Origin of the sequence: Phenylobacterium sp., from assembly GCF_036677185.1 — a bacterium.
GTDB lineage: Bacteria > Pseudomonadota > Alphaproteobacteria > Caulobacterales > Caulobacteraceae > Phenylobacterium.
Genome location: NZ_JAKFEN010000042.1, coordinates 56685 through 167142, shown reverse-complemented (window position 1 = coordinate 167142; position 110458 = coordinate 56685). Strand labels below are relative to the sequence as shown.

Genomic DNA, 110458 nt, shown 5'->3' with positions numbered 1-110458 from the left:
TAAGCCCGCGGGCCATGGCGAGCGCGTCCAGCGGCGATAGGGCGGCCCCCGGCCGGGCGCGGGCCGGATTGATCTCGCTCGGCCCCAGGTGGCGATAGCTGAGCGGCTCGCCGAAATAGCCGACGCCGGGCTCGTTCAGGGTGTCGAAGCCAAGCACATTGGGCAGGTGGGCGATGCGCCGGGCCACCTGGTCCAGGCAGCCCAGATAGCGGTTCTGCAGGAAGGCCTGGACGTTCTCGCCCTCGATCATGAAGTCCGGGGTGAACAGCCGTCCGCCCCAGAACAGGCTCCACATGATCCCGTTGGCCGGCAGGCGGTAGTTGGAGCCCCAGCTCATCTGCGGATAGGCGGCCTGGCGTCCCGAAGGATCGGCGTAGTCGAACTTGCGCTGCATCACATGAGCGGCGTCGGCGGCGTGGAACCTGGTGAGGTCCAGCCCCACCGCCTCGAAGCACCAGCCCGGCGCCCCATCGCCGCCGGTCATCCGGCTCCAGACGTCCTGGTGGAAGTCGATGAAGACATATTGGCCGTGCTCGCCGGCCCTTCGGCAGACCTCGGCGAGGAAGTCCAAATAGTCGGTGTCGTACAGGCCCGGCCCGCTGTGCTCGACCGCCTCCCAGGTGGTCAGCAGTCGCACGACGTTGAATCCCCAGTGCTTCAACCGGCCCAGGTGCTCGTCGGCCTCGGCGAGGGGAAAGGGGCGGCCGACGAAGGAGACGTCGCGGTGATCGGCGAAGTCCGAGGGGAAATTGGTCCCGCCGTTCGGATAAGGGACCTTGCAGTCGCCGCCGAGATTGACCCCGCGCAGGGTGACCTGCCGGCCATGGGCGTCCACGAAGAGGTCGCCCTGGCGGCGGACGGGGGGCAGGGGCATGGGATTACCTTGAGGCGTTGGACGGGTTCAGCCGGCGGTGTCCGGCACGATGCCCAGGAGCTTGGCGTGTTGCGCGCGCCTGCCGGTCATCTCGGGCCAGGGCGCGGGCGTCGGCAGACGACCGTCCGGCAGCGGCCAGGCGAGCGGAGTCGCCGCGCCGTCGATCACGCCGCCGTCGCCTATGCCGTCGCGGTCGACGGAGGGATGGGCGCGATCGCCGCCCCTGCGGGCGCCATCGGCGAAATAGATCGCCGTATAGACCCTGCGCGTGCGGTCCGAGCGGTTGGGCTTGGCCATGTGGACGGTGTGGCCGTGGTGGAAGATCACGTCGCCGGGCGCGCAGGGCACGAACCGCGCCGGGGTGTCGGCGTAGCGGGCCTCCAGCGCTTTGCCGGCGCCGGGGGCGGTGAAGATGTCGATGAAGGCGGCCTCGTCGTTCTGGCTGCCCGGCACATAGCCCATGCAGCCAACGTCCAGATCGACGGCCTGCAGGGGGATCCAGGCCGTCAGCGTGTTGTCGCGCCCGGCGATCGGCCAGTAGGGGTGGTCGGTATGGGCCTCGGTCTCGCGACCGCCGGCCTCCTTGTAGAGCGCCTGGTCGTGCCACAGGCGCAGCCGCGGGGCGCCGATCAGGGCGGCGGCCAGGCCGCAGACCCTGGGATGGAAGGTCAGCGGGCGCACCTCAGGGAAGTCCTCCCAGATGTACTGGCACTGGATGAACGACTGCTCATAGGGCGTCTTCTCGTCCAGGGTCCGGGTGTCGCGGGCCTTGCGGCGCGCTACCGCCTCGTCGACCGCCGCGCCGTATTCGGCGATCTTGGCGGCGCTCAGCAAGCCGGGCGCGTGGACGAAGCCGTCGCGCCGGTAGGCTTCGACCAACCGGGTGTCGATCTCGAGGTTCATCCGCGCCTCCCTAAGGCTCGCGGCTCTAGCGGCCGCCTTCGAGGATCTTGAACTGCCGGTCGGCATCGTCCTGCTCGACCACCCTACCGTCGTCCGGATAGGCCAGGGCGCCATCCGGCGCATACTGCAGGATATAGGCCTTGCGCACCGTATCGGCCTTCAGGTTCGGACCGGTGCGGTGGGGCGCCAGCGAGGAGAAGACGATCACGTCGCCGGCCTTGGCCGGCACGGCCACGGCGTCCGGCACGTCCTCCAGGCACTTCTTCCCGATCGGGGTCAGCCAGTGGGTCAGGGTGCCCAGCTTGTGCAGGCCCGGCGCCATCCAGGGGCAGCCGTTCTCCTCGTCGACGTCGACCAGGGGCGTCCAGCAGGTGACGTACTGCTGGGGCCGCACGAAGGTGTAGCCATTGTCCTGGTGCCAGGGGAATTCCTGCGGCTTGCCGCTCTTCTTGTAGACCGACTGGTCCCAGTAGAGGCGCGCGTCGTCGCCGATCAGGTCGTGGCAGATGTCCTTGAAGACCTGATGCTGGGCGAAGGCCTTCAGCACCGGCGATTCCTTGACGATGTGGGTGGTGAAGGTGATCGCGTCGAGCGACGACAGCCGGATGCTGCCGCCCTGGGCGCGCACCCGGCGCTCGTGCTCGGCCTCCAGCGGATCGATCGCCGCGGCCACGGCGGTGAGCTCGTCGGTCGTGAAGGCTTTCTCAAGCTTGAAATAGCCCAGGGTATTGAACTGCTCCGCCTGCTCGCGCGTCAGCCGGCGCAGGCCCTCGGTGCGCGCGTCCCGCCATCGGAAACCGTCATTGAGCGGGTGCGGTCGCGGCGCTGTATGCGGCGCGCTGGCGGGCAGGGTCATGCGCAGTCTCCGAAAGTCAATAAAGCGACCCTAAAATAGATCGAATATGGAGGTCAATGCAATATTTTGTCGATTTTATCTCCTGCGCATACCGCCCCGGCCCGTGGCGTTTTCAGGCCGCGCGGCGGCGCACGGGCATCCAGCGGTTGACGCGGGAAAGCTGCGCCGCGGCGGCCGGCGTCTCCGCCTGGGTCCCGGCGCGGCCGTAGTGGTAGACCATCGCCGCGCGGCGCTCGTCGGCGACGTTGTCGGTCGACATGTGCATCAGGTAGCTGTGGAAGAAGAGCACGTCGCCCGGCTCCATCAGAGACGGGACCTTGGGCGAGGTGTCTTCGCCGACGATCTCAAGATAGCCGCGGTTGGCGGCGGGGCGCCGGTCAGGGACATGCTCGCGGATCTCCCCCGTGTGCGAGCCCGGCAGCACCCAGAGGCAGCCGTTCTCCAGGGTCGCGCGCGACAGCGCCACCCACACCCCGATCTGCGGTTGGCGGTCGAACCGGAAATAGTAGCTGTCCTGATGCCACGGCTGGCCGATGACGCCGGGGTTCTTGAAGATGAACTGGCTCTGGAAACAGTCCAGGTCGGGGCCCAGCAGTGTCTCGACCACGTCGACGATGGCCTTGCGCTCGGCGATGGCGCGCGCGGCGCCCTCCACATGGCAGTTGAACACCTTGGAGACCCGGTCTTCCGGGTTCACCGCGCCGGGCGAGGGCTCGGTCTCGGGATAGATCAGGTAGCTGGGCCCGGACATATAGGCGATCTCGCCGGCGTGGCGCTCGGGCGGATCGGCCCGGATGCGGTCGATCACCTCGTCCTCGCAGGCCCTCGCCTCATCGGGCGACACCAGCCCCCTTTGCACGAAGAACCCGTCGTCCCGCCATGCGGCCTGCTGGGCGTCACGATCCATGGCGAAGTCCTCCTTGAGTGTCGAAAAACATATCAAGAAAATAAGTCAAACCACAATATAGATCGAAAATCAGGCGCCGCGGTGCTCTGGGTCAGGGCGCGGAATCATCGGCCGAGGCCTCTTGCAGCGCGCTCCGGTGGCGCTGCATGGCGTCGCTGAACGACGCGGCGAGGATGCCGGTGGGCATGGCGATAACGCCGATGCTGAAGATGGCGGTGACGGCGGCGAGCACCTTGCCGAGCACGGTGACCGGATAGACGTCGCCGTATCCGATCGTCGTCATGGTCGCGACCGACCACCATAGGGCGCGCGGGATGCTGCCGAACTTGTCAGGCTGGATGGCGCCTTCGGCCAGGTAGAGCGCGGTCGCCGCGACGATCATCAGGAAGAACCCCGCCGCGAGACTGAGCAGCAGCTCGTCGCGCCGCGTCGTGACCGCCTCGACCATGTGGTCGAGGGCCCGCGACATGCGCCCGAGCTTGGCCAGGCGCAGGATCCGTCCGACCCGGATCAAGCGCAGCAGCATGGCGCTCGAACCGCCGAACACCGCGAGCGAGGCCAGGATCGCGATGAGGTCCGCGATCGCCGCTGGTGAGAAGACGAACCGCACCCGTTCGCGCCAGGGGCGGACCTCGAGGTTCCGTTCCGGCGCCGTCCAGAGGCGCAGCGCGTATTCGAGGCTGAAGAGCAGCCCCAGCGTGACCTCCGCCAGGACGAAGATCCCTCCGTAGGCGGCGGCGAGGGTGGGCTCGGTCTCGACGATCGCCAGGCCTGTGGCGAGGAGGATAAGGACCATCAGCACGCGATTGAGCCGCGACAGCCCCTTCGCCCTGCGCGCTCTTGGGTCCAGTTGCGCGTGGAGCCGCCGCCGAAGCGACGGTGTTTGCCCTGCAGTCATGTGGCGTCTGGCCCCGGTTGATCGCCGCGAGCTTATCCCTGACGCGCGGGCCTTCCATCCTCGAACCGAAGGGGTCGGTCCTGTCGATCCATGGCGAGGATCAAATCGCCGCGGTCATGCGCCAGGGCCTTCTGCCTCGCCACGAATCGGGCCTCGCTAGGATCAGGGTTATCGCGGGGGGCTGCGTATGAGCCGGAACGACCAGCTTGAGTTCGTGCGCCTCGCCGGCGCGGAGATCGACGACCAGGCGATCGCTGAGATAGCCGGCCTTTTGGGATCGAGGGCCGAAGCTACACCGGTTCGGTTGATCCGCCTCGCCGCGTCCGGTCCGCTGATCGTCGCGCGCCGGCCCTGCGGCGCGCGGCCCGAGATCGTAGGGGTTGCTGGACTTGCGCGCGGCGATCGCCATGCGCGGGACCAGGAGATCATCGCCGTCGACAGCGCCCATGCCGGCAAGGACCTGGAAGCGGCCCTGCGAACTCGCCTGCGCGCGCAAGCCTGGTGTCCGTCGCTCTTTCGCGGGCGTGACCGACCCCCGTTCGGGTTCGTCCAGGCCGGATCGCGCGCCTGCGGCTAGCAGGTCGGCTGCCCAGGCGGCGCGCTCGATCTCGCCTGCGTCCAAAATCCCGTCGGCGCGCGGCCTGCAAGTCCGCTCCACAACCGACACGGATGTGATGTTTGGAGCGCCTCATCCCCGATCCCCTGACCGGCCGCCGCGCCCTGCTAGCACGGATCATCGGCACCATCGGACAGGGATGAGGGACAGATGAGCGACGGCAACTTGATGCAGTCCAGCGGCAAGAACGGTCGCACGACGCAGGTGGACGCCCTGGTGATCGGCGCGGGTTTCGGCGGCATGTGCATGGTCCATCGCCTGCGCGGCATGGGCCTGTCCGTGCAGGGGATCGAGGCCGGCGGCGGCGTGGGCGGGGTCTGGTACTGGAACCGCTATCCCGGCGCCCGCTGCGACCTGATGAGCATCGACTACAGCTATTCGTTCTCCGAGGAGATCCAGCAGGAGTGGACCTGGTCCGAGCAGTTCGCGGCCCAGCCGGAGATCCTCGCCTACGCCAATTTCGCCGCCGACCGGCTCGACCTCCGAAAGCTGTTCCAGTTCAACACCCGGGTTGAGAGCGCCGAGTTCGACGACGTCCGTCGCCTGTGGGTCGCCAGGACCGATCGCGGTGAGATGATCGAGGCGACCTACTGCATCATGGCCACCGGTCCGCTCTCCATCCCCAAGGAGGTCGGCTTCGAGGGGGCGAACGACTTCAAGGGCGAGATTTACTACGCCGCCAGGTGGCCGCACGCGCCGGTGAGCTTCGCCGGCAAGCGGGTCGGCGTCGTGGGCACCGGCTCGACGGGCATCCAGATCGTCCCGGTCGTCGCCGAAGAGGCCGATGAGCTCTTCGTGTTCCAGCGCACGCCAAGCTTCACCATGCCCATGAGGAACAAGCCGCTGGACCCCGAGTACGTCGCCCAGGTGAAACGGCACTACCCTGCGCTTAGGGCCTCGGCGCGCAACACCGCGATCGGCGGGGTCCGGCCCATTTCCAGCCGCCCGCTGTTCAGCGTGACGCCCCAGGAGCGTCTGGAGCTGATGGAGGATTCCTGGGCGCGCGGCGGACTGGCGTTCCTGGGCACGTTTTCCGACCTGCTGACCAATTCGGAGGCCAACGAGATCGTCGCCGAGTTCGTCCGCGGCAAGATCGGTGAAGTGGTCAAGGATCCCGACACCGCCGAGCGCCTGAAGCCGCGCGGGTATCCGATCTTCGCCCGTCGTCCCTGCCTGGACACCAACTACTACGAGGCCTTCAATCAGCCGAACGTCCATCTGGTGGACCTGCTCGAGGATCCCATCGTGCGCCTCACCGAGCGGGGCGTGCGGACCCAGGCTCGGGAGATCGAGCTCGACGTGCTCATCATGGCCACCGGCTATGACGGCCTGACAGGCGCCATGCTGGCCGTCGACATCAAGGGCCGGGGCGGGAGCCGCTTGAGCGACAAGTGGCGCGATGGGGCCCGGTCCTATCTGGGCCTCGCCATGGAGGGCTTCCCGAACCTCTTCATGATCTGCGGCGCCAACGGCCCCGCGGCCCTGGCCAATATCGTCACCCTGGACGAGCAGAACACTGATTGGATTGCGGAGTGCATCGATCACATGCGTCGCAACCAGCTCGCCACGGTTGAAGCCGAGGCCGCGTCGGAAGACCAGTGGATGGCCGCGATCTCGGCCCTGGCCGAGAAGTCCCTGATGCCGAAGGCCAACACCTGGTACGTCGGCGCCAATGTCGCGGGCAAGCCGAGGGTGTTCAGCCTCTATTCCGGCGGCTTCAACAAGTATCGCGAGATCTGCGAGGCCGTGACCGCGGACGGCTATCGGGGGTTCTCGTTCGAGCGGTCGCAGAGCCCGGTCGAGGTCTGATCGTCGGATGGCGCCGCACATCGAGATCATCGGACGCGACCGCTGTCGGCTCGGCGAATCCCCGGTCTGGGATCCGGTGCTGAAGCGGATCTTCTGGGTGGACGCGCGCGCGCCGGCGATCTGGTCCCTCGATCCCGAGACGGGCGACCAGACCTCGCTGTCGGCGCCGGACATGGTCGGCAGCATCGTGCTCGGCGAACCCGGACAACTGGTGGCCGGACTGCGCCATGAAGTGTGCCGCGTGGACTTCGCCGCGGGGGTGTTCACGCCGCTGACCAGGCCGGACGCGATCCTTGCCGCCGAGCGATTGAACGACGGCAAGACGGACCGCGCGGGCCGCTTTGTGACGGGCTCGCAGCACCACGCGGACGGCGGGACGCCGGAGGGCAGGCTCTTTCGCTTCGACCGGGGCGGGATCTGCGAGGTGCTGGAGGCCGGCGTCGAGATCTCGAATTCGATCTGCTTCAGCCCTTCCGGCGACCGGCTCTATTTCGCCGACAGCCTCCGCCAGGCCATCTGGACCTATGCCTACGATATCGAGACGGGCCAGGTCGGGCCGCGCGAGACCCTGATCGACACCGCGCCTCTAGGCTCGGCGCCAGACGGCGCGACCGTCGACGCCGAGGGCCGTCTGTGGGTGGCGCTCGTCCAATCTGGGCAAATCGCCTGCATCACGCCGGATGGGAAGCTGGAGCGGCTGATCGACTGCCCGATCCCGTTCCCTTCATGCCCGGCCTTCGGTGGCGAGCGCCTCGACGTGCTCTACGTCACGGCGATTTCCGACTCTGGCGGGCGGCTCAAGACGGACCACCCGGATGGCGGCCGGCTCTTCGCCATCGAGGGTCTGGGCGTGCAAGGGATCGCCGAGACACGCTGCCGGCTCTGACGGCGCCGCGAGATTTCATATGCGATCTTGGCGCGCGCCGGCGGCGGCGCGGCGACAGTTCGGCCGGTCCGCCTAGAACCTGGACACAGTCATACGCTGTTCGACAGGACGCTCATGGATCTCGATCTCGACCCCGCCGACCGGGCCTTTCGCGACGAGGTTCGCGCCTTCTTCGCCGAGAATACGCCGGACGCCTTCAAGGCCCGGGTGCGCGCGGGAATGCGCCTGGAGCCGCACGAATTCGTCGCCTGGCAGAAGCTGCTACATGCGCGCGGCTGGGGCGCGCCGTCCTGGCCGAAGGAGCACGGCGGCACGGGCTGGACGCCGACCCAACTCTACATTTTCGAGACCGAGGCCTCATTGGCCGATGCGCCGGTCCAGTACCACCAGGGCCTCGAGCTGATCGGCCCGATCATCTTCACCTTCGGAAACGCCGAACAGAAGGCGCGCTACCTGCCGCGGATCCTCTCCAGCGACGACTGGTGGTGCCAGGGATATTCCGAGCCCAACGCAGGTTCGGACCTGGCCTCGCTGAGCACGCGGGCCGTGCGCGACGGCGATCACTATGTGGTCGACGGCCAAAAAATGTGGACGAGCTACGCCCAGGTCGCCAATCGCATGTTCTGTCTGGTCCGGACCGATCCGGAGGGGCGCAAGCAGGCGGGGATCTCGCTGCTGTTGCTCGACATGGACATGCCCGGGATCAGCATCCGGCCGATCATCACCATGGACGAGATCCACCACACCAACGAGGTGTTCCTGGATAAGGTGCGGGTTCCGGCGGCCAACCTGATCGGTGAGGAAGGCCAGGGCTGGGGCTACGGCAAGGTGCTGCTGGATCGCGAGCGCGGGGTGACGGCGGCCACCACCATGCGCCTCCGCCAGCAGCTGCGCGGCGCCCGGGCCGCCGCGGCCGAGGCCCGGATGCTCGACGATCCGGTGACCGCCGACCGTCTGGCCCAGCTGGAGATCGAGGTGATCGCCCTGGAGGGAATGGTCATGCGGACCATGGCCGAGGCGGCGTCGGGCAAGGATTCCGGCCCGCGCGCCTCGATGATCAAGGTCCGCTGGTCGGAGCTGCTGCAGGAGGTCACCGAGTTTTGGGTGGAGACCCTGGGCTACGACGCCGCGGCCTTCGGGCCGATCGGAAACGGGGCGCCCACCGAGCCCTGGCCGATGATGGGCATGCTCTATTCGCGCGTCACCAGCATCTACGGCGGCGCCAACGAAATCCAACGCAACATCATCGCCCGCCGGGCGCTGGGCCTCTAGGCAGGAGCCGCCGACCGATGAATTTCGAGCTCACCGACGAACAGCGCCTGCTGCAGGACAGCGTCCTGCGCTTCGCCCGCGACCACTATGACTTCTCCGCCTGGCGCGCCCGCACCGGCCGTGGCGAGGGCTTCGACCGCGGCCTGTGGAAGCAAATGGCCGACCTCGGCTGGCTATCCCTGACGGCGCCGGAGGAAGACGGCGGCCTGGGCGGCTCGCCGGTCGACACCATGGTGATCATGGAGGGCGTCGGCCGGGCCTTGATGCTGGAGCCCTTCGTCGCCGGCGCGGTGTTCGCGCCCACGCTGCTGCCGCACCTGGCCGGGCCCGAACGCACGGACCTGATCGCCGCGGCCATGGCGGGGGAGGCGGTGTTCACCCTGGCCGACGCCGAGCCGGACGGGCGTTTCGAGCTCGCCGCGGTCTCCACGCGCGCCGAGCGCACAGCGACTGGCTTCCGCCTGACGGGCGAGAAGAGCCACGCCCTGGATGGGGCGGAGGCCGACTGGTTCATCGTGCCGGCGCGGACGTCCGGCGAAGGCGCCGAGGAGGCGGGGATCACCCTGTTCCTCGTGGCCAGGGATGCGCCGGGTCTCATCGTCCGCAGTGTCCGCGCCATGGACCATCGGCGCAATGCGAGCCTGTCTCTGGACGGCGTCGAGGTATCCGCCGGAGCCCTGATCGGCGAGGTCGACCAAGGGTTCGGCCTGGCGCGCCACGCGGTGGACCTGGCGATCGTCGCCCGCCTGGCCGAGGCGGTGGGCGCGATGGACGCGGCCTATGAGCAGACCCTGCAACACCTCAAGACACGCAAACAGTTTGGCCAGGCCATCGGCTCGTTCCAGGCCCTGCAACACCGCGCCGTGGACATGGCCATCGCCTGCGAGGAAGCGCGCTCGATGACCTATCTGGCGACCATCGCCGTGAGTTCATCCGATCCCGCGCGCCGCCAGACGATCGCGGCGGCCAAGGCCCGGGTGGGACAGACCAGCCTCTATGTCGCCCGCCAGGCGGTGCAGCTGCACGGCGGCATGGGCTTCAGCGATGAGCTGGCCATCGGCCACTATCTCAAGCGCCTGGTGATGATCGATCTGGCCTTCGGCAACGCGGCCGAGCATCGTCGGCAGTTCGCCGCCGCCCGCGCGGCCTGAGCCGCGCAGGCGCGAACGGCCCTCTCAGGAGAACGAGGTGGCCAGCCCGCCGTCGACGGTCAGCACCTGGCCGGTCACGAAGCTTGAGTCCTCGCAGGCCAGGTAACGCACGGCGCGCGCGATGTCGTCGGGCGTGCCCAGCCGGCGCATCGGGGTCTGATCGATGCGGGACTGCATCTTTTCGGCCGAGACGACGGCGCGCACGCCCTCGGTGTCCACGGTGGAGGGCGCGATGGCGTTGACCCGCACGCCCACGGCGCCGAGCTCGGCGGCGGCCGAGCGGGTCAGGCCCGCCACCGCCGCTTTCACGCCGCAATAGAGCAGGGCGTTGGGGATCCCCAGCAGGGCGGAAACCGAAGCGATGTTGACGATCGATCCGCCGCCCGTGCGCTGCATGATCGGGGCGGCGGCCTGGATGCCCCAGACCACGGCCTTGAACCCGACCCCCAGCATGCGGTCCATGGTCTCCTCGGTGATGGCGGCGACGGGTTCGTAGCGGTTCCACATGGCGTTGTTCACCAGGACGTCCAGCCGTCCGAACCGCGCCGCCGTCGCCTCGAGAGCGTCGCCCAACGCCGCCCGGTCGGAGACGTCGGCGCCGATGGCGACCGCCTGGCCGCCGGCGGACCTGATCGCCTCGACGGTGGCCTCGGCCCAATGGGCCTTGAGGTCGACCACGGCCACGGCGCAGCCCTCGGCCGCCAGCAGTTCGGCGGTGGCGCGCCCCAGGCCGCGCGATGCGCCGGTCACCAGGGCCGACCGCCCGCTCAATCGTCCGCTCATGGTCTTCCCCTCAGAAAATGTCGTCACGGTTATGGGCCGCGTGGACGCCGAGGGCGGATCGTCATGAGCCGATCGGGACTTTATCGCCCATGTGAATTTCGGGATGTGGGCGTGAGGCGCTCGCCCATCGCGAAGAAAATGGCGCCGGCGCCCATGCGGACGCCGGCGCTTCGCGTATCGAGCCAACGCCGTGGGGCGCGGGCTCCCGCTCAGGCTTCCGGGGAGGAAGATGGGTGGAGCCTAGGGCTCCGCGGGCGTTGAGCCGTCACATCCGCTCAGGGCGGACGGAAAAATCCATGCGGGATATTCGCTGGCCGGCAGGGCGTCAGCCCAGGCCCTCGCCGCGCGCCGCGCACCGCAGGATGATCTCGCAGGGCGCGCCGGCGGTGTTGCGCCGCGCCTGGAGCTTCCGCAGCCCATCGACCACCTGGCCGAGGCCAGCGCGGTTGGCCTGGAGCAGGGGGCCGCCCTTCCAGGCCGGGAAGCCCAGCATGACCGTCCAGACCGCGTCCAGCAGCGGTGCGCTGAGGTTGTCCTCGACCTGCAGCAGTTCGGCCGCGCCATTGACCGCCGCCAGCAGGCACCGCTCGGCGATCACGTCGTCCGACACCGGCTGGCGGCAGATGCGCTGGAACGTGGCCGACGCCTGGATGATGCGGGCGACCTCGGGATCGAAGGTCAGATGGCTGGAGGCTTCGGCCCGGCGGTACCAGCCCGGCGCCGATCCGCCATGACGGTGTGCGTCGGACATCAGGTCCAGGGTCGGGGAGTAGCAGAGCCAAGGGTCGGCGGGGATCGCACCATCCGCGGCGACGCCGAACAGGGCGGCCATGCCCAGCCGGTCGGAGAGCGCGAACGGCCCCTCGCCGAAGCCGAACGCCATGAGGCAGCGGTCGACCTGGGACGGCGTCGCGCCCTCGTCGAGCAGGTGGACGGCCTCGCGCAGCAGGGGCCAGCGCAGCCGGCGGGCCAGGACCTGGCGCGCGGCCTCCGACCCCCAGCGCTCCAGGGTGGCCCGGCCCGCCGCGGCGTAGGCCAAGGCCTGGGCCTGGTCGGTCTTGGCGAGGGCGACCGCGGCCCTGGCCGTGTCGGCCATGGCCCGGCGGACCGGTAGGCGAGCGGCGGCGTCCAGGGCCTGCAAGGCGGCCGACGGCGCGGTCTGGTCCGGCGCTTCGCGCCGCACTCGCAGCCGGACGCCGAAGAGGTCGGCCTTGTCGCTGTCGGGGACGATCGTATCGGGGCGGCAGGCTCGCACATGGCCAACGCCCGAAACCCCCAGCTCGACCGCGGCGGCGACAATGTCGCGCTCGGCGATCACGTCGATCAGCCCGGCTTCCAGGGCCCGGTCGGCGTCCAGGGCCGCGTCGAAAATCAGCAGGTCGCTGGCGCGGGTCATGCCGATCAGTCGCGGCAGGCGTTCGATCGCGCCGTGGGTGGGCAGGCGCCCCGCCCGCAGGTCCGGCAGGCTGAAGCGCGCGCCGCGCGTCGCGACCCGCCCGGCGCAGGCGATGGCGAACTCGAGCCCGACACCCACGGCGTCGCCGGCGATGGCGGCGATCACCGGCAGACGCGAGCCGGCCACGGCCTCGACCACGGCGCGGAAGTCCGGCGCCGCGGCGCCGGGTCCTTCGACGAACACGTCCGCGCCCTGAACGACAATCGCGGTCAGATCACCGCGCGCGCCCAGGTCGAAGAGGGAGGTGATGAAGAGCTGCTGTTCCTGGGCGTCCCAGAGTCCAGGCGAGGGGAGCTCAAGGCGGATCACGGCGACGCTCGCGCGGATCTCGATGGTCGCGAACGGCAGGGCCTCGGCCTCCTGCGTCCGGCCGTGGAACGGCGCGCGGGCGTGGGCGAGGGCGTTCATCTGTCCACCAGGCGCGCGACTGGGCGGAACATGCGCGCGCGCGCCTGTGTCTTCGCCGTTCCCATCTCGTACCTCCCCATCCGGCTGTCTTGACTGCAGCACCGCGTGACCCGCGGCGTTCGGATTCTGGATCGTTCAGAGCCGCCGAAAGCTGCCCTGCCTCTTGATCATCCTCGATGTTCGCCCGTCCAACCTGTGCCGCCGGGACTGCAACGACAACCCCGCGCGAGCCGGGGTGCGCCATTATCAGCTATGTGAATTCCGAGCCCTCGACCGGCGGCCTGCCGCAACTGGCGCCCGGCCCCGATAGCCTTCCCGAATTCGATCGACGTCCGTTCCTCGGGGGAAGCATGTTGGGCCTAATGCAGGACACGCCGCTGTTGCTGTCCTCGGTGATTGACTACGCCGCGCGCTACCACGGCGGCGTCGAGGTGGTGTCGAAGACCGAGGCGGGCCGGATCGAACGCTCGACCTATGCGGCGGTCGCCAAGCGGGCGCGGCGGCTGGCGGCGGCCTTGCGCGGCCTGGGCGTGCAGCCCGGCGAGCGGGTGGCGAGCCTGGCGGTCAATTCCGCCCGCCACCTGGAACTCTACTACGGCGCGACCGGGGCGGGGGCGATCCTCAACACCGTCAATCCGAGGCTGTTCCCTGAACAGATCGCCTACATCCTGGAGCACGCCGAAAACCGCCTGGTGTTCCTCGACCCGGCCTTCGTCGCCCTGTTGGAGCCGTTCGCCGGCCAGATCCCGTCGATCCAGGGGTTCGTGCTGCTCTGCGAGCGCGAGGCCATGCCCAAGAGCAGCCTGGCCAACCTCATGTGCTTCGAGGACCTGATCGACGCTCAGGCCGACGACGCGCCCTGGACGCCTGTCGGCGAGCGCGACGGCGCGATCCTCTGCTACACCTCCGGCACCACCGGGTCGCCGAAGGGCGTCCTCTACAGCCATCGTTCGCTGGTGCTTCACGCCTTCTGCGCCACGGCGGCGGACGGCATGGGTCTGTCGAGCCGCGACAGCGTGCTGCTGGTGACGCCGCTGTTCCACGTCAACGCCTGGGGCGTGCCGTTCTCGGCGGCCATGTGCGGCGCCAAGCTGGTGCTGCCGGGCGCGGCCCTGGACGGCGAGAGCCTTTACAACCTGCTGCGCGACGAGGCGTGCACCTTCTCCCTGGGGGTGCCGACGGTCTGGCTCGGGTTCCTGGATTTCATCTCCGCCCATGGCGAACGCCTGAGCCTGTCGAGCCTGGCGCTGGAGCGCGTGCTGGTGGGCGGCTCGGCCGCGCCGCGGGCCTTGATCGAGAAGTTCGACTGGCTGCTGGGCGTCTATGTCATCCATGCTTGGGGCATGACCGAAACCAGTCCCCTGGCCACGATCGGCACGCCGCTTCCCGAACACGCCAAGCTGGAGCGCCAGGCGCGCTATGACATCCAAAGCCGCCAAGGGCGGGCGATATACGGGGTCGAGCTGCGGATCATCGACGAGGCCGGATTGGAGCTGCCCGCCGATGGCGTCGCGACGGGCGAACTGCAGGTGCGCGGGCCCTGGGTGCTGCGCCAGTACTTCAAGGCCGATGAGCCCGCCGTGGACGCCGACGGTTGGTTCACCACGGGCGACGTGGCGCGCCTCCTGCCCGACGGATTCCTGCAGATCACCGACCGGTCGAAGGACGTGATCAAGTCCGGCGGTGAGTGGATATCGTCCATCGACCTCGAGAACGCCGCCGTCGCCCATCCAGAGATCCGCGAGGCCGCCGTGATCGGCGTGCCGCATCCGAAATGGCAGGAGCGTCCGTTGCTGTTGGTCGTGCCGCGGCCCGGCGCCGCGCCGGCCAAGGAGGATATTCTCCGGTTCCTCGCCAATCGGGTGGCGAGGTGGTGGCTGCCGGACGATGTTATCGTGGTGCCGGAACTGCCGCACACCGCGACGGGCAAGCTGCTCAAGACCGCGCTGCGTGAGACCTATCGCGACCACCTGTCGCGCGCCGACATCGAGGCGAACTGAGATGGCGCAAGCAAGAGCGGTCATCGTCACGGGCGGCGCGGACGGCATTGGCTGGGCGATCGCGCGCCGGTTCGCCGCGGCCGGCGACCGGGTGCTGATCGCCGACCGCAACGGCGAAGCGGCCCAGGCCCGCGCCGCGAGCCTGGGTGAGGCGCATGTGGGGCTGGCGGTGGACGTCTCCGTGGAGGCCGACGTCAAGGCGATGGTCGCCGCCTGCCTGTCGGCCTTCGGCCGCGTCGATGTGCTGATCAACAACGCCGGCGTGATCGACGCCCAGGCCAAGCCAGTGACAGACCAGCCGCTTGACGAGTTCCGGGCGCTGATCGGCGTCAACGTGACCGGCGTCTTCATGGCGGCGCGGGAGGCGGGCCGGGTGATGCTGGCCCAGGGGCAGGGCGCGATCGTAAACCTGGCCTCGGGCGCCGGGGTGGCCGCCGTGCCGTTCCGCAACGGCTACGGCGCGAGCAAGGCCGCGGTGGCTTCGCTGACCCGGACCCTGGCCTGCGAGTGGGCCGGTCGTGGGGTTCGCGTCAACGCGGTCGCGCCCGGCTACACCCGCACCGACATGGTCGAACGGCTGATCGCCAACGGCAAGGTCGATCCGGCCCTGGTCGAGCGGCGCATCCCGCTCGGCCGGATGGCCGCGCCGGACGAGATCGCCGAGGCGGTGTTCTACCTGGCGTCCGACGAGGCGTCCTACGTCACCGGCGCCCTGCTTGTGGCCGACGGAGGGTTCCTGGCCTTCGGCGGTACGGGACCGGCTTCGACCCGTCCCGCACCTCATGTCCCGGCGCCGGGTCCGCGCACCGTGGCGGTGACCGGCGGCGCCAGCGGCATAGGCCGGGCCGTCGTCGACCGGTTCGTCCGCGATGGAGACCGGGTGCTGGTGATCGACCGGGACGCGGCGGCGCTGGAGGCCCTCGCCGCCGACCTCGGCCCCGCGCATCTGGTGCGCAGGTGCGACGTCCTGGACGAAACCGGGATCGACGCGGCCATGAATGACGCCATGGTTCGTTGGGGGCGGATCGACGTGCTGGTGAACAACGCCGGCGTCGCCGACGTCTTCAAGCCGACGGTCGACCAGAGCGCGGCCGAGTTCCAGACCGTGTTCGACATCAACCTGACCGGCGCCTTCATCGCGGCCCGCGCGGCCGGGCGACGCATGCTGGACCGCGGCGGCGCGGCGATCGTCAATCTCGGCTCGATAGCGGGCCTGGCCGCCCTGCCGCAGCGCAACGCCTACTGCGCGGCCAAGGCGGGCGTGGGCATGTTGACCAAGAGCCTCGCCTGCGAGTGGGCCGAACGCGGAATTCGGGTCAACGCCGTGGCGCCCGGCTACATCGAGACCCCGGGTCTCCTGGCCTTGAGAGACAGCGGGGCGCGCCGCTTCGCCGATGTGTTGAGGCGCACGCCGATGGGCCGCCTGGGCTTGCCGCGCGAGGTGGCCGACCTGGTCGCCTTCCTGGCCGGCGACGCGGCCAGCTATGTCACGGGATCGGTGGTCAGTATCGACGGCGGCTGGCATGCCTTCGGTGACGCCGGCGACGCCAGCGACGGCTAGGTCAGGGCCTCCTGGGCGTGGTCTTCGTCGGCCTCGGCTTCTGGGTCCGCAAGCTCCGATTCAGCCGCCGCCGAGGCCAGGTTGAGCTTGCGCTCGTACTCGGCGATGGCTTCACGCATGGTCGCGATGATTTCGCTGCGCTTGCGGGCGATCCGGCTGTTGAGGCCGCCCACGCCGAGCGTCAGCGGCATGCCGTGCGGGCTCTTGGGCAAGGGCATGGCCAGGCCCGCCGCGTCGGGGAAGGGGAAGGCCGCGAGCAGGCTGTAGCCCTCGCGCCGAATCCAGGCGAGCTGCTCGCTCAGTTCGTCGATGTTGATCTTCGCCGAGCGTCCCTGCTCGTAGGCGTTGATGTGCCGGATCAGCTTATCGACCGTCTTGGGCGCCATGCCGCTCAGCAGCACCAGGCCCGCGGCCGAGTGCGTCAGCACCCGCATGCTGCCTTCCGAAGGCGGGACCTTGTAGGGGTGCGAGGGCTGCAGCACCCGGATGTGCTGGATGAAGATGTCGTTCTGCGACGAGAGCACGACGGTCTCGTTGGTCTTCTCGAAGACCGTCTGCATCAGGCCCAGGACGTCGCCCGCGCCGTAGAGATAGTGGTTGATCCAGTCGCCGAGCGCCGCGACGCGGGGGGTGGGGAAGTAGGTGCGGGTCGGCCGGTCGTAGTTGAGGTAGCCCAGGACCACCATGCTCTTGAGCAGGGATGTGGTGCTGGATTGCGGATACGACAGCCGCTCGAAGATGAACTTCAGCCGCAGGGGCGTGCGCTGTTCATGGAAGAGCTCCAGGACCTCGAGGGTCCGGGCGGCTGACTTGATCGGGTCCCGACGCATTTCCAACCCCAGTGCGACGACGTCCTCATGGCGCGGCCTGCAGGCTCCGCATGTCCCAGGGAACTTGTCTGGAGGCTAGCGGTCCGCGGGGCGCGACGCGAGCCTGCTTCGAGCGCGCGAAATTCATATGGGATTTTTGAACGTCCCGCGGCGGTGATCGTGTTGGTCCCGGGGCGCGCGGATAGCTTTCCTCCCAAGCGCCGGACCTGGGCGCAGGCGCAGGAGAGGATGAGTTCATGGCATTGGTTCGTCTCGAGGTCGAAGATGGCGTCGCGGTCGTCACCCTCGACAATCCCCCCGTGAACTCCATGCCCATCGAGGCGGTCGAGGAAATGACCGCCATTTTCGACACCTTCAACGACCGCGACGACGTGCTGGTGGTGGTGCTGACCGGCGCGGGCAAGCAGTTCTGCGCGGGGGCCGACCTGAAGCCCGCGACCACCGGCGAGCCCGAGCAGGGCTATGAGTGGCGGCGCATGCGCAAGGTGCGCGAGATCAGCTACAGCATCATCGAGTGCAAGAAGCCGGTGATCGCCGCGGTGAACGGCGCGGCGCTCGGCGCCGGCCTTGGCCTGGTCGCCAGCTGCGACATCCTGGTGGCCTCCGAAAAGGCCGTGTTCGGCCTGCCCGAGATAGATGTCGGGCTGATGGGCGGGGGCCGCCACGCCATGCGGATCCTGCCGCACTCCCTGGTCCGCCGCATGGTGCTCACCGGCTACCGCGCGCCGGCCCGCGAACTCTTTGACCGCGGCGTGATCGAGGCCTGCCTGCCGCCTGAGGAACTGATGCCCTACGCGATGGGCATCGCCCGGCAGATCGCGGCCAAGAGCCCTCTGGCGGTGGCCTACGCCAAGGACAGCCTGGCGGCCATTGAGAACATGACCCTGCGCGACGGCTATCGCTACGAGCAGGGCAACACCAATCGCCTGAAGAAGAGCGACGACGCCAAGGAGGCCGTGCGCGCCTTCGTCGAGAAGCGTCCGCCGGTGTTCACCGGGCGCTGAGGCGCCATCCACCGACTTGGGGGACCTGCCCATGGGCTGGAACTACGGCGATATTCTCGACGCGGTCGCCCGCGTGGTCCCGGCGGATCGTCCGGCCCTGATCTGGGGCGACGACGTGGTGACCTGGGCGGCCTTCGATCGGCGGACCAACAACCTGGCACGGCGGATGATCGAGCACGGGCTGGCGCCGGACGACCGGGTGGCGGTCCTGTGCCGCAATCACCCGGCCTATATCGAGGCGACGGTGGCGGCGCTGAAGTCGCGCACGGTCAGCGTCAACGTCAACTACCGCTACACGGCCGACGAGATCGTCTACGTCCTGGAGGATTGCGGCGCCTCGGCGCTGTTCTACCAGGACAGCCTGGACGCCACGATCGCCGAGCTGAAGGCGCGGCTGCCGGGCGTGCGGCTGTGGATCCGGATCGAGTCGGACCGCCAGGTCCGCGCCGCGGCAGCCGGGGAACAGTCCTTCGAGGCCTGGGCCCAGGCCGGCGAGGGCGCGCCGCTCGACATCCAGCGCTCGCCCGACGACAGCTACCTCCTCTACACCGGCGGCACGACCGGACGGCCCAAGGGCGTCCTGTGGCGCACGGGCGACGCGCGGAAGGTCCAGCTGGAATCGCCACTGATCGCCAAGCGGCCTGCGGACCTGGCCGAACACTCGGCCATGGTGCGCGACAATCCGGCTCCCAGCCGCACCATCCCGGCCTGTCCGCTGATGCACGGCGCCGGCAGCAACGCGGTGATCGGCGAGCTGATGGCCGGCGGCGGCGCGGTGCTGCTGCCCTCCGACCGGTTCGACGCCGACGAGCTGTGGCGTGAGGTCGAGCGCACCGGCGTGACGCGGATCGCCATCGTCGGCGACGTCTTCGCCCGTCCCATGTTGCGCGCCCTGGAGGCCGCGCCGGGGCGCTACGACCTCTCGAGCCTGAAGGTCATCTCCTCGGCGGGGCTGATTTGGAGCGGCGAGGTCAAGGCGGGTCTGCTGGCGCACCTGCCGAAGGTGACCCTCGTCGACATCCTGGGCGCCTCGGAGGCGTCGGGCTTCGGCTACTCGGTGGCGACGGCGGACAATGTGCCGGCGACCGGCGTGTTCGCCGCCGGCGCCAAGACCGTGCTGATCGACCCGGATACGGGCGCCGTCCTTCCCAAGGGCGCGGCCGGCGAAGGCCTGCTGGCGCGCACGGAGCCCGTCGCGGCGGGCTATTATCGAGATCCGGCGAAGACCGCCGAGACCTATCGCATGATCGACGGGGTCCGCTACGCCGTGCCAGGCGACTTCGCCCGGCTCGGCGCGGACGGCCAACTCACCCTGATCGGCCGCGGGAACCTGTCCATCAACACCGGCGGGGAGAAGGTCTTCCCGGAAGAGGTGGAAGAGGCGCTCAAGCTCCAGCCGGGCGTCGAGGACGCGCTGGTGGTGGGCGAGCCGGATCCCACCTGGGGCAAGTCGATCGTCGCCATCGTCAAGTCCACGCCGGCCTTCGACGAGGCCGCGGTGCGCGCCGGCCTGCAGAAGACCCTGGCCGGCTACAAGCTGCCGCGGCGGTTCCTGCACGTCGACCTCGTGCCCCGGCATGAGAGCGGCAAGGCCGACTATCGAACCGCCCAGGCGCTGATCACCAAACAGGAGCCGGTAGAACACCTCTAGGTGCAGCGTGGTCCAGGACCCTGGATGCGCGCACCAATCGAATATCGCGAATGAAATATCGGGCCCTCCCTAGGGGAAGGCAGCGGGGTTCGCGAGGCGGTCGCCGATACTTTTATTCGCGAATGCGGCGTCCAACGGACGTTCGTTCAACAACAACATCGAGCTGCCCAAGGCGCTGCTCAAACTCGGGGGAAACAGGCATGCAAAGAACTAACAATCGGGCGCGTGTGCTTTCGGCTGGCGTGTCGCTGTTGGCCATCCTTGTCGCCATGCCGGCGCTCGCTCAGGAAGCTGCGCCGCAGGATGGCGACACCCTGATGAGCGAGCTCGTGGTGACCGCGCAGCGGCGCGAGGAGGCCCTGCAGGACGTGCCGATCGCGGTGTCCGCCTTCTCCCAGACCATGCTCGAGGCGCAGAAGATCGACGGCGGCGCCAACCTCCAGCGCGCCGTGCCGAACGTGACCTTCTCCAAGGGCTTCTACAGCGGCTACAACTTCCAGATCCGCGGCATCGGCACCAAGCAGACGGCGGTGACCGGAGACACCTCCACCGGCGTCCACCTGAACGGCGCGCCGCTCACCGAGAACCGCCTGTTCGAGGCCGAGTTCTTCGACGTCGAGCGCGTGGAGGTCCTGCGCGGCCCGCAGGGCACGCTCTACGGACGCAACGCCACGGGCGGCGTGGTCAACGTCATCACCGCCAAGCCGACGAACAGCTTCGAAGCCTCGATCCGTGGCGAGATCGGCAATTTCGACACCCGCAAGGTGCGCGCGATGCTCAACATCCCGCTCATCGACGACACCTTGGCCCTGCGGGTCGCCGGCTCCTATCTCAGCCGCTCGGGTTTCGCGACCAACCTGACCACCGGTCACGACATCGACGGCCGCGACCTCTACTCGGTCCGCGCCAGCCTGGCGTTCACCCCGGTCGAGACCTTCAAGGCCAATCTGGTCTGGCAGCACTTCGAGGAGGACGACGACCGCCTGCGCACCGGCAAGGGCCTGTGCACCCGCGACAACGGGCCTTCGTCGGTCGGCGGCGCGGCGGTGACCAACAACGTGGTGCGCGGTTTCCTCAGCCAGGGCTGCACCAACGGCTCGATCTATGCCGACGCCGCCAACGGCACGCCGAATTCGATGTCGACGCTGTTCGGGCTGCTGGCCTATCGGGGCGGTCTGGCGAGCGGGGACCTGAGCGCCAACAAGCGCCAGGTCGCCGACCTGAGCAAGGTCGAGTCGGCCATCGACCCGAGCTACTACGCCAAGGAGGACGTGCTGGAGCTCAGCGCCGCCTGGGACATCACGCCCTACCTGCAGTTCAACCTGCTGACCTCGTACTACAAAGGTGAGTACAGCTCCGAACAGGACATGTACCGGTTCGGCTTCCCGACGGTGTTCAACGCCACGGCGACGGCGCCGGGCGGGGTGGTGAACGATCCGCAGCTCGGGGCGGCGAACACGCTGCAGGTCTACGACTCCAACCAGCATCCGTCCGAGCAGTGGACCCAGGAGGTGCGACTGTCGTCTTCGTTCGAGGGGCCGCTGAACTTCAGCATCGGCGCCAACTACGTCGACTACGAGACGGTCCAGTCCTTCTACATCCTGTCGAACGCCCTCACGAACTTCGCCAGGGTGGCGAACGGAGGCGCGACCTGCGCGCTGGGCGCCACCAACTGCATCTACATCAACCCGAACGCGGAGCCCGACCCCAGCGGGCACGGCAACTATCTCAGCTATCAGCCCTACACCCTTGATTCCAAAGCGGCCTTCGGCGAGGTCTACTGGGAAGCGACCGACACGCTGAAGGTCACCGGCGGCCTGCGCTACACCAAGGACACCAAGACCCTCTACAGCTATCCGGTGAGGCTCCTGACGCCCGGTTCGGGCCTGACCCCCGGAGCGCCGGCCTCCTACACGGCTTCGTTCAGCGAGATGACCGGCCGGGTCGGGGTGGACTGGAAGCCGGACCTGTCGTTCACCGACAGCACGCTGCTCTACGCCTTCTACTCGCGGGGCTATAAGGGCGGCGGCCCCAACAATATCGGCGCCGGCGGCATCGGGGCGCCGCGGCCGATCTACGACCCGGAGTTCGTCAACGCCTTCGAAGTCGGCATGAAGAACACGCTGCTGGACGGGACCCTGATCCTCAACCTCACGGGCTTCTACTACGACTACAAGGGCTACCAGATCTCGAAGTTCGTGAACCGGATCTCGGTCACGGAGAACATCGACGCCAGGGTCGCCGGGTTCGAGGTCGAGGGCATCTGGGAGCCGGTGAACAACCTGCGGTTCAACGTCAATGCGGGCTTCCTGAACACCGAGGTCCAGAACGGCTCCTCCATCGATCCGGTCAACCGCACCCAGGGCAATCCTAGCCTGACCCTGGTCAAGGCCTCGAGCATGGCCGGGTGCGTCGCACCGACCGCGGCCCTGGGCAACCTGCTGGCGATCATCCAACAGCAGCCCGGCGCGGCCACGGTGGCGGGAGTCTCCGGCAATCCGCTGGCGCTGCTGGGCGTCTGCTCGGGGACCTTCGCCTCGCTCGGCGTGGTTCCGACCGAGGGCGTCGCGGCCAACCTGTCGGGCAAGGAACTGCCCAATGCGCCGCCCTGGACGGTGTCGCTGGGCGCCCAGTACACTTGGAACCTGCCCTCCGGCTGGGACGCCACGCTGCGCGCCGACTACTACCGGCAGGGGGAGTCCTTCTCCCGGGTCTACAACGCCACGGTGGACCGCCTCAAAGGCTGGAAGAACGGCAACATCTCGATCCAGGCGAAGAACGAAGACCTGGGCCTGGAGGTCGAGGCCTATGTGAAGAACGTCTTCAACGACCGGCCGATCACCGACACCTTCTTCGTCGATGAAGCCATGGGTCTGCTGCAGAACGCCTTCATCCTCGATCCCCGGACCTACGGCGTGTCGGTCACCAAGCGTTTCTGACCGGAAGGGGCCAGACCGGCCCCATGGCCCGGCGGCGGTCCTCGGACCGTCGCCGTCTCGCCAAGCATGGCGCCGTCCACGGCCGCCGCTCAGAGCCCTCCGAGGATAGAGTCCATGCACCAACGCGTCGCAGCCGCCGGCCGTATCGCTGGGGACGTCGGGCCAGGCTACCGGCGCTATGTCCTAGCCGTGCTGATGATCGCCTATGCGTTCAACATGCTCGATCGGCAGATCGTCACGATCCTGGCCGAGCCGATCAAGCAGGATCTTCAGCTCGCCGACTGGCAGCTTGGCGCGGTGACGGGGCTTGCGTTCGCGCTGTTCTACACCGTGCTGGGGATCCCCGTGGCGAGGCTGGCCGACCGCGCCAACCGGGTGAGCATCATCGCCGGCTCCCTGGCCATCTGGAGCGGCTTCACCGTGGCCTGCGGCTTCGCGCGCGGCTTTCCCGAGCTGCTCCTGATGCGGATCGGCGTGGCAACGGGGGAGGCGGGTTGCACGCCCCCGGCCCATTCCCTGATCACCGAGTACGCCCCGAAGGAAAAACGGGCCTCGGCGCTGGCCTTCTATTCCCTGGGCATTCCGCTTGGATCGCTGCTGGGCCTGACCATGGGCGGATTGCTGGCCGACAGTCTCGGCTGGCGGACGGCCTTCATGCTGGCTGGCGCCCCGGGCCTCCTGCTGGCGGTGCTCGTCGCCCTGACCTTGAAGGAGCCGCGTCGCGCCCTCGCCGTGGTCAGCGACCCGACACCTCCCTTGAGTTTCCGCCAGGCAATGGCGGAGCTTCGCGGCAAGCGCTCGTTCTGGCTGGTGGCGGCGGCAGGCGGTTTCTCCTCGTTCGTCTTCTACGGACACTCGGCCTTCTACGGCTCCTTCTTCCTGCGCACCCACGGCGAGGCGCTCGGCCGGCTCGGCGAGCAGAGCGGGCTTGGTCCGATCGGCGTCCTGGGTGTCGCCTTGGGTCTTCTGGTCGGCGCGGGATTGGGCGCGGGGACCTATCTCGGCGGCGTGCTGGCCGACCGCGCGGCGAGGACGGACATCGCCGGCTATGTCCGCATCCCCGCCCTGGCGACCCTCGTCGGCGCGCCGCTCTTCGCCGTGGTCATGGCGCCCAGCTCGATCGAACTGGCGCTGGCGCTGGTCCTGCCGGCCGTGCTGGCCAACGGCCTGACCTTCGGGCCCGCCTTCGCCGCCGTGCAGTCCATCGTGCGTCCCGACCTGCGCGCGACGGCCGCCGCGGTGCTGCTGTTCCTCGTCAACATCATCGGCCTGGGTCTTGGGCCGCTGACGATCGGCGTCCTCAGCGACATCCTCGCGCGGCATGTCGGCCCCGAGGCCGGCCTCCGCTGGTCCATGGCGCTGCTGGCTTCGGTGATGCTGATCGCCGCGGGCCTGTTTGGCCTGGCCGCACGCAGCATCCGCCAGGACGAGGTCGGCTAGCCCGCCCAAACGCCGCAGATCAATGGAGGCCCGATGCCGGCCGCGGAGACTCTCTTCCGACCCTACGATGTCGCAGGCCTGCGCTTGCCCAACCGCGTCGTGATGGCGCCGATGACCCGGTCGCGTTCACCGGGTGGCGTGCCGGGCCCGGACGTGGCCGCCTACTATGCGCGCCGCGCGAGGGCCGGTGTCGGACTGATCATCACGGAAGGCACGGTGGTGGAGCGCCCGGGGTCTGGCGACGATCCCAATGTGCCCAGGTTCTGGGGCGAGGCGGCCATGGCCGGCTGGGCCGAGGTCGTGCGCGCCGTGCACGCCGAGGGCGGGCGGATCATGCCGCAGTTGTGGCATGTGGGCGCCACCCAGGGCCGTCGCTCGCAATGGGCGGCCGACGCCCAGGTGGAGAGCCCGTCGGGCCTGATGGCGCCGGACGCGGCGTTCGGCCGGGCCATGACCGAGGCCGATATCGCCGACACCATAGATGCCTTTGCGTCGGCGGCGGGGCGAGCCGCCGGCCTGGGCTTCGACGGCGTCGAGATCCACGCCGCCCATGGCTATCTGATCGACCAGTTCTTCTGGGCCGGAACGAACCGGCGCACGGATCGGTATGGGGGCGCAAGCCTCGCGGACCGCACGCGCTTCGCCGTCGAGATTGTGCAAGCGATCCGCCGCGAAGTGGGGGATGGGCTGCCGATCTCCCTGCGAATCTCGCAATGGAAGCAGCAGGACTACGCCGCCCGGCTGGCCGAGGGGCCGTCCGAACTGGCCGCCATGCTGGAGCCGCTGTGCGAGGCGGGCGTGGATATCGTCCACTGCTCGCAAAGGCGCTTCTGGGAGCCGGCGTTCGAGGGCTCGGACCTGAACCTGGCAGGGTGGGCCCGCCACCTGACCGGCCGGACCGCCATGACGGTGGGATCGGTCGGCCTGTCCGGCGACTTCATCACTGGCTTTGGAGGCGAGGCGTCGGCGCCGACCTCCATCGATCAGCTCCTGGAGCGGCTGGGGCGCGACGAATTCGACCTCGTGGCGGTCGGGCGCGCCTTGCTCAGCGATCCGCATTGGCTGGAGAGCATCGCCCAAGGGCGCGGCGATCGGCTGCAGGCCTTCGATATCAGCAAGCTTGACCAACTCCATTGACTCCCCGCCGATGATCGGCGGCGAAGGGGATCCCATGACCGACACCGACAAGCTCCAGGAACTCTGGGATCGCGAGATGATCCGGGACTGCATCTATCGTTACTGCCGCGGGATCGACCGCAAGGACGAGGCGGCGCTGCGCTCCGCCTATTGGCCGGACGCCACCGACAATCACGGCGCCTACCAGGGCAGCGCCGAGGGCTTCATCGCCTGGGCGATGAAGACCCTGCCGACCGTCGAGCGGGGCATCCACCAGATCCACAACATCCTGATCGAGTTCAAACCCGGGGGTGCGGCGGTCGAGTCCTATTTCACGGCCCTGCAGCGCCAGACGGAGAATGGCGCCTTGGTCCAATGGGACATGGCGGGTCGCTATATCGACTGGTTCGAGAAGCGCGGCGATGCGTGGCGCGTGGCCCGCCGGCTGGTGGTGTTCGACTGGGTGGAGCAGATGCCCCTGCCGCCTGGAACCGAGGCCGAGCGCTTCGGCAGACGCCAACCGATCGGCGGCTCATGGCCGGACGACCCGGTCTATGGGCTGATCGGTTAGCCCGCGTCACCACCCCGCCCGCTCAACGCCCGAGATGGGATCAGCGGGGGCTGCCGTCTTCCCAATAGTAGCGACGGTTGCTCGGATCGTAGAAATAGTACCGCCCGGCCCGCTCGTCATAGTACTGGCGGCGGTTGACGCTGTCGTGGCGCGGGGTCGTCGCCGCGCCGATCGCAGCGCCCGCCGCGCCTCCGACCAGGGCCCCTGTCACCGAGCTATCGACCGCGGCGCCGATCGCGGCCCCGGCAAGCCCGCCGGTCGCCGCGCGCTCCGTCATCGTCGTGCCGCATCCCGCGGCGATCAGTCCGCTGGCGCTCACCAGCAGGATCGTGGAAATGCCTTTCATGGCGCACCTCGCTCGAACCGCCCCGCGCCCATATCTTCTCAACAGCTGTGGCCCCGCTAAGTTCCTGAAGGATCGACGCCGCGCCGCGAGGTCATTTCCCGCGCCATGACGCACCGATGGCTTCGAGGGTCTTGCCCTTGGTTTCCGGGATGAAGCGGATGACGAACAGGGCGGCCAGCAGGCTGGCGGCGGCGTAAAGCCAGTAGGCGAAGCCGTGATTGAAGGCGGCGATCAAGACGGAGTCGCCATCGATCACCTTGAACGACCAGGAGACCACCAGGTTGGCGAGCCACTGGACCGCCACGGCGATGGCCATAGCCTTGCCCTTGATCGGGTTGGGGAACATCTCTGAGAGCAGCACCCAGACCACCGGCCCCCAGCTCATGGCGAAGCCGGCCACATAGACCAGCATGGCCACCAGGGCGCCGACGCCCAGCGCGTGCAGATGGAACAAGGTCCCCAACGCCGCCATGGCGGTCGCCATGACCAGGGCGCCGGCGATCAGCAGCGGCTTGCGGCCGAACCGGTCGACCGTGAAGATCGCGACCAGGGTGAAGACCACATTGACCGAGCCCACCAGCACCGTTTGCAGGAGCGCGCTGTCGGAGGAGGCGCCCATGTTCCGGAAGATCTCGGGGGCGTAGTAGAGGACCGCGTTGATACCGACGAGCTGCTGGAAGGCCGAGAGCGTCAGGCCGATCGCCACCACGCCCATACCGAACGAGAACAGCTTGCCGCTATGCTCGCTCAGGCTGTCGCGGATTTCAGCGAGCACCAGTTCGGCCTCCTCGGGGCCGGCGACCCGGTTCAGGACGGCCCGCGCCTCGGCGTGGCGGCCTTTCATCACCAGCCAGCGGGGGCTGTCCGGCGCCCGGATCAGGAGCAGCAGGAAGGCCAGCGCCGGGATCGCCGCCGAGGCCAGCATGTAACGCCAGCCGGTCGTGAGCACCCAGGTGTCGTCGCCGAGCGCGGCGATCCCCCAGTTCACGAAATAGACGCCGACGATGCCCAGCACGATGGCCATCTGGTTGTAGGACACCAGGCGCCCGCGCTGGCTGGGGGGCGCGATCTCGGCGATGTAGAGCGGTGAGAGCATGGAGGCCAGGCCGATGCCGACGCCGCCCAGGATTCGATAGCCGACGAAGGGCCCGAGCGCGCCGGCGCCTGTCGCGCCCCAGATCGCCTCGGGAAAGGCCGAGCCCAGCGACGAGACGATGAACAGGGTGGCGGCCAGCATCATGCCGCCGCGCCGGCCCATGGCGTTGGCCGCCCAGCCGGCCAGGGCGCCGCCGATCACGCAGCCCAGCAACGCCGAGGAGACGGTCCAGCCGGCGAGGCTGTCAGCCGCCGTCTCCGGCAGGCCGCGCGGATCGATGAAATTGGCGTCGATGGCGGCCACGGCGCCGGAGATCACCGCGGTGTCGTAGCCGAACAAGAAACCGCCCAGCGTGGCGGCGAGCGCCAGCGCCGTGGCGGTGGCGGGCGGGGCGGGCAGGGCCACCTTGGCGGGCGCCGCTTCGTTCACTTGGAGGGACAAATGGCGTCTCCTTCGTTGTAGGTCAGCGCGATGTCGGCGACCGCGGCTTCGAGCTTGCCGGCCGTTGAGAGGTCGAAGGGGGTCGTGACCGCCGCCACGTCGGTTCCGGCGTCCCGGAAGCAGGACAGCCGGATCTTGTAGGTTCGCCAGGTGCCCACGCCGCCGCGGCGCAGCAGGTCGGTGACGTCGATAGCGCCGCCGTCGACGGCAAGGCGAACCGGCGCGGTGGGCGCGCCATCCAGGCGGAACCGAAAGCCCACGGCCATCTCGCCATTGGTGTGACGCGAGAGGTCGACCGCCGGACCGGTGATCGCCACCGAGGCGTCGCCGGCGCCGGTGAAGCTCACGGCGCGCCCGCTCTCCTGGGCGCCGGCGTCGACGACCCTGATCCGCACGCCGGCGCGGGGACTGGCGCCTTGGCCGGTGTTCGTCCGCGTCTCGCCGCCCGCGTCGCGCAGCATCAGCGACCAGGGCGCGATCACCGCACCGGCCACCAGATAGCGGCCGGGATTGGCGAGGGTGACCGGGACGCCGGCGGCCTCGGAGAGGGGAGGAACCTCGACCTTGGACGCGTAGGTCAGGCCGTAGCCGTAGGCGAACTGCGGATCGTAGCCGGGCTGGCCGACATTGAGCGGGCTCTGGGCCGCGCTCTTGGGCCAGGAGAAGGAGAGCTTGCCGGTGAAGTCGTGGCGCGGCTTGCCGTCCGCGCCGGCCATCAACAGGTCGGCGACCCCGCCGCCTTCGGACCCCGGCAGCCAGGCGGCGACGAAGGCGTCCGAGGCGTTGATCTCCGGATTGGTCCAGAGCGGCCGGCCGGACAGGAAGACCGAGACGACGGGGATGCCCTGGGCCTTCAGTCGTTTCAGGAGCGCCAGGGGTTCTTCGGGCGCGAAGTCCACCGTGTCGAGATCGCCCTGGAATTCGGCGTAGGGCGCTTCGCCGAACACCACGACGGCCACGTCCGGCCGGGTCTTGAAGGCGCCGTCGGGGGCGTATTCCGCGGCGACGCCGGCCGCCTCGGCGATCCCGGCCCAGATCGACTGGCCATTGGGGAAGTCGGCGTTCTTGTTGCCCGTCCCCTGCCAGGTGAGCGTCCAGCCGCCCGCGGCCTGGCCGATGTCGTCGGCGCCCCGACCGGCCACCAGGATGCGGGCGCCGCGCCGTATCGGCAGGACCGAGCCGTTGTTCTTCAGGAGCACCAGCGACTTGCGCACCGCCTCCCGGGCCAGGGCCCTGTGCGCCGGTGCGCCGAGCAGTTCCAGCTTTCCCTCGAGCGGGCGAGCGCCCTCGAACAGGCCGGCCTTCACCTTGACCCGCAGGATGCGGCGCACCGCCTCGTCGAGCCGGGCGCGGCCGATCTCGCCGGATTTCACCTGGGCCAGGGTGTTGGCGTAGAGCGCGCGCCAACTGTCGGGGGCCATGAACATGTCGAGACCGGAATTGAAGGCCTGCGGGCAGCTCTCGTTCGAGCAGCCCTCAAGTTGGCCATGGGCGTTCCAATCACCCACCGTGAACCCGGTGAAGCCCAGCGGCCCGCGCAGGGCGTCGGTGAGCACGCCCGCATTGGCGAGCAGCTTGGTTCCGTTCCAGCTCGAGAACGACGCCATGACGGTCAGCACGCCGGCGTCGATAGCCGGCGGATAGCCCGGAGCATGGATATCGACCAACTCCCGTTCGGAAAGGGTCGCGTCGCCCTGGTCGCGGCCCTTGTCGGTGCCGCCGTCAGCCAGGAAGTGCTTGGCCGAGCCCGCGATGCGGCCGGCGGCCAAGGGTTTGCCGGTCTCAAGCGCGCCCTGAAGGCCCAGGGTCATGGGGCCGGCATAGGCGGCCTGCACCTCGGGGTTTTCGGAATAGCCCTCGTAGGAGCGGCCCCAGCGGTCGTCGCGGGGCACGGCCACGGTGGGGCCGAAGGTCCAGTCGACGCCGGTGGCCGCGACCTCGCGGGCGGTGGCCTCGCCGATGCGGCGGATGAGGTCCGGGTCGCGCGCGGCGCCCAGGCCGACATTGTGTGGGAAGATGGTGGCGCCCAGGACGTTGTTATGGCCGTGCACGGCGTCGACCCCGAACATCAGCGGGATCTTCGCGCCAGGCCGTGTGGCCGCGGCCTCGCGAAAGGCCCGCCCCAGCTTCACCCATTCGACGGCGGGGGCGCGGTCATCCCCGCCGGGGGCGGAGTTGCCGCCGGCCAGAATCGAACCCAGCGGATAGGTGAGAAGGTCTTCGGGGCGGATGGAGCTGATGTCGCCTTGGACGACCTGGCCGACCTTCTCCTCCAGCGTCATCTTCGCCAGCAGGTTGGTGATGAAGGCTTCGGTCTTTTCGTCGGTCAGGGCCGCTGGGCTCTTGGCCTTGGGCCAGATCGTCGGGTCGATGGCGGGGGCGGCGGCAGGCGCGGCCGTCGCCAAGCCCCAGGCCATGGCCGTGGCGAGGGCAAGACTCGAAGTGCCTGCAAGCATGGCCATGACGCCGCCAATCCACTCGTGGTGTCAGGAAAAAGGGGCGGCGCGGCGTCGCCGCCGCGCCGTGAGCTCCGGGGACGAGCTCAGAACCGGGCGTGCAGGCGCACGCCCCAGGTGCGGGGAGGGTTGTAGAAGCCGACCCAGGTCCCGAGGTTGGTGGGTCCCGAGGTCGGGGTGCCGTTGGACGAGGCGCCGATGTTCTGGATGTCGGTCTTCACCGCCTCGTTCTCGATGTTCTGGACGAAGGCCTCGATCTGCCAACGGTCGTCGGGGGCCTCATAGCGGACCGCGAGGTCGGTCTTGGTGTAGGCCTCCTGCGCGCCAGCGCCCCGATAGAGCGACGGATAGATGTTGTTGAAGGCGCTGATGACGGTGTCGCCCTCGTAGTGGAACTGGATCCGCGGCACGATGCGTCCGCCACTGGCCAGGTCGAAGTCGTGCTCGTAGACCACGGTGGCCGAGAACTCCGGCGCGTGCCGCAGGGGTTGGCCGGCCAGGTCGACCGTGTTGGCCAGGTTGCCCTGGTCGAAATAGGTGGTGTCGATGCTCAGGAACTCGTCGTACTCGGCGTTGAGGAAGCTCGCGAAGCCGGACAGGTGGTCGTTCTCCGTGGGCCGCCAGGCGAATTCCAGCTCCACGCCCTTGATCGTCGCCGCCGCGGCGTTGGACGTGACCAGCTGCTGTTGCCCAGAGGGTAGGCGCTCCACCGCGGAGACCTGCAGGTCCTGGTAGTCCATGAAGAACGCCGCCGCGTTCAGGGTCAGGGCGCCGTCGAGCAGCACCGTCTTGGCGCCCACCTCGTAGCTGGTGAGCTCCTCGGGCAGGTGGCGGCGTCCGCCGTCGGACAGGCCGCCCGACTTGAAGCCGGTGGAGACCGAGGCGTAGGCCATGACGTCCTCGGACAGGTCCCATTCGCCGCGCACCAGCCAGGTGGTCTTGGAGTCCTTGGTCTGGCCGTCGTTGATGCCGCCGCCCGGCCAGGCGAAGGTCGGGTTTGCGGGCGTGGTGTGGGCGCTGTTGCAGGTTGCGAGCGTGACGGGCGTGCCCGGGCCGAGGATCCGGCTGCCCGAGCCGATCGTCCCGCCGAAATCGCGGCAGACCCAGTTGCGGCCGCCCCTGTCCTCCTTCTCGTCCGTCGTGCGCCGGGCGCCGAGCGTGAGGCGCAGGGCCTCGGTGACGTCGAAGGTGCCCTGGGCGTAGAAGGCCCGGGAATCCAGGGTGCGCTTAGGTTGGATGAACGACATCGACCAGGCCTGGTCGCCGGGGGCGCTCGGCGTGACCAGCAGCGGCCCGCTCCCGGGCACGGCCGAGGAGGTGATGTCGATATCGAACCGGATGGCGTTGTCTTCCGAGGCCAGGAACGCGCCGACGATCCAGTCGAAGCGGCCCTCTCCCGCCGATCTGGCCTGGATCTCGTGGGAGTAGCTGTCGAAGGACGAGTTGTCCGTCCGATGCTCCTGCTTGAAGCCGAGGGTCGCGCCGGCGTCGTTGTCGGAGGCGTTGCGGCGGCTCATCTGGTTCAGGCCGCCGATATAGGAGACCTCCACCCAGTCTGCCGGGCGCCAGTCGACCCGCAGCCGGTAGCCCAGATTGTCCTGATCGAGGAAGCCGGGGGTGTCGACGAGGGCCGAATAGCGGTCGGTCCCGGGCCGCGGCGTCTGCAGCAGCGCGATGTTCCCCGTGCCCTGGTCCTTGAAGTACTCTACGGCGCCGGTGACGGTGAGCGCGTCCGACGGCGCCCAAAGCGCGGTCAGGCGGAAGCTCTGCTGGTCGGCGTTGTTGTATTTGTCGCTGAACACCGCCGGAGAGCGCGCCTGGAAGGCCACATAGCCGTCGTGCTTCTCGGTGGCCGCGGCCAGACGGATGGCGAACGTGTCCGACAGCGGGATGTTGACATGTCCGCGGGTGGAGAAGCGGTTGTAGTCGCCGACCGTCACCTCGACGTCGCCGGAAAACTCATCGAACCTGGGCTTGGCGGTGACGATGTTCACCGAGCCCGCCGTGGAGTTGCGGCCGAACAGCGTGCCCTGCGGCCCGCGCAGGACTTCCACGTGGGCCACATCGTACATCAGCTGGGTCGCGCCCTGCGGCCGGGGCGAATAGACCGAGTCGATATGGAACGAGACGGCCGGGTCGCCGAGTTCGGTGTGGTTGGACGAGCCGATACCGCGCAGATAGACGTGGACCCCGCCGGAATCCCCGTGCTGCTCGACCGTGAGGTTGGGCACCAGGGACTGCAGTGAGGCCAGGTCGCTGACCTTGGCTTCGTTCAGGGACGATTGCGAGAAGGCCGACACCGCGATCGGGGTGTCTTGAAGCAGCGTCTCCCGACGCAGGGCCGTGACGATGAGTTCCTCCACGGAGGTGGGCCCGGTCTGCGCATAGGCGGGCGCAGCGATCAGGACCGCTGCTCCGGCGAGCAAGGCGGCGCGATAATTGGTCATGATGTCCTCCCCAGCTGGCGCCCTTTTGGCGGGCCCTGGCCATGGATGAAGCGTGTCCGTGAATGACAGCGCTGTCAATAGGGTGTCTTGAGCTTATTTATTCCATTGTAGATTCAAAGAAATTTTCCGACATTGGAGTCGAAAACCAATGTTCATGGAGACAGCGCTGTCAATGACACCCTTAGCTCACAGGGATGCGGGCCGCGCGCGACAGCCTGGGCGGCGCGGAGGATTCGCGCGCGATCAGGGTGTAGGCGGCTTGGTGGACACGCTCCAGGCCGTCGTCGGCCTTGGCCTGGGCGGCGCTGATGAGCATGCGGGCGGCGGTCTCGGCCATTTCGGCCACCGGCTGCCGGACAGTGGTCAGCTGTGGCATCGAGAACTGCGCGCTTGGCGTATCGTCGAAGCCGACCAGGGACAGATCGGCCGGCACGGCGAGGCCGCCGCGGCTGGCGGCCTGCAGCACGCCGAACGCCATGTCGTCGTTGGAGGCGAAGATGGCCGTGGGCCGCTCGACGCCGGCCAGCATCCGGGCCCCGCATTCAAACCCGGACGTGAAGGTGAAATCGCCCTCGAGGACCCAGTCGTCGCGGACGGCCAACCCGTGCTGGGCCATGGCCGCCTCGAAGCCCTCTCGGCGCAGCCGGCTCGCGGCGTAGCGCGGATTGCCGACGATGAAGCCGATCTCCCGGTGGCCGAGACGGGCGAGGTGCACGGTCATGTCGAAAGCCGCCCGCCGTTCGTCCATATAGACCCGCCGCCCGCGGTCCAGCTGGGTCTCCGGGCCCAGCCGGACATAGGGTGTGCCGCGGGCCTCCAGCACGTCGAGCACGACGGAGGCGTCGGAAATCGGCGGAGTCAGGATCACGCCGTCTGGCTTCAGCGAGCCCAGCACCGAGGACATGTCGCGTTCGAGCGTGGCGGAGCCCGGATCGACCAGCTCGATCATCAGATGATAGCCGGAGCTGCGCACCTCCATCAGGGCGCCCAGCTCCATGCGGCTCAGATAGTCGTTTCCGCGCCCGCTTCGCCAATGCTCGATCGTCAGGTCGGCGTCGACGAAAGCGGCGATCAGATAGGACGACGAGCCGGCCAGACTGCGGGCCGAGAGGCTGGGCCGGTAGCCCAGGGCGTCCACCGCCTCCTGGACCTTGGTCCGCAGCGCGACACTGACGTTCTGCTCACCGTTCAGCACGCGGGAGACGGACTTGATCGAGACGCCGGCCCGCTCGGCGACGTCGTAGATCGTCACGGCTCCCATGCGGCGAGGTCCTCTTGGGCGCGCTCGCGGAGGTGCGGCGCATGCACGCCATCTTGCCCCGCCAGCCGGCGAACGCAAACCGGAGCGCTTGCGCTGAGGCGCGAGAGCCTCGATCCTGCCGACTGGCGAGGGGATCCAGCCGCATGACCGACACCACCGCCCCGCCGGTTCGAGCGCCGGTCAGCGGCGCCTTCATCGCGGGCCTGACCCTGGCCCAGGTCGGGGCGTTCCTCTCGTTCACGCCGCTGCTTTCGATCCTCGTGCCGTTGAAGGCGGCCGCCATCGATCCGGTGAACAAGGCCGCGATCATGGCCGAGGTCAGCCTGTGGGCCGCGGTGGTGGCCGGGCTGGCCAACCTGTTGGCCGGGGCGGTGAGCGACCGGACCCTCTCGCGGTTCGGTCGGCGGCGGCCCTGGATCGCCCTGGGCCTCGCGGGCACGGTCGCCTCGTACTTGGTGATCATGGCCGCCGACGGATATTGGGGCCTGCTGGCCGGCCTGCTGATCTTCCAGCTCTGCTTCAATTTCCTGTTCGGTCCGCTGCTGGCGGTCCTGCCTGACCAGGTGCCCGATGCGCAGAAAGGTCGAGTCTCGGCCTTCGCCGGACTCGCCCCGCCGCTGGGCGCGGTCTTCGGCGTGGTGCTCACCGGCGTGCTGTTGCCCACCGAAGCGGCGCGCTACGCGGCCATCGCCTTCATCCTGGTGGTCGCGATCGGGCCGTTCGTCGCGTTCGCCCGCGATCCGCCGAGCGCCGAGCGGACCTGGCTGCGCCTGACGCCCCGGCCGCTCAAGTTCGCGGTCATCAACCCCGTGGCCTATCCGGATTTCGCCGCCGCCTGGCTGTCGCGGCTGCTGATGCAGCTGACGCTCAGCGTCGTCTCGATCTTCGCCCTCTTCTACCTGCAGGACCGGGTGCGGGGCGCGCCGGGCCCTTCGGCCGAGGCCGGCCTGGCGGTGCTGATCGTGGTCGCCACGGTCTTCCACATCGCCACCAGCCTAGCGGGCGGGTTCCTCTCCGACCGCTGGGGCCGGCGCAAGCCGTTCGTGATCGCCGGCGGCCTGTTCCTCGCGGCGGGGACCCTGATCCTGGCCCTGGCGCCGGTCTGGCCGGCCACCCTGGCGGCCTATGCGCTCTACGGCTGCGGGTTTGGTCTCTACCAGACGGTGGACGCGGCCCTGGTCGCCCAGGTGCTACCCTCTCTGCGCGACGCGGGCCGAGATCTGGGCGTGCTGAACCTGGCCAACACCATCCCGCAGATCCTGGCGCCGATCCTCGGGCTTTGGCTGCTCGGCGGCAGCCAGAACTACACGGCGCTCTTCGCGCTGGCCGCCATCTCGGCGCTCCTGGGGGCGGTGGTCGTGAACCGTATCCGCTCGGTGCGCTGACGGCCTTGGCCCTCGCGCGCCAGGGCGGATCCCCCAAAGGGATCGGTCTTTCGACTTTGCGGGGAAGAATGGTGGATGCGACAGGGATTGAACCTGTGACCCCCTCGGTGTGAACGAGGTGCTCTCCCGCTGAGCTACGCATCCTCCGGAAGGGATGCGCCTATAGCCCGGTGGCTCGCCCCGTTCAAGCGGTGAGAAGACGAACGCACGCCGTGGGCAGCTCGTCGAAGTGGCCGATGAGGATGTCTGGCGCCAGTTCCGCCGCCGGAACCTCGGTGTAGCCGAAGCTCACCAGGATGAGCGGCACGCGCGCGCCGCGCGCTGCGCCGGCGTCGGTGGCGGCGTCGCCGATCATCACCGCCCGGCCGATTGTTCCGCCGGCGGCCTGGATGGTCGCGGCCAGATGGCCGGGATCGGGCTTGGCGGCGGGAACCGAGTCGCCGCCGACCACCGCATCGAACAGCCGGGCGAGATCGAGCTTTTCCAGGATCCCGATCGAAAGGCCGGTCAGCTTGTTGGTGCAGACCGCCAGCCGGGCGCCGGCCGCCTTCATCTGCGTCAGGGCTTGGACGGCGCCGGGAAAGGGCCGGGTGAGGTCGGCGCTGTGGTCGCCATAGTGGGCGATGAAGCGCGCGAAGAGGTCGTCCATGCGCGCGGCGGGGAGGGAATCGCCCTGGGCGGCGAAGCCCCGCTCGATCAGGCGGCGCGCGCCGTGGCCGATGAGCGGGCGGCCTTCCTCGAGGGGCAGGGGAGCGAGTCCCTCCTGGGCCAGCAGCACGTTCAGCGTCCCGATCAGGTCCGGAGCCGAGTCCACCAGGGTGCCGTCCAGGTCGAGGACGAGCGTCGCGCCGTTCAGCGCTGAGAAGTCGGCCAAGGCGCGCGCTCCATCGAAACCGCTCGCCGTTTCAGCTAAACGCCGCAAGATTGCAACGTTCCGCCCGACTCGAAGGACCGCTCGATGACCGCACGCGCCGCAGTGATCATGGCCGCCGGCCAAGGCACGCGCATGAAATCGCCCCTGCCGAAGGTGCTGCACAAGGTCGGCGGACGGGCCATCCTCGACCGGGTGATCGACACGGTCGAGGCGTCAGGCTGCGAGAAAATCGTGGTCGTGGTCGGAAACCACAGCCCGGCGGTGCGCCAACTGGTCGAGGCGCGGCTCGGCAAGGCTGCCGTGGCGGTGCAGGACCAACCGCTCGGAACCGCCCACGCGGCGCTGGCGGCGCGGGACGCCCTCACCGACTTCGAGGGCGACGTGCTGGTGCTGAATGGCGACTGCCCGCTGTTGGCGCCGCAGGACCTCGCCCCGCTGTTCGCCATGCGCGAGGCGGGGGTGGCGCTGGCCATGCTGGCCTTCGAGCCGGCCGACGCCCTGCTCTACGGCCGGGTGATCCGCGGCGCCGACGGCCATGTGCTGCGCATCGCCGAGCCGAAGGACGCCACGCCCGAGGAACTGGCCGTGAAGATCTGCAACGCCGGCATGATGGCCGCCGACCGGCGGCGGCTGTTCGACTGGCTTGCGAAGGTCGACAACAACAACGCCAAACAGGAATTCTACCTCACCGACATCGTTGGCATCGCCGTGGCCGAGGAGGCGTTCGTCAAGGCCGCCGTCGCCCCGGAGAACGCGGTGATGGGGACCGACACCGCCATGCAGCTTTCCCAGGCCGAGGCGATCTTCCAGCAGCGCCGTCGCGCGCATTTCCTGGCCGAGGGCGTTCAGATGCTGGCGCCGGAGAGCGTCCATTTCTCCTGGGACACCCAGATCGCGGCCGGCGCCCAGATCGAGCAGTTCGTGGTCTTCGCCCCCGGCGTCAGCGTCGAGACCGGGGCGGTGATCCGCGCCTTCAGCCATCTGGAGGGCGCCAAGGTGATGGCCGGGGCCCTGATCGGCCCCTATGCCCGCCTGCGGCCGGGCGCCGAGATCGGCGAGGACGCCCACATCGGCAACTTCGTCGAGGTCAAGAAGGTCAAGGTCGGCGCCGGCGCCAAGGCCAACCACTTGGCCTATCTGGGCGACGGATCGGTGGGGGCTAAGGCCAATATCGGGGCCGGCACGATCTTCTGTAACTATGATGGCTTCGACAAGTTCGAGACCCATGTGGGGGAGGGCGCCTTCATCGGCTCCAACTCGGCCCTGGTGGCGCCGGTGAAGATCGGGGCCGGGGCCTATACGGGCTCGGGTTCGGTGATCACGCGCGACGTCGCGCCCGACGCGCTCGCCCTGGAGCGCGGGCCGCAGGTGGAGAAGGAAGGCTGGGCGGCGCGCTTCCGGGCGGCCAAGCTCGCCAAGAAGGCCAAAAAATAGCGTCGCGGGCGCGGAAAGCTTCGCCTATGTCAGCGTCATGAGCGCGACGATCGACGAACAGAAACGGGCCAGCGGCGAAGCCGCCGCGGCCCTGGTGGAATCCGGCATGGTGGTCGGGCTGGGCACCGGCTCGACCGCGGCCTGGTTCGTCAAGGCCGTGGCGGCGCGAGGCCTGGATATCGTGGGCGTGCCGACTTCGGTGGCCACCGCCGAACTGGCGGCGAGCCTGGGGATCAGGCTGGCCGAGCTTGGCCAGGTGAAGTCCATAGACCTCACCGTCGACGGCGCCGACGAGATCGGGCCGGCCCTGTCGCTGATCAAGGGCGGCGGCGCGGCCCTGCTACGGGAGAAACTGGTCTGGGAAGCCTCCAAGCGCTGCGTGGTCATCGCCGACGCCGCCAAGCGGGTGAAGCTGCTGGGCCAATTCCCCCTGCCGATCGAGGTGGTGGCCTTCGGTCATGAGACCACGGCCCTGCGGATCGGCGACGCCCTGGCCGAATGCGACCTTGGGGTCGCGCCGCGTCTGCGGTTGAAAGATGGGGCCCCGGTGAAAACCGACGGCGGCAACCTCATCTATGACGCGGCGTGCGGGCGGATCGAGGAGCCCGCCCTGCTGGCCGCCGCGCTGAAGAGCGTGACCGGCGTGGTCGATCATGGCCTGTTCCTCGACCTGGCCGACCTGGCCCTGGTGGGCACGCCCGACGGCGTGGTCACCCTGGAACCCTAAGGAGCGTACGCCTTGGCGAAATACGACTACGACCTCTTCGTGATCGGCGCGGGCTCGGGCGGCGTGCGCGCGGCCCGCCTGGCGGCCATGAGCGGCGCCAGGGTCGCCATCGCCGAGGAGCACCGGGTCGGCGGAACCTGCGTGATCCGCGGCTGCGTGCCCAAGAAGTTCATGGTCTACGCCTCGGAGTTTGGCCACAACGCCGAGGTCGCCGAGGGCTATGGCTGGTCGGCCAGCGGGGCGACCTTCGACTGGAAGAAGTTCCTCGAGGCCAAGGATCGCGAGATCGCCCGCCTGTCGGGGATCTACGTCACCAATCTCAGCAACGCCGGCGCCGAGGTGGTCCACGCCAAGGCCCGCCTGAAGGACGCCCACACCGTCGAGCTGGAAGGCAAGGGGACCTACTCCGCCGAGAAGATCCTGATCGCCACCGGCGGCCGGCCCTGGAAGCCCGCCGACTTCGAGGGCGCCGAGCACATCATCACATCGGAAGAGGCCTTCCACCTGCCGGAGCTGCCGAAGCGGATCATGATCGCCGGCGGCGGCTATATCGCCGTGGAGTTCGCCGGGATCTTCAACGGCCTGGGCGTGGACACCACCCTGGTCTATCGCGGGGCCAACATCCTGCGCGGCTTCGACGACAACGTCCGCGCCCATGTCACCGAGGAGATGAAGAAGCGCGGGATCAAGGTGGTCCTGGGCTGCCAGCACGAGCGCATCGAGAAGACCGCGAGCGGCTATGTCAGCCATATGAGCTCCGGCTCGGCCATCGAGAGCGACCTCGTCATGTTCGCCACCGGCCGCAAGCCCTACACCGACGGGCTTGGCCTGGAGAAGGCGGGCGTGAAGAGGAACGAGGCCGGCGCGGTGGCCGTCGACAAGTTCTCCAAGACCAATGTCGACAACATCTGGGCGGTCGGCGACGTCACCGACCGGATCAACCTGACCCCCGTGGCGATCCGCGAGGGCGCGGCCTTCGCCCAGACCGAATTCTACGGCAACCCCACCAGCTTCGACCACGACATGGTGGCCTCGGCGGTGTTCTCGCAGCCGCCGGTGGGATCGGTGGGCCTGTCGGAGGCCGACGCCCGCCACCAGCACGGCAAGCTCGACATCTACCTGTCGAAGTTCCGCACGATGAAGAGCACCTTCTACGGCGGCGAGGAGCGCTGCATGATCAAGCTGGTGGTCGGGGCGGAAAGCCAGAAGATCCTGGGCTGCCACGTGGTCGGCCCCGACGCCCCCGAAATTATCCAGATGGCCGCCATCGCGCTGAAGATGGGCGTGACCAAGGCCCAGTGGGACTCCACCTGCGCGGTCCACCCGACCCTGGCCGAGGAACTGGTCACGATGCGCGAGAAGCACCTGCCTCAGGAGCTCGGCGCGGCCGCATGACCGGCGGGGCGGCGAACCCTCAGGCGCGGGTCTCGGCCTGGTCGGGCTGGGTCCTGGCCGGGCTGTTCGTCCTGGTCCCCTTCGCCGCCTGGGGCGGGCCGCTGGCCTTCGCCCCGATCCTCGCCCTGGCCGGCCTGCTGACGCTGAAGGGCCTGCGCATCATCGACGCCGACCGGCCGGCGGCCATCTCGGTGGTGGTGATCCTGGCCTGGTCGCTGGGCTCCATGGCCTGGAGCCCCTACACGCCCAGCGACCTCGAGGGGGCCACGGCCTTCAAGCTGATCGCCCAGGCGGCGCTCTACTGGGCCGTGCTCTGCGCCGCCCGCGACGCCACGCCGGGAACCCGCGCGACCGCCCTGCGCATCCTGGCCTGGAGCCTGGCCGCGCTGGGCCTGCTGATCAGCATCGAGACCGCCACCGGCGCCTGGGTCTATCGCGCCCTGCGCGAGGCCATGGGCGATCCGATCCGGCCGGACCTCGCCGTCAAGAACGTCGCCCAGGCCGGGTTCGTCCTGGCCCTGCTGACCCCGGCCGCGGCGCTGGGCGTCATCCGCACGGGAGAGAGCCGCTGGCTGATTCTACCCATGGCGGTGGGCAGCGTCGGGGTGGGCCTGCTGTTCGCCACCGACGCGCCGCTGGTGGCCCTGGTCGCGGCCCTGGCCTCGGGTCTCGCCGTCTATCGCTGGCCGGTCGTCGCGCCGCGGGCGATGGCCGGCATGGCGGCGACCTTCTTCCTGGGGGCTCCGGCCATCGTTTGGGCCGCCCAGAAGCTCGGCGTCTACGCGATGGTCGAGGCGAGGATGCCGCTCTCCTGGGAGATGCGGATGGGCTATTGGCGGCGCGCGGTGGCCTGGATCGGCGACCATCCGATGCGCGGCTGGGGCCTCGACGCCAGCCGGATGTTCTCGCCGGGCATCAAGCTGCACCCCCACGACACGGCCCTGCAGCTCTGGCTGGAGCTCGGCCTGATCGGCGCCATGGCCGCGGCGGTGTTCTGGGCCACCATCCTGGCCGGCCTCAGCCAGCCCACGCGCGATCCGGCCCGCGCGGTGGGGGCGGCCACGGCGGCGGCCTATCTCACCTATTCGGCGTTTTCCTTCGGGGTCTGGCAGGAATGGTTCCTGGCGATCGGGGCCTTGGCGGCGGCGGCCTGCCTGCTCGCGGCGCGGCAGCCAGCGGCGGAAGGCCCATCGACGGCGCGGCCCTTATCGGAGTAGAAGGCGCGGTTTCGTTTGCCCGCAAATCCGCGTGCAGGCGTGGAGTTGAGACATGACCGAACACTGGACGCCCGCTTCGTGGAGAAAAAAACCCGCGAAACACCTGCCCACCGACTATCCGGATCAGGCGGCCCTGGCCGGCGTCGAGCAGACCCTGCGCGGCATGCCGCCTCTGGTCTTCGCCGGTGAGGCGCGGCGGCTGAAGAGCCTGCTGGGCGACGTGGCGGCGGGCAAGGCCTTCCTGCTGCAAGGCGGTGACTGCGCCGAGAGCTTCAAGGAATTCCACGCCGACAACATCCGCGACACCTTCCGGCTAATCCTGCAGATGGCGGTGGTGCTGACCTTCGCCGGCGGCAAGCCGGTGGTGAAGGTCGGCCGCATGGCCGGCCAGTTCGCCAAGCCACGCTCGGCGCCGACCGAGACCATCGACGGGGTGGAACTGCCCTCCTATCGCGGCGACATCATCAACGGCATGGACTTCAACGCCGCCAGCCGCGTGCCGGACCCTCAGCGCCTGCTGCAGGCCTATGGCCAGTCGGCCTCGACGCTCAACCTGCTGCGCGCCTTCGCCGGCGGCGGCTATGCCGACCTCTACAACATCCATCGCTGGACCCTGGGCTTCGTGGCCGACAGCCCGCAGGGCGCCAAGTACCGCGAGCTGTCGGAGAAGATCAGCGAGGCCCTGACCTTCATGGCCGCCATCGGGGTCACCCCCGAGAGCCAGCCCGACCTGCACCGGGTGGAGTTCTTCACCAGCCACGAGGCCCTGCTGCTGGGTTTCGAGGAGGCCATGACCCGCGTCGATTCCACCTCGGGCGAGTGGTACGACACCTCGGCGCACCTGGTCTGGATCGGCGAGCGCACCCGCGACCTGGACGGGGCCCATGTCGAGTACTTCCGCGGCATCCGCAACCCGATCGGCGTCAAGTGCGGCCCGACCATGGAGCCGGACGACCTGCTGCGCCTGATGGAGACGCTCAACCCCCGGGACGAGCCGGGCCGGTTGACGCTCTACGGCCGTTTCGGCGCCGACAAGATCGCCGCGCGCCTGCCGCGCCTGCTGGACGCCACCAAGCGCTCCGGCCGCACCGTGGTCTGGGCCATCGACCCGATGCACGGCAATACGCTGACCGCCACCAACGGCTACAAGACCCGCCCGTTCGACCGCATCCTGTCGGAGGTGAAGAGCTTCGTGGAGATCGCCAAGGCCGAGGGCGTCCACCCCGGCGGCGTGCACCTGGAGATGACCGGCCAGAACGTCACCGAGTGCCTGGGCGGTGCGCGGGCCCTGACCGAGGGCGACCTGGCCGATCGCTACCACACCCACTGCGACCCGCGGCTCAATGGCGAGCAGGCCCTGGAACTCGCCTTCCTGGTGGCCGAGAAGCTGAAGGAAGAGCGGATCGAGGCGGCCCTGCGCGCGGCGGTCTAGGCGGCCTTCGCCATCCGATAGGTGAGGTGGGAGACGCGTTCGGAGCTCCAGGCGTCGACGGGCTCCAGCTCCGTGATCCTGTGCTCCAATCCGTCGAACAGGCGTGTCCCGCCGCCCAGCAGGACCGGCGCGACGTGGATGCGCAGGATGTCCAGCAGGCCCGCGTCGATGGCCTGGCGCACCGTGTCGGCCCCGCCTGAAATCGCGACGTTCCGCGCCTTGGCCGCGGCCCTGGCTAGGTCGAGCGCGTGGACGAGGCCTTCGGTGACGAAGTGGAAGGTGGTTCCGCCGCCTCGGACGACGGGGTCGCGCGGCCGGTGGGTGAGGACGAAGACGGGCGCGTGGAACGGCGGCTCCGAACCCCAGGGTTCCTCGCCGGCGTCGAACATGCGCCGGCCCATCACGTAGGCTCCGGCGGACTGGAAGACCTCCTCGATCATCTCGGAGTCGCGGTTCCGGTCGCCGCCCTTCATGTTCTGCCGGCTGCGCCAGGCATAGGCGTGGTGCGCCCATTCCATGATCCGCATGAAGCCCTCGCTGGGGTGATGCAGACCACCGGTGTAGCCGTCGAGCGATATGGTCATGTCGCAGGTGACCAACTGAGCGGCGGGAGGGTGAGCGGCCATGGTCTGTTTCTCGCAGGGTGACATTGCAGTAGCTACTTAAGTGTCTTGGCGATGTATAAATGTCAAGCAATGACTTAAGTGTTCGTGGTCGAGCCTGTGCCATCAAGGTCACCGGCGCCTGGAAAATCGGCGCCGGTTTCAAGCTTCGCTTGCCGCCGCCGCGATGAACCGCCACCTTCCGGGCTTCTTTGAAAACCGGTGCTGAAATGGCCGATCCGGCCCGCGCGACCCTGCCTGAAGGGCGCGAACAAGACGTCGTCCGTAAGGAAACGGCCGAGCTGTGGAAGCTCTCCTGGCCGGTCGTGCTGTCGCGCCTGGGCATCATGGTCATGGGCCTGTCGGACGCCATCGTCGTCGGACGCTTCTCGGCGACCCAGCTCGGCTACCATGCGCTCGCCTGGGCCCCGACCAGCGTGGTCGTGACCATGGCCGTGGGCCTGCTGACCGGCGTCCAGGTGATGACCGCCCGGGCGATCGGGGAGGGGCGGCGCGAGCGGACCGGGGCGGTGCTACGCCGCGGCCTGGCCTACAGCTTCTGGATCGGCATGGTCTCCACGGGCGTGACCCTGCTGGCGGGACCGGGCTTCCTGCACGTGATCGGACTGGAGACGGACCTGGCCGACGGGGCCAGCCGCGCCATGCTGGTCTTCGCCCTGTCCCTGCCGGGCTACGCCTTCAGCGTCGCCGCCAGCTTCTGGCTGGAGGGCCTGGGCCGGCCCGGACCGGGGGCGGTGATGATGTGGATCGCCAATGCGGTGAACCTCGGCCTGCTGCTGATCCTGGTGCCGGGCAATTTCGGCCTGCCCGCCATGGGCGCGGTCGGCGGCGCCTGGGCGACCACCGGGGCGCGGACCTTCCTGGCCATCGCCATGCTGGTCTTCATCCTGATGATGAAGGAGAGCCGGGCGCTGGGGGTGTTCGACAAGCCGGAACGTGACCGGGCCGCAGAGCACGAGCAGCGCCGCATCGGCTATGGCGCGGGCGCCTCGAACTTCTTCGAGGTGGCGGCCTTCGCCTCGATGAACATCTTCGCTGGCTGGATGGGCGGGCTGACCGTGGCCGCCTGGGCGGTGGTGCTGAACGTGGCGGCGATCATCTTCATGGTGCCCCTGGGCCTCTCGACCGGCACCGCGGTGATGGTCGGCCGCGCCTACGGCGCTCGCGACAAGGCCGGCGTGGTGCGGGGCGGCATGATCGGCTTCGCCATGACAGCCGCGTTCGGGGCGGTGATCTCGCTGGTGATCTGGCCGGCCGCCGGGATCATCAGCCAGGCCTACACTTCCGACCCCCGGGTGATCGCCATGGCCTCGACGGCGCTCGTGCTGTCGTGCCTGTTCTTCCTCGTGGACGCGCTGCAGGTGGTGATCGCCCAGGCCCTGCGGGCGCGCGGCGACGTCTGGCTGCCCACCTTCACCCACCTGACCAGCTACGTGTTCGTGATGATGCCGCTGGCCTGGTGGCTGGCCATCCCGATGAAGCTGGGCTTGAACGGCATCGTCTGGGGCGTTGTCGGCGCTTCGTTCCTGTCGGCTGGGCTGCTCGGCGCGCGGTTCTGGCAGCTCAGCCGCCGGCCGCTTTGACGAAGGATTCACCGCGGTCTGTCAGGACTGGGCCATGGTCCCGTCCACGCAGAACGCCGCCCGGTTCCTCCTGATCGCCGCCGGCCTGGTTTGTGTCGTCGGCATGGTCGGCCCGTTCCAGGGGGTGGAGAAGGCCTTCGTGCCCGCCGACAAGGCGGCGCACTTCATCGCCTTCTACGGCCTGACCGCCCTGATGATGGCCGCTTTCCGCAAGAACCGCCGGCTGGAGATCGCGCTCGCCGCCGCGCTGCTGGGCGGCGCGATCGAGATCGCGCAGATGGTCGTGGGCCGCGGCGTCAGCCTGAGCGACCTGGCCGCCGACGCGGCCGGCGCCTTCGCGGTCTGGACGCCCATGTGGCTGCAATCCCTGCGCAGCGCGCCCTATGAGGAGCGCCGGGCGGCCGGTGTCGTGCAATCCCGCTCTACGGAATCGGCCTAAGGGCGCGGCTCTATCACCGCTCATCCCGGCGAAGGCCGGGACCCGGGTGAAACCCACTGAGCGCTCCGGATGAATCTGGGTCCCGGCCTTCGCCGGGATGAGCGGATGAGGGCGGAGCCTAGGCTTCCACGCCCAGGATCCAGCCTTCTTCCCGCTCCGCGTCCAGCACGACCTCGGCCGGCGCGCCCTTGCCCGGCGCGAAGGCGGCGGCGAGCTTGCCCGCCTCGTCCAGTTTGGCGAAGTGCTCGGCGGTCACCCGCACCTGGGCCTGGTCCTTGACCTCGCCGGGCGCCGGCTGGGCCTTGTAGAGCGACGGATAGACCTCGGCGACCACCACCTCGACCCCGGCCAGGTCGGCCTCGGTGAGGGGCTTGAAGCCGGTCTCGAAGGGCCAAGCGCGCAGCGCCTCGCCACGGGCGAGCTTCAGGCGGCGGACCGCCGGGATGCCCAGGATCGCCTGACCGCCGACCGAGCCGTTGTAGTAGAGCTTCCAGATCGACGAGGCGCCCTTGGCGGCCAGGTCGGCGTGGCGGAACTCCGGCAGGTCGTCCGGGCCGTGGGCCTTGGTGCGCTTGGGCTGGAGGGTGGTGAGCGCGTCCTTGGGCGGGCAGCCCCAGAACGGGAAGGGGCCGCCGGTCAGGCGCCGGTTGATTTCCGAGCCCACGCCGAAGCGGTTGTTGGTGTTGTCGGCCTTGTCCTTGACCATCTTGTCGAGCTGGTCCCAGACCGCGCGCCAAGGAAGCTCGCCCGGCAGCTTGAGGCCGGCGGCCAGGCCGTGCGGGAAGCCCAGCGGGAAGTCGAAGCCCACCAGGGCGCGCTCGCCCCGCTTCTTCAGGTCGTCGAGGATCTCGGCCAGCTTCTTCTCGGCCTCGGCGCGGGTGGCCGGGTTGTGGCTCTCATAGGCCAGGCGGAAGCGCACATCGCGCTTCATCACCCCGATCCAGACGGAATCCGCTCCCGTCGACGACTTGGCCGCCGCGCTCCAGTCGACGATCACATAGGCGCTGAAGAGACGGGACACTTGAGAAGCTCCGGGGGGATACACCGGGGCTTGTAGCGGCTCGCTCCCGGCGGGCCAACGCCGGAAGCGGCCGTAGCCAAGGAAACTAGGAGAGCTTGACCAGCATCTTGCCGAAGTTCTCGCCAGAGAAGAGCGCCAGGAAAGCGTCCGGGGCCTTCTCGATCCCTTCCATGACGGTCTCGCGCCACTTGATCTTGCCCGCCGCGTGCCACTCGGCGAGGTCCTTGTGGAAGGCCGGCTGCAGGTCGTAGTGGCTTGAGACGATGAAGCCCTCCATGCGGAGCTGCTTGCCCACGGTCAGGAAGATGTTGGAAGGGCCGGGCGGGGGCGTGGCGTCGTTGTACATCGAGATCATGCCGCACATGGCGAAGCGGGCCTTGAGGTTGGCGGAGTTGAGCGCCGCCACCAAGTGGTCGCCGCCGACGTTCTCGAAATAGACGTCAATGCCCTCGGGCGCGGCGCGTTCCAGGGCCGCCACGATGGGTTCGGCCTTGTAGTCGATGGCCACGTCGACCCCGAGCTCGTCGCGCAGGAAGGCGGTCTTCGCGGGCCCGCCGGCCGAGCCGATCACCTTGTGGCCCTTGAGCTTGGCGATCTGGCAGACCACCGAGCCAACGGCGCCGGCGGCGGCCGAGACGAACACCACGTCGCCGTCCTTCAGGGCCGCGACCCGCAGCAGGCCGGCATAGGCGGTCATGCCGGGCATGCCGGCGACGCCCAGGAAGGCCTGGACCGGCAGGCCGAAGGTGTCGAGCTTCTGGACCGCGGCGGCCGGGGCGTTGAAGGCCTCGCGCCAGCCGAAGAAGCTCTGCACCAGGTCGCCCGGCTTGAAGGCCGGATCGTTCGAGGCGATCACCTCGCCGGTGGCGCCGCCCTGCATGGCCTCGCCCAGGGCGAAGGGCGGGGTGTAGCTCTTGGCGTCGTTCATGCGCCCGCGCATGTAGGGATCCACCGTCATCCAGGTGTTGCGCACCTGGACCTCGCCGGGGCCCGGATCGGGCAGGGTGACCGTGGTCATTTCGAAGTTGTCGGCGGTCGGCAGGCCGACGGGGCGGCTCTTCAGGCGGATCTCGCGCGAGGTCGTCATAGGGGGCGTCTCCTTACACCGTAAGCGGCGTTCAAACGGATGTTTAAGACAAAGCGCCGTGTGGCGTCGACCCACAACGGCGTGTTAGGCGCGCAGCGAGCGATTTTCGGAGCGAGTCCATGGCTGAACCCCTGCGAGGCGGCGTCATCGGCGCCGGCGTGTTCGGCGGCCACCATGCACGCAAATATGCCGGGGCGCCGGGCGCGGTGCTGTCGGCGGTGCTGGACACCCACCATCCGGACCGGGCCGCGGCGATCGCCGTGCCCCTGGGCGGCCGGGCCTTCTACAAGCTGGACGAGTTCCTGGAGGCGGTGGACGTGGTCACCATAGCCTCGCCAGCCAGCGTCCACGCCGAGGGCGCGCTCGCCGCCCTGGCCGCCGGCAAGCCGATCTATGTGGAAAAGCCCCTGGCGGTCAGCCTGGCCGACGCCGACAAGATCATCGCCGAGGCGGCCAAGCGGAAGCTGGTCATCGCCTGCGGCCACCAGGAGCGGGTGGTGTTCCAGGCCATGGGCCTGTTCGACATCCCCGAGCAGCCCTTGCGGCTGGAGTCGGTGCGCCATGGCATGCCGTCCGAGCGCAGCCTGGACGTCTCGGTGGTGCTGGACCTGATGATCCACGACCTGGACCTGGCCCTGTCGCTGTCGACGGCCCAACCCATGGCGGTGGAGGGGGACGGCAAGGTCGACTTCTCCGGCGGCTGGGACCGCGCCCGCGCCGAGGTCAGTTTCGACGACGGCTTCACGGCGCTCTTCGACTCCTCGCGCATGGAGCTGGCGCGCAAGCGGACCATGAAGCTGGTCTATCCCTCGGGCGTGGTGGAGATCGACTTCGTCACCCGGGCCTTCCGCAACACCACGGGCTATCCGCTCAATCCCGACTATGCCGACACCCCGGCGGTGAAGGACACGCTGGCCACCAGCGTCGAGGGCTTCCTGGCCGCCGTGCGCGGTCTGGCGCCGCGACCGATCGTGACGGCGCAGGAGGCCGCCCGCGCCCTCGATCTGGCGCTCGCCGTCGAACAGGCGTTGGAGGACGCGAGGTAAGGGCGCTAGGCTGGCGAAAACCCTGGGAGGAGCCTCGCCATGGCCCAAGACGCCTACGATTTCTCGTTCAATTCCATCGATGGCGCGCCGCTGCCCCTGACCAGTTTCAAGGACAAGGTAGTGCTGGTGGTGAACACCGCCTCCAAGTGCGGCCTGACCCCGCAGTACGAAGGGCTGGAAAAGCTCTATTCCGACTACAAGGACAAGGGCCTGGTGGTCCTGGGCGTGCCCAGCAACCAATTCGCCGGCCAAGAACCTGGCGCCGACGCCGAGATCGCGGAATTTTGCACGACCAACTTCGGGGTCGACTTCCCGATGACCTCGAAGACCGACGTGAAGGGCGACGAAGCCCATCCGTTCTACAAGTGGGCCAAGGACACCCTGGGCGAACCCGCCGAGCCGGTCTGGAACTTCCACAAGCTGCTGCTCGGCAAGGACGGCAAGCTGATCCGCGCCTTCGGCCCGCGCACCGAGCCCCTGGATAACGAGATCACCGGGGCCATCGAGGCGGCGCTATAGGGCGTTGAGACCGATCCGCATGACGATGAGGGCGACGATGGTCGCCCACATGGCGACCGACCATCCGCTCGATTCAGGCCGGTGCGTGACAACATAGGCTCCGGCCTCGTCCCACTGCGTCGATCCCTTGTCCTTGAGCCGGCTGAATGAGTTGGCGAGAGTGACCAGGGATACGATGGGAACGCCGAGGCCCAGGCCCCGAATCCAGATCGACACTTCGCGATTGAACGCGGCGCCGAAGCCCAGGAGCTGGCCGTCACGCGTGACTCGGACGCCAAAGATCCACTTGCCCGGCGAGAGGCCCGTGGCGCCGACGAACGCCGCCGAGATCGGAACGGAGATCAACACCGTCATCATCAAGTCGAGAAGTCGGCCGCCGGAGCCGTCCAGCGAGGCGAAAAACCGATTGGCCGCGTCGGGCGCGACTCCATAGGCGATCACGCCGAATAGGAACCAAAAGACGGTCCCGCCCAGCATGATGTCCGTCAGCCGAGCGCCATAGCGCCGCCAGGGATGGGGCGACGTATCGGTCCAATCTTTCGAGTTCATCGAGCCTCCAAGTTTCGCCGCGGGCGAGACGCTTCCCCAATACGAGCAGAATGTTCGCTAATTGTTCTCAGCAAGCTTCGCCGTTGTCAACAGGGACCGGAGTTCTGGGCGACGAACTCACCGGGGCGATCGAGGCGGCCTTGCAAGCGAGGCGACGCCCGCGTCGAAACTTCATCGGAGCTTTGCAACACCGTCACCTGCCTAGTCCAGAGCCACGCCTTCGAGAAAATCAGGGTTCGAGGGCGTCATGTGGTTTGCGGGTTTCAAGCGTCGGCTTTGGGCGACGGCGGCCGTTTCGGTCCTGGGCATGGTTGTGGCCGGCTCGGCCGCGGCTGAGGACGGCGTCGTCGACGAGGTGATCGTGACCGGCACCCGCGACACCACGCGGACCCAGTTCACGACCCTGGCCCCGGTCGACGTGCTGTCGGAGGAGGCGATCAAGGCCTCGGTGTCCAGCCAATTGGGCGACAGCCTCGCCCAGCTCGTCCCGTCGTTCAACGTCCAGAAGCTTCCGACCTCGGACGGCCTGCAGTTCGTTCGCCCGGCGACGCTGCGCAACCTCTCGCCCGACGAAACCCTGGTCCTGCTGAACGGCAAGCGCTTTCACCGCTCGGCCTTCCTGGGATCGCGGGGATCGCAGGCGCCGGACCTGGCGCAGATCCCGACCTTCGCGATCCGGCGCATCGAGGTCCTGCGCGACGGCGCCTCGGCGCAGTACGGCTCCGACGCCATCGCCGGGGTCATAAACATCATCCTCAACGACCAGCCGGGCTTCTCCGCCTTCGGCCAGGGCGGGCAGTATTACGAAGGCGACGGCCGAACCTATCGGCTGGGCGCCCGCGCGGGCTTTGCGATCGGCGAGGGCGGCCATGTCTCGGCCACCGCCGAGTGGTCCAAGGCCGACGCCACCTCGCGCACCCGCCAGCGTCCCGACGCCATCGCCTTCCAGGCCGCCAACCCGACCGTCAAGGTCGACAACCCGGTCCAGCGCTGGGGTAGCCCCGATCTGGAAACCTATCACCTGGCGCTCGACGCGGCGCTGCCGGTGGGCGCCCTGGGCGAAGTCTATGGCTTTGCGACCTACGGCGAGACGGACGGCGTCAACGACATCAACTGGCGCAATCCGGCGGCGAACCCGGCGATCTTCAAGACGACGCCGATCTTTCCCGGTTTCGACCTGAAGACGATCTATCCAGGCGGCTTCACCCCGCACGAGGGCATCGAGGCCAAGGACTACCAGGCCGTGGCCGGCCTGCGTCAGAGCGCCGGCGAGCGGTTCACCTGGGACCTCAGCGCCTCCCACGGCCGCAATCAGAGCGGCTTCTTCCTCGAGAATTCGATCAACGCCTCGCTGGGCCCCAACAGCCCGACCGCCTTCGACCTTGGCCGGCTGATCCAGCGGGAGTTCAACCTGAACGCCGACGCCGTCTATCGGCTGGAGATCGCCGGGCTCCCCGAGCCGGTCAATGTCGCCTTCGGTGCGGAACGCCGCCTGGAAACCTTCAAGATCGAGACGGGCGATCCGGCGTCCTATGCGGTCGGGCCCGGCGCCGCGGCGGGCCTGGCCCCCAATTCGAACGGCTTCCCGGGGTACAATCCCCAGCAGGCCGGCGAGTGGGAGCAGGAGAGCTATGCCGGCTATGTCGACATCGAAAGCCAACTCACGGAGCAATGGTCGCTGGGCGGCGCTTTGCGCTACGAGGACTTCTCCGAGTTTGGCGATACCCTGAACGGCAAGCTCGCGACACGCTTCGCCTTCACGCCCGACCTGGCGATCCGCGCCTCCTATTCGACCGGCTTCCGGGCGCCGACGCCGGGCCAGCTCAATTCCACCAGCACCTCGCAGGGACTGGACACTGTCACCCTCCAGCTCTTCACCGCCGGACGCCTGTCGCCGTTGAACCCGGTGGCCGCCTTCCTGGGCGCCAAGCCCCTCCAGCCCGAGGAGTCCGAGACCCTTACCGGCGGCCTGGTCTGGCGCACGGACTTCGGCTTCTCCGGCTCGATCGACGCCTACCAGATCGATGTCACCAAGCGCTTCAGCACCTCGCCCTCGATCACCGTGACGCCGGCCATCCGCGCCCAGCTCGTGGCGCTGGGCGTCTCCGGCGCTTCGGCCTTCACCTCGGTGAGCTGGTTCACCAACGACTTCGACACCCGCACGCGCGGGATCGATGTGGTCGGCTCCTATCGGCGTGAGGTGGGCGCGGGCCGGCTCGACCTGACCGCGGCCTACAATTTCAACGAAACGACGGTGACCTCGGGCTCCATCGCCGCCAGCGCCACCCAGAAGCGGCTGTTCGAGGAGGCCCGCCCGAAGCAGAACCTCACCGGCTCGGCGACCTACGCAATCGGCCCGGTCGAGCTGTTGGGCCGCGTCCGCTACTACGGCAAGTGGACGGACTCCACCGGCAACGCCACCGGCGACATCTTCCAGGAATTCGGGGGCATCACCCTGGTCGACCTGGCGGTGACCTATCGCGCCAACGAGAACATTTCGATCCGCCTGGGCGCGGAGAACGTGTTCGACGCCTATCCCGACGAGGCGGTGTTCCAGGCCAGCCGTGGCCTCGTCTATTCCCGCAACGCCCCCTACGACACCAATGGCGGCCAATATTATCTGCGGGTGGATGCGAGCTTCTAGGGAGGGCGGCGTGACCGGCTTCACGCGTAGGGGGCTGATGGGCGCCGGGCTGGCCTTGGCGCCGGTCGCCGCCGCGGCGGCCGATGGGGATCCCTGGGGCGAGGTCGCCGCCCGGTTCGACGTCACCCGCGAGGTCGTCCAGCTGGAGAACGGCGCCTGGGGCATGATGGCCCGGCCGGTCCTCGAGGCCTATGGCCGTCACCAGGAGATGGTCAATCGGCGCACCTCGTACTATTCGCGCCGGCTGTATGGCCCGGACCTGGAGCGGGTCCGCGACCGGGTCGCGGCCTCGCTGGGGGTCGACAAGGCCGAGATCGCCTTCACCCGCGGCGCGACCGAGGCCTTGCAGGCGCTGATCGGCGGCTACAATCGGCTGCGGCCGGGGGACGCCGTGCTCTATGCCGACCTCGACTATGACAGCATGCAGTCGGCCATGCGGTGGCTGCGGGCGCGCCGGGGCGTCCAGCCCGTCGCCATCGCCCTGCCGGAGCCGGCTACGCATCAGGGCCTGATCGACGCCTACGCCAAGGCGCTGGCCGACAATCCGCGCGTCCGCCTCATCCTGCTGACCCAGGTCAGTCACCGGACGGGCCTGGTGACGCCGGTCGCCGAGATCGTCGCCATGGCGCGGGCGCGCGGCGTCGACGCCATCGTCGACAGCGCTCACGCCTGGGGACAGTTGGACTTCAAGCTTCCGGACCTCGGCGCCGACTTCGTGGGCCTGAACGCCCACAAATGGATCGGCGCGCCGGTAGGGGTGGGGGTGCTCTACATCCGCCAGGGCCGGACCGCGGACATCGACCCCCATATGGGCAGCGCCGACTATCCCGAGGGGGACGTGCGCGATCGGATCCACTCCGGCACGGCGAATTTCGCCGCCTTCCTGGCCGTCGCCGATGCGCTCGACTTCCATGAGCAGGTCGGCGCGAGCGCGAAAGCCGCCCGGCTCGCCCAACTGCGCGCACGCTGGACCGAGCCCCTGCGCGAGGCCGGCGGCATCGAAATCCTGACGCCGCCCGATCCGCGGTTGGCGAGCGCGATCGGGGCGTTTCGACTGCGCGGCCGACCGAGCGCGGCGGAAAATGTCCAGCTTGCGCGGACGCTGCTGGACCGGTTCGGCATCTTCACCGTCGCGCGAACGGGCCTGGCCAGCGGCGCCTGCGTGCGGGTCACGCCGGCGATTTTCACCAGGGACGCCGACATCGACCGCCTGGTCGCCGCGCTTCGGACGCTCGGGGCGTCCTAGTCGCGGACGAAAGGATATTGTCGTAGCGCCTTGTCTCGCCACCGCGACGTGCGGCAGGGCCGCTCATATGGCCGTCATGTGAGGAAGTCTTGCCCTAACCCTTGGCGCCCACCGGCTCGACCGTTAGGGAAGACGCCTCTTCGTTGGAGGCGTCGTCATGACCAGGAAGCCGGACGGGACTTGGGACAAGTCAAACCTGCCCAGCCGTCACGTGACCGAGGGGCCCGCGCGGGCTCCGCACCGGTCCTATTATTACGCCATGGGCCTGGGCAGCCGTGAGATCGCCCAGCCGTTCGTGGGCGTAGCCTCCTGCTGGAACGAAGCCGCGCCCTGCAACACCGCCCTGATGCGCCAGGCGCACGCGGTCAGCGTGGGCGTGAAGAAAGCCGGTGGCACGCCGCGCGAGTTCTGCACCATCACCGTCACCGACGGCATCGCCATGGGCCACGAGGGCATGCGCTCGTCCCTGGTCAGCCGCGACCTGATCGCGGACTCCGTCGAGCTGACCATGCGCGGCCACGGCTATGACGCCCTGGTCGGCCTGGCGGGCTGCGACAAGAGCCTGCCGGGCATGATGATGGCCATGCTGCGCCTCAACGTGCCCAGCGTGTTCCTCTATGGCGGCTCGATCCTGCCGGGCTCGTGGCAGGGCAAGGACGTCACAGTGGTCGACGTGTTCGAGGGCGTCGGCATGCACTCGGCCGGCAAGATGAGCCTGGACGACCTGTGCTCGCTGGAGCAGCACGCCTGTCCGTCGGACGGGGCCTGCGGCGGCCAGTTCACCGCCAACACCATGGCCTGCGTGTCGGAGGCCATCGGCCTGGCCCTGCCGCTCTCGGCCTCGCTGCCGGCGCCCTACCTGAACCGCGACGAATACGCCGTGGCCTCGGGCGAGGCGGTGATGCGGTTGATCGAGACCCAGCTTCGCCCCCGCGACATCGTCACCCGCAAGTCGTTCGAGAACGCCGCCGTCGTGGTGGCGGCCACGGGCGGCTCGACCAATGGCGGCCTGCACCTGCCGGCCATGGCCCATGAGTGCGGGATCGAGTTCACCCTGCGCGACTTCGCCGAGATCGCCCAGCGCACGCCCTATATCGCCGACCTCAAGCCCGGCGGCAGGTTCGTGGCCAAGGACATGGGCGAGGCGGGCGGCATGCCCATGCTGCTGAAGACCCTGCTGGAGAACGGCCACATCCACGGCGACTGCATGACGGTGACCGGCAAGACCCTCGCCGAGAACCTCAAGGACGTGAAATGGCGCGACGACCAGGTGGTCATCCGCAAGGCCTCCGAGCCCTTGTCTCCGACTGGTGGGGTTGTAGGCCTGTGGGGCTCGCTCGCCCCCGACGGCGCCATCGTCAAGGTGGCGGGCATGACCAGCCACCGCAGCCATCGCGGCCCGGCCCGGGTGTTCGACGGCGAGCAGGCCTGCTTCGATGCGGTCGAGGCCGGCGACTACCGGGACGGCGACGTCCTGGTCATCCGCTACGAGGGCGCCCGCGGCGGTCCGGGCATGCGCGAGATGCTGTCCACCACGGCGGCGATCTCGGGCCAGGGGCGCGGCGACAAGGTGGCCCTGGTCACCGACGGCCGCTTCTCCGGCGGCACGCGCGGCCTCTGCATCGGCCATGTGGGTCCCGAGGCCCAGATGGGCGGCCCCATAGGCCTGGTGAAGGACGGCGACATCATCGCCATCGACGCCGACGCCGGGACCATCGAGCTGCAGGTCGATCCCGTCGAGTTGGAGAACCGCCGTAAGGACTGGAAGCCGCGGGTGACCAACTACCAGTCCGGCGCGCTCTGGAAGTACGCACAGGTCGTGGGCCCCGCCCACCTGGGCGCGCTCACCCATCCGGGGGCGGCGGCCGAGACCCACGTCTACGCGGACCTCTGACCATGCGGACGCTTGGCCTGCTGGGCGGGATGAGCGCGGAGTCGACCACGACCTACTACCAAGCGCTGAACCAGCAGGTGCGCGAGCGGCTGGGCGGCCTGCATTCGGCGCAGCTGGTGCTCTGGTCGGTGGACTTCGCGCCCATCGCCGCGATGCAGGCTGAGGGCGACTGGGACGGGGCGGGCGCGGCGCTCGCCGAGGCCGCCGCGCGCCTGGAAGGCGCCGGCGCCGAGGCGATCCTCCTCTGCACCAACACCATGCACAAGGTCGCGCCGGCCATCGAGGCGCGCGTGGGAATACCGCTGATCCATATCGGTGACGCCACGGCCCGGGCGGTGCGGGCCAGGGGCTGTTCGCGGCCCCTGCTGCTCGCCACCCGCTTCACCATGGAACAGGACTTCTACAAGGACCGCCTGCGCGGACATGGGGTGGAGCCCCTGGTTCCCGACCAAGCCGACCGCGACCGCCTGCACGCCATCATCTATGACGAGCTCTGCCAGGGGGTGGTGGACGTGGGCTCGAAACGCCAGGCCCTGGCCATGATCGCCAAGGCCACGGGCGCCGACAGCGTGATCTTCGGCTGCACCGAGGTGGGGCTGCTGCTGTCGCAAGCGGATATCGAGCGGCCTGTGATCGACTCGACCCTGGTCCACGTCGAGGCCGGCGTGGACTTCATGCTGGGCTAGGGTTCTCAATCCCGCTCATCCCGGCGAAGGCCGGGACCCAGGTGAAACCCACCGAGCGCTTCGGATGAATCTGGGTCCCGGCCTTCGCCGGGATGAGCGGTGGAGCGTGGAGGGGCTCTACGGCAGCGCCGCCACGCCGAACATGTAGGGGTGGCCCCAGGTCAGGGCGGCCCAGATGGCGACCGCCAGCAGGATCCGCCACCAGCCGATCTCGCCGAGCTTCAGGGATTGCTTGCCGGCCAGGATCGCGGCGAACGGGACGTTGGAGGTCTGGGCGGCGAAGCCGTCCCAGGTCGCGCCCAGGGCCCGTTTGCGCTTCGCGTCGATGCTGGAGGTTCCGAACAACGCCAGGACCAGCATCGAGCTGAACAGCACCAGGCTGGCCCGGTCGCCATTGACCAGCAGATGGCCAAGCGCCCAGATCGCAACGCCCCAAAGGAAGGGATGGCGGGTGATGCGCAGCATGCCCTTCACGACGTCGGGCCGCTCCAGCGCGCCCTCCTGGCGCACGCTGGTCGGGTTGGGGGTGGTCAGGCCCGGGACGATGAGCAGCATGGCCAGGAGTTGCAAGCCAAGCTGGACGTGGCGGGTGGCCGGCGTGACCTGCCAGTAGGCGGCGTTTCCGGGATCGCCCCGCGCCGCGGCGAAGGCGAAACCCAGCCAGGTCAAGCCGGCGACCGAGGCGAGGGCGAAGAGACCCATATAGGGCCCTGGCCCGATGGCGCCGGTGATCGCGTCGCGTACGCGGGTGCCGGAAACCAGCAGATGCAGAAGGACGAAGAACGCAGCGGCGGCAAGCAGACTGGTCATGGACGAGGCCTCCCCAGGTGCGGCGGAGCCTGCGCTTGGGGCGGCGAGCCGTCAACGACGCTCGGGATCGTCCGCCAGGGGCTGGTCATCGTCCTCGTCGAAGGGCGGTTCGTCATCGTCGAAGTCGTCCGGTTCCGGTCCCCAGGGCGGCGCGGCGGGCGATGGCGGCGGGGGAGGGGGCGCGGCGACGGCCACGACAGGCTGGGGTGTGCGAGGCGCATTGGGGCGGCGCAGGATCGCCTCGGCGCGGGCCAGCCAGCCGTTGGCTTCCTGGATCGCCTCGGCGGGGCTCGAGGGTTTGCGCTTGAGCTCGTCGCCGGCCATCCATAGGTCGAGCTCGAAATCGGCGTGGTTCGGATCGTCGAAGATAAGCCGCAGGGTGACCCGGGAGGCCTCCGAGGCCAGGTGATCCAAGGCCTTGCGTGGCTCGCCGCGGAAGGCGCGGGCCACCACCTCGCCGTCGACGATGATCTCCACCCCCACCAATTCATAGATCCGGTAGACCAGGCACCAGGCGCCGCTGTCCCAGGCCACGGCCGCCAGGCCCGAGGTGAAGCTGAAACCCGCGCCCTTGCCACGCCCGCGCGCGACGACCACCGCCTCGGGAACGCCCTTGAGGACATTGCGCAGGGCGCGCCGCACGCGGCGGCCCTCGTCCATGTGCCAGATGACCACCGAACCCAGCAGCGTCACGGCCACGCCCGCGAGCGCCAGCAGCAGCAAGAGCCGGGCAAGTTCATCCATGGCGGCACGCTAGCGGCGTTCGCGGGCGGCGAGCAAGTCGGCGACACGAAGGGTTCATCTCGCCAAGGTTGTGCGCGGCCCCGCGAAGTGTCTTGCTGGAGGCTTCGAGGCACTTCTCAAGGAGGCGATCATGGGCTTGTTGGATGGCGTGCTGGGCGGCGGCCAGGACGGTGGCGGCGCGATCTCGGCCATCGGAGAACTGTTGAGGTCCCAGGAAGGCGGCGTCGGCGGTCTGGTGAAGTCGTTCGAGGCCGGCGGCCTTGGCGAACTCGCCAGGTCCTGGGTCGGCAAGGGCGAGAACCTGCCCATCTCGGCGCAGCAGATCGAGGCCGTGCTCTCGTCGGGCGTGGTCGCGCAGTACGCGCAGAAGCTGGGCGTCGATCCGCACGCGGCCGCGGGCCAGATCGCGCAGATCCTGCCCCAGGTGATCGATCGCCTGACCCCGGACGGCGACGTTCCCTCCGCCGGTGGACTGGGCGGCCTGGGCGGCCTGTTGGGCGGCCTCAAGCTTTAGGCGACATCCAGCGGCGCATCGCGGCCAGCGCCCGCCAGCTCGCGATCAGCAGCACGGCCACTAGGATCGCCAGGGCGGCGGCCACGCCGATGGCTGCGGCGGGGTGCGTCAGGACCAGCCATAGGCCGCCGAGGCTGGCCACATCCTCGGCGGTGCTGACCGCGATGTTGCTGAACGGCTCGGGACTGGCGTTGACCGCCGCCCGCGCGCCGGCCTTGGCGCCATGACTGAGCAGGGCCGCCCCGCCGCCCAGCAGGAAGACCGCCACCTGCCAGGCCGGATCTGAGGCGTCCACCACCGCCAGGGCCAGCAGGGCGCCGCCCAAGGGCCGGATCAAGGTGTGGACCCCGTCCCAGAGGGTGTCGAGCCACATGACCTTGTCGGCGAACAATTCGGCGAGAGCCCCCAGGCTGGCTACGCCGATCACCCAGGGGTTGGCCAGGGCGTCCAGGGCCGCGATCTTGTCGGGCAGGTCCAGCAGGCCGACCCGCATGGCGATCCCGACGGCGGCGACGCAGGCATAGAGCCGCCAGCCGGCCAGCAGGCTAAGGCTCGCCGCGACGCCCATCAGTTCGATCGCGCCCATGGCCGGCTACAGATCCAGCTCGACCACCACCGGCACATGATCGGACGGCTTGTCCCAGCCGCGTACGTCGCGGTGGATCACGCAGCCACGCAGCAGGTCGGCGGCCTGGGGGGAGAGCAGGGCGTGGTCGATGCGGATGCCGTTGTTCCGCTGCCAGGCGCCGGCCTGGTAGTCCCAGAAGGTGTAGGCCTCGGGGGAGCCATCGATGGCCAGGAAGGCCTCGGTGAGACCCAGGTTCTTCAGGGCCCGGAACGCCGCGCGGCTCTCCGGCTGGAAGAGGGCGTCGCCCAGCCAGTTGTTGGGATTGGCCGCGTCGCGCGGCTCGGGGATGACGTTGTAATCGCCCACCAGGGCCAGCGGCTCCTCATAGGCCAGCAGCTCTCGGGCATGGGCGTTCAGCCGGGCCATCCAGCGCAGCTTGTAGCCGAACTTGTCGGTCTCGATGGGATTGCCGTTGGGCAGGTAGATGGAGGCCACCCGCACGGGCGTCGGCCCGGAGATCACCGCCTCCAGATAGCGGGCGTGCTCGTCCTCTTCCTCCCCCGGCAGGCCCTTGCGGACATCCTCCAGCGGGGTCTTCGAGAGCATGGCCACGCCGTTGTAGGATTTCTGGCCGTGGACGGCGACGTTGTAGCCAAGCCGCTCGAAAGCCTCGGCGGGGAACTTCTCGTCGACGCACTTGATCTCCTGCAGGCAGGCGACGTCCGGCGAGGCCTCCTCGAACCAGCGCAGCACGGTTTCGAGCCGCGCATTCACCGAATTGACGTTCCAGGTGGCGATTCGCATTGACGGCTCCCTTGCGGACCGGGACGCTAGAAGTCCTGCGGGAGGCGCTCAAGCCCCTGCGGACGCCTGGGGTGGGGTCATCTGAAATGTTGCGCTGTCTAGCGATCGTCGTGGCGGTCTCCGTGGGCTCGCCATCTCTCGCCGCGGCCTGCGCGCCCAAGGACATGGTGCGCGTCGGCTCGTTCAACGCCACGCCGGGCCTCGACCCGGCCTCCGACGCGACGAAGCCGCGCACGATCCATCGCCTGGGCAAGCTGTTCGCGCGGATCGACGAGGGCCCCGATCCCGCCAACCGGATGCACCGGCTCACGGTGATCCGCGAGCCGGACATCTGGACCGCCAACCGTTTCGATAAGACCGGGCAGCATGTGCTCGATCCTGGGCCGGTGTTCGAGGTCCACGCGCCACTGTTCCAGGGGCCGGGCCTCCCGACGCTGTTTCGGGAACTGGAGCTCGGGTGCGAACTGGACTTCATCGACGCCTACGCGCCCAAGCCTCACGGCAAGGTCGGCAAAGGCCCGATGGCCTTCATCCGCCACCAGCTCACGATTGGGGACCACCGTATCGAGATCCTGCTGAAACCGGTGAAGCCCGGCGCGCCGCGGAAGGTCTATTCCGTGGGCCTGTATGTGAAGGACCAGCCGCGCTCAGTGATCCAGTACCTGGCCTACGATGTGGGCCTGCCGGCCGACATGTCGCTCTTCGAACGTCCCAAGGGGATCAAATACGTCGAGGTCTCGGCATCGGCGCCCACGCCGCCGAAGCCCTAGATTGAGAAGCTGACGCCGCAGCCGCAGCTGGACTTGGCGTTGGGGTTGCGGACCTTGAACTCGGCGCCGGCCAGCTCGTCGACATAGTCGATCTCCGAGCCCTTCAGCAGCACCAGGGACATCTCGTCCACCAGGGCCGCGGCGCCGTCCCGCTCGATCCGCAGGTCGTCGGGCTGGGCCTCGTCGACCAGGTCGAACTGGTACTGGAAGCCTGAGCAGCCGCCGCCCTCGACGGCGACGCGCAGCATCACGGGCCGGCCCTCGGCCGCGCCGAGCGCATGCAGCCGCTTCGCGGCGGCGGGGGACAGGGTCAGGTCGGTTGTGGTCATGACTTTGGCAAACCTTTGCCCTGCCTATATGAGTTCGCCAAGGGCTTCCACCAAGGGGCCGGCTTCACGCAGAGACATCATGGTCGCCCGCGCTCCCTACGCCGAAGACGCCGCCCTGTCGCTGGGGCGCAAGATCGCCGAGCCGGAGAGCCGCACGCGCACGCCATTCGCCCGCGATCGCGACCGCATCATCCACGCCACCGCCTTCCGCCGGCTGAAGGAGAAGACCCAGGTCTTCGTGGCCCACGAGGGCGACCACTTCCGCACCCGGCTGACCCACTCGCTGGAGGTGGCCCAGGTGGCCCGCTCCCTGGCCACGGCTCTGGGGCTTGAGCCTGACCTCGCCGAAACCATCGCGCTCGCCCACGACCTCGGCCATCCGCCCTTCGGCCACGCCGGGGAGGACGAGCTGCAGGTGCAGATGGAGCGCTTTGGCGGTTTCGACCACAACGTGCAGACCTTCCGGGTTGTCACCAAGCTGGAGCGCCGCTACCCGCGCTGGGAAGGCCTCAACCTCACCTGGGAAACCCTGGAAGGGGTGATCAAGCACAACGGCCCGGTGACCGAGAAGCTGGACCGGCCATCGTGGAAGGCGATCACCGAGTTTGACGCCGAATACGACCTGGGTCTCGGGACCTGGGCCTCGGCGGAGGCTCAGGTCGCCGCGCTGGCCGACGACATCGCCTACAACAACCACGACGTCGACGACGGCGTGCAGGCGGGCCTCTTCGAGCTCAAGGAACTGCTGGACGTGCCGCTGATCGGGCCGATCCTGGCCGGAGTCTACAGGGACTATCCCGACCTCGATCCGGGGATCGTCCGCCTGGAGGCGGTGCGCCGGATGATCGGGGCCATGGTCGAGGACGTGCTGGCCGAGACCAATCGTCGCGCCGTGTCGTCCAAGGTCTCCTCGGCCGAGGAGGTGCGCAATCTCGACCACGCCCTGGTGGCCTTTTCCCGCGACATGCTGGAGGATCTGGGCCGCCTGCGCGAATTCCTGATGAGCCGGATGTACCGCCACTGGAAGGTCAATCGCACCCGCAGCCAGGCTCGCCGTATTCTGGCCGAGATGTTCCAGTTGTTCATGGCCGAACCCGACGTCCTGCCGACGGAGTGGTTCGCCCGGTCGCAAAACCGCGACGAGACCGGCCGCGCCCGGGTGGTGTGCGACTACATCGCCGGCATGACCGACCGTTACGCCATCGAAGAGCATCGCCGACTTTTCCACCTCGACGTCTGGAACTAGCTGTTCCGAAAGGTTCGGAGTCGGGTCGCCTTCGGTAGACTGACCCGAAACCGGGCGCGATTCGCGACCCGGCCGAGACTATTCGAGGCCTTCGATGTCCGATCCCGACCGCGGCGCCTACGCCCCCCCGACCGATGCGCCGTTGAGCTTCGACGCGCGCCAGCCCGTGCGGGGGTCCAAGCCGGCGCCCCTGATGCTGATCATCAGCGCCATCGTGCTGATCCTGCTGGTGATCGCCATCGTGCTGTTCTACCGCTCCGGCGTCCGCGAGGCGGGCGCGCCGCCGCAGACCGTGGGCGCGCCGCTGGGCGAGCTGAAGGCCCCGCCGCCCGCCGAGGCCCAGCCCGCCGATCCGGCGGCGGGCCTGCAGATCTATCGCGCCGAGGACGGCCCGCCCGACACCGCCGGCCCCACCTTCATCGACCCCCCGGAAGCGCCGCAGCCGCGTCCCGAGGCGGTGGTCATCCAGCCGCCGCCGAAGCCCGCGCCGAGTTCGCCGGTGATGTCCGGTCCCGTGGCCGCCCTGCCATCCGGGCCCGCATTGAAGCCCGCCATCGCCCCGCCGCCGCCGGCCCCCGCGCCCAAACTGGCCGCCCCGGCTCCGAAAGCCGCCGCTCCGGCGCCCAAGGTCGTCGCGGTCGCGCCGCCGCCGAAGGCCGCCGCGCCCGCGCCCAAGCCCGCCGCCACGACGGGCGTCGCCGCCGTCCAGATCGGCGCCTTCTCGTCCCAGGCCCTGGCCGACAAGGGCTGGAACGACGCGGCCAAGGTCGCGCCGGGCGCCGCCGCCGGAAAGGGCAAGCGCGTCGAGCAGATCCAGAAGGACGGCTCGACCCTGTTCCGCACCACCGTCACCGGCTTCGCCTCCCGCCAGGCGGCGACGGATTTCTGCAATCAACTCAAGGCTGCGGGCAAGAACTGCTTCGTGAAATAGTGACCAGCGCGTCGATCCTCGGCTGTTCCGGCAAGGTCCTCTCCCGGGAGGAGAAGGCCTTCTTCGGCGATGTCGCACCCTGGGGGTTCATCCTCTTCGCGCGCAATATCGAGAGCCCGGATCAGGTGCGCCGCCTGGTGGACGACCTGCGCGCCAGCGTCGATCGCCCCGACGCCCCGGTGCTGATCGACCAGGAGGGCGGACGCGTACAACGCCTGGGCCCGCCGCACTGGCGGCGCTATCCGCCGGGTCGCGCCTATGGCGAGCTGCCGGCCAGCGCTCCCCTGCTGGGCCGCGAGATCGCCCGCCTGGGCGCTCGGCTCCTGGCCCATGACCTGGCCGCCCTCGGCATCAATGTCGACTGCCTGCCCGTGCTGGACGTGCCGGTGGAGGGCGCCCATGCGGTGATCGGCGACCGCGCCTATGCCCGTACCCCCGAGGGCGTCGCCGTCCTGGGTCGCGCGGCGTGCGAAGGCCTGATCGCCGGGGGCGTGTTGCCGGTGATCAAGCACATTCCGGGTCACGGCCGAGCCATGGCCGACAGCCATTTGGACCTGCCCGTGGTGGACGCCGCTTACGAAGAACTCGAGGCCCGCGACTTCGCGCCGTTCAAGATGCTGTCGGACATGCCGATGGCGATGACCGCCCACGTGGTCTACGCGGCGATCGATCCCAGGCGGCCCGCCACCACCTCGAGGGCCGTCATGCGTGACGTGATCCGTGGAGCCATCGGCTTCGACGGCCTGCTGATGAGCGACGACCTCTCCATGAAGGCCCTGGGCGGCGGATTCGCGGATCGGGCGCGGGCGGCGTTGGCCGCCGGTTGCGACGTGGTCCTGCACTGCAACGGCGACATGGCCGAGATGAAGGCGGTGGTTTCCGGGACCAAGGCGCTGTCGGGCCAGGCCCTACGCCGGGCCAAGGCCGCGCTCGGGCGCATCGCCCGGACGCCGGAGCCGTTCGATGCGCGGGAAGCCCGCGCCCGCTTCGACGCCGCCTTCGAAGGCCGGTGGGCGGCATGAGCAGCACCTTCCAACCCAATCTCGACTTCGAGGCCGCCACCACCGCGGCCGAGGACGGCGAGGCCCTGATCATCGACCTGGACGGCTACGAAGGCCCGCTGCACGTGCTGCTGGCCCTGGCGCGGACCCAGAAGGTCGACCTGATGCAGCTGTCGATCCTGAAACTGGCCGAGCAGTACCTGTCCTTCGTCCAGCAGGCCCGGAAGGTGCGCTTCTCCCTGGCCGCCGACTATCTCGTGATGGCCTCGTGGCTGGCCTATCTGAAGTCGCGTCTGCTGCTGCCCAAGCCCGACCGCCCCAAGGCCGAGGAACCGCCGGCCGAGGAGATGGCGGCTCAGCTCGCCTTCCGCCTGGCCAAGCTGGACGCAATGCGCAAGGCCTCCGAGGAGCTGCGCGACCGGCCCAAGCTCCGCCAGGAGGTGTTCGTGCGCGGCGACCCCGAGGCCATCAAGGTGATCCCGTCCGCCCGGCTGGAAGGCGACCTCTACGGCCTGATGAGCGCCTATATCGACCAGCGCCGCAAGGAACAGGGCCGCCACTACAGCCCTCGCGCACCCCAGGCCTATCCGCTGGAGGACGCCCGCGACCGCCTGCGCCACATGCTGCCCGACCTGGACCGCTGGACCCCGCTCTCGGGCGTCGCCCCGCTGAAGCCCTCGGGGGAGGGGCCGAGCCAGGCTTCCTATACGGCCTCGACCCTCTCGGCCGGCCTGGAGCTGGTCAAGGAAGGCGCCATGGAGGTCCGCCAGCTGGAGGCCTTCGCCGACCTCTACCTGCGCGCCCGCAAAAGAGCCGCCGCATGACCAGCGCCACCGAACGCCAGGTGGAGGCGCTGCTGTTCGCCGCCGCCGGCCCGCTCAGCCTGGACGACCTGGCCAAGCGCCTGCCGGAAGGCGCCGACATCGAGGCCGCCATCGCCGGTTTGCAGAAGACCTATGAGGGCCGCGGGGTCGAGCTGGCCTGCGTGGCCGACCGCTGGCGGTTCCAGACCGCCGCCGACCTGGCGTTCCTGATGACCGAGGAACGCGAGGAGCCCCGGCGGCTCTCCAAGGCCGCCCAGGAGACCCTGGCCATCATCGCCTACCACCAGCCGGTGACCCGCGCCGAGATCGAGGCCGTGCGCGGGGTGCAGGCCAGCCGGGGCACCCTCGACGTGTTGCTGGAGCTTAGCCTGGTGCGGATGCGCGGCCGCCGCCGCACGCCTGGCCGGCCGGTCACCTACGGCACCACCGACGCCTTCCTCGAGCACTATGGGCTGGCCAGCCTGGCGGACCTGCCGGGCGCGGCCGACATGCGCGCCGCTGGCCTGCTCAGCCTCGACCTGCCGCCGGACTTCGCCGTGCCCGCGCCGGGCGTGGGGATTCCGGACGAGGACCCGCTGGACGACGGCGAGGCGCCCGAATTTCATACAGACTTCCTGGGTCAGGAAGAGCCGGGGCGTTAGGACGCGTTGGCGCTTTGCCGCGCGACTGACTATATTCTCACCGAACGAGGGGCGGGCGTGCGGCCGGGGTCGGTCGCCGACGTGAAGGAGTTTTGTCGCCATGGGCGCAATGAGTTGGATTCACTGGGTCATCGTCATCGCGGTGGTCGCGCTGCTGTTCGGCGGCCGCGGCAAGCTGTCGGGGATCATGGGCGATGCGGCCAAGGGTATCCGGGCCTTCCGCGACGGGCTGAAGGACGAGCCGACCACCACGGCCGACGCCTCCAAGCCCCTGCCGAAGACCGAGAAGGACGAAGCCCGCGGCTGATCGGGCGGGATCCGCAGAAATCGCCCGCGCCGGTCTTGATCGGCGCGGGCTTACTTGTTTAGGCGACGTCTGATGCTACCCGAAGTCGGCGGTTTGGAACTCCTGGTCATCGCCGCGGTCGCCTTGATCGTGGTGGGACCCAAGGACCTGCCCCTCATGCTGCGCAAACTGGGCCAGTTCACCGCCAAGCTGCGGGGCATGGCCAACGAGTTCCGCGCCAGTTTCGACGAAATGGCCCGCCAGTCGGAGCTCGACGAGCTGCGCAAGGAGGTCGAGGCCATGCGCAAGGGCCAGCTCACCGAGACGACCGCGGCGATGGACGCGTCCAACGCCCAGGTGGACCAGGTCTTCAATGAGATCGGAAACAGCCTGCACGGCTCCGGCGTGAGCTTCTCGCCGGCCACGGTCTCCGCGCCCGAGCCGGTCGAGATGACCCAGATCGCGCCTGAGCCCAAGCCGCGCGTCCGCAAGGCGGCGGCCAAGCCCAAGGCCGCGGCCGCGACCAAGGCCGCCGCGCCCCGCAAGACCGCCAAGGCCGGAGCCAAGGCGTGAGCGACTCCTACGACGACGAGATCGAGGCCTCCCGCGCGCCGCTGCTCGATCACCTGGTCGAACTGCGCTCGCGGCTGATCATCTGCGTCGCAGCGCTGCTGGTCGGCTTCGCGGTCTGCTTCGGCTTCTCCGAGCCGATCTACCGCTTCCTGCTGCACCCCTTCGCCATAGCCTCCCAGCTCCTGGCCGCCGATCAGGCGGCCCACGCCGAGCAGGCGGGCGGCTTCGACCTCGTGAAGTTCTTCACCGGCACGCGAGACCTGTTCCTGGCCCTGGTGGGCGCCCGCGAGGTCCCGGCCTCGGCGGAGGGCGACAAGCTCAACCTGATCTTCACCGCCCCGCTGGAGTTCTTCTTCACCAAGCTGAAGCTGGCCGGGTTCGGGGCGGTGGTCCTGACCTTCCCGGTCCTGGCCTGGCAGGTCTACGGCTTCGTGGCGCCGGGGCTCTACAAGCGCGAGCGCAAGGCCTTCGTGCCGTTCCTGCTGGCCTCGCCGACCCTGTTCCTGATGGGGGCGGGGCTGGTCTATTACATCATCCTGCCGTTCGTCCTGTGGTTCTCGCTGAGCCAGCAGATCGTCGACGCCCAGGTCTCGGTGCAGCTCCTGCCGAAGGTCTCGGACTATCTCAGCCTGGTCACCACCCTGCTGCTGGCCTTCGGCCTCTGCTTCCAGCTTCCGGTGGTCCTGACCCTGCTGGGCATGGCCGGCATCGTCTCGTCCGACATGCTGAAGGCCGGGCGCCGCTACGCCATCGTGGCGGTCTTCGTGGTCGCCGCCGTGGTCACCCCGCCCGACCCGATCAGCCAGACCATGCTCGCCCTGCCGATCATCCTGCTCTACGAGATCTCGATCTGGTGCGTGCGCCTGATCGAGCGCGCCCGCCGGCGCGAGGACGAGGCGGGGACCGACATCGTTCCGGTCTGACCAAATACCCCGCTCATCCCGGCGAAGGCCGGGACCCAGGTGAAGCCCACCGAGCGCTCCGGATGAATCTGGGTCCCGGCCTTCGCCGGGATGAGCGGATGGAGGGAAGCGCTAGGGCTTTCCCGCCAAGCCAACGCGCTCTAGAGAAAGCCGCCTAACTCCCACCGACGGCGGACCCATGCACGACATCCGAGCCATTCGCGAAACCCCCGAGCTTTACGAGAAAGCCTGGGCCGCGAAGGGCCGTTCCGGGGCCGCGGCCGAAGCCACCGCGCTCGACGCCAAGGTGCGCGCCGCCCAGGCCGCGCTGCAGGAGGCCCAGGCCACGCGCAACAACGCTTCCAAGCTGATCGGCCAGGCCAAGGCCAAGAAAGACGAGGCCGAGGCCCAGCGCCTGATGGGCGAGGTCGAGGCGGTCAAGGGCGTACTGGTCGAGCAGGCCGAGGTCGAGAAGGCCGCGGCGGCCGAGCTCTTCGAGTTACTGGCCAGCCTGCCGAACATCCCCGCGCCCGACGTGCCGATCGGCGTCGACGAGAACGATAACGTCGAGGTCCGCCGCTGGGGCGAGCCCTTCGCCATCGCCAAGCCCAAGGACCATGTCGACCTGGGCGAGGGCCTGGGCCTGATGGACTTCGAGGCCGCCGCCCGCATGAGCGGCGCCCGGTTCGTGGTGCTGAAGGGTCAACTCGCCCGGCTAGAGCGAGCGCTGGGCCAGTTCATGATCGACATGCAGACCCGTGAGCATGGCTATACCGAGGTCTCGCCGCCCCTGATGGTGCGCAGCGAGGCCATGTTCGGCACCGGCCAACTTCCGAAGTTCTCCGACGACCAGTTCGTGGCGATCCCCGGCCTGGAGAACACCCGCGCGCTGACGCCCGGCGAACTCCCCGAGGCCTCAGACATCCGCTGGCTGATCCCCACCGCCGAGGTCTCGCTGACCAATCTGGTGCGCGAGCAGATCACCCCGGAGGAAGAGCTGCCGCTGCGGCTGACGGCGCTGACGCCCAGCTTCCGGGCCGAGGCCGGCGCCTCGGGGCGCGACACCCGCGGCATGATCCGCCAGCACCAGTTCTACAAGGTCGAGCTGGTCTCGATCACCGCGCCGGACAAGTCCGAGGAAGAGCACGAGCGGATGGTCGGTTGTGCGGAGGCCGTGCTGAAGGCGCTCAATCTGCCCTTCCGCACCATGAAGCTTTGCAATGGCGACATGGGCTTCTCGGCGCGCCGGACCTACGACCTGGAGGTCTGGCTGCCGTCGGAGGGCCGCTATCGCGAGATCAGCTCCTGCTCCAACTGCGGCGACTTCCAGGCCCGGCGCATGGACGCCCGCACCAAGGCCGCCGGGGAGAAGGGCACGCGCTACGTCCACACCCTCAACGGCTCGGGCCTGGCGGTCGGCCGGACCCTGGTGGCGGTGATGGAGAACTATCAGGACGAGAAGGGCCGCATCGCCATTCCCCAGGCCCTGCATCCCTACCTGCCGGGCATGACCCACATTGAGGCCAAGGGCTGATGCCGCACCCCAATCCGCTCATCCCGGCGAAGGCCGGGACCCAGATTCATCCGGAGCGCTTGGTGGGTTTCACCTGGGTCCCGGCCTTCGCCGGGATGAGCGGGGTTCAATGAGAATCCTCCTCACCAATGACGACGGGATCCATGCCGAGGGCTTGGTCGCCTTGGAGAAGATCGCTCGCGTCCTGACCGACGACATCTGGATCTGCGCGCCGGAATACGAGCAGTCCGGCGCCAGCCGGGCGCTGACCCTGTCCGACCCGATCCGGGTCCGGACCCTCGACCCGCGCCGCTTCGCCACCACCGGCACGCCCACCGACTGCGTCATGCTGGCGATTCACGAACTGATGGGCGGCCTGAAGCCCGACCTGGTGCTGTCGGGGGTCAATCGCGGCGCCAACCTGGCCGAGGACGTCACCCTGTCGGGCACCGTGGCCGGGGCCATCGAGGGCATGGCGCTCGGCGTGCCCTCCATCGCGCTCTCGGCCACCAACTGGCCGGTGGACGACCAGGACATCTTCGCCCCGGCCGAGCACTTCGGCCCAGGCATCGTGCGCAAGCTCTTCGAGACCGGCTGGCCGGCCGGAGTGATCATGAACGTCAACTTCCCGGCCCGGCCGATCGAGGAGATCGTCGAGGTCGAGGTGACGCGGCAGACCTTCCGGGATGTGGCGGTTCGTCACGCCGAAAAGCGAACCGACCTGCGCAATCAGGACTATTACTGGATGGGGTTCCGGCAGGAGCGCTCCAAGCCTGCCGCCGGCACCGACCTGGCCGCCATCTATGAAGGTCGAATTTCCGTGACCCCCTTGCACATCGACCTGACTCACGCCGAAACGGTGCATCGCCTGAAGAGCGTCCTGGGCGGCGCGCCGCCGAAGGCTTGAGGCGACCCATGGCCAAGCACGACGCGGACAAGGAGGGGGACGGGCCGGACGTGCGGATGGCGCGCCTGATCATGTCCCTGCGCTCCCAAGGGGTCAGCGAGCCGGCGGTGCTCAAGGCCATCGAGAGCACCCCGCGCGAGATGTTCACCCCGGACCTGTTCAAGGAACGGGCCTTCGAGGACTCGGCCCTGCCGATCGCCTGCGGCCAGACCATCAGCCAGCCGTTCATCGTCGGCCTGATGACCCAGGCCCTGGGCGTCGAGAAGCGCGACCGCGTCCTGGAGATCGGCACGGGCTCCGGCTACCAGACCACCGTGCTCTCCAAGCTGGCGCGGCTGGTCTACACCGTGGAGCGCTACCGCACCCTGATGGCCGAGGCGGAGTCGCGGTTCAAACATCTGGGGCTGACCAATGTCATCACCCGGTTCGGGGACGGCGGGCAGGGGTGGCCCGAACAGGCGCCTTTTGACCGCATTTTGGTCACGGCGGCGGCGCCGGACGAGCCCAAGGCCCTGCTTTCACAGTTGAAACCCACGGGCGTGCTGGTTGCGCCCATCGGCAGGGGTCCGGTTCAGAGCTTGCGGCGCTACACGGGGGACGGGAAGGGCGGCTTCACGGTCGAGAGCCTGACCGACGTCCGCTTCGTGCCCCTGCTCGATGGCGTGGCCAAGGAACCTTAGACGACCCGAGCTGACGACTTTGTGGGGTGGCCTGGGCGTCGGCCGTAACCCATCATTAACTCTAGACGCCTCGACTGATTCCGAACCCTGTCTCCCGGAGCGGCGATGACGCTTTTCCTATCGCGAACGGCTTTGATTCTCTTGGCGGGCAGCGCCCTGGCCGCGTGCGAGAGCTTGCCCCAGGCCAGCCAGCCGAACTATCCGGTGCGCACCGCGCCGCTCGCCGTGCCGCCGCCTGCGCCGGCCCCTGCGCCGGCGCCCGCCGACCAAACGCCGCCCGCGCGGCCGACCGCGCCGGTCGAGAGCCAGAACCTGCCCTATATCGCCCCGGCCCGTGAGCTGCCCCCGCCGCCCGCGCCGTCGCAGCCCGCGCCGCGCCCGTCCGCCGGCGGCCGGCTGGTGGAGACGCCGGGGGCGGCCCAGACCTACACCGTCAAGCGCGGCGACAATCTCGCCGCCATCGCTCGAACCCTGGGCGTCAGCCTGCAGCGGCTGGCCGAGGAGAACAGCCTGGCCCCGCCCTATGCCCTGCGGCCGGGCCAGGTGCTGAAGACGCCCCTGACCGGCGCGACCAGCACGGCCTATGTGGTGGCGCCGGGGGACACCCTCTACGCCATCGCCCGCCGGTTCGGGCTGACGCCCCAAGCCTTGGCCGAGGCCAACAGCATGGGTGTGAACGAGTCCCTCTCCGTCGGCCGCCGGCTGGTCCTGCCCGAGACCTACCGTGACAGGGGGGCGACGCCGGCCCCGGCCGCCTCGACCCCGACCCGCCGCCCGCCGTCCGACCGCGCCGAGACGCCGGCCCCGGAGCCCGAGCGCGAAACCGTCACAGTGCGGCGCGTCACCGGCAAGGTGGTCGAGGTCAGCGGTCCGCCGGTCAGCTACACGGTCAAGAAGGGCGACAACCTCGACGCCATCGCCCGCGAGCTCAAGACCGACCGCAAGCAGCTCGCCGACGACAACAAGCTCAAGGCGCCCTACGCCCTGCAGCCTGGCCAGAAGCTGAAGGGCCCCAAGACCACGGCCAAGGCCTATGTGGTCGGCGAGGACGACACCATGGCCCTGGTGGCCAAGCGGTTCGGCGTCACCGCCAAGGCGCTCGCCGCCGCCAACGACATGAAGGTCGGCGCGACCCTGCGTGAGGGGCGCAAGCTCACCCTGCCCAGCGGCTACAAGGACCGCGGCCCGATCCGCGAAACCGTCGCCGCCGCCCCGAAGCCCCAGGCGCCGGCTCCGCGCCCCATCACGCCGCCGCCCGCCTATACCCCGCCGCCCGTGACGCCGCCCCCGGCCGCGACGCCTCCGGTCGCCACACCGCAGCCGACCCCGCCGCCGGCCGCTCGTCCGACGCCGCAGCCCTACACGCCGCTGCCGCCCCCGCCGGCGGCTCGTCCCACACCGCCGCCGCCGACGCGTCCGACGACGCCCCCCGCCACCCGGCCGCAGACCACACCGATCGTGCCCAGTTCCGGCCCGGTCGCCGACAGCACGATCTCCAGCCTGGGCAAGGGCCGCTTCGTCTGGCCGGTGCGCGGCGACGTGCTCTCCGACTTCGGCCCCAAGGGCACCGGGCAGCGCAATGACGGGATCAATATCCGCGCCCAGGCCGGCGAGCCGGTCCGCGCCGCGGCCGGCGGCGACGTGGTCTATGCCGGAGACCAGGTGCCCGGTTTCGGCAACCTGGTGCTGGTCAAGCACGCCGACGGCTGGGTCACCGCCTATGGCCACCTCGGCCGCGTCGACGTGAAGATGACCCAGGACATCGTCCAGGGTCAGCAGATCGGCATGGCCGGCTCCACCGGCGGCGTCTCCGAGACCCAGGTCCACTTCGAGGTGCGCTACGCGCCCACCCCACAGGATCGGGCCAGGCCGGTGGATCCCAAGCTGGTGCTGCCGAGATAACCTTTTCCCTCCCCTTTATGGGGAGGGCAGACCCCGCAGGGGGCGAGGGTGGGGCTTTCTGAAGCTTCGATGCGTTTTCGGACTTCCCCACCCTGGCGGCTATCGCCGCCTGTCCCTCCCCATGAAGGGGCGGGAAAAGAGGGGGTTAGAGCGGGAGGTCCTTGCCCAGTTCGCCCGCCAGGTCGCGGATGAATTGCCAGGCGACCCGACCGGACCTCGCGCCGCGAAGCTGCGCCCATTGCAGGGCGCGGCGATCGAGGTCGGGCGCCTTCAGGCCGAAGCGCTCGGCATAGGTTGTCACCGCCGCCAGATAGGTCGGCTGGTCCATGGGCGGGAAGCCGACCCAAAGACCGAAACGGTCGGAGACGCTGACCTCCTCCTCGGCGTCCTCGGCCGTGGCGATCAGGCCGCGATCCTCGCCGTGGCCGCGCGGCATCAGGTGGCGGCGGTTGGAGGTGGCCACGAACAGCACGTTCTTTGGCGGGCCGGAGACCCCGCCCTCCAGGGCCGACTTCAGCGCCTTGGCCGCGGCGGCCCCTTCCTCGAAGGAGAGGTCGTCGCACAGCACCACGAACCGTTCGGCCCGATCCCGCAGGGCGTCGAACAGGGCCGGCAGCTCGGTCACCTGGTCGCGGTCGACCTCGACCAGCTTCAGGTCCGAGGTCTTGCCCGCCACCGCCATGAAGGCCGCCTTGGCGAGCGAGCTCTTGCCCGTGCCGCGCACGCCCCAGAGCAGGGCGTGGTTGCTGGGCAGGCCGCCGGCGAAACGTTCCAGGTTCTGGACGAAGCGTTCCTTCTGCCGCTCGACGCCCACCAGGGCCTCCAGGGGCAGGGGGTAGTCGGGGGCCGGATGGAAGGCGCCGCTGACCGGGTCGTGCCGGAAAAGCCGGGCGTTATCGAAGACCGGCGGTACGTGGGCGGGGGGCGCGAGGCGCTCCAAGGCGTCGGCGATGCGTTCGAGAACCGGTTTCAGTGCGTCATCCATGACTTGGCTGCTTAGCCGCCAAGCCGTTCCATTGCAAAAGGCGGTCGCAACGCATAGCTTCCGCCGACTTGAAAACAGGGCGCGAACCATGCGCCCGGATACGGACTTCGGAGCGCCATGTTCGCCACCCCCGCTTTCGCCCAGACCGTCGGAGGCGCCGCAGGCGCCGGCCCGCAGGACATGCTGATCCAGTTCCTGCCGCTGGTCGGCCTGGTCGTGCTGTTCTACTTCCTGATGATCCGCCCGCAGCAGAAGCGGATGAAGATGCATCAGCAGATGATCTCCAACCTGAAGCGCAACGACACCGTCGTCCTGAATTCGGGCGTGATCGGCAAGGTCGTCCGCGTCGAGGACAAGGAGATCGGCGTCGAGATCGCCCAGGGCGTGACCGTCAAGGTGGTCAAGGGCATGATCTCCGAGGTCCGCGTGCGCGGCGAACCGGCTCCGGCCAACGACTCCAAGGCCTAGGGCGTAACCGTCTCATGATCGCTCTCTCGCGCTGGAAGGTGATCCTCGTCGTCCTGGCGGTGATCTTCGGCGTCCTGTTCTCGCTGCCCAACGCCCTGCCTCAGAAGGTCGTCGACGGCCTGCCGGGCTTCATGCCGAAGAACCGGCTGAACCTCGGTCTCGACCTTCAGGGCGGCTCCTATCTCATGCTCGAGGTGGACACCGCGGCCCTGCGCGTCGAGCGTCTGACCAACCTGATCGAGGATGTCCGCACGACCCTGCGCGACGAGAAGATCGTGTTCTCGGACCTCGGCCAGGCGAACGGCGAGGTCGCGGTGCGGATCACCGACCCCGCCCAGCTCAACACCGCCCAGAATATCCTGCGCACCCGCGTCGGGTCGGATCTGCCGGGCGCGCCCGGCGGGCGCGACCTCGCGGTCCGGGTCGACAACGGCGTCATCCACATCGCCTTCGCCGAGGAGGCGGTCAACGCCGAGGCGGCCAAGGCCGTCGAGCAGTCGATGGAAATCATCCGCCGCCGGATCGACGAACTGGGCACCCGCGAGCCCTCCATTTCCCGCCAAGGCGTCAACCGCATCGTGGTCCAGGCGCCGGGCGAGAGCGATCCGGAGCGCCTGAAGGCCATCATCGGCCAGACCGCCAAGCTCAGCTTCCAGATGGTGGACGAGACCGTCAGCCTGCAGGAGGCCGCCGCCGGCCGCATCCCGCCGGGCTCCGAGCTGCTGCCCAGCGAGGACGGCTATTCCACCATGTTGCTGGTCAAGAAGCGGGCGCTGGTCACCGGTGAGATGCTCACCGACGCCCAGCAGAGCTTCGAGCAGCAGACCGGCGCGCCGGTCGTCTCGTTCCGCTTCAATGGTCAGGGCGCGCGCCGCTTCGCCGACGCCACCAGCCAGAACGTCGGCAAGCGCTTCGCCATCATTCTCGACGGCAAGGTGATCTCGGCGCCGAACATCAACGAACCCATCACCGGAGGCTCCGGCCAGATCAGCGGCAGCTTCACCCCGGAATCGGCCAACGACCTCGCCGTCCTGCTGCGCGCCGGCGCCCTGCCGGCGCCGCTCAATGTCGAGGAGCAGCGCACGGTCGGCGCCGAGCTGGGCGCGGACGCAATCAAGTCCGGCCAGATCTCGGCCTATATCGCCTTCGGCTCGGTGCTGATCTTCATGTTGCTGGCCTACGGCTTCCTGTTCGGCGGCATCTCGATCATAGCCCTGGTGGTGAACGGCTTCCTGCTGGTGGCGGCCATGTCCATGACCCAGGCGACCCTGACCCTGCCGGGCATCGCCGGACTGATCCTGACCCTCGCCGTGGCTGTCGACGCCAATGTGCTGATCTATGAGCGGATGCGCGACGAGGTGCGGGCGGGCCGCTCGCCGGTCTCGGCCGCCGACGCCGGCTTCAGCCGCGCCATCATCACCGTATTCGACGCCAACATCACCCACCTGGGCGCGGCGATGATCATGTTCTCGCTTGGGGCGGGGCCGGTGAAGGGCTTTGCCTGGACCCTGGCTATTGGGGTGATCACCTCGGTCTTCTCCGCCGTGCTGGTGACCCAGGTCCTGCTCGGCATCTGGTTCCGCGTCGCGCGGCCTAAATTCCTCCCGATCGCGTGAGCGCCATGTCGAAATTCTGGCCCCTAATCAAGTTGCTGCCGGTCAAGACGAACTTCAGGTTCGTCAAGTACTCGCCGATCATCGGCGGCATCTCGGCCCTGGCCTGCGCCGCCTCGCTGTTCTTCACCATCTGGCCGGCGACGCCACCCTGCGGCGGCCTGAACTGCGGCGTCGACTTCCGCGGCGGGACGGTTCTGGAACTCTCCACGGTCGACGGCGGTCCCGCCAACCTCGGCAAGATCCGCGAAACCCTCTCCCGCCAGAACCTCGGCGACATCCAGATCCAGGCCTTCGGCAAGCCCAGCGACGTGCTCGTCCGCTTCGAGGTGAAGGAGGCCGCCAACGCCACGCGGGCCGTGGACGGGGTCAAGGCCGAGCTGGTCAAGGCGCTGGGCCCGCTGAACTTCAAGAAGACCGAGGTCGTCGGCCCCAAGGTCTCCGGCGAGCTGTTCCGCAACGGCGTGCTGGCCCTGATCCTCGGGATCGGGATGATGATGACCTATATCTGGTTCCGGTTCGGCCTGACCTTCGGGATCGGCGCGGCCTCGGCCCTGATCCACGACGTGCTGCTCACCTTCGGCCTGTTCGCCTTCACCCAGATGGAATTCACCCTGACGGCGGTGGCCTCGATCCTGACCATCATCGGCTACTCGGTGAACGACACCGTGGTCATCCTCGACCGGATCCGCGAGAACCTGCGCAAGTACAAGAAGATGCCCCTGGGCGACGTCATCGACCTCTCGATCAACGAGACCCTATCGCGGACGGCGATCACTGGCGTGACCGGGATCATGGCCCTGACCGGCCTGGCGGTGTTCGGCGGCGACGCCCTGCTCGGCTTCTCGATCTCGATGATCTTCGGCATCGTCGTGGGCACCTATTCGTCCTTCTACATCGCCGCGCCGGTCCTGCTGATGCTGGGCGTCAAGCGGGGCGAGGAAGACGAGGTCCGGCCGGCCGCCGCGGGCGCGGCCCAGCGGCCCTGATCGCTTCATGGCCCGCGACGCGCCCCAGATCGACGCCTATGGAGACGGCGGTTTCCGCCTCTCCACCGGCCGGCATCAGGGCTCGCTGCTGATCCTGCGCGACGAACCCACGGCCTGGCCGGTGCGCTCGCTGGCCGAGCTCACCCCCGACAGTCTGGCCGAGGTCCTGGCGGCCGGGCGGGCGGAAGTGGAGTTCGTGCTGCTGGGGGTGGGGGCGACCAACGCCCTGCCGCCCAAGGCGGTGCGCGAGACCCTGCAGAAGGCCGGGATCGGCCTGGAATTCATGGATACGGCCGCCGCGGCGCGGCTCTACAACGTCCTGACCGCCGAAGGCCGCAGGCTCGCCGCCGCCCTCATCGCGATCTGAGGCTCGCGCCTTCCCGCATCGGTGGAAACGCCCTATACCGGACTCCCTGGGTAGGAATCGTGAGGGGCTCATCGATGGCCGGACTGCTTTCAAATTTCCGCAACACCATGATCGTGAGCTTCATTCTCGCGATCATCATGGTCGTGGCCTACGCGGCCGGTCCGCAAGGTACGGGACCGGCGTTCTGGCAGGCCGTCTTCCGTTGGCTGCACGTCTTCTTCGGCATCCTGTGGATTGGGCTGCTGTACTATTTCAACTTCGTCCAGATCCGCAAAATGCCGGAAATCCCGGCCGAATTGAAACCCGCGGTTTCCAAGTACATCGCGCCCGAGGCTTTGTTCTGGTTCCGTTGGGCGGCGCTGGCGACCTGGGTCATGGGCGTCATCCTGCTGGTCAGCCGCGGCTACTTCATGGAAGTCGTGACCCTGGGCATGTTCGGTGGCTTCGACCCCACCGGCGATCAGAGCGCCACCCTGCTTGGTGTCGGCGTCTGGCTCGCCACCATCATGTTCTTCAACGTCTGGGTGTTCATCTGGCCGAACCAGAAGATCGCACTCGGCCTGGTGGAGGCCGACGCGGACGCCAAGGCCAAGGCCGGCCGCCTGGCCATGCTGTTCTCGCGCACCAACACCCTGCTGTCAGTGCCGATGCTGGTGACCATGACCATGAGCCAGACCATCTTCGGCTGATCGTCGAAATCCAATAGGATCGGAAGGCCCGCCGGACCGGCGGGCCTTTTGCTTTGAGCCATGCCAGACCAACACCTCTCCGACGACCTCGACGGCCTGATCGCCCGGGTGGACCCCGATCGTTGGCTCTCCAGCCGGTTTGTCGCGGACGCCAGGGCGCGCGCCGACGTGATCGCCCTCTATGCCTACGACTACGAGCTGGCGCGCGCGCCCAAGGTGGCCTCCAACGCCCTGATGGGCGAGATCCGCCTGACCTGGTGGCGCGAGGTGCTGGACGAGGTGTTCGAGGGCCGCCCCGTGCGCCATCACCCCGCCGCCCAGGCCCTGGCCGCGGCCGTGGCCGTTCACGGCCTGCCGCGCGAGCCGCTGGAGGCGATGATCGACGCCCGCTATCGCGAGCTCTCGCCCGAGCCCATGAACCTGGCCGACGCCCTGGAATGGGCCGGCGACACCGGCGGGGCGGTCGCGACGCTGGCCGCCCGCATCCTCGACCCTGCCGCCGACCCCGCCAAGGCGGCCAGCGGCGGCCGGGCCTGGGCGATCGGGCGGCTGATGGGCACGGCGGGCATGACCGGGGAAGGCGCCCAGGCCGCCCTGGACGCGGCGCTCTCCGGCGCGCGGGGCCTGTCGCCCGCGGCCTTCCCGGCGGTGGCCCATGCGACCCTGGCCCGCGTCAGGGCCAGGGGCGCACGCCCCTCGGAGCTGGCGGCGCGGATTCGCCTGCTCTGGGCCGTGCTGACCGGCCGGGTCTGACTATTTCGCCGCCACCATCAGCTTGACGATCTCCTCGACCACGTTGGGCTCCAGGCCCTCGGTGTGGCCCTTGTCGATGCGCACCAGGTCGGCGACCACGCGGCCATCCTTGCAGTTCGGGTAGACGAATGCCTCGGTGCGGCCAGGCGCCGCCGGCCGACCCCAGGACTTGGTCGCCGGGTCCTGGCGGCTGATGTCGTAGACGTAGCCCGCCTTCGTATCGACGATGTCGGCGTGCTTCACCCGAGGCGCGCAGCCGTATTTGGCCGCCCATTCCGAGCTCTGGGGCAGGGCGACGATCTCGTGCTCGCCGGTCGTATAGATATGGGAGAAGTCGCAGGCCAGCGGCGCGGCCATCGCCCGCGCCATGGCCGCCATCATCTCGGGCGAAGGGCCGTCGGCCGCCGTTGCGCCACGCTGCGGGGCCGGTCCGCGACCCGTCCGCTCCGGCTGGCCGCCTACCCGCCCGCCGGAGAGGCTCACGAAGCCGGTGACCTTCGGCGCGAAATAGTCCGAGCAGACGATCCGCCGTGAGGTCATACCGCCTTGCGAATGACCAGCCAGCCAGAAGGCCTTGATGTTGTCGACGCCGAACCGCTCGTAGACCATGTCGACGACGTTCTGCAGATGGGCGTCGTCGGTCGGCTGCCAGACCCGCGGCGGGGCGTTGGGCGTGGCGACCACCAGCCGATATTTGTCCACCTGGTCGACGATGGGGAAGTAGTGACGCTGCCAGTTCCCGAAGCTGCCGCCGCCGTGCAGATTCAGCACGAAGACCACCTTCTCGCCGGGCTTCAGATCCTTGGGATAGTCCAGGAAGAACTTGCGGCCGGTCTTGGGATCTTCCACCGAGCCCGTGGCGATCACGGTGGCCACGGGGCAATCCTTCTCCGGGCAGCGCAACTCGCCGTTCTGGGCGGTCGCGGCGGTTCCGAAGGCGCTCGCGGCCAGCAAGGCGGCCACGGCGGTCATGGTCTTGGCGTTCATATCCGTTTCCCCATGGTTTGGTCTCCGCTAAGACGGAGTTCCCTAGCATTGCTAGGCATCCTCTAGCGCTGCTAGGGATGAGTCAATCGCCTGGGAGAAGGCATGGGCCTGGATCGCAAGACCATCGTCGCCGCCGCCTTGCGGCTGCTGGACGAGAAAGGTTTGGAGGGCGTGACGACGCGGCGGCTGGCGGAGGTGCTGGGCGTGGCCGGGCCTTCGCTCTATTGGCACGTCAAGAACAAGGACGCCCTGTTCGACCACATGTCCGACGCCATGTTCGGCGAGGTGCTGCAGACCGACGCCGCCGTCCTGCGGGCGCGGGGGTGGGACGAATGGCTGGCCGCCGGGGCGCGGGTGATCCGCAAGGCGGCCCTGTCCCACCGCGACGGCGCGCGGCTGCTGACCGGACGCCATCCCACCGGCGCCCAGGCGATCGCCGTGGTCCCCGGCATGGTCGAGCGCCTGGAGCGCGCGGGTTTCACCACCACCGAGGCGCACTTCGCCTTCCGCACCCTGTCGCGCTTCACCCTGGGCTGGGCCTTGGACGAACAAGCCGGCGGCGGGGCGGCCGACAGCGAGGCCGGGTTCGAATTCGGGCTGGCCGTGATCCTCGACGGCCTGCGCGCGCGGCTGGCGACCCAGGCGGCCAGCGCCGTCCGAACCTGATCTCTACTCCGCCGCGAGCGCCGGAACGCCCGCGACCCAGTGGTCCAGGTCGGCCAGGGCGCGTTCCCCCATCCCCAGCTTCTTGGCCCGGCCGCGTTCCTTCGAGCCGATCCGGCTGCCGTCCTCGCGCCGCTTGACCACCGCGTCGTCCAGCGGCGGCAGCAGGCCGTAATTGATGTTCATGGGCTGGAAGCTGCCCTTGCCCCCGTCGATGTGGCCGCCGGTGATGTGGCCGATCAGGGCGCCCAGGGCCGTGGTGGCCGGCGGCGGATCGATGAGCCGGCCCAGGCGCTCGGCGGCGGCGAAACGGCCGGCCAGCAGGCCGACGGCGGCGCTCTCCACATAGCCCTCGACCCCTGTCACCTGGCCGGCGAACCGCAGGCGCGGCTGAGATTTCATGCGAAGCTGGGCATCCAACAGTTTGGGACTGTTGAGGAACGTGTTGCGGTGCAGGCCGCCGAGGCGCGCGAACACCGCCTTCTCCAGGCCCGGGATCATGCGGAAGATATCGGTCTGGGCGCCGTGCTTCAGCTTGGTCTGGAAGCCGACCATGTTCCAGAGCGTGCCCAGGGCATTGTCCTGGCGCAGCTGGACGATGGCGTGGGCCTTGGTCTGCGGGTCGTGGTCGTTGGTCAGGCCCACGGGCTTCATCGGCCCGTGGCGCAGGGTCTCACGGCCGCGCTCGGCCATCACCTCGATGGGCAGGCAACCGTCGAAATAGGGGACGTGCTCCCAGTCCTTGAACTCGGACTTCTCGCCAGCGAGCAGGGCGTCGATGAAGGCCTCGTACTGGGCCTTGTCCATCGGGCAGTTGATATAGGCCGCCGCGTCGCCGCCGGGGCCGACCTTGTCGTAGCGCGACTGGCGCCAGCAGACGTTCATGTCGATGGATTCGACGTTCACGATGGGGGCGATGGCGTCGAAGAACGACAGCTCGCCCTCGCCGGTCAGTTCCAGCACCGCCGCCGACAGGGCGGGCGAGGTGAGAGGGCCGGTGGCGACGATCACGCTGTCCCAGTCGGCCGGGGGCAGGCCCGCCACCTCCTCGCGCGCGATGGTGACCAGGGGGTGGGCCTCCAGCCGCGCGGTGACCGCCTGGGAGAAGCCTTCCCGGTCGACGGCCAGGGCGCCGCCCGCGGGCACCTGATGGGCGTCGCCCGCCGACATGATGATGGAATCCAGCCGCCGCATCTCGGCGTGCAGCAGGCCCACGGCGTTGCCGGTCCAGTCGTCGGCGCGGAAGGAGTTGGAGCAGACCAGCTCGGCCAGGCCGTCGGTCTGGTGGGCGTCGGTGCCGCGGACGGGCCGCATTTCGTGCAGCACCACGGGCACGCCGGCCTGGGCGACCTGCCAGGCGGCCTCGGAACCGGCCAGGCCGCCGCCGACGATATGGACAGGGGAGATGGACATGCGTGACTAACTAGCAACTTCGCGCGCGGATCGCGAGCCGGGCCTTGCGGGAACGGGGCGCCCGCGCCCATGTTCGCAGCCAAAGGGGCGGCCGACTCGTTATTGGGCGAGGACTTGGCCTGGGGAACGAGATGACTGCGTTTTCGGCGACAGACGCCGCGTTTGAAGGTTTCCGGATCACCCGCGAAAAGCCCAGGGTCCTGCTAATCTGGGCGGCGTTCTATCTGATCATCAGCCTGCTGATGCCGGTGCTGCTGGTGACCATGGGCGGCCAGAACCTGATGGCGCTGGAGGCCGAGGCCAACAGCCCCAACGCCGATCCCCAGGCGGCCCTGGACAACCTCGCGGCGCTCGGCCCGCTTTACGCGATCCTGATTCCCATAGGCTTGGCCGTGCAGGCGGTGCTGGCCGCGGCGGTCTACCGGGCCATCCTGCGGCCCGAGGACACTAGCCTCGGCTACCTGCGGCTGGGCCAGGACGAGCTGCGGCTCACCGTTCTCACCCTGATCTACTTCGTCCTGAGCCTGGCGGCGGTGACGATCGTTGTGCTGCTGGGCGGCATCGGCGCCGGCGTGGCCTACGGCCTGCTGGGTTCGCCGTTGCTGGGCGTGGGGCTGGGGCTCTTCTTCTTGGGCCTGCTGCTCTACGGCGCCGTCCGCCTGTCCCTGGCCCCGGTCATCACCTTCGCCGAGCGCCGAATCTCGGTGTTCGACTCCTGGCGGCTCACCAAGGGCCAGTTCTGGAAACTGCTCGGCGCCTACGTCCTGGCCATCGCCAGCGCGGTGGTGGTGTTGCTATTGGCCACGGTGATCTTCATGGCCGTGGCGGCCATCCTCGCGGGCGGCGACATCGCGTCGGTGGGGCAGGTGTTCAAACCCGACCTGAGCTCCGTCGCCGCCTACTACACGCCCCCGATGGTCGCCTACACGATCTTCGGGGGCTTCCTGAACGCACTCTATTTCGCGGTCCTGGTCTCGCCCGCGGCCGTGGCCTATCGGGCGCTGAAGGAAGCCTAGGCGCTGGCGCTAGGCCGCGCCTTCATCCGGGCGCGCCAGGCGACCAGGTTGGTGAACTCCTCCTCGACCGGCAGGCCGATCCACTCGGCGAAGTCGACCGTCGAGAGCAGGCAGATGTCGGCCATGGTCAGGCTGTCGCCGACCAGGAACTCACGGCCTTCCAACTCGCGGTTCAGGTACTTCTGCGCGCCCTTGTAGGTCTCCTTGTTACTCTCCCCGAAGTCCTTGTACTGGGTCAGCAGGGCCGCGGTGCGCGGGTGGGCGTGGCGCCAGAAGCTGCCCACGGGCATCATCACCGCGAACTCCACCCGCCGGACCCACTGGTCGACCAGGGCCTTTTCCACCGCGCTCGTGCCGAACAGCGGCGGGGTCGGGTTGGTCTCCTCGAAATAGCGGCAGATGGCGACGGTCTCGGAGATGCAGGTGCCGTCGTCCAGTTCCAGGGTCGGGATCTGACCCATGGAGTTCTTGGCGCGGAATTCCGGCGACTTATGCTCGCGCTTGAACATGTCGACCTTGGTTTCCGGCAGGTCGATGCCCTTCTCGGCGAGGAACATGCGAACGCGGAAGGGGTTCGGCGCCGGCATCGGCGCGCCGTAGAGGATCATGGTGGTTTCCCAAATGAACTAAGCTATGCGGCCAAGCTATTTCGAACGGTTGTTTGAACGCAAGCGATTATCCCTACGGCAGGTCGATGTCCGAAAGCCGCGAGAACCGATCGGCGACCGGTGTTAGATTGCCGCCATGACCCAAGGCTTCACCCTCTTCGAGACGGCGGTCGGAACCTGCGGCGTGGTCTGGGGCGAGGCCGGCCTGCTGGGCGTGCATCTGCCGCCGATCGGGCCCTCCGATCCGCGCGCCAAGCTGGCGCGCCGATTTCCCGAGGCGGTGGAAGCCGCGCCGCCGCCGACCGTCCAGGCGGCCATCGCCGGCATCCAGGCCCTGCTACGGGGCGAACGCCTCGATCTCATGGAGATCGAGCTGGACACGCAGGGGGTCGCGCCCTTCAACCTGAGGGTCTACGAGATCGCCCGCGCCATCCCGCCCGGCAAGACCCGCACCTATGGCGAGATCGCCCGCGAGATCGGCGACGTCTCGGTCTCCCGTGCGGTCGGCCAGGCGCTAGGCGCCAATCCCTGGCCCATCGTGGTTCCTTGCCACCGCGTCCTGGCGGCCGGCGGCGGCAAGGGTGGGTTCTCCGCGCCCGGCGGGACCGACACCAAGATGCGCATGCTGGAGATCGAGGGCGCGCTGGCGCCGGAGACCCTGCCGCTGTTCGGCGGGCTGTAGCTCAAACATCCCTCCTCCTTGCGGGGAGGGACAGATGCGCTTGGCCAGCCGATAAAAACACCTCCTCTCCACCCGTCTTCGGGGGGAGAGGGTAGGGTGAGGGGGGCGTTTCCGCCGCATTGAACTGGTTGATGGGCCGAAGGGCGACGCTTCGCGCCGCATCCCCTCACCCTACCCTCTCCCCTCGAAAGGGGAGAGGAGGTGAATCTCGGCTGACCTTTTGGGAACTAAGCGCTGACCAGCTTCTTCCGCCGGGCCCCGCGGCGTTCTTCGTGGCGCTTGAGGATCTCGGCGAGGTAGCGGCCGGTCCAGCTCTTCGGGTTGGCGGCGACCTGTTCGGGGCTGCCCTGGGCCACGATCTCGCCGCCGCCGTCGCCGCCCTCGGGGCCGAAATCGACGATCCAGTCGGCGGTCTTCACCACATCCAGATTGTGCTCGATGACCACCATGGTGTTGCCCTGGTCGGCCAGCTCGTGGAGCACCTCAAGCAGCTTCTTCACGTCCTCGAAGTGCAGGCCCGTGGTCGGTTCGTCGAGGATGTAGAGGGTCTTGCCGGTTGCGCGGCGCGACAGCTCCTTGGAGAGCTTCACCCGCTGGGCCTCGCCGCCCGAAAGCGTCGTGGCCGACTGGCCGACCTTCACATAGCCCAGGCCCACCCGCTTCAGGGTCTCCATCTTGTCGCGCACCGGCGGCACCGCCTTGAAGAAGTCGGCGGCCTCCTCGACGGTCATGTCCAGGACCTCGGCGATGGACTTGCCCTTGAACAGCACCTCCAGCGTCTCGCGATTGTAGCGCTTGCCATGGCAGACATCGCAGGTGACGTAGACGTCCGGCAGGAAGTGCATCTCGATCTTGATCAGCCCGTCGCCCTGGCAGGCCTCGCAGCGGCCGCCCTTGACGTTGAAGCTGAACCGCCCCGGCCCATAGCCGCGGGCCTTGGACTCCGGCAGGCCGGCGAACCAGTCGCGGATCGGCTGGAAGGCGCCAGTATAGGTGGCCGGGTTCGAACGCGGGGTGCGCCCGATGGGCGACTGGTCGATGTCGATCACCTTGTCGAACATCTCCAGCCCCTCGATCCGGTCGTGGGGGGCCGGGGCATCCGAGGCGTTGTGCAGCCGGCGCGCGGCGGCCTTGTAGAGGGTTTCGATGGTGAAGGTCGACTTGCCGCCGCCCGACACCCCGGTGATGCAGGTGAAGGTCCCGGCCGGAATCTCGGCGGTCACGTTCTTCAGGTTGTTGCCGGTGGCGCCGATGACCCGCAGCATCTTCTTCTTGGAGATCGGCCGGCGGTCCTCGGGCAGCTCGATCTCGCGGACCCCCGACAGGTACTGGCCGGTCAGGCTGGCGGGATTGTCCATCACGTCTTGCGGCGTGCCCTCGGCGACGATCTCGCCCCCGTGGACGCCCGCGGCCGGGCCCATGTCGATGACATAGTCGGCGGTCAGGATCGCCTCCTCGTCATGCTCGACCACCAGGACCGAGTTGCCGAGGTCGCGCAGGCCCTTGAGGCTCTCCAGCAGGCGGGAATTGTCGCGCTGGTGCAGGCCGATGGAGGGCTCGTCCAGCACATAGAGCACGCCGGTCAGGCCTGAGCCGATCTGGCTGGCCAGGCGGATGCGCTGGCTCTCGCCGCCGGACAGGGTGCCCGAGGCGCGGCTGAGGTTCAGGTAGTCCAGGCCCACATTGACCAGGAACCGCAGGCGATCATTGATCTCCTTCAGGATCCGGCGGGCGATCTCCATCTGCTTGTCGCTGAGCGTGTCGTTGAGCGCCGTGAACCATTCGCCGGCATGGCGGATGGAGAGCCGGCTGACCTCGCCCACATGCCTGCCGTCGATCTTCACGGCCAGGGATTCCGGCTTCAGGCGATAGCCGTCGCAGGCTTCGCAGGGGGTCTCGGACTGGTAGCGGCCCAGTTCCTCGCGCACCCAGGAGGAGTCGGTTTCGCGCCAGCGGCGCTCGAGATTGGGCAGCACGCCTTCGAAGGTCTTGTTGACCTCGTACTTCCGGGCGTTGTCGTCATAGACGAACTTGATCTTTTCGGTCCCCGATCCGTAGAGCACCACGGTCCGGGCGGCCTCCGAGAGCTTCCACCAAGGCTCGTCCATCGAGAAGCCGTAGTGGCGCGCCAGCGCCTGCAGGGTCTGGGTGTAGAGCGGCGAGGGGCCCTTGGACCACGGTCCGATAGCGCCCTTGTGCAGGGTCTTGTCCTTGTCCGGCACGACCATGTCGGGGTCGAAGGCGAGCTTGGCCCCCAGGCCGTCGCAGACCGGGCAGGCGCCGTAGGGATTGTTGAACGAGAAGAGCCGGGGCTCGATCTCGCTGATGGTGAAGCCGGAGACCGGGCAGGCGAACTTCTCGGAGAACAGCAGGCGTCTAGGTTCTTCCTCGCCCTCGGCCTTGTCGGCCCATTCCGCCACGGCGATGCCGTCGGCCAGCTTCAGCGCCGTCTCGATGCTGTCGGCGTAGCGGGTCTCGAGGCCGGGCTTGGTCACCAGCCGGTCCACCACGATGTCGATGTCGTGCTTGAACTTCTTGTCCAGCACCGGGGCGTCCTCGATGGGATAGAACTCCCCGTCGATCTTCAGGCGCTGGAAGCCGGACTTCTGCCACTCGGCGATCTCCTTGCGGTACTCGCCTTTGCGACCGCGCACCACGGGGGCCAACAGGTAGAGCCGTTCGCCCTCGGGCAGGGCGACCAGCTTGTCGACCATCATCGAGACGGTCTGGCTCTCGATGGGCAGGCCGGTGGCCGGCGAATAGGGCACGCCCACCCGGGCCCACAGCAGGCGCATATAGTCGTGGATCTCGGTGACCGTGCCGACCGTCGAGCGCGGATTGCGGCTGGTGGTCTTCTGTTCGATGGAGATGGCCGGCGACAGGCCCTCGATGAGGTCCACGTCGGGCTTGCTCATCAGCTCCAGGAACTGGCGGGCGTAGGCCGACAGGGACTCGACATAGCGCCGCTGCCCCTCGGCATAGATGGTGTCGAAGGCCAGAGAGCTCTTGCCCGAGCCCGAAAGTCCGGTCAGCACCACCAGTTCGCCGCGCGGAATGTCCACGCTGACGTTCTTCAGATTGTGCTCACGCGCCCCGCGCACGCGGATGAAGTTAAGCTGTTCGGCCATGTTTTTCCGGAAACGATATCCGCCCCCTGCGCTCAGCGGGCCCCGCCTAATGTAGTTCCGAGACTCAGCGATAACACAGGAACATTATGCGAACAAACGTCGCATTTCAGCTTCTCGTCGAGCCTCGCGGGGAGTCCTAGTCCGGCCGAGTGTCAAAACCTGTCAGCAGTGTTGTCAGTAGGGCGGTCGGGCGCATGCCCTCGCCCCCACGCGGGAGTGCCGCGGCTGATGCGATCCCGACGGTCCCGGCCGCGGAGCCGGCTTGGGACTTCAGAGCTTGGCGAGCACCGGCGCGAACATCCCGAACCACGTGCCGGCGATGCCGAGGCTCATCAACCCGGTGGCGGTGACGAGGCCACCGGCCATCGCCAATCGTCCGCGAGGCCCGCCGCGGGCCTTGGCGAGGAAGTAGAGCTCCAGGATGGCTAGGGGGACGAGGTAGCAGCCGAAATTCCAGATGTCGAAGAAGGTTCCCATGCTGGGCGCGGCGTCACCGAACGGCTTGCTGATGAAGCCGTAGGCGACGATCCCCAGCCGCAGGAACCAGACCCCGTTGGCGACCATGAAGGTGCGCATCGCCCAGCGCCGATGGCGGACGAAATCGCGCGCCATGGCGGTGCGCCAGGCCAGGCCCGCGAAGGTCAGGATTAGCACGGCGTCCAGCGAGATGGCGATGGCGTTGGCGCCGCTGTCGCCGGTCGGCCGGACCCAGACCATGTAGAGGCCGACCAGGCTGGCCAGGATCGCGGTGGAAAGGAAGGCGCGGCCGATCCAGCGGTGGACCGCGGGCGCCCGGGCGCGGATCTGGGGCACGAGCTGTAGGGTGCCGCCGAAGGTCACCACCGCCGCCATCAGCACGTGGGCGGCGAATGCGAGGTTGCCGGCGGTGTCGCCGGGCACATAGCCCTTGAGGAGCTGCTTGTTCTGGTTCCAGGCCGCGAAATCACCCGACAGCGTCGTGGGGCCGTAGGCCGCCAGAATGTAGAAAACGAAGAGCCCCTGGCCGATCACGGCCGCGGCGAACCAGAGCTTGGCGGCGGCCTCCAGAGCGCCGGCCGCGGCTGGCTTGGCCCTGGACGCCGGGGTCAACACGGTTGCGGTCATCAGGCTTCTCCTGTGGCGGCGGGGTCAGATGGGGTCGCGGGAACGGCGCAGCCGGATCGCGGCGAAGAGGAAGAGGGCGGCTAGCGCCAGCCCGACCCAGAGGTCGCCCAGGAAGACAAGGCGCGCGGGGTCGAAGGCCTCGACGCTGTCGACCGGGGCCTTGGCTTGGCCCTTGGCGCTGAAGGCCTCGGTGAAGCCGCCGGTCAGGCGCCGCTCCAGCAGGTTTGAGACGTGGGAGGTTCCGAACGCCATGCGCTCGACGATGCCCAAGGCGACCGGGGGGCCCAGGGCCCACAGGATGGTCATCCGCCGCGCCCAGGCCGAGACCAGGATGAGCCAGGCGAAGACCGGCGCGAACCACAGGGCCAGGAACGGCAGACTGATCCCCAGCACCAGCCACATGAAGGCCAGCGGCAGGCGGCCCCAGAGTTCGCCGGGATTGATGCCGTTCAGCAGCGCGACGACCATGCTCCAGATCAGCATGATCAGGTTCGCGCCGATAATCACCGCGAAGGCGATGATCGGCAGGACAAGGACCGGGATGCTGGCCTTCGAGAGCACGGTGACGGCGTCGGAAACCGGCAGCGACTTCCAGAACAGGATGCTGCGGTCGCGGCGTTCGCCCTGCAGCGCGCCCAGGCTGTAGAACACCGCCACGATCATCGAGGTCGCCAGGACCACGAAGGCGGTGGCGGCATAGGGCATCATCAGGCCGTCCCGCTCGACGCCCGCCATGGCGGCGCGCAGGCTGCGCGTCAGGCGGAACGTGCTGACCAGGAAGCCGAACAGCACCACGGCGGCGATGACGGCGGGCGCCAGGTAGATCGATCGGTTCTCCCAGAGCTCGCGGCGCACCGACCAGTAGAAGGGGCGGACCTTGCGCGGCGCGGCGGGGCTTTCGGCGGGTTCGGCGCTCATGCCGCGTTCTCCTGCGTCCCAGCGGCGGTCCGGGGCTCCATCACCGCGACGAACAGGTCGGCGAGGCTGGGTTTGCGCACCTCGCCGAGCGGCGCGAGCCGGTCGTGCTCGACACCGTCGAAGATCAGGATGCCGCGGCCGAACAGCTGGCGTTCGTGGATCGGCCCCAGCGCCCGCGCCGCGGCGAGCTGTTCGGGACCCACCAGCACCTCGCGGTAGCGGACCTCGAAGTCCTCCATGCTGCAGTCCAGCACCACACGGCCCCGGTCCAGGAACACCACGTCGGTGAGGATGTGCTGGATCTCCTCCACCTGGTGGGTGGAGACCACGATCGTGCGGTTGTGGTCGAAATAGTCGTTCAGCAGCGAGTCGTAGAACGACTTGCGATAGAGCAGGTCGAGGCCGAGCGTGGGTTCGTCCAGCACCAGCAGCTTGGCGTCGACCGCCATCACCAGGGCCAGGTGCAGTTGGGCGACCATGCCCTTGGAGAGCTCCCGCACCTTGCTGGCGGACTTGATCATCGTCCTGGCCAGGAAGCCCTCGGCCTTGGCCCGATCGAAGCGCGGATGAACGCCGGCCATGTAGTCCAGGGCCTGGGACACGCGCAGCCAGCGAGGCAGGACGGCGACGTCGGCGATGAAGCAGATGTCGGCCATGAGCTGGCCGCGGTCGTTCCAGGGATCGCGACCCAGCACCCTGAGATCGCCCTGATAGGTCGTCAGGCCCAGGATCGCCTGGAGGGCGGTGCTCTTGCCGGCGCCGTTGGGACCGATGAGGCCTAGAATGCGGCCAGCCTCGACGCGGAGGTCGACGCCGTCCAGGGCGAGGGTCTTGCCATAGGCCTTGCGCAGGCCGCGGGCTTCTATGCAGGCCATGGCGTCAGCCCTTCCCGCGCGGGGTGGCGGGGCGGCGAGCCTTGGGCCCGCCCAGCAGATCCTCGGCGAGCCCTAGCCGCTGGATGGTCGCGTGGATCTCGGGCCACTGGTCGGCCAGGAATTTTTTCCGCTCGGCCTGGAGCAGCAGGTCCCTCGCGCCGGGCCGGACGAACATGCCCAGGCCGCGCCGCTTCTCGACGAGATCCTCGTCGACCAGCTGCTGATAGGCCTTCAGCACGGTCAGCGGATTGACCCGCGACTCGGTCGCGACATTGCGGACAGACGGCAGCGGGTCGCCCTCCTTGAGCACGTCGTCGAGGATCATGGCGACGACCCGGTCGCGAATCTGGCGGTAGATCGGCTGACTGTCGTTCCACTCTGGATCCATCGTCTGTTCCGAAGGGCCTCGTCCGAGACTGGCGCATGGGGCCCCCCGGCCTCATCCAAATGCTGAACTGGTGTTATATCTAACTATAACACCTTGAAGAGGCAAGCCCCCCTTGTCGGACAGCTTGACTGCGGCGGCGCGTCGCAGCTTCGAACCAGATGCGATGATCTGCGTTTAAGCCTCACCGCGGTCACACGGACCGCCTCGGAGAGACCGACATGATTCAACATGCGTCGAAGATGGTGATCGCGGGAGCGATGATGTTCGGGGCGGTGAGCCTGAGCGCCTGCGCCACCAAGGAGTACGTCAACACGCAGGTCGGCGTCGTCGACGCCAAGGTCGTCGCGCACGATGCGAGGATATCGGGCGTGGACGCCACGGCGCGTGAGGCGCTGCAGCGGGCGGACGCCGCCGGCAAGCTGGCCGAAGGCAAGTTCGCCTATTCGCAGGTTCTGTCCGACGACAGCCTGAAGTTCCCGGCCGCCAAGGCGACCCTGACCCCTGAGGCCCAAGCCCGGCTCGACGCCCTGGCCGGCAAGCTGATCAGCGAAAACCGCAATGTCTATGTGGAGATCCAGGGGCACACCGACGCCTCGGAAGCCAAGAGCACGGCGGCCTATCGGCTGGGCGAGCAACGGGCCGAGGCGGTACGCCGCTATCTGAGCCAGAAGGGCGTCGCCCTGAATCGCATCGGAACCATTTCCTTCGGCGCCGAGGCGCCGGTGGCTCCGAACACCGACCGCGCCGGCAGGCAGGCCAACCGGCGGGTGGTGTTGATCGTCCTGTCCTAGGCCTTGCGCCCGTTGAGGTTGAGCCCCCGCCTCAGCGGGCGGCTCGACTCTGCGTCACGGTTGGGCGGCGCCTGCAATCCGTCCTTTTCGAACCCGATGGACTCGGCCATTGAAAAGGTTGACGGCGGTTCGGATGAACCGAGGCGGAGGGACTTTCATGAACTGGCATGCGTCGAAGTTGGCGGTCGCGGCGGCGGCGTTGTTGGGCGTCGTGAGCCTGGGTGGCTGCGCCACCAAGGACTACGTCAACCAGCAGGTCGGCCTTGTCGACGGCAAGGTCGCGGGTCACGAGACGCGACTGGTCGGCCTGGACCGGACCAGCCGCGAGGCGCTGGAGCGCGCCACCGCGGCGGGCAAGCTGGCGGAAGGCAAGTTCGTCTATTCCGAGGTGTTGTCCGACGACAGCATGAAGTTCGAAGTGTCCAAGGCGACGCTGTCGCCCGAAGCCATGACGCGGCTCGACGCCTTCGTCGCCAAGCTGAAGAGCGAAAACCGCAACGTCTATATCGAGGTGCAGGGCCACACGGACTCCACCGGTTCGCCCGAGGGCAACTATCGCCTGGGCGAGCAGCGGGCCGAGGCGGTGCGCCGCTATCTGAACCGGCAGGGCGTCGCGCTCAACCGGATCGGCGCCATCTCCTACGGCGCCGACGCGCCGGTGGCGCCCAATACCGACCAGGCCGGCCGGCAGGCCAATCGCCGGGTGGTGCTGATCGTCCTGACCTAGGCGCCCCGCCACGATCCGGGCGCCTGGGCGTGATCTAGGGGCGGCGACGACATTTGGAGCCCGCATGATCAGGCGAACCCAGATAGGCGCGCGCCCCGGACGGGGCGTCGCCGCCGGAGCAGCCGCATGAGCGACCCCGGCCAGGAACCTGCCGCCGATCAGGCGTCGCAAGGCTTGTGGGACCTTGAGACGCGAACGCGCCAGAGGTTCAGGAAGCGACGTCATGCGATCGTGGTGGCGTTCAGCATCGCGCTGCACCTGGCGATCGTGCTGACGGTGTTTTCGCCCGAGTCGCCGGCGCCCAGGGCGCCCGATCCCGAACCCATCACGGTGGAACTGTTCACGCCGCCGCCGCCGCCCAAGGTCGAGATCCCGCTGCCGAAGGAAGAGGTGACGCCGCCGGCGCCGGAGGCGAAACCCGAGCCGCCGGCCCCGGCCAAGTCCCCGCCAAAGCGGACGGCGTTCCGGCAAACCCCGGCGCCCCGCACGATCACGCCCCTGCCGGCGGCAAACACGCCGAGCGTGGACAATGGGCTGGAGGTGAGCGACGCGCAGCTGGCTGGCGCGGCGACCGCGGGCTCAGGCGCCCCCTCGGGCGGCGGCGACTGCAACATGCTGCGGCGGCTGCAGGCGGCCTTGCGCAAGGACGCCATGGTCCAGGCCGCCGTCGCCAAGGCTCATGGCGGCCGGCCGATCATGGTCTGGAACGGCGACTGGGTGCGGCATCCCAGCCAGGAGGGGGGCGGGCTCGCCGCCGTCCGGGAGGTGATCATGTGGGAGGTCGGCTTCGCGCCGCCGGCCTGCCGGTCCGAACGGGTGCGGGGTCTGGTGCTGATCACCCTGCGCGACGAGCCGGGCTCCGCGCGGCTGGTGGTCGGATCGGACAGTTGGCGCTGGTCGGACCTGCTGTTCGCGCGCGCGGGCGCCCGGGGCGGCGACTAGGTCCCGCGCCGCTCGTGGCGGGAGGGCGCTGAAACGAGGAGGCCCGCCCCCGCCGAAGCGGAAGCGGGCCTCCCAGTCAGCCCCTGAATTGAACGCGATAAGCTGGTCTGCGCTCCAAACCCCAGGACTGAGGCGCGATCCGGGGGGATCGCGCGAAGCGGTCGTCCCCCCCAAGGCGACGACCGCGGCCACTCCGTCGACCAGTCCTGCGCGACGCCCTATGCGGGACGACCGGGCAGGCCTGTGGCCGCATATCTCTCGACGACGCGATCGAGGCTCCACAATTCCATCGCACGTCCGTCCCGCCGCACCTCGGCGGCCTGCCTCGCCGCGTGATCGTCGGGACAGATGAACTCCGCAGCCGCCAGAACGTGACCGCCACGGTCTGTGAAGAAGAGGCGATAACTTTCCACGGCGGCCAGTGGGCGCGCGCGGTCGGGGCGGGTCTATCCGACACCCGACATAGCTGCGCCGCGTGCCTCTCACGAAATTGGGAGGAGGGGCCGCGCGGCTACTGGGCCTTCAGCCGGTCGGCCTCCTTGAGTACGCGCAGCGCGTTGCCGCCCCAGAACTTAGCCAGGTCGTCCTTGCTGAAGCCCGCCTTGACCAGGCGCTCCGTCAGGGCCGGATAGTCGGCCACGTCATTGAAGCCCTCGACGCCGCCGCCGCCGTCCAGGTCGCCGGAGAGGCCGATGTGGTCCTTACCGGCCACCTCGGCCGCGTGCAGGATGTGCTTCACCAGGTGGTCGATATTGGCGCGCGGCAGGGGATATTTCGCGTCGATGGCGGCGCGGGCGGCCCTGTAGGCCTCGCGCTTGTCGGCGGGCACGTCGCGGGGGGAACCATAGGTCTTGGTCAGCTCGGCCAGGGCGGCGTCGCGCTCGGGGTTCTTGGGCACGTCGATCATGTAGCCGCTGAAGGCGTTGATCTGGATCACCCCGCCCTTGGCGGCCAAGGCGCGCAGTCGATCGTCGTCGATATTGCGCGGATGGTTGTAGACCGCCTTGGCGCCGGTGTGGCTCAGGATGATCGGCGCCTTCGAGAGTTCGAGGATCTGGTCGAGGACCAGGTCGGAGGCGTGGCTGGCATCGATCAGGACGCCCAGGCGGTTGGCCTCGGCCACAAACTCTTTCCCGAGTGGCGAGAGGCCGCCCCATTCGGGGCCCTTGGGGTCGGTGGCGCTGTCGCCCAGGTCGTTGTTGAGCACGTGGATCGGGCCCATCATCCGCACGCCCAGGGCGTGGAAGGTCTTCATCAGCGACAGGTCGCCCGCGACGGGAGACGAATTTTCGATGCTGATATAGACGAACCGCTTGCCAGCCTTGGAGATGGTCTCGGCCTCCTCGGCCCTGGTGGCCAGGGCGAACAGGTCGTTGTTCTTGGCCACCATCTCGCGGATCACCGCCGCGCGCAGCAGGCCGTGGTCGCGGGCCGCGGCGTTTCCGGCCACGCCGCGCGCGCCCTGGGGCGTGAAGATCACGAAGAAGCCACCGTCGACCCCGCCCTCGACCATGCGCGGATAATCCACCTGGCTGCCGTCGGCGGCCGTGTGCCGGGCGCGGATGTCGAAGCCCGGGACCGCGGCGTTGGCCGGCGTGTCGAAATGGGTGTCCAGCACGATGAGGTTCTCATGCAGGACCTTGGTGGCGGGACTGGCGGCGAGCGCCGGGGCCGCGCCGGCCAGAAGGACCGCGAGCGGAAGACCAAACTTGAACACCAACGCCTCTCCCCGAAATGAACGAGGCCGAACCTTCGGGGTTCGACGCGGGCTTCGCAAGCCTCAGGCGCGGTCGATCCGCGCCGCGAAACAGCCGCGGCCCGCATTGTGGGCATGCAGATAGGCCACCCGCGCATCGGCGAGCATCCGATCGATCACCGGAGCCAGGTCCGCGCCTGGCGAGATCTCGGCGGCGGTCATCATCCCGGCCTGGTCATAGGCCCGCAGGGCGATCTGGGGGCGCACCGCCAGGCATCCGGGGATTTCGTCCACGGCGCGGCGGGTCTCCGTCGCCCGCTCATTGACGAATATGGCGTGTCGCGAGCGATAGGGGCTGTCGGCGGGCTGGTGCTCGTAGTTCAGCAGCAGCAAGGTCTCACCTTCCCGAGCGTCCTCCAGGGTGATCCGACACGGGAAGCCGATGGGAGCGGTGGCGGTCTGGCGGATGATCCCGCGGGCGGCGAGATCGGCGTCGGAAAGCCCGAACAGCGGGCGAAACTCCTCGACCGGCAGGCCGGTGATGACGAAGGACATGGTTTTGCTCCGAAAGACCTAGAGGGCGTCGTGGAAAATGACGCCGAGGGTGTGGCGATGGCCGCTGCGCACCTGGCTGACCCCGTGGCGCAGATTGACCCGATAGCTCCCGCGGGTTCCCTGCACCGGCCGGTGGTGGACGGCGAAGACCAGGGCGTCGCCCTGGCGCAGGGGGGCGACCTCGACGCGTGACTGCATGCGCGGCCGCTGTTCGGTCAGCACGAACTCGCCGCCGGTGAAGTCGAGGCCGGGCTCCGACAGCAGGACCGCGACCTGCAGCGGGAAGACGTGCTCGCCATAGAGGTCCTGGTGCAGGCAGTTGTAGTCGCCGGCCTGGTACTGCAGCAGCAGGGGCGTCGGCCGCGTCTGGCCCGCCGCGTGGCAGCGTTCCAGGAATGCGGCATGGTCGTCGGGATAGCGGACGGCGATCCCCATCTGGGCGTTCCAGCGATTGGCGATATCCACGAGCCGCGGATAGAGCGCCGCGCGCAGGCCTGCCACCAGATCGGGCAGGGGATAGGCGAAGTAGCGGTACTCGCCCCGCCCGAAGCCATGGCGGCCCATGACCACCCGGCTGCGGAACCCGGCCTCTTGGTCATAGAGGCCGGCCACGGCGCGGCATTGCTCAGGGCTCAGTAGGCCCGGCAGCACGGCGCTGCCCTGGGCGTCCAGGCTGGCGTGAGCGGCGGCCCAGTCGAGGGCGCCGACGCGGCCCTCCACCGAGCGCGGGGTGATGGCCAGGGCGCTCATGCCGCGGCCTCCCGGTCCAACAGGGCGCGCTTGCGCTCCACGCCCCAGCGATAGCCGGAGAGCGCCCCGTCTGTGCGCACCACCCGGTGGCAGGGAATGGCCACGGCGATAGGGTTGGCCGCGCAGGCCTGGGCCACGGCGCGGACCGCCTTGGGCGAACCGATCCGGTTGGCGATGTCCAGATAACCCGCGGTCTCGCCGGCCGGGATGTCGCGCAGGGCCTGCCAGACGCGTTGCTGGAAGGCGGTGCCGCGCACGTCCAACGGCAGGTCGAGGCCGAGGCCCGGCTGCTCGACGAAGCCCACCACCTTGGCCACCAGGGCCTCGAACTCGGGATCGGCCCCGACCAGGGTCGCCCGGTCGAAGCGGTCCTGCAGGTCGCGGACCAGGGCCTCGGGATCGTCGCCCAGCAGGATCGAGCAGATCCCGACCTCGGTGGCCGCCACCAGGATGGCGCCCAGCGAGCACTCGCCGATGGCGAACTTGATCGTCGCCGTCTCGCCCCCGGCGCGGAAGCGGGTGGGAGTCATGCCCAGCACTTGGGCCGACTTGGCGTAGAAGCGGCCACCCGAGTTGAACCCGGCGTCGTAGATGGCCTCGGTCACCGTGCCGCCGGAGGTCAGGGCCTCGCGCACCTTCCGGGTGCGGTGGCTCTCGGCATAGGCCTTGGGCGTGACTCCGGTGATCGACTTGAACACCCGGTGGAAGTGGTAGGGGCTCATGCCTGCCAGCCCCGACAAGGTCGCCAGGCTGGGGACCTCCTCGGCGGCCTCGATGGCGCGGCAGGCTTCGCCGACCATGGCCGCGTGGCGCTCGGCCATCGGCGGCTCGTCGGGACGGCAGCGCTTGCAGGGGCGGAAGCCCGCGGCCTTGGCGTCGGCGGTTGTCAGGTGGAAGGCCACGTTCTCGCGCCGGGCCGGGCGGGCCGCGCACGAGGGCCGGCAATAGACCCCTGTCGTGCGCACGGAATAGAAGAACAGGTCGTCGGCGGCGTGATCCTTGGCGAGCACGGCGGCCCAGCGGCCTTCGTCGGTTGCGATCTGCATCTCGGTTGCTCCATCGATCGTGTCCTCGATGGAATAGGTCCTGTGGAACGGCGGCGAACTCCGCCTCTTGCTTTCAAATCGACCTCCTCGTGGACCGCCGCAAGACCCGGTGGAGGGAGGAGTCCGAAAACCGCGAATTGCGAAGGCCCGGCCGACAGCCTATATCCGCCCGACCGTTGAAGGAGGCCCGACCATGGAACGTGCGCGCGACACCCGCTTCGTCCGCAACGCCACCGTTTCCAAGGTCGACCATGCCCAACTTCGTCACAATCGACGGCCTGTCCTATAAGACCCCCGACGGCCGCAGCCTTTTCGACAACCTGACCCTCGCCTTCGGGGCCGAGCGCACCGGCCTCGTGGGGCGCAACGGCGTTGGCAAGACCAGTCTGGTCGGCCTGATCCTGGGCGAACTCGTCCCGGCCTCGGGGGCTGTAAGCGTGCGCGGCCGGATCGGCGTCCTGCGCCAGGCCGTGGCGCCGGCCCACGGCGCCAGTGTCGCCGATCTGCTGGGGCTGGCCGAGCCCTTGGCGCGGCTGGCCCGTATCGAGGCTGGGGCGGGCGCCGAAGCCGACTTCGCGGAAGCCGATTGGGCCCTGGAGGCGCGGCTTGACGCCGCCTTCGCCCAGGTGGGCTTGGCGGGGCTCGATCCGCGAAGGCCGGCGGCCTCGCTGAGCGGCGGCCAGGCGACCCGCGCCGCCCTGGCGGGCCTGCTGGCGTCGGAGCCCGACCTGCTGCTGCTGGACGAGCCCACCAACAATCTGGACGCCGAGGCTCGCGCCCTGGTCGCCGAGGTCCTGGCCGGCTGGAAGGGCGGGGCCATCGTGGTCAGCCACGACCGCGGCCTGTTGCGCCAGATGGACCGGATCGTCGACCTGACCAGCCTCGGCGCCAGGGTCCATGGCGGGAACTACGACGTCTACGCCCTGCGCAAGGCCGAGGAGGAAGCCGCCGCGGCCCGCGACCTGGCCGAGGCGGAGCGAGCCCAGGCGCGGGTCGGCCGCGAGGCTCAGGAGGCCCGTGAAAAGAAGGCCCGCCGCGACGCCGCCGGGCGCCGCGATGCGGCCAAGGGCGACGCCCCGAAGATCCTGCTCGGGGCCCGGAAAGAGCGCGCCGAAAACTCCGGCGGCCGCGCCAACCTGCTGGCCCAGCGCCAGGCCGCCGAGGCTGACGCTGGCCTCGCGGAGGCCCAGGGCCGGGTGGAGCGCCTGCGCCGGCTGGCCTTCGACCTGCCGCCCTCTGGGCTCGCCGCCGGCAAGACCGTGCTCGCCTTCGAGGAGGTCGGCTTCGCCTGGCCCGGCGGGGCGCCGCTGCTGTCGGGCGTCTCGTTCCGGATGACCGGGCCGCGGCGACTGGCGGTCACCGGGCCGAACGGCTCGGGCAAGAGCACCCTGATCAGGCTGGCGGTCGGCCACCTCGCCCCCACGCGAGGCAAGGTCACGGCCGGGGTCCGCGCGGCCCTGCTGGACCAGCGCACCGACCTGTTGGCCGACGACGAGACGCTGGTGGAGGCGTTCCTGCGTCTGAATCCGGAGGCCACCGACAATGCGGCCCGGGCCGCCCTGGCCCGGTTCCTGTTCCGTAACGCGGCGGCGGCCAAGACCGTGGCCTCGCTGAGCGGCGGAGAGCGCCTGCGCGCGGCCCTGGCCTGCGTCCTCATGTCGGAGCATCCGCCGCGGCTGCTGATCCTGGACGAGCCGACCAACCACCTGGACCTCGACTCGATCGCCGCCATGGAGGCCGCGCTGCGGGGCTATGACGGCGCCATGCTGCTCGTCAGCCACGACCGCGACTTCCTCGACGCCGTCGGCGTCGACGAGGAGTTGGTGCTTCCTGCGCCGACCTAGTCGCCGACCAGGCTCAGGGCCGCGACCACGCCGTCGGGGCTCAAGTCGTTCAGGATCGCCGCGGCGCCGATCCGGACAGGCCGTTCGTCGCCATTCTTCACGAGCAGGGTGGTGGCGAACTCGCGCGGCCCCGACCCCTGCAGCAGCTCCTCGAGCACGCGGTTGAGCGCCACCCGGTCGCGAGGCTGGATGACATCGGCCAGGCGGCAGGTCAGCAACTCCTCGCGGGAGAAGCCGGTGAGCGAAGCGAAGTCGGAGCCCACTTCCGCGAGGACGCCGCGAACGTTCAGTCGCACGATCATCACTTGGGACAGAGCCGAGAGCGCGGCCTCCGAGGCCTTCGCCGCCTGCAACTCGCGGTGCATCTCGCGTTCGGCGGTCTTGTTGAGGATCAGGGCCGCGACGCCGCCCGGATAGGGGAAGGCGCGGATCGCGTATCGGCGGCCGGAAAGGGAGTCGGTCACGGCCTCGAAGTCCACGGCCTCGCCAGAGCGCAGGGCGCGACGAAGCTGTTCGCCGATCACTGACTGGGCCGTGGCGGCGAACAGCTCCTCCCAGCAGCGGCCGATGATCTGCGAGGAACTCAGTCCGACGAGGGCCTTGAAGACGTGGTTGACGGCCGTCACGTGCAGACGGGCGTCGAGCGCCATGAAGCCTTCGCCGGTGTGATCCAGGACCGCGGCCAGGCTGGTTTCGAAGCCAGCCTGACCCCTGTCAGGTCCGCGGGCTGCGACGCCGCCAGCTTCCAGCGCCGCGTAGTGTTCCGCGGAGACCAGCACCACCCTGGATCTCCCATGGTGGGTGACCATCACCGGGCCGGATAGGGCCTTGTCCTGCCAGAGGCCGAAATTCCTGCTGATGTCGCCGGCCGTAACGACCTGACCGTCTCCGTACGCATTGCTCATAGATGGATCGCCACTACTAATGTTGCGAAATATTCGGAATTTACGTGTTTCGTTTTCGGCAAGATGACCTTCATATTGACCTAAGGTTTGCGTTGATTTCTCAGGTTGTGCAAGGCGGGTCGGACACTTTGGCGCGTGTGCGGCGAAACCACGCAAGCGCCGTCAATCGCGCATAATCCGGATACACCGCGTCAATACGTCGCAGTCTGCATCGTTTCCCCACAATCCGGCAAAACGGAAAACGAGGGTGGGGCTATGGGTGCGAAGCGGAAACTTTCGCGACTGAATGGCGACGAGCAGGGCGTGGCGGCGATCGAATTCGCCCTGGTCATGCCGTTCCTCATGGTCCTGTTCATGGCGATCGTCAGCTACGGCGGCTACTTCTGGATCGCCCACGCCGTGCAGCAACTCGCCAATGATGGTGCGCGGGCCGCCATCGCCGGGCTCGACGACGCCGAGCGCCAGATCCTCGCCAAGGCGTCCCTTGGGCAGGACGCGGGCGGCTACGCCTATCTGAATCCGGCATCGGCCCAGGTGAACGTCATCAGCCAGGGGCAACGGCTCGCGGTCCAGGTCGACTACGACGCTTCGGGATCGCCCTTCTGGGCGATGGACGAACTCGTGCCGATGCCGTCCTCGATCATTCATCGCGAGGCCGTGGTTCGCCTGGGAGGCTACTGATGAACCGTTCGCAACGCCGATTCATGCGCCGTCTCCTGAAGGACAGGCGCGGGACCGTCTCGATCTTCACCGCCGCGACCTCGGTGCTGATCATGGCTTTCGCCGCCCTGGCCGTGGATGTGGGCTCGGTCTTCCTGCAGAGCCGACAGTTGCAGGGGATCGCCGATCTCGCGGCCATGGCCGCGGCGCGTGACCTCAGCCATGCGCAGGCCGCGGCCCAGGCCACGATCGACGCCAACAACTGGCCCGGCGGACTGCAGCTCGATGTCGGTACGGGCGCCTACGCACCCGATCCGGCCATCGCCCCGGCCGCTCGGTACCAGGGTGGGGCCGCCGCCCCCAACGCAGCCCGTGTCGTCGTGCGCGGCCAGGCCCAGCTCTATTTCGCCCAGGCTGTCACGGGCCGACCCAGCCTGCCGATCGCTCGAAAGGCCATCGCCGCGCGGGCGGAGCTGGCCAGCTTCTCCATCGGTACCCGTCTGGCCTCCCTGCAGGGCGGCTTGGCGAACCAGCTCCTCACCAAGCTCACTGGCAGCTCGGTGTCGTTGACGGTGATGGACTACAATTCGCTTGTCGGGGCCCAGGTCGACCTCTTCGACTACTCCAAGGCCTTGCAGACCGAGATCAACCTACAAGGCGCCTCCTTCGACAAGGTTCTGGACGGCGACATCTCCACCGGCACGGCTCTCTCGGTCCTGGCCGACGTGCTGGACGCCGACGGCGAGGCCGGCGCGGCGACCGCCGCGCGCAAGCTCGCCACGGCGGCGGGCGAGGCGACGCCGGCGGAACTCGACCGGCTGATCGACCTCGGCCCCTACGGCGCCCAGGACCAGATCCTCGGCGCCGACAGCGCCAAGGTGGAGCTCAGCGCCATGGAGATCGCCGACGCCCTGCTGCTGCTGGCGCAGGAGGGCCGGCAGGTGAAGCTGGACCTGGCGGCCGGCGTCCCCGGCCTGGCCGATGTCGATGTCTGGCTGGCCATCGGGGAGCGTCCCAACAACTCGCCCTGGATCGGCGTCGATCGCGACGGCGACCTCATCGTCCGCACCGCCCAGACCCGACTCTATGTCGAGGCCAAGGCCCTCGGCGCCCTCGGCGTGATGGGCCTGCAACCCGTGAAGATCCCGGTGCTGATCGAGGCCGCCTCCGGAGAGGCCAAGCTCGCCAGCCTGGAGTGCCCCGATGACGCCGCGGCCCAGGCCGCGACGCTCTTCGTCCGTCCTGGGATCGGCACGCTGAAGGTCGGCCAGATCGACACCACGAAGATCGACGACTTCACCCAGCCTCTGACGGTTTCGCCGGGCAAGCTGATCGACCTGGCCCTCGTCAAGGCCACCGGCTCGGCCAATGTGCAGATCGGAGGCCTGACCTGGAAGACCGCGCGCTTCACACGGGCCGAGATCCAGGCCGCGACGGTGAAGACCGTGGCCACCGACGACGCGGCGCAGGCGACCGTGTCCAGCCTGCTTGGACAGACCCAACTGACGGTCAATGTACTCGGCCTGGGGCTCGGGGTGGGGGCGATCACGAGCGCCGTTCAGGGCGTTCTGACCGCGGCGGCCGCGCCGCTGGACGGGGTGATCAACGGCCTAACCCAATTGCTCGGCGTGCGCCTGGGCGAGGCCGACGTACGGGTTAACGGTCTACGGTGCCGCGACGCGGCGCTGGTGGCCTGAAGGGGAGGGTAGCCATGTATTCAGCCTTGCACAGCGAGCCCGAGTGGGACGTGGAGCTGGAGCCGCACGAGCCGGGCGGCCTGGCGGTGACGCCGCCCGCCCGCCCGGTCAATTCACCCAAGATTCGCAGTCGCCTGCATGTGATCTGCGCGCTCTACGCCAATACGCCGACGATCGCCCGGCGCCTGGCCCTGTTGGACCATCTGGAAACCTTGACCCTGGAGGCCGCGGCGATCCTGGCGCTCGATCTCCTGGAACAAGGTTGGCGACCGCCGGCGCCGGATGCATCGCCGGCGGCCACCTGACTCACGCTGCCTTCTTGATCATTCGGAACACGGCGTTGGCCCTGGCGCAGGGTTCTCCGTCGGCGGTGACGAAGGCCTGGGCGAAGGACAGGGTCCCACCGGGCCTGACGAACACCGTGGAGAACTCCAACCACTGGCCGATCCGCGCCGTTCCCAGGAAGTCCAGGGTCAGGTTCACGGTCACCAGGCTGGCGCCACCGCCCAGCCGCACGCCGCAGGACAGGCCCATGGCGTTGTCGGCCAGGGCGCTGATCAGCCCGCCGTGGACGAAGCCGCGGCTGTTGGTGTGGGCCGCCTCGGCCACGAGGCCCAGGATCACCGCATCGTCGGTCTTGCGGCTGTAGAGCGGCTCCCAGGGATCGGTGAGCGGACTCTGGCGGAAGTGCCGCTCGAAGCCGGGCGGGACGGCGAGGGTCTCGTGCATCATCCCCCGCCTCACGCCGCCGCCGCCAGCCGCGCGAGGCTGTGCAGGGTCTTGGCGCAGGCCTGGGCCGCCTCCGCCCCCTTGACCAGGAAGTGGTCGCGGAAGAAGGCGCGATGCTCTTCGTGCTCATGGAAGTGGTGCGGCGTCAGCACCACGGAGAACACCGGCACCTCGGTGGAGAGCTGCACCTGCATCAGGCCCGAGATCACCGTCTGGGAGACGAAGTCGTGGCGATAGATGCCGCCATTGACCACGAAGCCCGCGGCGACGATGGCGGCGTAGCGGCCGGTCTTGGCGAGGGTCTGGGCGTGCAGCGGGATCTCGAAGACCCCGGGGGTCTCGAAGCGGTCGATGGACTGCTCAGCGAAGCCGAGCTGGCCGATCTCGGCGATGAAGCCCTGATAGGCGTTGTCGACGATCTCCGCGTGCCAGCCCGCCTGGATGAAGGCGATGCGGGCCTGGCGGAAGGCGCCGTTGGCGGTGGGCAGTTCGTAGGTGACTTGGGTCATGGTCAGTTCCCTGATCGGGGTTGGAACCACGACTCAGGGAGACGCCGTCGACCGACTCCGGGCGCGGATGCGCTTGGAGTCCTGCCGTCAGCGGTTCTCATAACCGGACTCTAACCGTCGGCTCCGGGTTCGCACCGGATCTGCTGTCCCTGACGAGCCTCACGGCCAGCCAGGCGCCCGCGGGCTTGTGCGATCCACCCTTGCGAGGGAAGCGCCATCACCGCCGGTGGGGACTTTCACCCCGCCCTGAGAACGCGTTTCACCGGAACGGCCCGGTGATGCGGCAATCTAAGCGCGACCTTGAGGCTCAAACAAGCGTTTAAATCGCCGGATCGAGACTTCGTGAACTGCCCCAGCGGAAGCTAAACATTGAACCTGATGGTTGAATTGAGGTCGTAGAAGCGCTACCTAAACCGCATGGTTTTGCAAGAATCGCCTGCCCTGGACCACGTGTTCCACGCCCTGGCCGACCCCACCCGCCGCGCCATGCTGCGCAGCCTCGCCAGCGGCGAGCGCAATATCGGCGAGCTCGCCGCCCCCTTCGACATGTCCTTCGCCGCGGCGTCCAAGCATGTGCGCGTGCTGGAAGGCGCCGGCCTGCTGCGCCGCCGGGTGCAGGGCCGCTCGCACGTCTGCTCGATCGAGGCCGAGCCCCTGGCCGACGCCACCGAATGGCTGAACTACTATCAGGCCTTCTGGAGCCGGCGGCTGGACGCGCTGGAAACCCTCATCAAGGCCGACGCCGCGAAGGCGAAGTCTCCAGGCGAGGAATGATCCGACGCTAGGCGCGCTTGTTGAGCGTGATCGAGGTCGCTGAACCCGGCGCGCTCGGCATGGCGCCGGCGCCGTAGCCCGTGCCGGTGTTACGCTGGGCGGCCACCTCGTCGGCGATGGCGCGGACCAGGCCCTCGGTGATGGTCCTGGCGGCCTCCAGGGCGCGGCCCTGGCGGGCGAGCACCGAGTCGAAGGCCTCCGTGGCGCGGATCAGCCGGGTGCGCTGGGCCTGGGGCGCGCTGGCCACCATGCTGGGATCGGCCCGCACCCGGGCCGACTCATGCCGGTAGAGGTTGGCGAGCTTCGAGGTCTCTTCGATATGGACCGCGGCGTCCTGCGGCCGGCGCTGCTCGAAGGCCAGGGCCTCCAGCGCGACCAGCTCGGTGAGCCGTTCGGTCAGCATGATCAGTTGTCCGACGCGGTCGTCGGCGTCTGTGGCTGCGAGCGCCATGGCGCGGTCTCCTAACTCAAACCCTGAAGCTTCAGCATTTCCCGCCCGATGGCGTCGGAAACGCCGAGCCCGCCCGAGGCCGTCACCTTCTTGGCGATCGCATCGGACATGAACGACTTGAACATTTCCTCTCCGTGGCCGCCGCCGAACGGGGCCTCCGTCGAGACCCCGGCGAACATCTGGTTCAGCATCACCGAGAGGAACGAGGCCTCGAAGTCCTTGGCGGTCTTCTCGATCTGGCCGCGCTTGGCCAGCTCGGCGGTGCTGACGGCGGTGGGCGCGCCGGCAGTCAGGCCGGGCGGGACGACGGCGGCGGCGAGATCGGCCATCACATCACCTCGATGTCGGCCTGCAGGGCCCCGGCGGCCTTGATGGTCTGCAGGATGGAGATCATGTCGCGGGGCGTGACGCCCAGCGCGTTCAGGCCCGAGACCAGGCTGGAGAGCGAGGCGCCGTTCTTGACGGTCAGGAACTGCTTGCCCTTCTCCTCCTCGACCGAGACGTCGGACTGCGGAACCACGGCGGTCTCGCCGCGGCTGAAGGGGGCCGGCTGGCTGACCGCCGGGCTCTCGCGCACCGTGATCGTCAGGTTGCCCTGGGCGATGGCCACCGTGGAAATGCGCACGTTCTCGCCCATGACGATCACGCCGGCGACCTCGTCGATCACCACCTTGGCGGGGCCGTCGGGCTCGACCGGCAGATTCTCGACCTGGGAGATGAAGGAGACCATGTCCTGGCCGCGCGGGGCGCTGATCGTGACGATGGTGGGATTGTCAGCCCGCGCCGAGCCCGGGTAGCGGGTGTTGATCGCACCAGCGATCTTGCCGGCCGTGCTGAAGTCCGGATTGCGCAGGGTGAGCCGCATCGAGCTCATGCTGGCGAGTTGGAAGCCGATCTCGCGCTCGACGATGGCGCCGGCGGCGATCCGGCCGGCGGTGGGCACGCCCTTGGAGACCGAGGACCCCGAGGCGCCGCCGGCGGCGATCGAGCCGGTCTGCACCGTGCCCTGGCCGACCGCATAGGCCTGGCCGTCGGCGCCCAGCAGCGGCGTGACCAGCAGGGTGCCGCCTTGCAGGCTCTTGGCGTCGCCCATGGCCGAGACGCTGGCGTCGATGGGCGACCCGGCGGCCACGAAGGCGGGCAGGCGGGCCGTGACCATGACGGCGGCCACGTTCTTGGTGTTCATGTTGGCGTCGCGGGTGTTGACCCCCAGCCGCTCCAGCATCGCTTCCAGGCTCTGCTTGGTGAAGGGCGCGTTGCGCAGGCTGTCGCCGGTGCCGTTCAGGCCGACCACGAGGCCGTAGCCCACCAGCATGTTCTCGCGGACGCCTTCGAACTCGACGATGTCCTTGATCCGCGACCCGGCGAAGGCGGGCCCCGCGGCGAGCGAGGCGGCCAGGATGACGGCGCTGAGGACGCGGAACGATGAACGCATGGGATCCTGACGCAAAACCGACTTTGAGCTCCGCCAAGCCCATGCGAGCCGCGTGCCAGCGGTGACTTCAGGTAAAATCCAATGAAAACAAAGGACGGGGCCGTGGTGCGTCGGGACGCCACACGGGCTGGCGGCAGAAATTGCCCGGCATTAACCATACCCTAAACATGCGGAGCGAGACTGACTCGCGAAACGTCGGTAAAGGGCCTCCATGAAGGTCAGTGGCACGAGTGGCGTCGGATCGGCGAAAGGCCCCGGCAAAGCGCATCCGGCCGGTGGGGACGGCTTCCGTCTGCCCGAGCCAGCCGCGCCCGCGGGACCCGCGCAGGTAGCGCGCGCCAGCGCCTTGGGCGGGGTGATGAGCGTCGATGCGCTGCTCGCCCTGCAGGACGTCGGCGGGCCGATGGAGCGCCGCCGCAGGGCCGTGGGCCGGGCCGGGCGAATCTTGGATATTTTGGACGAGGTCAAGCTGGGCATGTTGTCCGGCGAGGTCTCGCAGGGCGACCTGGAGCGGTTGAGCGCGGCGGTCCGCGATCAACGCCAGAGCGTCGACGATGAGCGCCTTTCGGGCGTTCTCGACGAGATCGAGGTGAGGGCGGCGGTCGAACTGGCCAAGCTTGAGCGCGCGAATTCTGCGTCCTAAACGCGCGTGACGAGCGAGGTTCGTTGAAAGCCGTTTTTGTTTTGGTATAAGCGCTCCGCGTGTTGTCGGGGCGGTTTCCCAGGGGGCATGAGGCGTCTATGAGCACGGCGGTAATGTTGGCCGACAAGCCCGAGTATCGTCCTTCCGAGGACGAGGAATTCATGAACGAGCGTCAGCTTGAGTATTTCAAGCAGAAGCTGTTGAATTGGAAAGAGGACATCCTGCGGGAATCCCGCGAGACCCTCGTCCATCTCCAAAGCGAAACAGAGAATCATCCGGACCTCGCGGACCGGGCGACCTCGGAGACCGACAGGGCTCTGGAGCTGCGCACCCGCGATCGTCAACGAAAGTTGATCGCCAAGATCGACGACGCCCTGCGCCGGATCGAGGACAATTCGTACGGGTATTGTGAAGACACCGGCGAGCCTATCGGGGTCGCCCGTCTGGAAGCCCGTCCGATCGCGACGCTCAGCCTCGAGGCGCAGGAACGCCACGAGCGCCGCGAGCGCGTTCATCGCGACGACTGAGGCTCAGCGCCTCAGCTCGGCGGCCTGCCACACCTCCTCCTCTCCACCCGTCTTCGGGGGGAGAGGACGCGGGGGCCGAACGCTTACAGCGTGGCGGCCAGCACGGCCAATTGGTCGGCGCAGATACCCCAACCTTCGTGGAAACCCATCTGCTCGTGGGTCTCGCGGTCGGCCACCGTCCAGTGGCGGGCCGTGGCGGTGTAGCGGGTCTTGCCGCCGCCCAGGTCCTCGAAGGTGACGGTCGCCACCATGAACGGCTTCTGGGACGGGGCCCAAGCCTCGGTGAAGGCGTCGGTGAAGACGATCTTCTGGTTCGGAACGACCTCCAGATAGACGCCGGGATTCGGGTAGTCATTGCCGTCCGGGTCGCGCATCACGACCAGGCTGGCGCCGCCGGCGCGAAGGTCGGTCTCGACCACCGGGACGGTGAAGGGCTTGGGCGCGAACCACTGCTTCATCAGCTCGGGGTCGGTCCAGCAGCGGAACAGGGCCTCGGGCGAGGCGTCGATGATCCGGGTCAGCACCAGTTCCCGGTTTTCGTCGGCGGGGGCGGCTTGGGCGGCTCGGGCGGTCATTCGGGTCTCTCCGTCATTTGCGAGCTACGCCCCTAGGACGCGCGCGGACGGCGCCATCCGACAGCCGTCCCGCAAAGTTTTTGCGACCAAGGTCCCCATCGTGCCGGAACGCCTTGCGCGGCCGGGCGTCATGGCCAGTAGCGATCCATCAACTGCGACGCTAAATGTCTGGCATGACTCACCGCCTCGTCATCGCCGCCGTTCAAGCCAATCCCACCGTGGGCGCCATCGCCCACAACGAGGCCCTGGCGCGGGAGCGCCTGGCGGAAGCCCGCGCCGCCGGGGCGGACATCGCGCTCTTCTCCGAACTGTTCCTCAATGGTTATCCCCCCGAGGACCTGGCCCTGAAGCCCGCCTTCTGGGCGGCGGGCAAGGCGGCGGTCGCGCGGCTGGCCTTGGAGACCCGCGACGGACCGGCGGCCCTGATCGGCGTCATCTGGCCCGGCAAGGACGCCGCCTCGCGGCCACGCAATGCGCTCGCCTTCCTCGCCGACGGCGAGATCAAGGGCCTGGCCTTCAAGTGCGACCTGCCCAACTACGGGGTCTTCGACGAGAAGCGGGTGTTCGAACCCGGCGACCGGCCCGAGGTTTTCGAGTGGAAGGGCGTCAAGATCGGCGCGCCGATCTGCGAGGACATCTGGAAGCCGGGCGTCTGCGGCGACCTGAAGGCCCGCGGCGCCGAGATCCTGCTGGTCCCCAACGGCTCACCCTACCGCCGGACCGCCGACCACGAGCGGATGGACGTGGCCAAGGCGCGCGTCGCCGAGACCGGCCTGCCGCTGGTCTATGTCAACGAGGTCGGCGGCCAGGACGAGCTGGTCTTCGACGGCGGCTCCTTCGCGCTCTCGGCCAAGGGCGAGGTGGTCATGCGCCTGCCCATGTTTGAGGAAGCGCTGGCGCTCTCGACCTGGGAGAAGGGCGAGGCTGGCTGGACCTGCGTCGAGGCGCCGATGAGCGTCTGGCCGACGGGACCGGAAGAGATCTACCGGGCCATGGTCATGGGCCTGAGGGACTACGTCAGGAAATCGAGCTTCCAAGGTGTTTTGCTTGGACTTTCCGGCGGCGTCGATTCCGCGATCAGCGCCATTGTTGCCGCCGATGCGCTGGGCGCGGAGAACGTCCGCTGCTTCATGCTGCCCTCGAAATACACCAGCCGAGAGAGCCTGGAGGACGCCGAGGCCTGCGCCCGCCGGATCGGCTGCCGGCTGGACGAAATCTCCATCGCGCCCGCCGTCGACGCCTTCGCCCAGATGCTGACGCCGCATTTCGAGAACAAGGCGCCGGACCTCACCGAAGAGAACATCCAGGCCCGGGCGCGGGGCCTGTCGCTGATGGCGCTCTCCAACAAGCTCGGCCTGATGCTGCTGACCACCGGCAACAAATCGGAGATGGCGGTGGGCTACGCCACCCTCTACGGCGACATGTGCGGCGGCTACAACGTGCTGAAGGACCTCTACAAGACCGACGTCTACGCGGTCTGCGAGTGGCGCAACGCCAACGATCCCTATGGCGTGGCGGTCGATCCGATCCCCCAGCGCATCCTCACCAAGGCCCCGTCGGCCGAGCTGCGGCCCGACCAGAAGGACCAGGACAGCCTGCCGGAGTATGCCGAACTCGACGCCATCCTGCATGGGCTGGTGGAGGAGGAGGCGACTCTCGACGAGATCGTCGCCCGCGGATATGCCCCGGCCACGGTCGAGCGCATCCAGCGCCTGCTCTACAATTCCGAATACAAGCGACGCCAGGCCGCGCCGGGGGTGAAGCTGGGAGCTCGGGCCTTCGGCCGCGACCGCCGCTATCCCATCGTGAACGGCTTCCGCGACCAGGTGACCAAGGCGTGAGCCGCGCCCCCATCATCGAGACCGAGCGCCTGATCCTGCGCGGCCACGTGAAGGCTGACCTGGACGACTGCTTCGCCATGTGGGGCGACGCCGAGGTCACCCGCTTCATCGGCGGCAAGCCCGCGGCCCTGGACGAGGTCTGGTCGCGGCTGCTGCGCTATGTCGGCCATTGGGACCAGATGGGTTACGGCTTCTGGACCGTGCGCGAGAAGGCTGGCGGGCGGTTCGTGGGCGAGGTTGGCTTCGCCGACTTCAAGCGCCAGATGACGCCCTCGTTCGGCGAGACCCCGGAAATGGGCTGGGTGTTGTCGCCCGCCGTCCACGGCAAGGGCTACGCCACCGAGGCGGTGAATGCGGCGCTCGCCTGGGCCGATCAGAGGTTCGCCGGCGGCCGGACGGTCTGTATGATCAGCCCCGACAACGCGCCATCGCTGCGGGTGGCCGAAAAGGCCGGCTTCCGCGAATTCGCGCGGACCAACTACCACGACGACGTGATCCTGCTGGAGCGCTGAGCGCCTCAGGTCATCTGTGCGGCGACAGGCGGCGTCTCGACGTCGCCCGGCGCTTCGAGCAGGGCGGGGATGACATCCTCGATCCGATCGACCGAGATCCAGCTCTGCATGAACGAGGCGGGGGTCAGGCGGTGATCCACCGTGTGCTGGAAGAGCTGGAACAGCGGCGCCCAGAAGCCGTCCGGACTGAAGAACACCACCGGCTTGGCGTGCAGGTCGAGGCGCCGCCAGGACAGCAGCTCCACCACCTCTTCCAGCGTGCCGATGCCGCCGGGCAGCACCACGAAGGCGTCGGACCGCTCGAACATGATCTGCTTGCGCTCGTGCATCGAGCTGACGGTGATGGTCTCCACCACGTCCAGCCTGCGTTCGCGCTCCTTCAGGAAGTGCGGGATGACGCCCAGCACCCGGCCGCCGGCCTCGTGGGCCGCGATGGCGCAGGCGCCCATCAGGCCGACCCCGCCGCCGCCATAGATCAGGGTCAGGTCCTCGGCCGCCAGGCCCCGGCCCAGGGTCGCCGCGTCGGCCAGCAGCTGCGGTTCGGCGGCGTCGGACGACCCGCAGAACACACAGACCGATTCCAGATGGGCGGGCTTTGGCCCCATTCGCTTAGGCTCCGGGAGAATATTCCGTTCCGGGCGCGCTTGCGGATGCGCCTGGAAGGTCCAATTAGCTATGATCCGGGTTAAGGAGTTTCAAGCAAGTCGTGTCCCGCACCCCGATTCTTATCGCCGCAGCCCTGTGGGCTCCGCTCGCCGGGTGCGGCGAGGGGACCCCGCCGGTCATGGTGCCCGGAACGGCGCCCCAGGCGCCGCCTGAGACCGCCTATCTGACGCCCCCTGCCGTCACCGCCGCCCGACTCCAGGGGGGGAGCCTCATGCTGTCCGGCGCGGCCCCGGCCGGCGCCAGGGTGCGGCTGGCCACGCCCGCCGGCGACGCGGTCTTCGCCAACGCCGACCCGAAGGGCGTCTGGCGGGTCGCCCTGCCGGCCTCGCCGGAGGCGCGGATCTACGGGATCTCCGCGGCCAGCGGGCCTCGCACCGCCCAGGGCGAGGGCTATCTGCTGCTCACGCCCCAGGGCGAGCCCGTGCTGCTGAGGGCCGGAGCAGGAGCCCTGCGCATCGGACCGCGCGGCCAGCACGGCCTGGACGCCGTGGACTTCGACCGGGAGGGCGGGGCGGTGGTCTCCGGCCGTGCTCCGGCCGGGGCGGCGCTCAGCGTCCATATCGACGGGCGCCAGACCGCCGACGGTCGCGCTGATTCGACCGGCCGCTACGCCATCGCGCTCACCCAGCCCTTACCGCCCGGGGCGCACCAGGTCGACGTGTTCGGCGACGCGACCGAGAACTCCGTCATGGTCGACGCGACCTCCGCGCCGCCGCTGGCCAACGGTCCGTTCCGCGCGGCCCAGGTGGGCTCCGGCCTGCGGGTCGACTGGATGACGCCGGGCGGCGGCGCCCAGTCCACCCTGTTGCTGAA

Annotated in this window: 107 protein-coding genes, 1 tRNA gene and 1 riboswitch (2 of these 109 only partly in view); of the genes, 63 read left to right on the top strand and 45 right to left on the bottom strand. The window is 68.9% G+C overall.

What is annotated here, in order from left to right:
* From V6M51_RS22585 to V6M51_RS22565, 5 genes are all read right to left on the bottom strand, one after another.
* On the bottom strand, nt 1-874 hold the start of the coding sequence (locus V6M51_RS22585; RefSeq protein WP_332770483.1) for a glycoside hydrolase family 5 protein. It extends 1097 nt beyond the left edge of the window; 874 of the gene's 1971 nt are visible here — the first part of the coding sequence; the start codon lies at nt 872-874; the stop codon falls past the left edge of the window.
* 27 nt (nt 875-901) lie between these two features.
* On the bottom strand, nt 902-1777 hold the full coding sequence (locus tag V6M51_RS22580) for a phytanoyl-CoA dioxygenase family protein (protein WP_332770482.1): 876 nt from the start codon (nt 1775-1777) through the stop codon (nt 902-904).
* A 25-nt stretch (nt 1778-1802) separates the two neighbouring features.
* Nucleotides 1803-2633 (bottom strand): phytanoyl-CoA dioxygenase family protein, encoded by an 831-nt coding sequence (locus V6M51_RS22575; protein WP_332770481.1) that lies wholly within the window; start codon nt 2631-2633, stop codon nt 1803-1805.
* A gap of 112 nt (nt 2634-2745) precedes the next feature.
* Entirely contained in the window at nt 2746-3540 is a 795-nt protein-coding gene (locus tag V6M51_RS22570; protein ID WP_332770480.1) for a phytanoyl-CoA dioxygenase family protein, read from the bottom strand.
* A 91-nt stretch (nt 3541-3631) separates the two neighbouring features.
* Nucleotides 3632-4336, bottom strand: coding sequence for an ion transporter (locus V6M51_RS22565; RefSeq protein ID WP_332770542.1), 705 nt, complete (start codon nt 4334-4336; stop codon nt 3632-3634).
* Between the two features lie 289 nt (nt 4337-4625).
* Between V6M51_RS22565 and V6M51_RS22560 the strand changes: the two genes are divergently transcribed.
* The 5 genes from V6M51_RS22560 (at nt 4626) to V6M51_RS22540 (ending at nt 10172) form a co-directional block, all read left to right on the top strand.
* Nucleotides 4626-5015 carry a hypothetical protein gene (locus tag V6M51_RS22560; protein ID WP_332770479.1) on the top strand — a complete coding sequence of 130 codons (390 nt, stop codon included), beginning with the start codon at nt 4626-4628 and terminating at the stop codon, nt 5013-5015.
* A 189-nt stretch (nt 5016-5204) separates the two neighbouring features.
* Nucleotides 5205-6863, top strand: coding sequence for a flavin-containing monooxygenase (locus V6M51_RS22555; RefSeq protein ID WP_332770478.1), 1659 nt, complete (start codon nt 5205-5207; stop codon nt 6861-6863).
* A gap of 7 nt (nt 6864-6870) precedes the next feature.
* A complete protein-coding gene (locus V6M51_RS22550; RefSeq protein ID WP_332770477.1) occupies nt 6871-7749 on the top strand; it encodes an SMP-30/gluconolactonase/LRE family protein in 879 nt (292 codons plus the stop codon).
* A 114-nt stretch (nt 7750-7863) separates the two neighbouring features.
* Nucleotides 7864-9021, top strand: coding sequence for an acyl-CoA dehydrogenase family protein (locus V6M51_RS22545; protein ID WP_332770476.1), 1158 nt, complete (start codon nt 7864-7866; stop codon nt 9019-9021).
* A gap of 17 nt (nt 9022-9038) precedes the next feature.
* Entirely contained in the window at nt 9039-10172 is a 1134-nt protein-coding gene (locus tag V6M51_RS22540; RefSeq protein ID WP_332770475.1) for an acyl-CoA dehydrogenase family protein, read from the top strand.
* A gap of 24 nt (nt 10173-10196) precedes the next feature.
* Here V6M51_RS22540 and V6M51_RS22535 read toward each other — a convergent pair whose 3' ends face one another.
* Nucleotides 10197-10955 carry an SDR family NAD(P)-dependent oxidoreductase gene (locus tag V6M51_RS22535; RefSeq protein WP_332770474.1) on the bottom strand — a complete coding sequence of 253 codons (759 nt, stop codon included), beginning with the start codon at nt 10953-10955 and terminating at the stop codon, nt 10197-10199.
* A gap of 325 nt (nt 10956-11280) precedes the next feature.
* Nucleotides 11281-12819, bottom strand: a complete 1539-nt coding sequence (locus tag V6M51_RS22530; protein WP_332770473.1) for an enoyl-CoA hydratase/isomerase family protein — start codon at nt 12817-12819, stop codon at nt 11281-11283.
* Nucleotides 12820-13169: 350 nt separating this feature from the next.
* Here V6M51_RS22530 and V6M51_RS22525 point away from each other — a divergent pair, with 350 nt between their 5' ends.
* Both V6M51_RS22525 and V6M51_RS22520 read left to right on the top strand, forming a co-directional pair.
* Complete coding sequence (locus V6M51_RS22525; RefSeq protein ID WP_332770472.1) at nt 13170-14819, top strand: long-chain fatty acid--CoA ligase; 1650 nt, start codon at nt 13170-13172, stop codon at nt 14817-14819.
* Nucleotide 14820: 1 nt separating this feature from the next.
* The gene (locus V6M51_RS22520) at nt 14821-16380 is read left to right on the top strand and encodes a glucose 1-dehydrogenase (RefSeq protein WP_332770471.1); all 1560 of its coding nucleotides are present in this window, start codon (nt 14821-14823) and stop codon (nt 16378-16380) included.
* On the opposite strand, the gene V6M51_RS22515 is transcribed toward V6M51_RS22520, so the two are convergent.
* Entirely contained in the window at nt 16377-17210 is an 834-nt protein-coding gene (locus V6M51_RS22515; protein ID WP_332770470.1) for an IclR family transcriptional regulator, read from the bottom strand. The two genes, V6M51_RS22520 and V6M51_RS22515, sit on opposite strands and share 4 nt — an antisense overlap.
* A 236-nt stretch (nt 17211-17446) precedes the next feature.
* Here V6M51_RS22515 and V6M51_RS22510 point away from each other — a divergent pair, with 236 nt between their 5' ends.
* The 6 genes from V6M51_RS22510 to V6M51_RS22485 all read left to right on the top strand — a co-directional run bounded on the left by V6M51_RS22510 (nt 17447) and on the right by V6M51_RS22485 (nt 25931).
* Entirely contained in the window at nt 17447-18214 is a 768-nt protein-coding gene (locus V6M51_RS22510) for an enoyl-CoA hydratase/isomerase family protein (protein WP_332770469.1), read from the top strand.
* A gap of 31 nt (nt 18215-18245) precedes the next feature.
* Nucleotides 18246-19865, top strand: coding sequence for an acyl-CoA synthetase (locus tag V6M51_RS22505; protein WP_332770468.1), 1620 nt, complete (start codon nt 18246-18248; stop codon nt 19863-19865).
* 200 nt (nt 19866-20065) lie between these two features.
* On the top strand, nt 20066-22804 hold the full coding sequence (locus tag V6M51_RS22500; RefSeq protein WP_332770467.1) for a TonB-dependent receptor: 2739 nt from the start codon (nt 20066-20068) through the stop codon (nt 22802-22804).
* A 114-nt stretch (nt 22805-22918) separates the two neighbouring features.
* Nucleotides 22919-24244, top strand: coding sequence for a spinster family MFS transporter (locus V6M51_RS22495; RefSeq protein ID WP_332770466.1), 1326 nt, complete (start codon nt 22919-22921; stop codon nt 24242-24244).
* A gap of 33 nt (nt 24245-24277) precedes the next feature.
* Nucleotides 24278-25381: an NADH:flavin oxidoreductase gene (locus tag V6M51_RS22490; RefSeq protein WP_332770465.1), complete on the top strand. Its 1104-nt coding sequence runs from the start codon at nt 24278-24280 to the stop codon at nt 25379-25381.
* Nucleotides 25382-25415: 34 nt separating this feature from the next.
* Complete coding sequence (locus tag V6M51_RS22485) at nt 25416-25931, top strand: nuclear transport factor 2 family protein (RefSeq protein WP_332770464.1); 516 nt, start codon at nt 25416-25418, stop codon at nt 25929-25931.
* A 40-nt stretch (nt 25932-25971) separates the two neighbouring features.
* Here the strand turns inward: V6M51_RS22485 and V6M51_RS22480 are convergent, their stop codons facing one another.
* From V6M51_RS22480 to V6M51_RS22460, 5 genes are all read right to left on the bottom strand, one after another.
* Nucleotides 25972-26277, bottom strand: a complete 306-nt coding sequence (locus V6M51_RS22480; RefSeq protein WP_332770463.1) for a hypothetical protein — start codon at nt 26275-26277, stop codon at nt 25972-25974.
* Nucleotides 26278-26368: 91 nt separating this feature from the next.
* A complete protein-coding gene (gene xylE / locus V6M51_RS22475) occupies nt 26369-27814 on the bottom strand; it encodes a D-xylose transporter XylE (RefSeq protein WP_332770462.1) in 1446 nt (481 codons plus the stop codon).
* The gene (locus V6M51_RS22470) at nt 27799-30270 is read right to left on the bottom strand and encodes a glycoside hydrolase family 3 N-terminal domain-containing protein (RefSeq protein ID WP_442957876.1); all 2472 of its coding nucleotides are present in this window, start codon (nt 30268-30270) and stop codon (nt 27799-27801) included. The genes xylE and V6M51_RS22470 overlap by 16 nt, the downstream gene beginning before the upstream one ends.
* Nucleotides 30271-30356: 86 nt before the next feature.
* Complete coding sequence (locus V6M51_RS22465; protein ID WP_332770461.1) at nt 30357-32717, bottom strand: TonB-dependent receptor; 2361 nt, start codon at nt 32715-32717, stop codon at nt 30357-30359.
* Nucleotides 32718-32898: 181 nt separating this feature from the next.
* A complete protein-coding gene (locus tag V6M51_RS22460) occupies nt 32899-33978 on the bottom strand; it encodes a LacI family DNA-binding transcriptional regulator (protein ID WP_332770460.1) in 1080 nt (359 codons plus the stop codon).
* 143 nt (nt 33979-34121) lie between these two features.
* Between V6M51_RS22460 and V6M51_RS22455 the strand changes: the two genes are divergently transcribed.
* On the top strand, nt 34122-35363 hold the full coding sequence (locus tag V6M51_RS22455; RefSeq protein ID WP_332770459.1) for an MFS transporter: 1242 nt from the start codon (nt 34122-34124) through the stop codon (nt 35361-35363).
* A 69-nt stretch (nt 35364-35432) separates the two neighbouring features.
* Here V6M51_RS22455 and V6M51_RS22450 read toward each other — a convergent pair.
* Together V6M51_RS22450 and gph are read right to left on the bottom strand one after the other, a co-directional pair.
* Nucleotides 35433-35507, bottom strand: a tRNA-Val gene (locus tag V6M51_RS22450).
* 40 nt (nt 35508-35547) lie between these two features.
* The gene (gene gph, locus V6M51_RS22445; protein ID WP_332770458.1) at nt 35548-36237 is read right to left on the bottom strand and encodes a phosphoglycolate phosphatase; all 690 of its coding nucleotides are present in this window, start codon (nt 36235-36237) and stop codon (nt 35548-35550) included.
* Nucleotides 36238-36321: 84 nt separating this feature from the next.
* Between gph and glmU the strand changes: the two genes are divergently transcribed.
* From glmU to V6M51_RS22420, 5 genes are read left to right on the top strand one after another with little or no spacing between them, the layout of a single operon-like run.
* Entirely contained in the window at nt 36322-37671 is a 1350-nt protein-coding gene (glmU, locus tag V6M51_RS22440) for a bifunctional UDP-N-acetylglucosamine diphosphorylase/glucosamine-1-phosphate N-acetyltransferase GlmU (protein ID WP_332770457.1), read from the top strand.
* Nucleotides 37672-37708: 37 nt separating this feature from the next.
* Nucleotides 37709-38398 carry a ribose-5-phosphate isomerase RpiA gene (gene rpiA, locus V6M51_RS22435; protein ID WP_332770456.1) on the top strand — a complete coding sequence of 230 codons (690 nt, stop codon included), beginning with the start codon at nt 37709-37711 and terminating at the stop codon, nt 38396-38398.
* A 12-nt stretch (nt 38399-38410) separates the two neighbouring features.
* Nucleotides 38411-39793: a glutathione-disulfide reductase gene (gene gor, locus V6M51_RS22430; protein ID WP_332770455.1), complete on the top strand. Its 1383-nt coding sequence runs from the start codon at nt 38411-38413 to the stop codon at nt 39791-39793.
* Complete coding sequence (locus V6M51_RS22425) at nt 39790-41010, top strand: O-antigen ligase family protein (protein ID WP_332770454.1); 1221 nt, start codon at nt 39790-39792, stop codon at nt 41008-41010. Before gor ends, V6M51_RS22425 begins: the two co-directional genes overlap by 4 nt.
* A gap of 52 nt (nt 41011-41062) precedes the next feature.
* On the top strand, nt 41063-42442 hold the full coding sequence (locus V6M51_RS22420) for a class II 3-deoxy-7-phosphoheptulonate synthase (RefSeq protein ID WP_332770453.1): 1380 nt from the start codon (nt 41063-41065) through the stop codon (nt 42440-42442).
* Here the strand turns inward: V6M51_RS22420 and V6M51_RS22415 are convergent.
* Complete coding sequence (locus tag V6M51_RS22415) at nt 42439-43068, bottom strand: dihydrofolate reductase family protein (protein WP_332770452.1); 630 nt, start codon at nt 43066-43068, stop codon at nt 42439-42441. The genes V6M51_RS22420 and V6M51_RS22415 overlap by 4 nt on opposite strands.
* Nucleotides 43069-43274: 206 nt before the next feature.
* On the opposite strand from V6M51_RS22415, the gene V6M51_RS22410 reads away from it, so the two are divergent.
* Both V6M51_RS22410 and V6M51_RS22405 read left to right on the top strand, forming a co-directional pair.
* Nucleotides 43275-44648, top strand: a complete 1374-nt coding sequence (locus V6M51_RS22410) for an MATE family efflux transporter (RefSeq protein WP_332770451.1) — start codon at nt 43275-43277, stop codon at nt 44646-44648.
* Nucleotides 44649-44682: 34 nt separating this feature from the next.
* Nucleotides 44683-45087 (top strand): VanZ family protein, encoded by a 405-nt coding sequence (locus V6M51_RS22405; RefSeq protein ID WP_332770450.1) that lies wholly within the window; start codon nt 44683-44685, stop codon nt 45085-45087.
* A gap of 118 nt (nt 45088-45205) precedes the next feature.
* Here the strand turns inward: V6M51_RS22405 and V6M51_RS22400 are convergent, their stop codons facing one another.
* The gene (locus V6M51_RS22400; protein WP_332770449.1) at nt 45206-46108 is read right to left on the bottom strand and encodes a cobalamin biosynthesis protein CbiG; all 903 of its coding nucleotides are present in this window, start codon (nt 46106-46108) and stop codon (nt 45206-45208) included.
* An 85-nt stretch (nt 46109-46193) separates the two neighbouring features.
* Nucleotides 46194-47195, bottom strand: a complete 1002-nt coding sequence (locus V6M51_RS22395; protein ID WP_332770448.1) for an NADP-dependent oxidoreductase — start codon at nt 47193-47195, stop codon at nt 46194-46196.
* 119 nt (nt 47196-47314) lie between these two features.
* Between V6M51_RS22395 and V6M51_RS22390 the strand changes: the two genes are divergently transcribed.
* A complete protein-coding gene (locus V6M51_RS22390; protein ID WP_332770447.1) occupies nt 47315-48241 on the top strand; it encodes a Gfo/Idh/MocA family protein in 927 nt (308 codons plus the stop codon).
* A 39-nt stretch (nt 48242-48280) separates the two neighbouring features.
* On the top strand, nt 48281-48760 hold the full coding sequence (locus tag V6M51_RS22385) for a glutathione peroxidase (protein ID WP_332770446.1): 480 nt from the start codon (nt 48281-48283) through the stop codon (nt 48758-48760).
* Here V6M51_RS22385 and V6M51_RS22380 read toward each other — a convergent pair.
* Nucleotides 48755-49309: an RDD family protein gene (locus tag V6M51_RS22380; protein ID WP_332770445.1), complete on the bottom strand. Its 555-nt coding sequence runs from the start codon at nt 49307-49309 to the stop codon at nt 48755-48757. The genes V6M51_RS22385 and V6M51_RS22380 overlap by 6 nt on opposite strands.
* A 247-nt stretch (nt 49310-49556) precedes the next feature.
* Here V6M51_RS22380 and V6M51_RS22375 point away from each other — a divergent pair, with 247 nt between their 5' ends.
* The 4 genes from V6M51_RS22375 (at nt 49557) to V6M51_RS22360 (ending at nt 55779) form a co-directional block, all read left to right on the top strand.
* A complete protein-coding gene (locus V6M51_RS22375; RefSeq protein ID WP_332770444.1) occupies nt 49557-51953 on the top strand; it encodes a TonB-dependent receptor plug domain-containing protein in 2397 nt (798 codons plus the stop codon).
* A gap of 10 nt (nt 51954-51963) precedes the next feature.
* Entirely contained in the window at nt 51964-53199 is a 1236-nt protein-coding gene (locus V6M51_RS22370; protein ID WP_332770443.1) for an aminotransferase class V-fold PLP-dependent enzyme, read from the top strand.
* Between the two features lie 157 nt (nt 53200-53356).
* The gene (gene ilvD / locus V6M51_RS22365) at nt 53357-55093 is read left to right on the top strand and encodes a dihydroxy-acid dehydratase (RefSeq protein ID WP_332770442.1); all 1737 of its coding nucleotides are present in this window, start codon (nt 53357-53359) and stop codon (nt 55091-55093) included.
* Nucleotides 55094-55095: 2 nt separating this feature from the next.
* A complete protein-coding gene (locus V6M51_RS22360) occupies nt 55096-55779 on the top strand; it encodes an aspartate/glutamate racemase family protein (protein WP_332770441.1) in 684 nt (227 codons plus the stop codon).
* Nucleotides 55780-55896: 117 nt separating this feature from the next.
* On the opposite strand, the gene V6M51_RS22355 is transcribed toward V6M51_RS22360, so the two are convergent.
* Entirely contained in the window at nt 55897-56589 is a 693-nt protein-coding gene (locus V6M51_RS22355) for an NnrU family protein (RefSeq protein WP_332770440.1), read from the bottom strand.
* Nucleotides 56590-56640: 51 nt separating this feature from the next.
* Nucleotides 56641-57333 (bottom strand): hypothetical protein, encoded by a 693-nt coding sequence (locus V6M51_RS22350; protein ID WP_332770439.1) that lies wholly within the window; start codon nt 57331-57333, stop codon nt 56641-56643.
* 70 nt (nt 57334-57403) lie between these two features.
* Between V6M51_RS22350 and V6M51_RS22345 the strand changes: the two genes are divergently transcribed.
* On the top strand, nt 57404-57847 hold the full coding sequence (locus V6M51_RS22345; protein WP_332770438.1) for a YidB family protein: 444 nt from the start codon (nt 57404-57406) through the stop codon (nt 57845-57847).
* Here the strand turns inward: V6M51_RS22345 and V6M51_RS22340 are convergent.
* The gene (locus V6M51_RS22340) at nt 57837-58433 is read right to left on the bottom strand and encodes a DUF4126 domain-containing protein (protein ID WP_332770437.1); all 597 of its coding nucleotides are present in this window, start codon (nt 58431-58433) and stop codon (nt 57837-57839) included. The two genes, V6M51_RS22345 and V6M51_RS22340, sit on opposite strands and share 11 nt — an antisense overlap.
* A 6-nt stretch (nt 58434-58439) precedes the next feature.
* Nucleotides 58440-59219, bottom strand: coding sequence for an exodeoxyribonuclease III (gene xth / locus V6M51_RS22335; RefSeq protein WP_332770436.1), 780 nt, complete (start codon nt 59217-59219; stop codon nt 58440-58442).
* A gap of 86 nt (nt 59220-59305) precedes the next feature.
* Between xth and V6M51_RS22330 the strand changes: the two genes are divergently transcribed.
* A complete protein-coding gene (locus V6M51_RS22330; RefSeq protein ID WP_332770435.1) occupies nt 59306-59989 on the top strand; it encodes a hypothetical protein in 684 nt (227 codons plus the stop codon).
* Here the strand turns inward: V6M51_RS22330 and erpA are convergent.
* Nucleotides 59986-60318 (bottom strand): iron-sulfur cluster insertion protein ErpA, encoded by a 333-nt coding sequence (gene erpA, locus V6M51_RS22325; protein ID WP_332770434.1) that lies wholly within the window; start codon nt 60316-60318, stop codon nt 59986-59988. The two genes, V6M51_RS22330 and erpA, sit on opposite strands and share 4 nt — an antisense overlap.
* A gap of 79 nt (nt 60319-60397) precedes the next feature.
* On the opposite strand from erpA, the gene V6M51_RS22320 reads away from it, so the two are divergent.
* The 12 genes from V6M51_RS22320 (at nt 60398) to V6M51_RS22265 (ending at nt 71724) form a co-directional block, all read left to right on the top strand.
* The gene (locus tag V6M51_RS22320; protein ID WP_332770433.1) at nt 60398-61564 is read left to right on the top strand and encodes a deoxyguanosinetriphosphate triphosphohydrolase; all 1167 of its coding nucleotides are present in this window, start codon (nt 60398-60400) and stop codon (nt 61562-61564) included.
* Between the two features lie 94 nt (nt 61565-61658).
* Nucleotides 61659-62495, top strand: coding sequence for a cell division protein FtsN (gene ftsN, locus V6M51_RS22315; RefSeq protein WP_332770432.1), 837 nt, complete (start codon nt 61659-61661; stop codon nt 62493-62495).
* Nucleotides 62492-63517: a beta-N-acetylhexosaminidase gene (nagZ, locus tag V6M51_RS22310; protein WP_332770540.1), complete on the top strand. Its 1026-nt coding sequence runs from the start codon at nt 62492-62494 to the stop codon at nt 63515-63517. The genes ftsN and nagZ overlap by 4 nt, the downstream gene beginning before the upstream one ends.
* The gene (locus V6M51_RS22305) at nt 63514-64320 is read left to right on the top strand and encodes a segregation and condensation protein A (RefSeq protein ID WP_332770431.1); all 807 of its coding nucleotides are present in this window, start codon (nt 63514-63516) and stop codon (nt 64318-64320) included. The genes nagZ and V6M51_RS22305 overlap by 4 nt, the downstream gene beginning before the upstream one ends.
* The gene (gene scpB, locus V6M51_RS22300) at nt 64317-64961 is read left to right on the top strand and encodes an SMC-Scp complex subunit ScpB (protein WP_332770430.1); all 645 of its coding nucleotides are present in this window, start codon (nt 64317-64319) and stop codon (nt 64959-64961) included. Before V6M51_RS22305 ends, scpB begins: the two co-directional genes overlap by 4 nt.
* A 100-nt stretch (nt 64962-65061) precedes the next feature.
* Nucleotides 65062-65268 (top strand): twin-arginine translocase TatA/TatE family subunit, encoded by a 207-nt coding sequence (gene tatA / locus V6M51_RS22295; RefSeq protein ID WP_332770429.1) that lies wholly within the window; start codon nt 65062-65064, stop codon nt 65266-65268.
* 72 nt (nt 65269-65340) lie between these two features.
* The gene (gene tatB / locus V6M51_RS22290; RefSeq protein ID WP_332770428.1) at nt 65341-65820 is read left to right on the top strand and encodes a Sec-independent protein translocase protein TatB; all 480 of its coding nucleotides are present in this window, start codon (nt 65341-65343) and stop codon (nt 65818-65820) included.
* Nucleotides 65817-66743, top strand: a complete 927-nt coding sequence (tatC, locus tag V6M51_RS22285) for a twin-arginine translocase subunit TatC (protein WP_332770427.1) — start codon at nt 65817-65819, stop codon at nt 66741-66743. The genes tatB and tatC overlap by 4 nt, the downstream gene beginning before the upstream one ends.
* 178 nt (nt 66744-66921) lie before the next feature.
* Nucleotides 66922-68256, top strand: a complete 1335-nt coding sequence (gene serS, locus V6M51_RS22280; RefSeq protein WP_332770426.1) for a serine--tRNA ligase — start codon at nt 66922-66924, stop codon at nt 68254-68256.
* A gap of 109 nt (nt 68257-68365) precedes the next feature.
* The gene (surE, locus tag V6M51_RS22275) at nt 68366-69142 is read left to right on the top strand and encodes a 5'/3'-nucleotidase SurE (protein WP_332770425.1); all 777 of its coding nucleotides are present in this window, start codon (nt 68366-68368) and stop codon (nt 69140-69142) included.
* Between the two features lie 56 nt (nt 69143-69198).
* Entirely contained in the window at nt 69199-69822 is a 624-nt protein-coding gene (locus V6M51_RS22270) for a protein-L-isoaspartate(D-aspartate) O-methyltransferase (RefSeq protein WP_305673522.1), read from the top strand.
* A 105-nt stretch (nt 69823-69927) separates the two neighbouring features.
* A complete protein-coding gene (locus V6M51_RS22265) occupies nt 69928-71724 on the top strand; it encodes a LysM peptidoglycan-binding domain-containing protein (RefSeq protein WP_332770424.1) in 1797 nt (598 codons plus the stop codon).
* Nucleotides 71725-71869: 145 nt separating this feature from the next.
* Here V6M51_RS22265 and V6M51_RS22260 read toward each other — a convergent pair whose 3' ends face one another.
* On the bottom strand, nt 71870-72709 hold the full coding sequence (locus V6M51_RS22260; protein ID WP_332770423.1) for an ATP-binding protein: 840 nt from the start codon (nt 72707-72709) through the stop codon (nt 71870-71872).
* 117 nt (nt 72710-72826) lie between these two features.
* On the opposite strand from V6M51_RS22260, the gene yajC reads away from it, so the two are divergent.
* The 6 genes from yajC to V6M51_RS22230 all read left to right on the top strand — a co-directional run bounded on the left by yajC (nt 72827) and on the right by V6M51_RS22230 (nt 77588).
* Nucleotides 72827-73177, top strand: a complete 351-nt coding sequence (yajC, locus tag V6M51_RS22255) for a preprotein translocase subunit YajC (RefSeq protein ID WP_371876852.1) — start codon at nt 72827-72829, stop codon at nt 73175-73177.
* A 14-nt stretch (nt 73178-73191) separates the two neighbouring features.
* Nucleotides 73192-74793, top strand: coding sequence for a protein translocase subunit SecD (gene secD, locus V6M51_RS22250; protein WP_332770422.1), 1602 nt, complete (start codon nt 73192-73194; stop codon nt 74791-74793).
* A gap of 5 nt (nt 74794-74798) precedes the next feature.
* Nucleotides 74799-75779 carry a protein translocase subunit SecF gene (secF, locus tag V6M51_RS22245; RefSeq protein WP_332770421.1) on the top strand — a complete coding sequence of 327 codons (981 nt, stop codon included), beginning with the start codon at nt 74799-74801 and terminating at the stop codon, nt 75777-75779.
* A gap of 7 nt (nt 75780-75786) precedes the next feature.
* Nucleotides 75787-76146, top strand: coding sequence for an Mth938-like domain-containing protein (locus V6M51_RS22240; protein WP_305673515.1), 360 nt, complete (start codon nt 75787-75789; stop codon nt 76144-76146).
* 74 nt (nt 76147-76220) lie between these two features.
* Nucleotides 76221-76835: a urate hydroxylase PuuD gene (locus tag V6M51_RS22235; protein ID WP_332770420.1), complete on the top strand. Its 615-nt coding sequence runs from the start codon at nt 76221-76223 to the stop codon at nt 76833-76835.
* Nucleotides 76836-76895: 60 nt separating this feature from the next.
* Complete coding sequence (locus V6M51_RS22230; protein ID WP_332770419.1) at nt 76896-77588, top strand: squalene/phytoene synthase family protein; 693 nt, start codon at nt 76896-76898, stop codon at nt 77586-77588.
* On the opposite strand, the gene V6M51_RS22225 is transcribed toward V6M51_RS22230, so the two are convergent.
* The gene (locus tag V6M51_RS22225; protein WP_332770418.1) at nt 77589-78575 is read right to left on the bottom strand and encodes an alpha/beta hydrolase; all 987 of its coding nucleotides are present in this window, start codon (nt 78573-78575) and stop codon (nt 77589-77591) included.
* A 102-nt stretch (nt 78576-78677) separates the two neighbouring features.
* Here V6M51_RS22225 and V6M51_RS22220 point away from each other — a divergent pair, with 102 nt between their 5' ends.
* Nucleotides 78678-79241: a TetR/AcrR family transcriptional regulator C-terminal domain-containing protein gene (locus V6M51_RS22220; protein WP_332770417.1), complete on the top strand. Its 564-nt coding sequence runs from the start codon at nt 78678-78680 to the stop codon at nt 79239-79241.
* 3 nt (nt 79242-79244) lie between these two features.
* On the opposite strand, the gene trmFO is transcribed toward V6M51_RS22220, so the two are convergent.
* On the bottom strand, nt 79245-80651 hold the full coding sequence (gene trmFO, locus V6M51_RS22215) for a methylenetetrahydrofolate--tRNA-(uracil(54)-C(5))-methyltransferase (FADH(2)-oxidizing) TrmFO (RefSeq protein WP_332770416.1): 1407 nt from the start codon (nt 80649-80651) through the stop codon (nt 79245-79247).
* Between the two features lie 131 nt (nt 80652-80782).
* Between trmFO and V6M51_RS22210 the strand changes: the two genes are divergently transcribed.
* Nucleotides 80783-81667: a hypothetical protein gene (locus tag V6M51_RS22210; protein ID WP_332770415.1), complete on the top strand. Its 885-nt coding sequence runs from the start codon at nt 80783-80785 to the stop codon at nt 81665-81667.
* Here the strand turns inward: V6M51_RS22210 and V6M51_RS22205 are convergent.
* Nucleotides 81664-82275, bottom strand: a complete 612-nt coding sequence (locus tag V6M51_RS22205; RefSeq protein ID WP_332770414.1) for a glutathione S-transferase family protein — start codon at nt 82273-82275, stop codon at nt 81664-81666. The two genes, V6M51_RS22210 and V6M51_RS22205, sit on opposite strands and share 4 nt — an antisense overlap.
* 136 nt (nt 82276-82411) lie before the next feature.
* Here V6M51_RS22205 and V6M51_RS22200 point away from each other — a divergent pair, with 136 nt between their 5' ends.
* Nucleotides 82412-82957, top strand: coding sequence for a methylated-DNA--[protein]-cysteine S-methyltransferase (locus V6M51_RS22200; RefSeq protein ID WP_332770413.1), 546 nt, complete (start codon nt 82412-82414; stop codon nt 82955-82957).
* 227 nt (nt 82958-83184) lie between these two features.
* On the opposite strand, the gene uvrA is transcribed toward V6M51_RS22200, so the two are convergent.
* The 5 genes from uvrA to V6M51_RS22175 all read right to left on the bottom strand — a co-directional run bounded on the left by uvrA (nt 83185) and on the right by V6M51_RS22175 (nt 89370).
* Nucleotides 83185-86085 carry an excinuclease ABC subunit UvrA gene (uvrA, locus tag V6M51_RS22195; protein WP_332770412.1) on the bottom strand — a complete coding sequence of 967 codons (2901 nt, stop codon included), beginning with the start codon at nt 86083-86085 and terminating at the stop codon, nt 83185-83187.
* A 270-nt stretch (nt 86086-86355) separates the two neighbouring features.
* Nucleotides 86356-87189, bottom strand: coding sequence for a DUF2306 domain-containing protein (locus tag V6M51_RS22190; protein ID WP_332770411.1), 834 nt, complete (start codon nt 87187-87189; stop codon nt 86356-86358).
* Between the two features lie 24 nt (nt 87190-87213).
* The gene (locus tag V6M51_RS22185) at nt 87214-88107 is read right to left on the bottom strand and encodes a hypothetical protein (RefSeq protein WP_332770410.1); all 894 of its coding nucleotides are present in this window, start codon (nt 88105-88107) and stop codon (nt 87214-87216) included.
* The gene (locus V6M51_RS22180; RefSeq protein WP_332770409.1) at nt 88104-88982 is read right to left on the bottom strand and encodes an ABC transporter ATP-binding protein; all 879 of its coding nucleotides are present in this window, start codon (nt 88980-88982) and stop codon (nt 88104-88106) included. Before V6M51_RS22180 ends, V6M51_RS22185 begins: the two co-directional genes overlap by 4 nt.
* A gap of 4 nt (nt 88983-88986) precedes the next feature.
* The gene (locus tag V6M51_RS22175; RefSeq protein ID WP_332770408.1) at nt 88987-89370 is read right to left on the bottom strand and encodes a GntR family transcriptional regulator; all 384 of its coding nucleotides are present in this window, start codon (nt 89368-89370) and stop codon (nt 88987-88989) included.
* 218 nt (nt 89371-89588) lie between these two features.
* Between V6M51_RS22175 and V6M51_RS22170 the strand changes: the two genes are divergently transcribed.
* From V6M51_RS22170 to V6M51_RS22160, 3 genes are all read left to right on the top strand, one after another.
* Complete coding sequence (locus tag V6M51_RS22170) at nt 89589-90161, top strand: OmpA family protein (RefSeq protein ID WP_332770407.1); 573 nt, start codon at nt 89589-89591, stop codon at nt 90159-90161.
* A 157-nt stretch (nt 90162-90318) separates the two neighbouring features.
* Nucleotides 90319-90888, top strand: coding sequence for an OmpA family protein (locus tag V6M51_RS22165; RefSeq protein WP_332770406.1), 570 nt, complete (start codon nt 90319-90321; stop codon nt 90886-90888).
* Nucleotides 90889-91122: 234 nt separating this feature from the next.
* On the top strand, nt 91123-91830 hold the full coding sequence (locus V6M51_RS22160; RefSeq protein ID WP_332770405.1) for a hypothetical protein: 708 nt from the start codon (nt 91123-91125) through the stop codon (nt 91828-91830).
* A gap of 511 nt (nt 91831-92341) precedes the next feature.
* Here V6M51_RS22160 and V6M51_RS22155 read toward each other — a convergent pair.
* From V6M51_RS22155 to ada, 4 genes are all read right to left on the bottom strand, one after another.
* Complete coding sequence (locus tag V6M51_RS22155) at nt 92342-93547, bottom strand: dipeptidase (RefSeq protein ID WP_332770404.1); 1206 nt, start codon at nt 93545-93547, stop codon at nt 92342-92344.
* A 63-nt stretch (nt 93548-93610) separates the two neighbouring features.
* Nucleotides 93611-94081, bottom strand: coding sequence for a DUF1203 domain-containing protein (locus V6M51_RS22150; protein WP_332770403.1), 471 nt, complete (start codon nt 94079-94081; stop codon nt 93611-93613).
* Nucleotides 94082-94099: 18 nt separating this feature from the next.
* Nucleotides 94100-94831, bottom strand: a complete 732-nt coding sequence (locus V6M51_RS22145; RefSeq protein WP_332770402.1) for a 2OG-Fe(II) oxygenase — start codon at nt 94829-94831, stop codon at nt 94100-94102.
* A complete protein-coding gene (gene ada, locus V6M51_RS22140; RefSeq protein ID WP_332770401.1) occupies nt 94828-95877 on the bottom strand; it encodes a bifunctional DNA-binding transcriptional regulator/O6-methylguanine-DNA methyltransferase Ada in 1050 nt (349 codons plus the stop codon). The genes V6M51_RS22145 and ada overlap by 4 nt, the downstream gene beginning before the upstream one ends.
* Nucleotides 95878-96128: 251 nt before the next feature.
* Between ada and V6M51_RS22135 the strand changes: the two genes are divergently transcribed.
* Nucleotides 96129-97721, top strand: a complete 1593-nt coding sequence (locus V6M51_RS22135) for an ABC-F family ATP-binding cassette domain-containing protein (RefSeq protein WP_332770400.1) — start codon at nt 96129-96131, stop codon at nt 97719-97721.
* Here the strand turns inward: V6M51_RS22135 and V6M51_RS22130 are convergent.
* The gene (locus V6M51_RS22130) at nt 97718-98626 is read right to left on the bottom strand and encodes a PAS domain-containing protein (protein ID WP_332770399.1); all 909 of its coding nucleotides are present in this window, start codon (nt 98624-98626) and stop codon (nt 97718-97720) included. The two genes, V6M51_RS22135 and V6M51_RS22130, sit on opposite strands and share 4 nt — an antisense overlap.
* Nucleotides 98627-98929: 303 nt before the next feature.
* On the opposite strand from V6M51_RS22130, the gene V6M51_RS22125 reads away from it, so the two are divergent.
* From V6M51_RS22125 to V6M51_RS22115, 3 genes are read left to right on the top strand one after another with little or no spacing between them, the layout of a single operon-like run.
* A complete protein-coding gene (locus V6M51_RS22125; protein WP_332770398.1) occupies nt 98930-99307 on the top strand; it encodes a TadE/TadG family type IV pilus assembly protein in 378 nt (125 codons plus the stop codon).
* Nucleotides 99307-100983, top strand: coding sequence for a pilus assembly protein TadG-related protein (locus V6M51_RS22120; protein WP_332770397.1), 1677 nt, complete (start codon nt 99307-99309; stop codon nt 100981-100983). The genes V6M51_RS22125 and V6M51_RS22120 overlap by 1 nt, the downstream gene beginning before the upstream one ends.
* Nucleotides 100984-100997: 14 nt before the next feature.
* Nucleotides 100998-101288: a hypothetical protein gene (locus V6M51_RS22115; protein WP_332770396.1), complete on the top strand. Its 291-nt coding sequence runs from the start codon at nt 100998-101000 to the stop codon at nt 101286-101288.
* 1 nt (nt 101289) lies between these two features.
* Here the strand turns inward: V6M51_RS22115 and V6M51_RS22110 are convergent, their stop codons facing one another.
* Nucleotides 101290-101712 carry a PaaI family thioesterase gene (locus V6M51_RS22110; RefSeq protein ID WP_332770395.1) on the bottom strand — a complete coding sequence of 141 codons (423 nt, stop codon included), beginning with the start codon at nt 101710-101712 and terminating at the stop codon, nt 101290-101292.
* 11 nt (nt 101713-101723) lie between these two features.
* A complete protein-coding gene (locus V6M51_RS22105) occupies nt 101724-102221 on the bottom strand; it encodes a 6,7-dimethyl-8-ribityllumazine synthase (RefSeq protein ID WP_332770394.1) in 498 nt (165 codons plus the stop codon).
* An 88-nt stretch (nt 102222-102309) separates the two neighbouring features.
* Nucleotides 102310-102479, bottom strand: a riboswitch (FMN riboswitch).
* 159 nt (nt 102480-102638) lie between these two features.
* Here V6M51_RS22105 and V6M51_RS22100 point away from each other — a divergent pair.
* Entirely contained in the window at nt 102639-102995 is a 357-nt protein-coding gene (locus tag V6M51_RS22100) for an ArsR/SmtB family transcription factor (protein ID WP_332770393.1), read from the top strand.
* Between the two features lie 7 nt (nt 102996-103002).
* On the opposite strand, the gene V6M51_RS22095 is transcribed toward V6M51_RS22100, so the two are convergent.
* Genes V6M51_RS22095 through V6M51_RS22085 form a run of 3 tightly spaced genes read right to left on the bottom strand, consistent with a single transcriptional unit; the run spans nt 103003 to nt 104881 of the window.
* A complete protein-coding gene (locus V6M51_RS22095; RefSeq protein ID WP_332770392.1) occupies nt 103003-103446 on the bottom strand; it encodes a flagellar basal body protein in 444 nt (147 codons plus the stop codon).
* A gap of 11 nt (nt 103447-103457) precedes the next feature.
* Nucleotides 103458-103775, bottom strand: coding sequence for a rod-binding protein (locus tag V6M51_RS22090; RefSeq protein WP_332770391.1), 318 nt, complete (start codon nt 103773-103775; stop codon nt 103458-103460).
* A complete protein-coding gene (locus tag V6M51_RS22085) occupies nt 103775-104881 on the bottom strand; it encodes a flagellar basal body P-ring protein FlgI (RefSeq protein ID WP_332770390.1) in 1107 nt (368 codons plus the stop codon). The genes V6M51_RS22090 and V6M51_RS22085 overlap by 1 nt, the downstream gene beginning before the upstream one ends.
* 211 nt (nt 104882-105092) lie before the next feature.
* On the opposite strand from V6M51_RS22085, the gene fliX reads away from it, so the two are divergent.
* Complete coding sequence (gene fliX / locus V6M51_RS22080) at nt 105093-105524, top strand: flagellar assembly regulator FliX (RefSeq protein ID WP_332770389.1); 432 nt, start codon at nt 105093-105095, stop codon at nt 105522-105524.
* A 98-nt stretch (nt 105525-105622) separates the two neighbouring features.
* On the top strand, nt 105623-106051 hold the full coding sequence (gene dksA / locus V6M51_RS22075; protein ID WP_305675155.1) for an RNA polymerase-binding protein DksA: 429 nt from the start codon (nt 105623-105625) through the stop codon (nt 106049-106051).
* Nucleotides 106052-106134: 83 nt separating this feature from the next.
* Here the strand turns inward: dksA and V6M51_RS22070 are convergent, their stop codons facing one another.
* Nucleotides 106135-106626: an SRPBCC family protein gene (locus tag V6M51_RS22070; protein WP_332770388.1), complete on the bottom strand. Its 492-nt coding sequence runs from the start codon at nt 106624-106626 to the stop codon at nt 106135-106137.
* Nucleotides 106627-106799: 173 nt separating this feature from the next.
* Here V6M51_RS22070 and V6M51_RS22065 point away from each other — a divergent pair, with 173 nt between their 5' ends.
* On the top strand, nt 106800-108467 hold the full coding sequence (locus V6M51_RS22065; protein ID WP_332770387.1) for an NAD+ synthase: 1668 nt from the start codon (nt 106800-106802) through the stop codon (nt 108465-108467).
* Nucleotides 108464-108979, top strand: coding sequence for a GNAT family N-acetyltransferase (locus V6M51_RS22060; RefSeq protein WP_332770386.1), 516 nt, complete (start codon nt 108464-108466; stop codon nt 108977-108979). The genes V6M51_RS22065 and V6M51_RS22060 overlap by 4 nt, the downstream gene beginning before the upstream one ends.
* A 5-nt stretch (nt 108980-108984) precedes the next feature.
* On the opposite strand, the gene V6M51_RS22055 is transcribed toward V6M51_RS22060, so the two are convergent.
* Complete coding sequence (locus V6M51_RS22055; protein ID WP_332770385.1) at nt 108985-109584, bottom strand: TIGR00730 family Rossman fold protein; 600 nt, start codon at nt 109582-109584, stop codon at nt 108985-108987.
* Nucleotides 109585-109685: 101 nt separating this feature from the next.
* Here V6M51_RS22055 and V6M51_RS22050 point away from each other — a divergent pair, with 101 nt between their 5' ends.
* Nucleotides 109686-110458: the 5' portion of a hypothetical protein gene (locus V6M51_RS22050; RefSeq protein WP_332770384.1), read on the top strand. The gene runs 4 nt beyond the window's last position; only the first 773 of its 777 coding nucleotides appear in the window; its start codon is at nt 109686-109688; the stop codon falls past the right edge of the window.

Coding starts and splice junctions, on each gene's coding strand:
- surE (WP_332770425.1), top strand. CDS start 68,366: ATGAGAATCCTCCTCACCAATGACGACGGGATCCATGCCGAGGGCTTG.
- V6M51_RS22375 (WP_332770444.1), top strand. CDS start 49,557: ATGTGGTTTGCGGGTTTCAAGCGTCGGCTTTGGGCGACGGCGGCCGTT.
- V6M51_RS22410 (WP_332770451.1), top strand. CDS start 43,275: ATGGCCGATCCGGCCCGCGCGACCCTGCCTGAAGGGCGCGAACAAGAC.
- V6M51_RS22130 (WP_332770399.1), bottom strand. CDS start 98,626: ATGAGCAATGCGTACGGAGACGGTCAGGTCGTTACGGCCGGCGACATC.
- V6M51_RS22425 (WP_332770454.1), top strand. CDS start 39,790: ATGACCGGCGGGGCGGCGAACCCTCAGGCGCGGGTCTCGGCCTGGTCG.
- V6M51_RS22380 (WP_332770445.1), bottom strand. CDS start 49,309: ATGAACTCGAAAGATTGGACCGATACGTCGCCCCATCCCTGGCGGCGC.
- V6M51_RS22200 (WP_332770413.1), top strand. CDS start 82,412: ATGACCCAAGGCTTCACCCTCTTCGAGACGGCGGTCGGAACCTGCGGC.
- V6M51_RS22390 (WP_332770447.1), top strand. CDS start 47,315: ATGGCTGAACCCCTGCGAGGCGGCGTCATCGGCGCCGGCGTGTTCGGC.
- V6M51_RS22320 (WP_332770433.1), top strand. CDS start 60,398: ATGGTCGCCCGCGCTCCCTACGCCGAAGACGCCGCCCTGTCGCTGGGG.
- V6M51_RS22555 (WP_332770478.1), top strand. CDS start 5,205: ATGAGCGACGGCAACTTGATGCAGTCCAGCGGCAAGAACGGTCGCACG.
- V6M51_RS22465 (WP_332770461.1), bottom strand. CDS start 32,717: ATGACCAATTATCGCGCCGCCTTGCTCGCCGGAGCAGCGGTCCTGATC.
- V6M51_RS22485 (WP_332770464.1), top strand. CDS start 25,416: ATGACCGACACCGACAAGCTCCAGGAACTCTGGGATCGCGAGATGATC.
- V6M51_RS22210 (WP_332770415.1), top strand. CDS start 80,783: ATGACTGCGTTTTCGGCGACAGACGCCGCGTTTGAAGGTTTCCGGATC.
- V6M51_RS22530 (WP_332770473.1), bottom strand. CDS start 12,819: ATGAACGCCCTCGCCCACGCCCGCGCGCCGTTCCACGGCCGGACGCAG.
- V6M51_RS22110 (WP_332770395.1), bottom strand. CDS start 101,712: ATGCACGAGACCCTCGCCGTCCCGCCCGGCTTCGAGCGGCACTTCCGC.
- scpB (WP_332770430.1), top strand. CDS start 64,317: ATGACCAGCGCCACCGAACGCCAGGTGGAGGCGCTGCTGTTCGCCGCC.
- V6M51_RS22115 (WP_332770396.1), top strand. CDS start 100,998: ATGTATTCAGCCTTGCACAGCGAGCCCGAGTGGGACGTGGAGCTGGAG.
- trmFO (WP_332770416.1), bottom strand. CDS start 80,651: ATGTCCATCTCCCCTGTCCATATCGTCGGCGGCGGCCTGGCCGGTTCC.
- rpiA (WP_332770456.1), top strand. CDS start 37,709: ATGAGCGCGACGATCGACGAACAGAAACGGGCCAGCGGCGAAGCCGCC.
- V6M51_RS22480 (WP_332770463.1), bottom strand. CDS start 26,277: ATGAAAGGCATTTCCACGATCCTGCTGGTGAGCGCCAGCGGACTGATC.
- ilvD (WP_332770442.1), top strand. CDS start 53,357: ATGACCAGGAAGCCGGACGGGACTTGGGACAAGTCAAACCTGCCCAGC.
- V6M51_RS22100 (WP_332770393.1), top strand. CDS start 102,639: ATGGTTTTGCAAGAATCGCCTGCCCTGGACCACGTGTTCCACGCCCTG.
- V6M51_RS22355 (WP_332770440.1), bottom strand. CDS start 56,589: ATGACCAGTCTGCTTGCCGCCGCTGCGTTCTTCGTCCTTCTGCATCTG.
- V6M51_RS22240 (WP_305673515.1), top strand. CDS start 75,787: ATGGCCCGCGACGCGCCCCAGATCGACGCCTATGGAGACGGCGGTTTC.
- V6M51_RS22120 (WP_332770397.1), top strand. CDS start 99,307: ATGAACCGTTCGCAACGCCGATTCATGCGCCGTCTCCTGAAGGACAGG.
- V6M51_RS22570 (WP_332770480.1), bottom strand. CDS start 3,540: ATGGATCGTGACGCCCAGCAGGCCGCATGGCGGGACGACGGGTTCTTC.
- V6M51_RS22460 (WP_332770460.1), bottom strand. CDS start 33,978: ATGGGAGCCGTGACGATCTACGACGTCGCCGAGCGGGCCGGCGTCTCG.
- V6M51_RS22340 (WP_332770437.1), bottom strand. CDS start 58,433: ATGGGCGCGATCGAACTGATGGGCGTCGCGGCGAGCCTTAGCCTGCTG.
- xth (WP_332770436.1), bottom strand. CDS start 59,219: ATGCGAATCGCCACCTGGAACGTCAATTCGGTGAATGCGCGGCTCGAA.
- V6M51_RS22180 (WP_332770409.1), bottom strand. CDS start 88,982: ATGGCCTGCATAGAAGCCCGCGGCCTGCGCAAGGCCTATGGCAAGACC.
- V6M51_RS22260 (WP_332770423.1), bottom strand. CDS start 72,709: ATGGATGACGCACTGAAACCGGTTCTCGAACGCATCGCCGACGCCTTG.
- V6M51_RS22525 (WP_332770472.1), top strand. CDS start 13,170: ATGTTGGGCCTAATGCAGGACACGCCGCTGTTGCTGTCCTCGGTGATT.
- V6M51_RS22135 (WP_332770400.1), top strand. CDS start 96,129: ATGCCCAACTTCGTCACAATCGACGGCCTGTCCTATAAGACCCCCGAC.
- glmU (WP_332770457.1), top strand. CDS start 36,322: ATGACCGCACGCGCCGCAGTGATCATGGCCGCCGGCCAAGGCACGCGC.
- V6M51_RS22330 (WP_332770435.1), top strand. CDS start 59,306: ATGTTGCGCTGTCTAGCGATCGTCGTGGCGGTCTCCGTGGGCTCGCCA.
- V6M51_RS22540 (WP_332770475.1), top strand. CDS start 9,039: ATGAATTTCGAGCTCACCGACGAACAGCGCCTGCTGCAGGACAGCGTC.
- V6M51_RS22560 (WP_332770479.1), top strand. CDS start 4,626: ATGAGCCGGAACGACCAGCTTGAGTTCGTGCGCCTCGCCGGCGCGGAG.
- V6M51_RS22175 (WP_332770408.1), bottom strand. CDS start 89,370: ATGGATCCAGAGTGGAACGACAGTCAGCCGATCTACCGCCAGATTCGC.
- V6M51_RS22385 (WP_332770446.1), top strand. CDS start 48,281: ATGGCCCAAGACGCCTACGATTTCTCGTTCAATTCCATCGATGGCGCG.
- V6M51_RS22230 (WP_332770419.1), top strand. CDS start 76,896: ATGCCAGACCAACACCTCTCCGACGACCTCGACGGCCTGATCGCCCGG.
- V6M51_RS22515 (WP_332770470.1), bottom strand. CDS start 17,210: ATGCGTCGGGACCCGATCAAGTCAGCCGCCCGGACCCTCGAGGTCCTG.
- V6M51_RS22095 (WP_332770392.1), bottom strand. CDS start 103,446: ATGGCGCTCGCAGCCACAGACGCCGACGACCGCGTCGGACAACTGATC.
- V6M51_RS22395 (WP_332770448.1), bottom strand. CDS start 47,195: ATGACGACCTCGCGCGAGATCCGCCTGAAGAGCCGCCCCGTCGGCCTG.
- yajC (WP_371876852.1), top strand. CDS start 72,827: ATGTTCGCCACCCCCGCTTTCGCCCAGACCGTCGGAGGCGCCGCAGGC.
- erpA (WP_332770434.1), bottom strand. CDS start 60,318: ATGACCACAACCGACCTGACCCTGTCCCCCGCCGCCGCGAAGCGGCTG.
- V6M51_RS22220 (WP_332770417.1), top strand. CDS start 78,678: ATGGGCCTGGATCGCAAGACCATCGTCGCCGCCGCCTTGCGGCTGCTG.
- V6M51_RS22065 (WP_332770387.1), top strand. CDS start 106,800: ATGACTCACCGCCTCGTCATCGCCGCCGTTCAAGCCAATCCCACCGTG.
- V6M51_RS22105 (WP_332770394.1), bottom strand. CDS start 102,221: ATGACCCAAGTCACCTACGAACTGCCCACCGCCAACGGCGCCTTCCGC.
- V6M51_RS22085 (WP_332770390.1), bottom strand. CDS start 104,881: ATGCGTTCATCGTTCCGCGTCCTCAGCGCCGTCATCCTGGCCGCCTCG.
- V6M51_RS22170 (WP_332770407.1), top strand. CDS start 89,589: ATGATTCAACATGCGTCGAAGATGGTGATCGCGGGAGCGATGATGTTC.
- V6M51_RS22190 (WP_332770411.1), bottom strand. CDS start 87,189: ATGACCGCAACCGTGTTGACCCCGGCGTCCAGGGCCAAGCCAGCCGCG.
- secF (WP_332770421.1), top strand. CDS start 74,799: ATGTCGAAATTCTGGCCCCTAATCAAGTTGCTGCCGGTCAAGACGAAC.
- V6M51_RS22165 (WP_332770406.1), top strand. CDS start 90,319: ATGAACTGGCATGCGTCGAAGTTGGCGGTCGCGGCGGCGGCGTTGTTG.
- uvrA (WP_332770412.1), bottom strand. CDS start 86,085: ATGGCCGAACAGCTTAACTTCATCCGCGTGCGCGGGGCGCGTGAGCAC.
- ftsN (WP_332770432.1), top strand. CDS start 61,659: ATGTCCGATCCCGACCGCGGCGCCTACGCCCCCCCGACCGATGCGCCG.
- V6M51_RS22225 (WP_332770418.1), bottom strand. CDS start 78,575: ATGAACGCCAAGACCATGACCGCCGTGGCCGCCTTGCTGGCCGCGAGC.
- V6M51_RS22055 (WP_332770385.1), bottom strand. CDS start 109,584: ATGGGGCCAAAGCCCGCCCATCTGGAATCGGTCTGTGTGTTCTGCGGG.
- serS (WP_332770426.1), top strand. CDS start 66,922: ATGCACGACATCCGAGCCATTCGCGAAACCCCCGAGCTTTACGAGAAA.
- V6M51_RS22145 (WP_332770402.1), bottom strand. CDS start 94,831: ATGAGCGCCCTGGCCATCACCCCGCGCTCGGTGGAGGGCCGCGTCGGC.
- secD (WP_332770422.1), top strand. CDS start 73,192: ATGATCGCTCTCTCGCGCTGGAAGGTGATCCTCGTCGTCCTGGCGGTG.
- tatB (WP_332770428.1), top strand. CDS start 65,341: ATGCTACCCGAAGTCGGCGGTTTGGAACTCCTGGTCATCGCCGCGGTC.
- V6M51_RS22580 (WP_332770482.1), bottom strand. CDS start 1,777: ATGAACCTCGAGATCGACACCCGGTTGGTCGAAGCCTACCGGCGCGAC.
- V6M51_RS22495 (WP_332770466.1), top strand. CDS start 22,919: ATGCACCAACGCGTCGCAGCCGCCGGCCGTATCGCTGGGGACGTCGGG.
- V6M51_RS22265 (WP_332770424.1), top strand. CDS start 69,928: ATGACGCTTTTCCTATCGCGAACGGCTTTGATTCTCTTGGCGGGCAGC.
- V6M51_RS22235 (WP_332770420.1), top strand. CDS start 76,221: ATGGCCGGACTGCTTTCAAATTTCCGCAACACCATGATCGTGAGCTTC.
- V6M51_RS22205 (WP_332770414.1), bottom strand. CDS start 82,275: ATGATCCTCTACGGCGCGCCGATGCCGGCGCCGAACCCCTTCCGCGTT.
- V6M51_RS22305 (WP_332770431.1), top strand. CDS start 63,514: ATGAGCAGCACCTTCCAACCCAATCTCGACTTCGAGGCCGCCACCACC.
- dksA (WP_305675155.1), top strand. CDS start 105,623: ATGAGCACGGCGGTAATGTTGGCCGACAAGCCCGAGTATCGTCCTTCC.
- V6M51_RS22415 (WP_332770452.1), bottom strand. CDS start 43,068: ATGGCCGCTCACCCTCCCGCCGCTCAGTTGGTCACCTGCGACATGACC.
- V6M51_RS22150 (WP_332770403.1), bottom strand. CDS start 94,081: ATGTCCTTCGTCATCACCGGCCTGCCGGTCGAGGAGTTTCGCCCGCTG.
- V6M51_RS22545 (WP_332770476.1), top strand. CDS start 7,864: ATGGATCTCGATCTCGACCCCGCCGACCGGGCCTTTCGCGACGAGGTT.
- V6M51_RS22510 (WP_332770469.1), top strand. CDS start 17,447: ATGGCATTGGTTCGTCTCGAGGTCGAAGATGGCGTCGCGGTCGTCACC.
- V6M51_RS22550 (WP_332770477.1), top strand. CDS start 6,871: ATGGCGCCGCACATCGAGATCATCGGACGCGACCGCTGTCGGCTCGGC.
- V6M51_RS22090 (WP_332770391.1), bottom strand. CDS start 103,775: ATGGCCGATCTCGCCGCCGCCGTCGTCCCGCCCGGCCTGACTGCCGGC.
- ada (WP_332770401.1), bottom strand. CDS start 95,877: ATGCAGATCGCAACCGACGAAGGCCGCTGGGCCGCCGTGCTCGCCAAG.
- V6M51_RS22500 (WP_332770467.1), top strand. CDS start 20,066: ATGCAAAGAACTAACAATCGGGCGCGTGTGCTTTCGGCTGGCGTGTCG.
- V6M51_RS22455 (WP_332770459.1), top strand. CDS start 34,122: ATGACCGACACCACCGCCCCGCCGGTTCGAGCGCCGGTCAGCGGCGCC.
- V6M51_RS22565 (WP_332770542.1), bottom strand. CDS start 4,336: ATGGTCCTTATCCTCCTCGCCACAGGCCTGGCGATCGTCGAGACCGAG.
- V6M51_RS22350 (WP_332770439.1), bottom strand. CDS start 57,333: ATGGATGAACTTGCCCGGCTCTTGCTGCTGCTGGCGCTCGCGGGCGTG.
- V6M51_RS22575 (WP_332770481.1), bottom strand. CDS start 2,633: ATGACCCTGCCCGCCAGCGCGCCGCATACAGCGCCGCGACCGCACCCG.
- V6M51_RS22070 (WP_332770388.1), bottom strand. CDS start 106,626: ATGACCGCCCGAGCCGCCCAAGCCGCCCCCGCCGACGAAAACCGGGAA.
- V6M51_RS22490 (WP_332770465.1), top strand. CDS start 24,278: ATGCCGGCCGCGGAGACTCTCTTCCGACCCTACGATGTCGCAGGCCTG.
- V6M51_RS22520 (WP_332770471.1), top strand. CDS start 14,821: ATGGCGCAAGCAAGAGCGGTCATCGTCACGGGCGGCGCGGACGGCATT.
- V6M51_RS22270 (WP_305673522.1), top strand. CDS start 69,199: ATGGCGCGCCTGATCATGTCCCTGCGCTCCCAAGGGGTCAGCGAGCCG.
- V6M51_RS22360 (WP_332770441.1), top strand. CDS start 55,096: ATGCGGACGCTTGGCCTGCTGGGCGGGATGAGCGCGGAGTCGACCACG.
- V6M51_RS22505 (WP_332770468.1), top strand. CDS start 18,246: ATGGGCTGGAACTACGGCGATATTCTCGACGCGGTCGCCCGCGTGGTC.
- fliX (WP_332770389.1), top strand. CDS start 105,093: ATGAAGGTCAGTGGCACGAGTGGCGTCGGATCGGCGAAAGGCCCCGGC.
- V6M51_RS22420 (WP_332770453.1), top strand. CDS start 41,063: ATGACCGAACACTGGACGCCCGCTTCGTGGAGAAAAAAACCCGCGAAA.
- V6M51_RS22470 (WP_442957876.1), bottom strand. CDS start 30,270: ATGCTTGCAGGCACTTCGAGTCTTGCCCTCGCCACGGCCATGGCCTGG.
- V6M51_RS22405 (WP_332770450.1), top strand. CDS start 44,683: ATGGTCCCGTCCACGCAGAACGCCGCCCGGTTCCTCCTGATCGCCGCC.
- V6M51_RS22185 (WP_332770410.1), bottom strand. CDS start 88,107: ATGAGCGCCGAACCCGCCGAAAGCCCCGCCGCGCCGCGCAAGGTCCGC.
- V6M51_RS22535 (WP_332770474.1), bottom strand. CDS start 10,955: ATGAGCGGACGATTGAGCGGGCGGTCGGCCCTGGTGACCGGCGCATCG.
- tatA (WP_332770429.1), top strand. CDS start 65,062: ATGGGCGCAATGAGTTGGATTCACTGGGTCATCGTCATCGCGGTGGTC.